This is a genomic window from Acidovorax sp. 69 (assembly GCF_002797445.1).
Taxonomy (GTDB): domain Bacteria; phylum Pseudomonadota; class Gammaproteobacteria; order Burkholderiales; family Burkholderiaceae_C; genus Acidovorax.
Window position 1 is genome coordinate 1,371,819 of record NZ_PGEP01000001.1, and the last position, 114,712, is coordinate 1,486,530.

Consider the following 114,712-nt stretch of genomic DNA (forward strand, 5'->3'; position numbering starts at 1 on the left):
GCTCAAGAAGAACACGGCGCAGATCGTCACGCTGTTTGCGCTGTCCAACCTGTGGATGGCAAGGCACAAACTGCTGGCCTGTCGGGGACAGGTGCGCCTGCAAGGGGCTTAATGCCCCTGGAAACCGGGCAATTGCCCTCGCGCAGCGCCTGCTGGGCGCGCCCGATTCTCGAAAGCCGGTGCTGTTTTAGTTCGGCATCGCTATGGCACAGCCAGAACCGATTCGTGAAGAGCTTCCCTAGCAGTACCAGGTGAATGCTGCCAAAGCGGTTCATGGCGATAGCAATCTCATTGCGGCAGACACCCGGGTCGCGCATGGCATGGTTGCTGATGAAGGCAATCGTCAGTTCACTGGCATCGATACCACGTGTAATACGGCCCTTCCAATCATCCCAAACGCCAATCTCTTTCCAATCAATCCAAACCTTATGACCACGCTTTTCCAAACTGGTCACGAACAGCTCGACCAGTTCCCTATTACTGTCGTGTCCATAAGAAAAGAAGATGTTCTTGGGGCGCGAGGTTTGGCCATCGAGCTTCCTGGAGGGGGGGGCTGATCCCAGGTCTGCAAAACGTTCTTCGCAGTCGGCACATTCCCAAACCTGTGCTTTTTGTTTCCAGACCAACTGTTTGCTGTTGCAACTGGGACAATGATTTTCTGTCTGGATCATGGTGATCTTTTTTAGCTTGAGAGCGGACGTCGAGTCATGCTCTCAGGAGTAAAGGCGTGTACGTAAAGCTCGTACATCATGTCCGCACTTTAGCGAATCTAAGTCACATTGCATGCGGGGTACGGTCGTGCGCAGGACACAGACGCTCATCAGTCGAGGTTTTCAAACACCTACCGGGCCAGAGGTGACGGCAAGCACGTGGAGGATGAAGAAGACGGGGCAATCTTGGACGGGCATAAAGACCAATCGCGGCGGAGTGCTCCAGGGTTCGGTCTATTTGGACTGGATTGCGCAGCGGGGCGCCGGACCCACTTCCTGCGCCAGGGGCCCGAGCACCGCCGCCGCATCTTGCACGAAGCCTTGCGGTCCTACGATGCGGTAGGCGCCCGCACCGTCCGGCCCGTCCACCACGCGGGCCTGCGATTGGATCAGCACTCGTGTTAATTCACCCGCCGTTGTCTGGGGCGCCAGGCGCAACAGGACGGCCGGGCAGTTGGCTTTGTCATCGGTACCGCCACCACGCATGGCGTCTTCCTGCACTGGACGTTGGGTCAGCCACACCAGGGCGCCGGCCTGGAGGACGACGATCACCATCGCGAAGGCGACCAGCCCCGACATGGCCGAGCGCAACGAAGCTATGCACTGCCTCAGCCATGCCCACGAGCCGTCAGCAGCGGCAGGTCCAGCCGCCACAGGCATCGCGGCGTGGCGCCGTGCCAACGCCTGGAAGGCCTCCCACGCGGGCGCTTCGTGCCGGGCCATGCGCTGCTCAAGTCGCAGGGCGGCCAGCAATCCAAAGGTAGCGCAATCGTCGGCCACCGCTGGGTCCGCTTCGGCGGCGGCGCGCAGTTGTCCCAGTTCGCTGGCCGTAAGGGGCCGCTCAAGGCTACCCTTACGGCCAACACGCTGCGCAAGCTCGGCTTCCATACGAGCCTGGCCACAGACCGCAATACCGCGCAACTCAAAGCCGATCTGGATGCCTTCGGCCAAGCCGCGCGGGGCGCGGACATCGCCGTTTTCTTCTACGCCGGGCACAGCATCGCTGTGGAGAACATCAACTACCTGCTGGCAGTGGACCAGAAGCTGGCCACCGCCACTTCGCTGGACATGAAGCGCCAGGGCATCTCGCTGCGCTGGATCGAATCGCTGCTGCGCCAGGACATGGGCGTATCGGTGATCGTCGTGGATGCCTGCCGCAACCCTCTCCTGCGCGGGGTACCCCAGCAGGGCATGGCGGCGGCACCGCGCGCCGCGCGTGGAATGCTCACCTTCTACTCCACCGCGCCCGGTGCGCTTGCGCGCGACGGCACCGGAGCCAACAGCGACTTCAGCTCTGTCTTCAATCGCCACCTTGCTCGGCCCGACCTGTCGCTCAAGCAGATCGTCGAGGCTACCCAGCGCGACGTGAGCGCCGAAACCGGGGACACCCAGGTGCCATGGGTCAGCAGTGGCCTGGTCGGCGACGCACACCTGGCTAGCACTGAGCAGGTGGGCGTGGCCGCCTCGGCCCCGACCTCTTCGGTGGGAGCCGGACGCAAGCGCGGCGACACAGACACACCGCCCCCTGTCGTGCCGGTCCGCTTCTGGAACGAGAACCTCGCGCAACTTGAGGAGCACGTGCAGTTCGCGGTGATGAACTTCGACATCAACAGCAAGCGCGTGCTGGAACAGCGCGCAGCCGCTGGGGATGCGATGGCGTTGACCATCCTGGGCAGCGTGTACGCCGCGCCCGTCACGCCCAAGACCAGGGCCACGCGCAGCACCTATGGACTGGAAGCCCAGACCACGCCAAGGGGCAACGGGGTCGTTCCCGCCGATCCTGCGCGCGCCGTCCGTTACCTAGCCAAAGCCGCCGAACGGCGCTTCCCGCTCGCCCAGACCCTGCTGGCTGAGCTACTGGTTGAAGCCCCGCGCGGTGTACCGCGCGATTTCCAGCGCGCCGAGAACCTGCTGCAGGACGCCGCCGCCACAGGATACGGCCGCGCGCGACTGGACCTGTTGGACCTCAAGATGCGCCGCGGCAATATGCAGCCGCGGGACCTGTTGGAAAATGGCAAGACCTTGGAGGCGTATATCGAGAGCTTCCAGCCGCCAAAGCGTTAGCACCCTATGGCTCAACCCTTTAGCACCTTGGCGACTACTTACGGCTTCCCCGTAAGAATGACCGAATGAGCCGCACCCTCAACGCTGAGGTAGGTTTCAGGTGCGGAGCACAAATACTTCGGATGTTCGCTTAGAAATTCAACCACTGCGCCATCAAGAGGCGGCTTTGGGCGAAAAACCGCCGTCTGATTGGCTCCGCTGAAGGTCTGCAACCAGCCTAAACCTGACCCCACAACTTTGGTATCGCCTTCGCATATCCCCTCAGGCCAATCGTTGGCTTCTCAGAATCTCCGTGAGCGCTTACTGCAAACCTCCCAAGAACTCCCGGCAAAAATGAGGCGGATCTAGCTGGTTGGGAGAATTTTCAAGTTGACAAAATGTCTCGCGAATTCGCTGTCAAATCGGGCTTTCTGATGCAATTCCTAAAGACAGCTTGCCAGATACGAATGCTGCCCAAGCATTCATAACCTCTCGTCGTTGTTCCAACAAATCGGTGCGATGGTAGGCCGCTTCGACTTTATCTTTGATGGTGTGGGCCAAGGACCGCTCGGCCAGATCTCGTGAGTAGCCCATCTCGCTGCACCAATCCCGAAAGCTGGACCGAAACCCATGGGTCGTCGCGACTCTTCCTGGCGTGTCGCTCCGTGCTTTCAGCTTTCGAAGTAGTGAAGTCAGAGCCATATCCGAGAGCTCAACCCGATCACGAATCGACGGAAAGACAAGGTTCTCATGTTGGCCCTTCTGCCTTTCAATTAACGTCATTGCACGTGGGGAGAGGGGAAGGCGATGGGGAAGCTTTGCTTTCATTCGCTCCGCAGGAATCGTCCATACTTTGTTCTTCAGATCAAGCTCGCTCCAGCGCATTCCTCGTGCTTCCCCTGAGCGACTGGCCGTCAAGATTACAAACTCAAGCATTGTGCGCGTCACCTCTGGTCGAGTGCTTTGCCAGAGGTGTTCCTGCACAAACTTCGGAATCTCGCGCCATGGCATAGCTGGATGATGCTGAGTTCGTACAGCCTTGCCTGGCTGCTGCGCGAGCAGGTGTCCAACAACGTCAACTGGGTTTGATTGACAGTATCCGTGAGCCCAACCCCAAGCAATCACAGCGTGAATGCGCTGTTTGACCCGGCTAGCAGTTTCTGCCTTTGTGAGCCAGATGGGTTTCAGGACCTCTGCAACATCGCCAGGTTGGATTTCATGAAGAAATTTCCCTCCAAGCCGCGGGAAGACGTACTCCTCCAAGGTGTTGATCCATTGGCGGCCATGCTTTGGGTTTTTCCAGCCAGGAAGAAGGTCACCGTGCAGATTCAAAGCTGCCTCTTTGAACGTGGGAATCTTGGGCTTGTCTTCTAGCTTTGCCTTTTCCTCCAGAGGATCCTTGCCCTCCGCTAGTGCAATACGCATGGCGGTCGCACGCTTGCCTACTTCGGCGATGCTGATCTCCGGGTAAGAACCCAAGCCCGCGTTTCGACGTTTGCCCGACACGGGGCTTACGTATCGGAGGACCCACTTTCCATGGCCCTTCAGGTTGGAAGGATGTAGTGCCAAACCGGTCACGCTTCCATGGGGAATGGCGGTGTCAGAGGGTTTGATGTTCCTGGCTTTGGTATCGGTAATGGTGGCCATTGGAGTTGCGTTCCGGTATGCCATCCAGTATGCCATCAAGCAATTGCTGCTGTTGGATGTCTTTAGATTGATTTGGATAAATATCTATACAAAACAAAGACTTGCAGGAATTTTATAGATGTCATTAGTTATCATTGAATCTCAATCAGGCAGACACCCTCTCCGCCAGTAAGTATGCAAACAAGCGCCTTTCGGGGCGCTTTTTTGTTTGTATCTACCATTCAACCTACCAACCACCAGTGCCATTGGTTAGGACTTGGATGGACCTCATCGGACGCACTGCAAAGCCTCTGACGCTACTCATGAGTTCCCCTGTGCATCAAGACAATGCGTGGGGGTATAGAAAAACACCCAAGCGATATTGGTCGCAGGCAGTTCAAGCAGATCAGTGTTGTGCAGAAACAGGCACGGCGCATGACCAGGTCAACGCCATAGATCAGTTTGCATGCTCCTTGCTGTACCCGCTGCGCACGTTCTGCCAATTTCGATCGTGACCCGTGACTAGCGAAAACGGCGCACCGTGAACTTGAGCGGGGCTTTGCTGGGGCAGACCTTAAAAAATCAGGGCGCGCGGATCGCGAGAAACTTTGTCGTAACGCCTCAAGCGCGTTGTTGATCGTAGACGTGCAGAGTGTGAAGAACAGAGGCACAGCAGTCCTGAAAAATCATGGTGCGGGCAGCAAAGTCTCGGGCGCCAAGCCCCACATTGGAGTGGGTACCCAAGGCCTGCCCAGCGCTAACGCGGTGATATCAGCCGAAGTGTCAGATCGCACAGGGGGCGCTCAAGGGATCGCAGCGCTGCTAACCTGCCCTGGGCAAGTTACAGCTGCTGCTGTGTGACAACGGCTATGTGGGCAAGCCGTGCGCCTGAGGCGCCTAAGGCATGATGCGCGCGCGTGTCAGCATGCGAATTCCAAGTGCAGAAAGCAAACGGCTAAGGCGACGTCCCATCGCTTGGCGGGGCAGCGCACCCTTGTGGTGTTGGCACTGCTGCTCAAAAGACGGTGAACATGCTCACCCGTCGCTTTCGTGGGCGCGCTCTTGACGGAGTTGCCGCCCCTCCGATACACTGAAATCAAGCAAGGCGTAAAGCCGTCCTTTGCAGATCCTCGAGGCGCCATTTATTGGCATTCATCCCTCGAGCTTAATCAAGTTAGGCGTAAATCCGTCCTACTTAGACCCTCGGGGCGCCAGCAATTGGCAGCCAGTAACCGAGTTCAAATGAACCGCGCCGGCGCCCGGGCGGTTTAAAAGTGTCTCATGACCTCGCGTCCTGGCCACTAGTCCCCAGAGCGATTTACTCGCTTCTGTTCCTTGGCACCTACGCGGTGCGTATGTAATTTCCGCATTCGTTTTGAACGTTTGCGTTTCATTTTGGAGCTCGTCGCGGATCAAGCCGTGCCGAGTAAGGGTTTGTATTTTTTTGAATCTGGGGTTTTGTATGACTAATTCTAAAATTCGCCCTTGTACGGTGAGCGTGAAAGAGGTTGCTATATTAATCGGTATTTCAAAGTCCACCGTGTATGAGTATATCAAGCCAACATCACGGTCGTATAAAAAGGATTTTCCTAGGCCTTTTAGCTATTCGGATGATGGGGTGGGCCCTTCGCGTTGGAAGCTGGAGAGTATTGAGGAGTGGGTAGAAAATCGCTCGAAAAATTATAAAGGAGCTAATCATGGATGATTTTCCGTTAAATGCATTTTCTTCGATGCTGGAGAATATCTCTAAAACTGTTCAAGAAAGAACCCAGGCTCCCATGGCCATGGTGGCGACTTCGTTGTTAACGGGGATGAGTGCGGTTAATCAGAATCTATTGGTGGTTGAGTTGCCAACTGGCCAGATTGCACCAGTTGGGCAATATGGCGGTGTTGTTGGTGATAGTGGCTCTGGAAAGACGGCTGTCGATAATGCCGTAGTAAATCCTATTCGCCAATTTTATTGGAAAAAAAGTGATGAGTGGAGGGCTGAGAATGAGAGTAAAAAATCTGCGCAAAAGGGTAAAAAAAAAGACCGGAAGGCCGATTTGGATGATAATCCGGAGCCTAGATTTATATTATCTGAGGCTTCTCCTGAGGCAGTAATTTATCAGCATAAAGATCAGCCTAGCATATTTTTGAACTCTGCGGAGGGGGGTGTCATTTTGAATGGGAGGGCAGCTAAGGGATTGCCTCTCTTTTGTGATGGTTGGAGCGGGTCTGAGATCTCTGTGGATCGGAGGAGCTACCCGAGTTTTACTATCCGTCATCCCTGCATGGCAATTTTGATAATGATTCAAGAGGGGCAGCTCGAAGCATTTATGAGGCGTCATAAGGCTTTTGGTCTGGGTTTCGGTTTCTTTGAACGTACGGAGTTTTGCAGGCCGAGATCACTTGTTGGAAATCGCCGAATTCAGGAATATTCAACGAGTGAGGGTGCCGATTTTTGGTTAGACCACTACCGCCATAGGATTACGGAAATTCTTGGTGAAGGGTGGGATAGGTACCAGAATAAGAAACCTAAATTAACAGTGAAATTTTCTGAAGAGGCTAAAAAAACATGGATTGGTTTTTCAAACTGGATTGAAAGAGAGCTCAGAAAGGGTGGGCAGTATGAGCATATGCGGGGTTTTGCTACTAAGGCGCCGAACAATATCGCCCGTCGTGCTGCTAACATGCAGTATTTTCTAACGGGTGATGCGGTTATTTCGGATGATATGCTCTGGCGATCAATTGAAATTTCATATTACTATTTGGAAGAGCATTTGCGTATATTTGGACCGCCTCAGGCAATCAATGTGATCGATAGATATTCCGAGGAATTGTTAGGATGGCTCAAGGACCAAGTGAGGACAAGAAATTTGTCTTCTTTTCGACTGACGGATTTGTACCGGTTAGGGCCATCCATGTTGAGGCTTCGGGACGATATGGAGATCGCTATCAATGCCTTGGTTGAACGTCAACTGGTTCTTGACTATCGTCATGAAAAGCCAGCACGTATAGCCCTGAGTCTGAGTGCATTTGCCTGACTTTGTGCTGCGACCGCAGCGACTCGCTGCGGTCGCAGCACTTATTTGAAAAATTACGCTACTCCACCAAAACGGATGTAAGTGCACGAGAGATTGTTCTCCAACATGCCGAGGGATTGGTGTGTTCCTCAGGGGTTCTTTGATATTTACTGCTCAGATTGGAGCTTTTAAATAGGGAGTGTATGTTATGTCTTCCAGTGATAGTATTGAGCGTATTGTATTTGGTAAAAAAGATGGTTTTGTTATTAATACGTTACACCTTAGGGATGGCTTAGAGATGGAGTCAGTAAGTGCACTCCAGCCATCGTTATCATCGGATATCGTTGTGAACGATGTGCAATGTAATCGGCGATTAGATGATCATTTATCATCAATAGCCGAAATTAATATTCGATGGATTGCTGAGCTACATGAAGCCGCATTGAAGTGCATGACCAATAAGCGCAGGCTGATGGTGAGCAAGAGGTTGAGCCCTCTTGGAGAAAGGACAGCCTTAACCTTCGCAGGGCTATTGGCAGGTCTGACATGGCGAGGTGCTTACGATCGCCTTGCAAAGGTTCGTCAGCCCTATATGCAGTGGGTGACAAGGGCACTCGAACGCCTGCGTCCCCACGTTGACCCTGATGTGCTGATCGATGAACAACAGGCCACTCCTATTGCACGACGCTTGGTCGTTGAAATGGTCTGCCTTCTGGAGAACAAACTGATCTTGGCTCGTCTCGATAACGTACGCCGAGAGCATCAGCGAAAGCGCTCTGTGCTGCTCAAGCGTCTCGTTGCTTTCAAGCGAGTCATACCCAAGCTGATGGTCCTACGCTTGGACCTCGGCTACGGCAAGGAGCATGCATCTGCCTCCATGGACCGCATCATTGATGATTGGGCGGCTCTGAAAGCCTTCATCACGACGAACTTTCCCAGCTACCTGAGCCATGTCGTCAAGCTCGAATACGGGCTGCAGAAGGGGGCTCACATGCATGTGCTCCTGCTATTCAACGGTGCAATGGTGCGTCAGGATGTGACCATTGCGAAGCTGATCGGTGAGCACTGGTCCAAGGTGACCACTGGCGGCATGGGTGTGTACTTCAACTGCAATGCAGCGCCCTATAAGAACCGCTTCAGTCACTGTGGTGTGGGGGTTTTCAACCGTTTGGATGAAGCAACGGTGGCGGGATTTCAGGCGGTGGCCGACTACATCACTAAACCTGATCCGTTGGTGACCTTGATGATGCCCAGTGAAAAGCGGTTTTATCGTGCCCACTTGGTATTGCCAGAGAGAAGGCGTCGTCCTTGCTCCAGGACAGCGGCTGTGGCAGCGTAGGTAGGCGCGGAATCGGAAGGGGCACAACGCCCCTTCGTCCGAGCACCGTACAGTGGCTATGCATCCTGACTCGTTTGGGATGAGGGCTCAATGAGGCACTGCATTTTTGGGCAAAAACTCCACGCCCGTGCGCTTCACGAGCTCCTGATAGCTGATCGGCCGACCCACCGTCTCCCCCTCGCGGTTCTGTTGCCAATGCGCCCAGGCCTTGTTGGTCGTGGCGTCATAAACGAGCTTGTACAGGTAAGTCGGCACCTTCACCCCATTGGCTCCAATTCGTGGCCCCGCATCCGTGAACACCGGCCCGGTGATCACAAACACATCCCCCTTGGCCCGCTTCACATAGTGCCGTGTGTCCTGCTCGATCTTGCTCCAGGCGCCGCTGTTGTGTTGGGCAATCTGGGGAACCATGTTCGCCAGACTGAAGCTTTGCGCCATCGCCGTAGGCGTCGGCATGTCTCCCGCAGGCGCCATGTGACCCCGGCTGTAGCCTGAGTTCTTGTAGTCCTCCAACTCCGCCCGTTCGCCAAAGGGCAATCGCGCATCCGCAAAGAATCGCTTCGCCCGCTTCTCGTCGGCATCCTCGATGAGCCTGCGATTCAAGCGTTGGGCCACAAACACCGGTGTCTTCGTCGTCCCGGAGTGCAGCACCGCAAACGCCTCATAGCAAAGCTCACGCAGCTGCGGCCGGGGCGTGATGGCCGGTGGTATGCCATTCGCAAAGAACTGCGGGCACTGAGCAAAGGAGGTGGGCTCGGGCGTGAGCAGCGCCGCACTGTCGAATTGCGCAAACCGCGCCCAGGAAGGATGGGGGAGAGCAGCGCCGGCAAGAGTCAGGGCCAGCAGAGCTGCCAGGCGCACACGGCCTGGCCAAGAGGACAAACGATTCACAGAAGAAGACATCGAGTCAAACAAAACGGAGCCCGATTGGAGCACCGTTCATCTCTCACTTCTGGTCCGAATGCTCGGATCCCGCAGGGTTTTACAGCTGCTTGCAGCGACAGGGCCCACAAACAGAAAGGGCTCCCTTCGGGAGCCCTTTCTGCCTGCCCGCCCCTGCGGTTCAGTGAACACTCCCCATGGCAACAGCACCCGCAAATGCGATGTGCCACCACCATGGGAAGTCTTGCAACTGCATCAATTCAACCCAAGCAGTTGGTATGCCAAGTTCCATGGCGCTGAATTCGCCAAAGGGTGAGGGCTTCTTCATGCATCACACTGATTCGACAGGTAACTCTACCTGCTGTGCCGGATCTTTCGCCCGGTGCACAAACAGCTCCAGTGGCGGCACTTTGATCAACGCCTCAGCCTGCTCGATGGTGCCGTGCAGCCAGGTGTCCCAGTCGCCCTTTTCCAGCGGCACCACGGTACGCTTGTCCTGCATGTCGGGCGCGCGCTTGGGGTCTGGCCGGTGCATCAAGTTCAGCACCGGCACGTCGTCGCAGTTCTGCGTGACCATGGTGTAGCTGGGCAGCACCTCACCCGTGGCCGGGTCAGTCCACTCGCTCCACAGGCCCGCCAGGCCCCAGGGCTCGCCGTCGGCGCGCTCGAACTGCCAGGGGATGTGCTTGCCTGTTCCCCAGTAGGGTTCGACGTACAACTGCGCCGGGATGATGCAGCGCTGTCCCTTGCGCCAAGGGCCGCCATAGGTCCATGACTTGGCCATCCCTTCGCGCCGGGCGTTGACGGTGCTCAGGCGCTTGCCATCCTTGCCAGTGGGGATGTGTGTCTTAGAGTGCGGCGGGATCATGCCCCACTGGCCTACCACCAACTCGCGCCCGGCTTCGCCCTTGGCCCGCAGGAACGGCCCACGGTACAGCGGGCTCATCTTGTCGCGCCACTCTTCCTCGGGCACGTCACCGAAGTGCAGCACCAACTGCTCACGGCCCGGGACCTCGTAGTAGGTACACATGGCAACATTCTGGCAGCAGGGAGTTATACTGTAAATATGTACAGTCTTTGGAATTCCCCGCTACCCGTGCCGTACGACACGGCGGCGCAGTCGCTGGCCTTGCCCCTGTGCGGGGTGAGCGTGCGCGCGGGGTTTCCATCGCCAGCTGACGACTTCGTTGTGGAGCGGCTGGACATCATGCAGCTGCTGGTGAAGCACCCCCAGGCCACCTACTTCTGGCGCGTGCGGGGCGACTCGATGCGCGACGCTGGCATTGAGGACGGCAGCATCATCGCGGTGGACCGGGCGATCAAGCCCAAGCACAACAGCATCGTGGTGGCCATTGTGGACGGCGAATGCACCGTGAAGTATCTGCATCAGCGTGCCGGCCGCATCAAGCTGCGCGCGGCCAACCCCACCTATCCCGACATCATCCCCCGCGACAGCCAGACCATTGAGGTGTGGGGCGTGGTGAGTGGGTGCGTGAAGCTGTTTCTCACCTGATCTGATGGACGGAGGCCAGCATGTATGCGCTGGTGGATGGCAACAATTTTTACGTGAGCTGCGAGCGGGTGTTCCGCCCCAGCCTGAACGGCCGCCCGGTGGTGGTGCTGAGCAACAACGACGGCTGCGCCATCGCCCGCAGCAATGAAGCCAAGGCCCTGGGCATCAAGATGGGGGCGCCGTGGTTCCAGATTCGGCACATGGAAGAGACTCACGGCCTGGTGGCCTTGAGTGCCAACTTCACCCTATACGGCGACATGAGCAACCGGATGATGAGCCTGGCGGCGGGCCTGGGCCCCTCGCAGGAGATCTACAGCATCGATGAGTCGTTCATCGGCCTGCAGGGGCTACGGGGTGACCTGGGCACACGCAGCCACGCCATCCGTGCCCGCATCCACCAGTGGGTGGGCATCCCCTGCGGCATTGGGATTGGCCAGACCAAGACGCTGGCGAAGCTGGCCAACCACATCGCCAAAACGGCCGAGCGCAAACCGGGGAGCTACCCAGCCGAGCTGGCCCAGGTGTGCAACCTGACCGCACTTCCTGCCCAAGACCTGGACGACGTGCTGGCCGCCACGATGGTGGAAGAAGTCTGGGGCGTTGGCCGCAAGATAGCAGCGCAGCTGCATGAGGGCGGCGTGCATACCGTGCTGGACTTGGCGCGGCTGGACCCGGCCATGGTGCGCAGGCGCTGGAGCGTGGTGCTGGAGCGCACCGTGCGCGAGCTGCAGGGTATGCAATGCATAGAGCTGGATGATGCGCCCGAGCCCAAGAGAGAGATCGCCTGCACCCGGTCGTTTGGCCATGCGGTGACCGAGCTGCCCCCGTTGGTAGAGGCTGTGAGTGAGTTCGCCAGCCGCGCGGCCGAGAAGCTGCGCAAGCAAGGCAGTCTGGCCAGTCAGCTGCTGGTGTTCTGTCACACCTCCCCCTTCCGACCTGGTCCGCGCTTTAACAAGTCGGTGGTGGTCCCCCTGCGCCGACCTACTGCGGACACCGGCAAGCTGGTCTGGGCGGCCGCAGCTGGCATGCGCCGCATTTATGAGCCTGGCTACAAGATGGCCAAGGCCGGGGTGATGCTGCTGGACCTGATGCCAGGCAATGTGCTGCAGTGTGAGCTGGATCTGGAGGATGAAGACCACCGGGACCGCACCCAACTGATGGTGGCGCTGGATGCGCTCAACCAGCGGTATGGCAAGGGCACGGTGCATTCAGGTGCCACGGGCGGCACCAACAAGGGCAAGGACTGGGGGATGAAGCAGGAGAGGCGTACGCCGCAGTACACGACGCGGTGGGAGAATGTGCCTGTGGCGCGGGCCTGAAAATGGGAGTGCTGCCACGCCCGAGGGCGGCTCTGCAGCGGTTGCAGTCGATGACGGTGGGCCGGCGAAGGACGGCTTTTTGTGCTCTTACCGCCATTCACCCCACAGCAGGAGGCTAGTGGCCTTTAATACTTATCCACCATACGTAAATCAAGCCATGGAGTACGCTTGGTTGTGTCAGACTATTCTTGATCCGATCGATAAGTTCGAGGCTGTCGGTTTTGGTGAGGCGTAGCCGCTGAGTAGCTAGCGCCAAGCCAAATTCCAGGGAGGCTTCGCCGTACGGGCGGTTTGCATTGAGGAAAACCTTCTCAAGAAACTCGCGCAGCATCTCGCTCAGTTCTGGCGAACCAGAATAATCAAGTTCATGTGCATCGGCTGCTCGAAGTAAGCTCGCCTGCAGCACGCCATCGTTAAAGCGAAGAAAGTTCTCAACGTCCAGGACAACGGCCTCGTGCATTGATGAACTCAATCGGCTACCTACCTCCTGATGCTCTCGCGCGTTTTGTAGAGCGGCTGACATGGCCAGGAAGCTCACTGCAGCATTGTTGCTTGCAGCGCGAATTTCATCTGTTGGATCCCAGAATACGAAACCGCTTGTCAGTTGTAGGACATTGCCAGACTCGGTCCGCAGGTAGCCGTCTCGAAGTGAATCCAGAGCCTTTGCCATTTCCGAAATCGAAGCTAGGGACTGCTCCTTGGGCCACGGCGCATGATCGGTGATGTCCATTTGGTCGGCTTGCTGCATAAGTTCGGCTGCGCGCCGCCAAGCATCCCCGGTTCCAGATGGAGCGCCTGTGGGTAGAACCTTCCAAGATGAAAGCAGGTATGGACGCTCCTTGTCTCCGGACTGGATTAAGAACTGCTTGAGCCGAAGCCAAGCGCGCATCGTTTCAGGTAGCCCGACAGCCACGACAAAGTGCCGCGACGCCTTAGGCACAAGCTCTCGAAGGTCGCGTGCGATGGCTCTCAGACTGTGACCGTCACCGACGACGGCACCGCACACAAGAACCCCGGTTACTTCTGTACGAGTCGTATCACCAAGGGCCAATAGATCTGCCAAGCTCACGAGCTTCGGTGGCCGGCCAGCAATGCCCTGCAAAATTTGTCCACAGACCTGCGCCATACGTTGTCCACCCGCGCCATCAAGACCAAGGATGTGTGAGACGCTAGCCGGCGTCTTGAAGCGAACTTCGTCTTCCAGCCATGCTTTCAATTCTGTGTTGTCTGCGACCGTTGCTTCATCTAGGCTGACGAGGTCCGTGCGAGCGGTGTTTTCGGCACGAGCATGGTTGAGTCGGAGCACGGAACGATGACTGAAGTGCTTGAGCAATGCTTGCAGCGAAGCAGGCTGGTGGGCTTTAGTAAGCACGAAAGGCCGCGGCTTTTTTCCCTGGGCAGCAAAATACTCGCCAGCGAGTTCGATTACGGTCTCGTTATGACTTCGCTGTGGTCTGCTCGCTTCGGTATGTCTATTGCGCGCGTAGACAACGCTACCAAGCCTGCCATCATCGGACATGTCCAGAAGGGTTATCAAAGCGTCTTCAGGCACTCCGTCCTCGCGAAGTTTCGCAACCATTGATCCAGTCGTCGACGCGCTTACAAGAACCGCATCAGAGTCGGTCAGCACGGTGTGTAGTCCTGCCATTCCTCCGTGCGAGTGGAAGCTATCTATCTCCCATGTTGGTACTTTGCCGCCGCAACGGCGCGTGATGTCCTCGACCGCCCGAGCTACTGGATAGATTCCCATGGTGTCAATGTGCAGTGTTGACGTGCCCTTCAATCTGTTCCATGCGGTGATACAGACCGCGACAGCCACAAAGTAGGCATCCACCTCGTCCCTCAGAAGCTCACTCGCCAGCAAAAACTGTCGCGTCGCGCGCCCAGAAGGGTGCTTGAATATGTGGCCTGGAGGTGCTTCCTGAAACGCTCCCCGGACATCAACAAGTTGTGCTAGTCCGTCGCGCCAAAGCTTTGCAAGGTCGAGGTCGTAGCTCTGTCGCGATTGGTCGTCGCGAAAGATCTTGATGAACGAGCCGTCATGGAACTTCCAAATTGCTAGCTCTTTGAGGTAGTCCACAGCGTTCCGCTGGCCTCGTCTCACAAGACCGTCAGCGCGCGTCTTGTTCTGCTTCCAAACTTCGATGAGGCGATCTGCGTGTTCATCAAACGACACAAGTAGCACGGCGTCCGGTAGCGGATCATCCGTCTTCAGGTTGTCCTGGATTTCATCGTCTAGGACGTTCATATCGAGTTCAGCCCGCCCGAAAAACACCACGAGCACATCGATGAACTCTCCGGAGCCCCTACAGTTTGTACGAGACCTGAAGGCGTGGGTGCGCTTCATACTGTAGGACGCGGCAAAGGGATAAAGATGCTCACAAGAGTGCCGGCTACACGAAGTAGTCCGCGCTCAGGGCCAAACCAATTCTCGAAATCCAAGTTCTGAACTTGGCTACTTTCCCCCGGCAAGAAGCATTTGAAGATGGCTTGCCTACCGGAACGAATTCGGACAAAACCAGCCGCTTGGGCAATTTCAGACAGAACTGCGTTGAGCCCAAGGCCAGTCGCATGGTTGCTCTTGGAGGTGACGTGCATTCTCAAACATTGTCGAAGCGCGCTGGCCTCTTCCTTTTCAGTCATCTGAAAAAGCGGCTTGCCGAGTAGCCGAGCCGCCATACCAGGACCCGAGTCCAGAAAGTTGAAGCAAAGGCCTGACACCCTGTCTCGCCCGGTTTGGCACGATGAGATGGCTTCCCAATATTCGCGAAGGGTTTCATTCCCGTAGAAATCTCCTTTGGCATCCTCCTCCGAGCTTGTAATCCAACCAACATTTAGCAGCTCAACGTGTCTTCTGTAGACTTGGCCGCGCTCATCTGCAATCGCATGGTCTTGGGTATTTTCAAACAGCTCATGCGTGAGGGTAGCGAGCGATGAAAGTGTGCCCTCGTCAAGGTCTGTAGACGAAGGTGCTGCGCGCATTGCAAGACCGCGAATAGTGGACTTAAGGTCAAATTTGTCCTTGACCTGTCTTGGCGAAGGTCCGTTGAACAACGGTTTGAGGAACTGACGTGACGCACCACTCACCGAGAGAAGGTCGATAGTCCTTCCACGCACGAGCGAGGCATAGTCACCTTGGTAGGCTGCCTCGATTCTCGACTTGGCGCCCACAAGCGCAAGCTGCCGAGCAACGGATTCACCACGCACCTTGACCGAGCCGCTAACCGACATGGCTGCGATGCCGATGGAGTAGCCACAGGCTTCGTCGAGGATTTCAGAGTCACTTTGCTCCGAACCACCGCCCACGTTAAGGGCAGCGTCCGGATTCAGACGAGACCAAGTCAGCAACGCTTGGAGATATGCTGCGTCTCGAAGGGAGCCACGCCTCTTGTTTAGGTTTCCGGCTGAAACAGCGAGTCCATACTCACGATGCCCATGGATAGTGCCCAGAGCCCGTTCAATGTCCTCTAGTGAGTCGATGCCAGTAAGGCGAAATTCCTGGGACGGGTTCATCGGATAGCTCAAACCTGACGATGTCATTGGACATGTTGTAGAGCATAGCTCAGTGGCAATGCGTCTGTTGGCTAAGGCTCAAACATTTGCTCTCACAGACGCCGCTGTGGAGCAGTCATATCGGCGCAGATCGCTACCAGCCAAGAGCTGGAGTGCGGCAACTTCAATCGCTCCACTTTGACTATCGCCGACCAGTTTGAAACGCCACGTTGGGGGCAATCCTGCAGCCATTGCGATCCTTGCTTTGAGAAACTCAATGCCCGGAAAGGGTCGCTCAACATTGTCGTGACTGATCAGATCTAGTAGCCCGCGGCGACGAGTTGCTTGAAGTCCAGCACAAAATCTCGCCGTAAATAAAAGGTCCGGTACGCTTTCTCCACCATCGCGAAGTACTGGTCGGGCTTGTTCCACGTAACCCTATTCAACACCTCGCCGGCTGGCCCATCCTTGGCGTGATAGTCGTTGTACTTCACGAGATCCTCAAATCGGAAGCCCAGGCGTGCAAGCTGCTGATAGGTGCGCCGTTCAGCCGCGTCGACCGGTTCGGAAAGGCTCGCTGCGACCGGGGCCGCGACAATGTGCGTACGCGTCGTGAACGCGTCGTCCCATGCAGACAGCATCTGCTCGTAGTCAAGCAGGCTCTCCGTCACTGGATCACGCAACCCACGATCTTGGCTTAGCTGCTTCTGCGCTCGGACAAAGTCCTTGTAGAGCGCAAAGTAGGCCAGCGTTGCGCCCGATGACACCGCGAACGAAATCGTCTCCCTTGTCAGGCGTGCGTTTTCCTTATGGCCACCAATGATGAAGTAGGCCTTGGTGAAGATCCCTGCGTCGCGAAGTCTCCTGAATAGATTCCTGATCACCTGGTTCGTGAACTTACGACCACCTGCCTTGACGCTGAACCGTCGCGCTGCATTGCCCGACTCCACGCCAAACGCCAGCATGTTGCAGCCTGCCGCAGAGAGAAGGTTGACAAATCCACCCTTCTCGCCCTGCGCTTCATACGCGTCGAAGTCCTCAAGCCTAAAGATGCCGCGCCAAGTCAGGCTGCCGCTTCGCTCGCGTCGGATCGTGGCAAGCCCGTTCAGGAACCGCTCGGCCCAGGCCACCCCCTCTTTCACCCGGACGCTTCCGGCGTTTTCCGGCGATGCGATTTGAGGAAGCAGGTTGTCATCGATGAACTGAATTCGTAAATTGGGATGCGAAACCGCGAGTTGGCGTATTTCCTCCAAGATGGAGTCGACCTCGCGCCGACGCTCGCCTTTACTCAGACTTCGTCGCTCAGTGCAGAAGCTGCAGTTCCAGTCGCAGCCCTTGGACATCACCACGTGAGCCTCGTGAACGCGGCCCTTCACATCCCGTGTCTTGCCTGGCTCGTACGGCCCCTCAGGACCAGCGTACAGCCTCCGGTCCAGTTGGATCTTCATCCAGCCCAAGTCACTGGCCGGCTTGTCCACGCCCGTAACGGCGGCTGCGGGCATCACCTTAACGTCGCGCAGGGCGACGAAACTGCTGTGCGGGTTCGCAACCAACCCATTGCTCAGCGGCCAGGGGTTCGTCGTCTTGAGCGCCTCCACCAGCAGCTCGAGGTTGCCAACGGCGTCGTCGGAGATCGCGAAATCCCAGTTCTCTCGGTCACCCTCATTCATGGCCGAGAACTGCCAGCCATCGAGGTTGGCTGCAGGCCCGCCAACCACCAGAACAGGTCGCCCAGTCGCGTTGCGGATCCGGCTGAGCATTTGCCGAGTAGACCGAACCGTGCTGAAAACCGTGTTGAAGCCGATCAGGTTGAACGTCTTGGCTCGATTGATTACATCGGTGACCAAGTTCGGGAACCGGTGGCAGTCGATAAGGTGGACGTCATGCCCGAGATTCGAAATGTGGGTTGCCAACAGCCCGAGGCCAAGAGGAGGCGTGCTGGTTTTTGATGCTGCTCGACCCGCGGCGGTTTGAACGGAGATTGGTGGCAGTACCAGTAGCACTCGCTTGACGAACTCAGCTGCGCGTTCCCGTGCGTCTATGACTTCGGGATGCATCTGGCGGCCCAATGTGCCGCCCTTATGTCCCACGCTGGGCCCAAATAGTTCCCTCGACTTGGGGAAGTCCGTCAAGGTGAACTTGGCCAGCTGCGCTGGCCACGGATCCTTCGAGCTGTGCTCCTCGCGGTAGTGGTGCAAGAACTCCCGAGCCAGCCAGGGATGCCCGCCATCGAACGAGACGGCAATATCAACTATTTTGCCAAGCTTGGCACATAGCGTGCGGCCAGAGCCTGAAGACGCATCCGACGACGCCAACCGGACGCGCAGCACAGGAGAAAAGGCGAGGTCAAGCGCAGCCCATCGGATGGCCTCTTCTTCATCATTGGCCATTGCCTCCAGCACATGGAATACATGCGCACTCGAGATGGAGACCGTGATCATCCCCGCCGCGAGGCGCTTATCGCCACGCCAGGTCTTGGTTACCTCATTTTTGGGGTCCAGCCGGTTGAAAAAGCCGATTGGCTGTTCCATCGACTGGCGCGCGGCGTCGGGCTTCAAGCTGAATAGCGCCAACGCTGTAGGCGCAATGTCGGCCTCACGCTGAAGCAGCTCCCCGATGTCAAACGGCCTTGCCATGGCCCTGGCGCATCGGGCTGATTCCTCAGCGAAGTCTGGGAGCCCTTCCGTGTTGATCACGCGTTTGAGGTTGGGATTGGTCACGCACAGGCGAGCCACACGGATGCGCAACGCACTATCGTGAGGGAGATGCTTCACCAGGGGTTCAAGGAAATCTCCGGCCTGGTCATCGAACCGACCGTCAAAGTCGGCCGAATAGCGTGACACGTAAAAGAGCAGCTCCTTGCGCAAAAACCCGTCCCCGAATATGCGATCGCGCATCACGTCAGGCAGGAGTGCCTTGAAGTCGCCGAAGTTCTTCGCCAGCTTGGAGGCTGCGGCCATGAACCTCCAACACAGATCGAGGAACACCGTGTCGAGAATCGGCAGCCCGCCTGCTTTGACATGGCTAGCCAATGCCTCAGAGATCGCTCTCCCTATCGTCTCCAGTGCCGTTTTGAACTCCCACCGATCCTTCATGGTCGCAGTAGCGCCGACATCGCTGAAGAAGTTCATTGCGGAACAAACCTGGCCCCAGTCGCGCTCGACATGCCCTGATTGACACGCCTCCAGCGCGGTCAGCATCATTTCGGCACCAGCAGCCCCGTCTCGACTGTCGACCGCTCGCTGCGCGGCCAACTGGCGCTGAAACCAGTCTCGCGGGTTCGCCCATGGCCACTTGGCATTGGCCAGGAGTTCGGCAGCACACCCTTCCCAGGTGAACAACTGCCTGATGAGTGGCGCGAGTTCCATCGCGGCCTTCTTGCGAGCCGGGTACTCGCGCACCATCTTTTGAACTGCATCGCGCAGTGCATTCGTGTCCTGCTCGGAGGGGTGCCCGGCCGGGGATCCGCCGGCCATGACGACGGGAAGCACCCCAGCAAAGTCCGAGTCCGGGAACCGATCCCGAAGTTGGCCGACCAAGACAGCCAGGCCGGATTGAGTCGAGCAGACCAATGGAACGCCTGCACAAAGCGCCTCCCAGCCAGCCAGTCCGAAGCCTTCGTGCCATGACGGCATCAGCGCCACGTCGGCATTGATGAGGTAGTCATGCAGATCTTCCTGCCGATTCGTGAACGGCATCGGTTCCAGTTCAAAAGCGGCGTCCTCGCGGACGTCTCTTTTCAATATGTCGATGAGCTCGCTGTCCTTCTCGGGATCGACACCACACGCATAGAAGTGCCCGCGCTGCGTCCAGCGCCCAGGGGTTGCACTCGACCTTTCCGCGACATAGGCGGCTTTCACGGCGCGAACTGCCAGCACCCCGTTCTTGATCGGGTCGTCCTCAAGGCCTAGTCTTCCGCTCATATAGAAGCTCAGCGCCCCATCGCCCTCGGCTTGCGCCCTGATGGTTGAACTTCCAGGTGTCAGTGCAATGACCCGGTCCTTGCGATCGCGACGCGCCTTCTGAAATCCATCGGCCAGCAGTGGCCCGATAGCAAACGCAAAGTCGGCGGCAAAGACAACAGCGTGCTGCCTGCGTGACTTCTCAAAGACGCTGGGCAGCGACTGCCCCTTGCGTCGCGAGTATTCGGCGTAGTCCATGTGACTGATCACTGCCGACTTCACCGACGTGTCGCGGCCCAGCCGAATCTGCAGATCCTTGGCGCAGTCGATAGCCAATTGACCCGTCTTCAGATCATGCCCGATGACCAATATCCCTTCGATATCGGGCAGCGGCGTCTTCAGAACCTCTTTAAGAACGGTCTCCAGCACCACATCGACTTCAAAGGTCCTAGGACTGATGACCTCGACCTTCAAGGGAGTGGCTGTCTTCAACGCCTCCTCAACGACGCAAATGCAACGGCCGCCCTTTGGAATGATGTTGGCGACCCCTCGTGCCAATCCCGTGTTGACCACGTTGATGCCACCATGCGTGCTGCCCCAACCTGTGGCAATGCATACAACAATGTAGGCCACTTCTCTCTCCCTCTGTTCGTTTGACGGCAGATCTCACTGCCACACGGACCGTTTCTGATGGACTGTGTCTTTTAGTGAAGTCGAAGCGAATGTCCACAGCCCTGCCTTAGTAAGGGCAACGTAGCTTTCTAGCTGTGACGATAACGATTATGAAGGCTCACTAGGTACACCGGCTGGGCTACCCCGGTCGGGTAAACGCTCATGGTTGGCCTCAAAGCGGTCGCTAGATTCTTCTCGACGCTTAAGATCGAGCGCTGCGCTCGCACGGTGTACCTAAGCAGAGAACAGGCAAGGGCCGATATTTTCGATTACATCGAGCGGTTCTATGACCCGCCCAGGAAACACTCAAAATTGAACTACCTCAGCCTGGTTCAATTCGAATAGCGGGAGCGATTCAAGGGCCAAGCAAAGCGTCCGGGAAACTGGGGGAAGCCCACACTCCGGGAGCACCGATAAGGCATGCGGCTTTACCTGAATTGGATTCACGATGGTGAGGGCGCTAGCTTCTTCATATCCGACCTCCACACGGCGTGCGAAACAAGTTTGGACTGAAGTCTCCATGGGGTCACCGCGACCTTAGCGAAGTGTTAACTAAGCGTGTTTTACCTTACTGGGTGGCGTGTGGTTTGGTAACCGTGAGCGGTGGAGACGTGATTGTTATCGGATCACGGCCACGAAGGTAACGACGTTCAGCTGGCCGACGATGCGACCCGTTCGGTAGCCGATAGTGCTTCGCTTCTCCGTACCGATGCGGATGTTCACGCAGAAAGCTTGAAACCAATCACCTACTCCCATTGAGCCCCCTAGGCTGCGTGTGACCGCTCAAGTTCTAACGCCAGACAGGTCTTCCAGCAGACCACGCGCTTGGTCGTACCCGGGCAAGTCGGCGCGCAGGCTGCGCACCAGTTCATCGACGTGCTCGGCGACCTGGGCACGGATGGTGTTCTCGGACGGGCTGCCGACCGGCCGAAGGCGCATGAACGGAATGCCGGCGGCTGCGAACAGCCGGTCCTTCTTGTTGTCGTTCCGTTGCTGGCGCTCGGTGTCGTGCCAGACCGAATCGACTTCGATGGCCAGCATGGGCAGGTAGGTCGTCGACGACACGACGACGATGTCGACGCTCGCCCGCAGGTAGTAGCCGAAGTCGTCATCGCTCACCAGCTCCTTCATGCGGTCGAAGCTCATGACGCTCTGCAGCGCGCAGTTCGGGAACACGAGGTGGTTGGGGCACAACTGCACCAGCACCTGGTAGATGGTGAACTCGCGCTGGCTGTTGAACACTTGCTTGACCGCGCTGGTGCCCTGGGAGCGAACAATCCTGCCGATGACCGCGTGCTGAGACTCGCGTTCAAGCAGCGGCGCGATGTGCGGGTTGATGCGGAAGGTCTTGTCCGTGACCAAGAGCATCCCGAGCTCGACCAGCTTGTCGTAGTGTCGGCCGGCCCAGGTCAGGTCCATGCCGGCGTACTCCGCCACCTCGGCCAGGCCGTTGTAGCTCTTGATGCTGGCGAACACGCTGAGCAGCTTGCGCGCAGGTGCGGTCAGCGACGGCCAGCGACTAACCGCCGTCCGCTCGAACTGGTCGCGTTTGTTCAGGGTGGCAAGGCGCGCCTTCGCATCCGTCAGAAGCTGCTGCACCACGTCGGCGCGACTCGACGTCGGCATCTCCTCTTGAAGCTTGTCGACGAACTGCTGCACTTGGCCCAGGTCCTCGGACCGGGCCCAAAGCAGCTTGGCGTTCTTCACACTGACGTCGGGCAGGTTCTCGGCGGTGTCGAGGTTGATGAGGTAGTAGTGCAGGGCATCGTCCGGGTCGCCCGCGACCTGCTCGAGGTAGGCCAGCCGGAACGAATGCTCCTTCTCAAGAAGGTCATCGCTGAAGTCGCGGGCCAGGGGCAGCAGCTGGGCTCGCACCTTGTCGCCAAGCTTGGACAACGCGTCGAAAATGTCCCCCACGACCTCGAGCCACATGCGCCGGGTCTTCTCGGTCATCTGCTGGCGCACCGCCGACAGTTGCTCGAGTGCATCGAGCACCGGCCAGGCTTCGGGCTCATCGAGGTCCTCGCCGCTGAGGTCGCCAGAGTAGTAGTTCTGCGGCATCGGCACGCCAGCACTTGTCGCTCGACGCATAGCGTCGAGCAGCAGGCGCATCCGACCCGCCACTCCTTGGATGACGTAGGCCGCCGCGAGCTGGAAAGACAAGCTCTGCTCGCATAGCCAGGCAAGGCCCGGCATGTCCTCGTCGCCGTGCGCCTCGTCCTCCAGCGGGGAGTACTGGGTACTGGCGGTGAAAATCCGATAGAGGCTCTCGAGCTCGGCTCGCCGTGCGAAGTCCTCGGGCGAATGCTCATACAGCCGCAACAGCAGGTCGCCGACCGATGCCATGTGCAGCCCTGACATTCCCACGTAGATTTCCTGCACCCCCTCGGACAGCGTCATCGTCAGCTGCTCCCCGAACCAATGGGCGTCAGCATCGGCTAACCGCATCAAGGCGCGCACCGCGAGCGACAAATGCTCGTCCACGTCGGCGGGCGCGGCCGACAGGGCACAAAGCACCCGGCGAAGCCCTTCACAGGCATCGCAGGCGAATGGCTCGGGGAAGCGCTGCAGCAGGTCGGCCAAGCCCTCGCCGGGGGTGTGCTCGAGCATCCACATGAAAGCCCAGGCACGAGGTGTCAGCCGCAGTTGCGCGCGGCCCGACGATTCGTCCTTCGGCAAGGCGATGAGGGAGCTCTCGCTCGGGCATGGAAGCCGAAGAAGCGCGTCCCCAACTCGCCCATAGTCCCACGGGTCAGCCATCAGCAGGTCGAGGTCGAGCCGCAGCACATTGACGAGTGCACGGCCCTCTTCATCGAGGGCTCCGCCCTGCTCTGCCGCCGCATAGGCTTCGCTGAGCGCCAAGGTGAGGTCTGGAAGGGCGGCCAGCGTCTCCTGGTCAGTGGCCGAAATTTCCTCGCCCCGCCGCCCCTCCCTGGCCCGCAGCAGCGTCAGCGCGCGCCCTCGAAGCTTCCGCAGCCAGTCGACATTCGTGAGCTCCATGCAGGCACGCGACAGGCGCCGGAACGCTTGTGCGCTGCCGTCAATCGACCACCCCTTGGATTCAAGATACAGCTCGAACTCCGGCAGGGTGTGCAGCGCACCGACGCGGGCGGCCAACTGCTCGAGCGCGTCATCGAACTCCTTGCGTGCAGCCGTTGGCAGGTCGTAGATGGACTGCACGCCGGGCGGATAGAGGCCAACAATTTTGAGCCGCAGTTGCCACACCTCAGCTTCCTTGCGGTCGTCCTCGTGAATGGCCCTCAACGGCACACGGCCCAGCGCGAGAATCTCGGCCCAGGCCTTGTTGTCAAAGTGAGCTCGAGCCGAGGCCTGCATGTCCGCCAAGCGGAACTGCGACTCCGCGAAGGAATCCGGCTCGACGGCGATGGCACTCACCGCGGCCACTACTGCGGCCGTCGCCTGCAGCTTTTTCTTCGACTTCTTACTCATTCGCCCTCCTTGATGCAGTCGATGTCCAGGTAGATGGCGTGCCCGAAGGCGAACGACCACATATTGGGAAGCTTCTCGATGACGCCTTCCGTCGAGATGAGGTGCGGCATCACGCCAACGTACATCTCCAGGCCCATTGCTTCGAGCTTCAGCCGCAGCTCCTCGCCGTCCCCGGCATAGCAGAGGTACGGCAGCGGGTCGTCACTTTCGACGAACTGCCCAAGCTGCTGCATCTTCTGGATGCGGATGGAGGCACTGAAGTCCTCGATGGCATCGCGAATGCCTTCGACCTGGTCGGGGGTCAGGTCTCGCGGCGTCCGATAGCGCACGAAGTCCACACGCGGCATCAGCGAGCGGATGAGGGTGTCGTCGACGGCCTTGGCCAGCTTCGCCCGCGGCGGTGAGGCAAAGAGTTTGTTGGGGTCCTTGAGCTTCAGGTGTTCCGCCAGCGTCATGACGAAGCCAACCTTTACCTCAGGAACCTTGTCCTGCTCGATGCCGGTTTCGGCGCAGAACGAGTCCCAGTCGTGGCCAGCGTCGTTCAGCGCGTGGAATACCCGATGAAGGTCGACGCGATAGGTGTCGTCCGGGCCGCTCAGGTATTTCAGCTGCTTTGTGAGGTGGTGGTGCTTCACTTTGCCGCCGAGGATGCGCTTGGCCAGACGGTAGCGCCGAAGCAGCTTCTCGGATTCGGCCCCGGTCAGCATCGAGTGAGCCTGGCCAGGAACGTAGTCGTTGGGGTGCAGGGTCGTCATCTGCCACACATAGCGGCCCTTGCCGACACGCCAGGCGGCCTCCTCCAGGGAAATGTCCAGCGGCTGGCCCTTCGCTTCGTCCTTAACGGCCAGCTCGAGTTGGGACCAGCACGTCATTTCGTCGCCGCGGGCGATTTCGAACCCGTCGCCTGGCATCAGCTCGTTGTCCTCGCGAAGGAGCACCAGCTCGGAATTGCAGGTGTCGTCGGGCGTGACGGGCAGCGGGATGGCCGGCAGGCTCGCCAACACTTCGGATCCGTGTCGACCGCAAATCTGGAGCGTTGCTACCCCGTCCAGGATGGCCTTGTCGGTTTCCTCCAACCGCCTGCGGACCATCTCGAACGCCGCCGGCGCCTCGGCCAGCCAGCCCTGAGGGCCGCCAAGCGGAGTAATGGACAGTGCCGGCACCATGTCGGTCTCGCCGGCGACGCTGTCCTTCTTCGGCTCCGGCACGCAAACCAGGATGAAGTCGCTGCCGAACCGAACCTCGAACACCTTGGTGGGCTTGACCTGATGCCAAGCCTCGAGCCACTCGGCGAGCCGCGGCGCGAGCTCGTGCCAGCTGGAGAACTCCTCCTCCGGCGCCTTGACCACCATGGCGAGCTTGAGCTTCGGGGTGAGCGGCTCCAGATTGAGGGCGTGCCAGCTGGACCGGCCGAGGATGCGGGACGCGGCGTCCAGCGCTGCTGTGTGCTTGAGAGCGACGCCCGTGTCGCTCAGAGCCTTGCGCAGGCGCTTGGCCAGGAGCTTGGGGTCTTCATCGGGCCGGGGCTGGAGGCCTTCGACGACCTTGAGCGCGGCCTCGGAGGTGAAGCGGGGCACCTTGAGATGGACGTAGGTCCACAGGGCTGCGGCCGTAGCCTGTAGGTCTTGAGGGGAAGCGGGATGCGCCGTCGGCGCAGCAGTGTTTGCCATGGATGAACTCCTAGAGAGCATCGAGGGACGGCACGCGTTGTCCGGCTCTCCAAGTGGAGGTCATCGAGCCGGGGAAAGGGAACTCTCGCAATCCAACTGGCTTTGCCGTGCCGGACAGGGTCCGGTGCGTGCACTGACGGGCGCCAACTTGCCCACGATTCGGCTTGAACCGCAGGTAGATCGTAAGAAGGAGCGGCTACCGGTGTCAACTACTAATGGAGCACCTACGTCAGGTCTCACTTACACCTGACATTCAGCTTTGCGAACTTGAGCGACTGCACCCAGCCTGAAGCAGCCGTATCGACCATTTTTCAGCTGCATTCATTCGCTTCATCCCATCCAAAGCAGTCACCTCCCACTGGAAGCCCTCGCTTCTTATCTTTTGTGGGACGACCATCAGCGCCCCCCCCCGAGCTGCGTTCACATCTGCTCAGACCAAAAAAAGAAGCCACAATAAAAAAGAGACCAGGCCACAGCCTAGTCCCCTTCAACAGTAGTGGCCAACGCCACATTCGCCAGGCCTCACCCCAGCCTGCACAACTCCATGTTTACCTTGACGAGCTCTGACTCGTGAACCCACCCGAGGGTGGAGTTCGGACCAAACTCGGCGTCATGGACTCCCTTCAACTGCACCCACTCCTGAAACCGCCCCACCACCCGCAAGGTAAACCCCTTCATCAGGATCATCTTGGGCTTGGTGTCCTCGTACGGCACAGCAGTCTCAAATACCCGCGTGCCTACAAACACCGTACGGTTCTTCACCTCCTTGCTCAGCGGCCGCACGCAAGCCGAAGTCTCCGGCTGTGGTGACTGCGCCCATGCGCCTTGCACCAGCAACGCACACAAAAGGCCGCCAGCTAGCAATAGGGCAGGGCAGGTAACTCCCTGGTGGTGCCTAGGAATTGCTTTCGTTCCAACATCTTGAACCTGCTTATTTCTTGTTGTCTTCATTGCATATCTCCTTTCCGCGCCAGATCAGCGCCCGTGTTTCTGAACACACTCGATCAAAGCCTTCGCAAAATCTGCCTGCAGGGTCTGCAGCGGAATCCCGCCCCGGCTCTCCGCAAACTCATCCAGGTTCTTGAGGTCGTAGCGCTCGCCCATCTTGTCCACCGCGCACTGACAGGTCTTCTTGCTGCTGCCCCCATCAGTGCAGCCCTTGACCATCATTCGTTCCGTCTTGGAGCCAGAACACCCCACCAAAGCCAGCACGGCACCCAACGTGAGTGCTGTGATCACACCCCTGGACCCACGGATCCAGCTTTGCAGACCCACTAGCTGCGCCCCCGTCATTCCGAATCGCATAACCCCTCCTTGTGTATAAAAACGCACGCCCAGCCCTCCAGGCGCGCTCATCGTTCTGTTCCCAACTCAAAGCCCCTCACCGCTTTCCACTGTTGGCCATCCCAATCAGCAGCCAGAGCACGATCACTCCCAGCCCGAACCAGAAGCCCAGCGAGGCAAAGAACAGGTAGACCATCAAACACACCAAAATCACCTGTGCCAAAAACGCCATGGTGCTTTCTCCTGTCCAGCCTTAACTGGCCATCACAAACGCCACCATGGCAACGATCAGTAAGCCCCCAATGAACTTGCCCAGTCCTGGCAACACCATCACAGGCCACACCAACCCCTGGCCCAGGTGGTACGCAAAACTTCGGTAGGGCTCATCCCCCCAGTTGTTGGCATAGATCGCATACAGCAGCCCGAACAAGAAATACCCCACCACCACCCAACGACCCCAAGCAAACCGCTTCATGGCAATTCCTCCTAAAGTTGAAGCACTAACCACTCAACATTCCCACGGAGCGCACAAATAGTGATGCAAACTCCGTAGATGCAAAGAAGGCAAAACCGCATCCTCTTGCGGTGTCTGCCAAACCCACGCCACCGACCCATCTGCCCGACCCGGGCAACGTGCGCGAAGTCCTCGCGTACTGGATTCGGCTACTGCGTGTAGAAAAAGGATGGTCCCAAGAGCGCCTAGCCCACGAGTGCGAACTCGACCGCACCTACGTCTCGGCGGTTGAGCGCTGCCGCTGGAACATCGCCCTGGCCAACATCGAACGCTTGGCGCAGGCCCTGGGCGTTGAGCCCTGGACCCTGCTCAAACCCCCAGATCAAGCGATCAAGCCCGCACGCAAAGTCGCCCGAAAGACCCCCGCCAAAGCTTGAGCCTGAGGCCGAACGCAAAGGTACAAGCTCCTTCATTGCGAAGGCACCGGCTTGCCGTCCAGCGTGAGCAAACCCTGCTGGTAAACAAACTCCACCATCTTCTGAGCCGCCTTGCGCTGCTCTTCCTCGGGTTCGAACGGCCCCGCAAACCCCAGCATCCGAATGGACAGCTTGGGAGCCATATTGGGCTTGTCCTCGACCACAGCAAACACCCGATCCGAGCAAGACCCAAACTTCGGCGACACCTGCACCCCCTGCGCCGACACCGCCAGCACCTGGAAGAGGGCAGGGCAGGCAGTCCCCGATCCGCTTTGCAGCAACAGCACATCCTCTGCACCTACCGGCGCATTGCGCACGATGCGCACGGATTCCTCCTGAGGCGGTAGAACGGTTTGCCCGTTCAAAACAACCGAAGAATCTCCCTCCTGCACAGCCACCACCCCAAACCGGGTCTTGACCCGCATCTCGGGTTCTTCGAGCGCTGACTCCACGCGGGCGTCCCCCGCGTCAACCATCCCCAGCCACGCCGAGGGCGACACACTGAACCCCAACTCGCCCAAGACCTTCGTGGCCTGTGCCTGACTGTCCAGTGGTCTTGCCCGCACACCCTCCACCAGACACGGCATGTTCTGCACACACTGCGACAAAAGCCGCTGTCCCAGAGCACTCTTTGGATCGAACACAAACGCCACCAGATCCCCCGTCTCCGGGCTGACCTCGAACACCGCCCCCTGTTCCCCCCGGCGATCCAAGACCCCACCGATCTCCAGGAACCCCGAGACCGTTTGCACCGGCAACTCAGGCGCCTGCACCTCGGCCTCCTTGCGCTGGCAACCGGCCAGCAAGCCCGCCGCACCCACCACCGCCAACGCCGCCAACGACACCAACACCCGGCTGCGCGCAAGTCGCATCCTTGTTCTCACGGACTGCATAGAACTCCCTCTCTATTGGTAAATGATATGTGATGCAAATGCATCAATTGAACGCCAACCAAAGACCATCGGTTGACTCAATGCTGAACGGGCAGGGATGGGGAAGTGGCTGCGAGATCTTTGCCGCAGCTCAGCCGCTACCGTGTGAGATGTTCCATATGGAGCGAGAACATCCCTGCCCGTGACCAGCTTCCCCCGTGGACCTGTACAAACTCCGTTGCCTTGGTACGATCCCAAGTGCACGCAACGAAGACCCCCACCTAGAACAGATCCCCTGAGTGAAGAACCTGAGCGCCTCCATCTCGATGAACCCGTCCACCGCCAGGAACTGCTGCGGCTACTGTGGTGCAACCAGCTACCACCGCGTGCTCGCACGCGATGACGCCGGAGTCATGCGCTACACCGAAGCCCTGCGTTGCACAGGTTGCGGCCGGGAATACGCCAACCTGCAGGTATGGCGCCAGGGCGACACCCAAGAATCCGTGACTCCCCCCGTTGCAACTGCCCACTGAGCATTCCTGGGCTCCAGTTCGCGTAGAGTGCTCCCTGTGCCTAAAAGGTCCTCCTTGGACCCAATCACAACAGCCCAGCACTCATTCCCAACACATTCGCATGTCCAGCTACGCCGAACTCCTGGCCCAGAAAAAGCTCCTCGAAGAACAAATCGCCAACGTCAAGAAGGCTGAGTCCGAACAGGCCCTCCAGACCGTCCTGCAACTCGTTCAGGAATTCGGCTTCACCGCCCAGCAAGTCTTTCCTTGGAAGCCGACCAAACCCAAGAAGAAGGTGGAAGCCAAGTACCGGGATCCCGCTACCGGCGCCACCTGGTCCGGCCGAGGCAAGCCGCCCCAGTGGATTGCGGGCAAGGACCGCACGCCCTTTGTGATTGCCTGATCGGCACTGAAAGAGATCCAAGCAGTGCGTAGACACTGCCTGACATCCCGCCAGATCACTGGGCGCCATAGCCCTTGCCGGGAGACAGTGCGATCGCTGAGAGGACGAACCCACAGTCCAGTCCTCCCTCCACCGTACGCGCCGACCACACTGCACGAAACTCCGCCACCTGCATGGCTGCCTCATGGTGTAGATAGGCACCAGGAACCAGACGCTGGTTGTGTCCCAACCCCCAGCCAGGATGCACCTGGGTATCCAGGACGAGGAGTCCGGAAGCCTCTGTGCACGGAACACTGCCTGACCCATCCCCCACCGGACTCCAAGGCCCCTCCACCCCGACCACCAGCATCCAGTGAGGTGCAGGGCAGGGCCTCCTGGTAGTTCCTCGCATCTCCCTGGCAATCGACTGCCACAGCAGGAGCACCAGGCCACCCCGGTGAACCGCGTCGTGGCACAGCGCCAGCAAATCCGCCGGTGCTTGTTCCCAGACCCGCTGAGCATGGAATCCAGGGAGTAAGCGCTGCGCATGGCGCAACACACCGGCCGCACTGGTCACAGTTGGTACTGCAACCCGCGCGCCGGTGAGTAAGGCCACCGCCTGCTGCAGTACCGCCGCCCCCGTGCGATGGGGCGGTGCTCGATGCCTCACCAGAATCCCCGGCAGCACCTTGGCACCAGGTTCTGAATCCGGCCCACTGCGATAGCAAGGTACCGTCTCCATCACCAACCCCACGGCATAGCGCCGAACCCTCCCTTCAGGCACCCGCATGGGAACCCCCCGGATCACCCGTTGCGGTGGCTCGTGCTCCCAGCGCTTCGTGCTTGCGATGCAGCTTGCCCCGCAGCGAGATCGGCGCGGGTGCTTGCTCCGCTCCACCATCTCCATTCGGATCGGAATCCGGATAGAACTCCTCGACGACCTCCACCCCTTCCTCTTCCGACTCCTCAAACTCCCCCAGTGCCAAACCCTGCCGCGCCGCTTCATCCAGCGCCGCCTGGTCCAGCCCCAGTGCAGCCTGCTGCTCGCGCTCCTGCCGTGCCAACGCCACAACCTGGGCCAGTGAGGCACCAGGGCGCAGCATCAGATCCACGTAGTAGATCGGTGTGCGGTGCGACAGCGTGGTGGACTTGCCCCGCAGCCGAAGCTCCAAGGGCAACCCGGCCAGCAACCCACCCGACACCGCAAACAGATACCGCAGCCGGGTCGACAGTGTCCGGATGCTGTTGAACCCCGTCGTCCGGAACACAAAGCTGCCCAGTTCATCGCCATTCATACCCTCTTTACCCGCCTCGGTACTCCCCTCAGCCTCCACCCGCACATGCAGCCGCCCATACGGCTTGCAGTTCCCGTCCTGCGCGAGCGCACACACCGCGGGCGAAGGACAGGGCAGGGACTGCATCCCTGACAGGGTCACCCGCTTGCAGCTTTCTCCATCTCCAACACACAGAGGTCGTCCCGTGGCCCGATCAAACATTGTGTAGTTCGCCCTGAGGCTCAAGTCCGGATCGTCAAACAGCAACCGCACCGGAATGCTGCGCAGCTTCGCCCCCGGCTCCTTGCGCAATAGCGCATCCACCGGATGTGGCACCCACCCCTCCTTGTTCTGAACTTGGCTGGTCAGGGTGAACTCGTCGTCCTTCTCCGGAAGACGACGTCCTGCCTTCTCCACCACCCGCCCAATCGCAATGCGCCCGATCACGGGCGGTGTCAAAGCCAAACCTTTGAGCATGTGAATCTCCTTGTTGAATGTGAATGCCCCCCAAAACACAACGGGCCTCACCGTCACCGATGAAGCCCGTCTGGGGATGCGTGAATAGAAAATGAATTGAATGAACCTGGGCCCCGATGTCCCCGGCCCACCTCAGGTCTGCACCAGAAACCTCCGACTCCCAGGCTTGGGTACCGTGTAGGCCTTCACGATCTCCGGCTGCTCCTTGGCCAGCCGCGCGGTATCGAGCTGCGTCCCATCCCGACTGCGTTTGAAGCTGACCTCCCCGTTCTCAAACACCGCCCGGCTGGAATCCCCCATGCGCTGCTGAATGGCCTGCTTGAGCTGGGCCTCCAGCGCCGTGTTCGTCGCCAACACCTCCCGTACCGCCAACAGGTCCGAGAACACGGCCCCCATCACCAGGTCATGTTTGAGATTCAGGGTGAAGCCCGTGTCTCTTGGATACAGCGCCCGCAATGCCCGGTCTGCTGAATCCGACCCATCGGCCGGCGGCGCCTGGCCCCGCTCCACATAGCCCCAGAACTCCCGCTCCAAGGTGATGAGTTGGGCAATCAGCTCCTCATCCCGCTCGATCCGGAAAATCTGCAGTTCCTGACCCCCGAGCAGTACCGCCACATCTGCCGCCTGCTTGCCCGTCACGGCCAACTGGTGCTGGACTTGCAGCTGCACATACTCGGGCACCCCATCGCGCCAGAGCCAGGCGCCCTGAATCCCCGCGGTCTTGCACTCCAGCAACTGGACATCGGGTGCCCCAAGGACCTCCCGGTCGATATTGGCCAGCATCCAAGGATGCTCAGGATGCTGCAGCACCGCATTGATGCGCCGTACCCGGTTGCCCGTACGGCGGGTGTAGTGCGCCGCCACGATGGGCTCCAGAAGCGAACCCCAGTACATCGGACTCAGATCGTCCGCACCCCCATCACCCGGTGGGACGACAGGCGCACGACCGGTCTTCTCCATCCATAGCTCCAGCTGCGACTGGTAGGGATTGAGCCCCACCGCAGCCGCGGCATCTGAACTGCCAATGCCTCCCTTGCGCACCTGCAACCACTGATCGCGATCCAGGTCCTGGGTCTTGACCAGCCGAAGGGCAGGGCGGGCTTTGGTGGAGGAAGTCCCCACCGGTGAAACAACAGGTTGAACCATGCTGACTCCTTGAACGTGAAAGAAACGAACACCCGCCCGACCCCCAAAACAAAAGACCCCGGACCAATGAAGGAGCCGGGGTCTATGCCGTGGAGGGCGATGGAGGTGAATGGGTAAGGTGCGAGACAAAAACCAGAATGGGCCGGCAGAACGGCAGACACGATCACGAAGCCAACTGCAAGGCCTGCTCCAGTGCCCGCTGTTTGAGGGTGGCCCCCTGGCCAAACCAGGCACTGTCCAGGCGGTATTCCTGATTGCGCGCCCGGCGCTCATGGTCCACGAACTCGGTGACGGCGCACAGCAGACCCCAGGCCGTGCCCTTGGCGGCTGCCAACTCGGCACCCCGGCCCTGGCCCTCATACATGGCCTGCACCTTCTTGAGGGCACGCTCATTGGTGAGACCTGCAGAAGCATCCGCATGCCCATCCGTCTGGCACAGCACCTTGAGGAAATAGTTCATGGACTCATGGCTCTTGACCTTGCGCTCGGACAGGGTCTTCATGCGGTACATGAAACCGTCCCATTGCGAGACGGCAATGCCCAACTGCTTCTTGACCGCCTGCGCATCAAAGCTGGTGCTGTGGGGCACCTTGATCGCACTCGATATTCCGGAAAGAGCAATCGAGAGCGTGTTGTTGCAGACCACCCGCACCGTTGTCGGTGTGGCTGTGGTGGCCAGCGTCCCATCACACGACGTTGCCAGCAGCAGATAGCCATTGACCACATCGTTGCCCTTCAGAGCAGAGGATTTGCCGGTACGGGCCAAGGCCCAGAATTTGCGGCCGGCCTTCAGCACCCCGGCGGTCTCCAGCTCATACCCAGAGACTTCCGTCAGATCCCGATAGAACTCCAGCACCTGCTTGGGCTGAACCACCTGGTAGCGGGCACTGACCACTGACAGGGGGGCCTTGGTATCGCTGCGGTACAGCACCTTCTGGTCGGGGAACTCCATGGGTTCGCCATAGAGGTCCGAGACGGAAGACGCAGCACCAGATCCGGACACGGAGCCAGAAACAGCCTGCGTGGCCATGTAGCGCACAGGGGTCTCGCGGATGGTCCAGTCCATGCCTGCTTCACGGGCCCAGACATCGATGGGTTGTTTGGCGGGCAGTTGCTGACCCAGGTTGTGCCAGGGGGTCTCACCGACATAGGCCATGGTTTGAACGAGATGTGCCATTGAAATACTCCTTGTAGAAATGGAAGAGAGGATGAGAAAACGCAAGAACAAAAACACGAAACCACCCGCCCACGGCTGCGCCACTGCGCGACTCCAAAGAGCGCACAGCAAGGACTAAGAGGCGGGTGGGGGAGTGAGAGAAGGGAGACCGAGGAGTCAGCAGGACGAGTACCGCCCATGCACCTCAGTCACGTGGAGGGCCAAAGGTGTGACCGCACTCCAGGCAGCGGTAGTTGTCCAGGCAGTTCTGATCGACGGCTTCACCGATCTTGCTGCCGACTTCGCAACCGATGGCGCCGCCGACCAGGCCACCGAGGGCGGCACCGGCGAGACCGCCAAGGACTGACCCTGCAGGACCGGCGAATGCGCCGAAAGTAGCGCCCAGTCGGGCACCGCGCAGCGCACTGGCTGCACCGCTGGCAGCGCCTGCGAGAGCGCCGACAGCGCCGCCCGTGTTGCGACCGAGATTGCGGGATTCCAATCGCGGAGATTGGCATTGGGGACAGGTAAGCATGGAAATTTCCTTGAAAGAACATGCGGGTGAAAGAACCAGAAAACCAAGATAGACAGACCAACAGGCAGCCCCAAAAAGCAAAAGCCCCGGGTGCGTGAACACACGGGGCTGAGGGGGCGCCAGATCGCAGAACCGAGAGGCAAAAAGGTAGAGAACTCCGACCAGGACGGCATAAGGCCCGGCAGCTCGCAATGAGCTTGCCGGGCTTTATGGGCGTTGAACCGCTGCCAAGGGGCAGACGTTGGTCAGGTCCCTGGGGTGATATGTGACTGAAGAAATTTGGGATCGAAGGAAAAGGGCGTTCGCCCGGCTCATATGTGGCCTCCAGGGACGCTGCCAAAGAGTGTCAAGCCACGGAGGGCTGCGACTGTGCGTTTGATGAAGGTACCTCTTTGGTGCAAGCGCATTGCCGTACGGAGCGCACGATGGAGATGGTCTGCAGGGACCGCTCCTTGTCGCGGATGGCAAAGCAATGGCGGCCGTACTTGCCCTGGATCACACGAATCTGTGCGTCAGATGCGGGAGGCTGAGGAGTTTGCTGTGCACTGTGTATCAGGCGTTTGATCTCGAGTTGATCGGGGTCTGATACTGATTGGCCTGGCTGATGGCGGTGCAGGATCTCTCGGTAGAAGAGGCTGGCTTTGTTGATGCTCGGAAAGTCTTGGCCGTCGATGTGGACGGGGATTCTGGATGGCATGGGAACTCCACGGGTCGCGGGGACCGTTGTTGTTGAACAAGTGGAGTGGCCCGGGCTACTGTGAACCACTCACAGTATTGGGGGGCTCTTGAGCCGCGTGACTCGTTTCAGAGGGTTGCTTCAGGCTGGTTGCCGTCGCTCAGTCTGACAATGTCGTTGGCCGCTTTCTTCGAAAGCAGACCTTCCACTTCTCGTCGAGTCAGCTATTTCCGTCTTTGAACCCCTTGCCTTGTCCAGTTCTGGGGATTACCAGACTCCGATGTCGTGCTCAAATCCCTCACCTATGAAGCGTGACCCTTTGCATCTTCCCGCCTTGCGCGGTGGCTTTCTCGCCCTGCTGGCGGCGGTACTCTTCGGCATCAGCACGCCCGCGGTACAGAGGCTGGGCGCAGGGCTCGGGGCCTTCACGACCGCAGCGCTGCTGTACTTAGGAGCGGCCCTGATCGGGGCACTGTCGCTGCGGACTGCTGCGCATGAAGCGCGAGTGCAGAGGTCCGACATTCCGCGCCTTCTGGCGATGGCTGGCTTTGGCGCCGCGCTGGGGCCGGTGGCCCTGGCCTGGGGCCTGCAGCACACGAGCGGAGCCAGCGCGTCGCTCATGCTCACTCTGGAAGCGCTGTTCACCGCCACGCTGGCATGGTGGCTGTACAGCGAAACCATGGACCGCCGCGTGTGGGCCGCCATGCTGTTGCTGCTCGCAGGAGGAATGGCGCTCGTTCTGGACCAAGGCCTGCAAGGAGGCGTGCAGTTGCTGGGGCTGCTTGCCGTGCTGCTGGCCACGGTCGCCTGGGGGGTGGACAACACCTTGTCCCGTGGGCTGGCTGAGCGCGACCCCAGCCAGGTGGTGATGGCCAAGGCCACCCTGGGGGCCGCAGCGACGGCTGCATTGGCTGTTTCGACTGGGGAGCCTTTGCCTTCCCTGTCCGCAGCACTGGGACTTCTCGCCGTTGGAGCCACTGGTTACGGCCTGAGTCTGCGCTGTTACCTCCTGGCCCAGCGGGCATTTGGTGCGGCGCGGACGGGCTCGGTGTTCGCCTTCGCGCCCTTCATTGGTGCTGCCGTGGCCTTCGGTTTCGGGGAACGCTCTGCGGGGTGGTTTATGCTCTTGGGTGGAGTGTTCATGTTGGCGGGAGTAATGCTCCATCTGGCGGAAAGCCATGGACACGAGCACACGCACGAAGTGCTGGAGCATGAGCATGCTCACCGGCACGACGATGGGCACCATGCACATGTGCACGTAGTAATGCCAACTGGCAGCCACAGCCACAAGCACACCCATGAGCCTGTGACCCACGCCCATCCCCATGCTCCTGACGTGCACCATCAGCACGTTCACTGAACCCGCTAGATCTAACCAACAGCGCGGACCGCGTGAGCGCGGGCACCGCGCAACAGCCTCAGCCCATTGCCGACCACCAGGAGGCTGGCCCCCATGTCCGCAAAAACCGCCATCCACATCGACGCGTTCCCAAAAACCGCAAGCACCAGAAACACCGTCTTGATGCCAAGCGCCAGCATGATGTTCTGAAGAAGGATGCTCCGCGTGCGCTTGGAGAGCTGGATGATTTCAGGGATGCGGCGCAGATCGTCGTTCATGATGACGATGTCCGCAGCCTCCATGGCCGTGTCGGTTCCTGCCGCACCCATGGCCAGGCCGATGTCGGCGCGTGCCAGCGCAGGGGCGTCGTTAATGCCATCCCCCGTCATCGCCGTGGCACCGTACTGGGCCTGCATCTGCTCAATGGCCGACAGCTTGTCTTCTGGCAGCAGGTTTCCATGCGCCTGGTCGATGCCCGCCTGTTTGGCGATGGTCTTTGCCGTGGATTGGTTGTCTCCGGTCAGCATGACCGAGGCGATCCCCAGGGCGTGGAGCTGGGCGATAGCTTCCCGTGAGCTGTCCTTGATGGTGTCGGCCACCGCAAAGATAGCAAGAACCTCAGATTGGCTGGCCAGAAGGGTCACCGTGCGGCCCTGCGACTCCTGCTCCTGCAGCAGTGCCTCAATGGCGGGACTGCAAAGACCCCGTTCCTCGATGAGCCGGTGATTCCCCAGGATCAGGGGTTGGCCTTCAAGCTGGGCTTCCACACCACGTCCGGCAAGGGCCGTGAAGCCCGCCACGGTGCCCTGGCCGGCAAACAGCCCTTGCGCGATGGCCCTGGACACGGGGTGGTCCGAGTGCCCGGCCAGGTCCGCCGCCCAGCCCAGAATCTGGGTTTCGGGATACGTTCTGGCCAGCACGTGCTGGGCCACCAGTTTGGGTTTTCCTTCCGTGATCGTGCCGGTCTTGTCGAGCGCAATGGCCTTGAGTTTGTGCGCGTCTTCCAGGTAAACCCCGCCCTTGATGAGGATGCCACGCCGGGCCGCAGAAGCCAGACCACTGACCACCGTCACCGGCGTTGCGATCACCAGCGCACAGGGGCAGGCGATGACCAGCAGTACCAGAGCCTTGTAGACGGCATCCACCCACGTCAGGCCCATGAAGACCGGAGTGAGCGTCGCCACAAGAACGGCCATGATGAACACAGCCGGGGTGTAAATGGCAGCAAACCGGTCCACGAACTGCTGTGTGGGGGCGCGTGAGCCCTGCGCCTGTTCCACCGAGTGAATGATGCGGGCCAAGGTGGTGTTGCTGGCCTCTGCCGTGACCATCACCTCCAGGGTGCCTGTTTCGTTGATGGTGCCAGCAAACACGGGATCTCCAGGAACCTTGTCCACCGGAATGCTCTCTCCCGTGACCGGCGCCTGGTTGACTGCGCTGGTCCCAACGGCCACCGTGCCGTCCAGCGGCATGCGCTCGCCCGGCCTGACCCGGACGATGGCGTTGACGGGAACCTGTGCAGCGGCCACCGATTTCCAGCTGCCGTCAGGCTGGCGTACTTCGGCCGTCTCGGGCGTGAGATCCAACAGGCTCTTGATGGCATTGCGTGCACGGTCTACCGCGCGGCCTTCGATCAATTCAGCAATGGCATAGAGGGCCATCACCATGGCGGCTTCTGGCCATTGGCCAATGAGAAACGCGCCGGTCACGGCCACTGTCATCAGCGCATTGATGTTCAGCCGTCCCTGCAGCAAGGCGGCAAACCCCTTGCGATAGGTAGAAAAGCCCGCCAGCCAGATGGCCGCCGCCGCCAGGGCCATGCCAATGCCCTTGAAGACCAGCGTGTCTGGAGAAAAGAAGGCCACGGCTTCGGCGCAGACGGCCAGGCCCAGCGCCAGCCCCATGCGCCCGAGTCCGTCGGTGGTGGAGGCCCGCCCAGGGGCTTCGCCCGTTGCCGCAGCGGTTGCCATGGGCTGCGGGTCGAACCCTGCCTCGCGAATGGCCGCCAGGGCTTGAGGAATCACAGCATCGGGGGCGTCAATGGTCAGCGTGCGTGCGCCGAGCTGAAACCCCAGGCCGCGTACCCCGGCAATTGGCTCCAGCGCGCGGCGGATCTCACTTTCTTCGGCAGCACAGTCCATGGCTCCGATGCGGAACATGGCTCCTTGGGGGCCACGCCCATTTGCAACCGAAGGCGCTGCGGTTGCTACCGAATGTGGGGTACAGCAAGTATCTGGAGAGGCCGCAACCGGGCTGGCGCAACAGGAATCAAGCTGAGTAGAGACGGGAGCGGATGGAGCGCAGCATGGGTCCTGGGAGGTTGGTTTTTGTGCTTCGTCGCAGCAGGATTTCATAAATTTCTCTCCTTGATGCCTCGATTGGAAACCTTGGAGTAGCTACAGTGTCAAGACCTCCAATATCCAGCTCTCAACATGCAGATCAAGGAACTGGCCGCCGCAACAGGCGTTGACGCCGAAACGATCCGTTTTTACGAAAAGGAAGGCTTGTTGCCCCAGCCCGCGCGGCTGGCCAACGGCTATCGCAACTATGCTCCCGCTCACCTGGAGCGGCTGTCCTTTGTACGGCACTGTAGGGCACTCGACATCCCACTGGCAGATGTGAGGAGCCTGTTGGGTGCGCTAGATGCGCCCCAGGAGGCGTGCGCAGACGTCAACAATCTGATTGACGACCAGCTAAGTCGGCTGCGCGCTCGTCTCATCAGCATGATGGCGTTGGAAAAGCAACTGCTGCAGCTGCGCTCAGCATGCAGTGGAGAGCATGCGCATCAGAGCTGTGGAATTCTTAATGAGCTTGTCGCGGCCGCCCATGGCGAGGCGTGTCTGTGCCATGGAGGAAAAAGTGGTTGACCTTGCCACTGTGGCAAGTCCGAGACTGCACTCCTCTCAACTCTTTGCCACGAGAAGTAAATGCATGAATTCCAGCTTCCCGACATGACCTGCGGGCACTGCGCAGGGATGGTGAACCAGACACTGCAGATGGTGGATCCTGGCTGCAAGGTGCAGGTGGACATGTCCAAGCGCTTGGTTACGGTGCAGAGTGCTGAAGACCGCCTGACGCTTGCGGAAGCGCTCACCGAGGCGGGCTACCCGCCCTCTTGACTACGCGTCCGTACCGCAAAAGATCTGCTCCGGCACACGTTCATCGCGGCGGGCATTGACACCGCCTTGGAGCCGCCGACCATCGCCTTGACGCAGCGATGGTCGGCCTGAGGTCTTTGGGCGGTTGCTACTTTTTAGCCACCTCTCTGTCTCGGAACTACTTGGGCGTGGAGCCCGGAGTGGCTTCCTTGTGCGGCATGGCTTCACGCGCATTGGCCTTTTCCTGACCACGGGCTTCGGCCTTGCTGGTGTCGGCGATGCCAGAGCCTTCACCCCGCGCCGTACTGCCATCCTTGGTCCGCTTCACACCGGTCGCAGGACGGGCCTTTTTGTGTTCCTCGCCATGCGCTTGCGCCTTGGAGTTGGTGTAGGGCGTGGCCTCTTGGGTGTCGCCAGCGGCGAATGCGGACGATGCGGCGGTCATGGCCAGGGCGATAAGGAGAGTTCTCATGATTTTTCCTTGGTAGGTTGACGTGCGAACAGAAGAACGCCCCCTTTTCTTGAGGGCGTATCGAGACACTTTTTGCGCTTACTTGGCAGGCTCGATGGCGGTGACCACCATCTTTCCGCCCTCGTTGATCACCATGAAGCGGATCTTGTCGCCGACCTGCGCCTTGTCGAGCAGGGCCTTGTCCTTGGCAGCAAACACCATGGTCATCCCCGGCATCTCCAAGTGCTTGATGTCGCCATGCTTGATGGTGATTTTTCCGGCGTCCTTGTCGATCTTGCGCACCTCTCCATCGGTCATGGAGGCTGCGGTCGTGGATGCGGCTTTTCCGGCGTCTCCAGCGGCCTGCGCCACGGCCGACAGCGGCATGAGAGTGACCAGCGACAACATAGCGCCGATCAATAAAGTGTTTGCGTTTTTCATACGAGCTCCTTGTTCAATTGCGTGCAGGGATTCCCCGATTACTTCTTGACCACCGTGACCTGGCCCTTCATGCCTGCGTCGTAGTGGCCTGGGTACAGGCAGGCGAACTTCACTTCGCCAGCCTTGGTGAACTGCCAGATGATTTCGCCTTGCTTGCCGGGGGCCAGCGACACCTTGCTGGGCTCGTCATGCTCCATGTCCGGGAACTTCTTCATCGTCTCGTAGTGCTCCTTGAGTTCGGCATCGGTGCCCAGGCTGAACTCATGCTTGACCTGGCCACTGTTCTTGATCACGAACTTGACCGTTTCGCCCTGCTTGACGGAGATCGCGGCGGGCGTGAAGCGCATGGTGTCAGCCATGTCCACGTTGATTGTGCGACTGACTTTGGAGGCTTTGCCTGGTTCGCCGATGGCTGACTCCTCGCTTCCATGGCCGTGACCGCCGCTGTGGGTACCGCCCGCAAAGCTGTTGAAGGACAGGGCCACCAGGGCGGAGGCGGCGATCAGGGAAAGAGTGTGTTTCATAGTTACCTTGGGTTGTGGATGAGGAAAGGAGGCGATCAGTGGCCGCTGTGCGAAGACGGCTTTTTGACCTTGACGACAGTGTCCGAGCTGGACTTCTCTTTGCGGGGCATGGATTGGCCACCTTCGGCTTTGAAGCGGGCTGGCTCCGCCATCGGGCCGGTGTATTCGTACGCCACCGTGCCCTCCGGGTTCTTGTACCAACCCGGGTTCTTGTAGTCGCCCGGCTTCTGGTCGCGGCGCACCTTCAGGACACTGAACATGCCACCCATCTCCACCGAACCGAAGGGGCCTTCCCCCGTCATCATGGGGATGGTGTTGTCCGGAATGGGCATCTCCATCTCGGTCATGTCTGCCATGCCCCGCTCGCCCATGACCATGTAGTCGGGGATCAGGTTGTTGATCTTCTTGGCCACACCCCGGTGGTCCACGCCGATCATGGTGGGAATGTCGTGACCCATCGCGTTCATGGTGTGGTGGCTCTTGTGGCAGTGGAATGCCCAGTCACCTTCTTCGTCTGCGAGGAACTCGATCTGGCGCATCTGGCCTACGGCCACGTCGGTGGTCACTTCGTAGAGACGGGTGCTCTTGGGTGTGGGGCCGCCATCCGTTCCCGTTACCAAAAACTCGTGACCGTGCAGGTGCATCGGGTGGTTGGTCATGGTGAGGTTGCCAATGCGAATACGCACCTTGTCATTGAGCCGGACGTTCAAGGAGTCGATGCCAGGAAAGATGCGGCTGTTCCATGTCCACAGATTGAAGTTCGTCATCTCTGCAACCTTGGGTGTCGCGGCCCCTGGCTCAATGTCATAGGCACTGAGCAGGAAGCAGAAATCACGGTGCACTTCGTCGATCAGCGGATGCTTGGCCTTGGGGTGCGTGATCCAGAAGCCCATCATGCCCATGGCCATCTGGGTCATTTCATCGGCATGCGGGTGGTACATGAAGGTACCCGGTCGGCGTGCCACGAACTCGTAGACGAAGGTCTTGCCCGACTGGATCGCGGGCTGGTTCAGGCCCGCCACGCCATCCATGCCGTTGGGCAAACGCTGTCCATGCCAGTGGATGCTGGTGTGCTCGGGCAGCTTGTTGGTCACAAAAATGCGAACGCGGTCGCCTTCCACCACTTCAATGGTGGGACCAGGACTCTGGCCGTTGTATCCCCACAGGTGGGCCTTGAAGCCAGGGGCCATTTCGCGCACGACGGGTTCTGCCACCAGGTGGAACTCCTTGACCCCCTGGTTCATGCGCCAGGGCAGCGTCCAGCCGTTGAGCGTGACCACCGGGTTGTAGGGGCGCCCGGAGTTTGGCACCAGCGGCGCCATGGTGTCTGCGCTTGTCTGGTACACGGGTTCTGGCAGTGCGGCCATTGCCACGCGGCTCACACTCGCTGCGGCCACGGCCCCTCCGGCAATGCCAGCAAACCGGAAAAAATCTCTTCTTGAATTCATGTTGGTTTCCTTGAGGGGATCAGTGGCCTGCACCGGCTTCGGCAGCGGCTGCGCCACCGCCCGAGACGCCAGCGCTGGTGGGCTTGCCGATGAGAGAGGCCTGAAGGGCGGCGTCCGCCAGCCAGAACTGCTGTTCGGCGTTCAGGGCCGCCATCACCGAGTTCACCTGGTCGCGGGAGTCGGCAAGCAACTCGAAAACGCTGATCAGCATCCCGTTGTAGCGAAGCTGGTTTTCTTCGGAGATGGTTTTTCGCAGGGGGATCACCTCGTCGCGGTGGTGGCGCGCGATGTCATATGCCGTGCGGTACGCGGAGTAGCTCTCCCGAAGGTTCGAGCCTGCCGAGCGTGCGGTTGCTTCCAGGCGGTTGGCCGCAGCCAGGGTCTGCGCATTCATGGCGTCGCGCCGCATGCCCCCCCAATCGAAGATCGGCAGCTGCAAGCTGATCTCGAAGCCGCGCCGCGTGGAGTGGGTGTTCTCGGCGGCATCAAAGACTGAGTCGCGCCGCACGCCCAGCTCGATGTCCGTGAAGGTCGTGATCGTGTTCCAGCCTTGCGCGCGTGCGGCTGCGTCGTAGTCGGCCTTCGCGATCTGCAGATCCAGTCGCCCCTTGGATGCCTGGCGGCCAGCGTCCGATGGGGACAGCGGCTCCTTGGGCAGTGTGGGCAGGCGCTCAGGCAGCTTGAGTTGTTGGGCTTGGCTATCGTCCAGGCCCAGCAGCCGGACCAGTTCCTCACGGGCTGCCGTGACTTGGTGCTGGGCACTGGCCAGCTGGGTCGCTGTGTCGGCATAGAACGCTTGCTGGCGTGCACGGTCAAGCTTGTTGAAATTGCCCACCGCCTGCATGCGCTTGGCCAGTTCGGCACTTGCCTGGGCACTGGCGACGACCTGTTGGGTATAGATCAGCGTCTGTTGTGCAGCGACAGCGCGTACCCAGGATTGCCGAACCTGAGTGACTTGGTCCACTACATCGCTGCTCAGGCGCAACTGGGTCTGCTTGATGCGCTGCTCGGCGATGCCCTTGCGCGTCGGCAAAGTCAGCAGGTCCAGCAGGCCGAAGGACAGAAGGCGGCCGATCTCCGTCTCGCTGCCCAGGCGAACGCGCTCCAGGCTCAGGATGGGGTTGGCGATGCGGCCCGACTGGGCTGCCGTGGAAGCGTCCGCCCAGTTTTGGGCCACGAGGGCCTGCAGGGATGGGCTATTGACCAGCGCAAGTTGCACGGCATCCTTTTGGCTCAGCGGCTTGGCCAGCAGATCCGAAGCGCGCTGACGCAAGGTATCGCGCTCGTTCTGGTCCCGGGCCAAGGTGAGCTGGCCGTCTGTGAAACCGCTTGTGGCTGCATTGGCGCTGGTGAGGTTCTGCTCTAGATTCACGCTGGCGCAGCCAGACAAGACCGCCACTGCGGCCATGGCGATCACGAGTTTGGCGCGGGGCGTGCGCAAGGGGCGGCTCATTGTTTGCCCCCGTGGTGTGCGTCATGGCCCTGCGCGGGTTGGTCCTGACCGGTTGTGGGTGCCGCCTGGCGCATTTCCTTGGCATAGGTGCGCCAGCCTCCGATCTCGCCCACCTTGTCATTGGCCGCTCTCCAGGGCTGGACGGATTGCTCTTTGTAGGCCTCGTAGCCCGAAAGGGCTGAGCGGTACGAAAGCTGATAGTCCACCTTCGCGGGTTCGCCCTCGGGCATCTGAGCCAGGGCCAGGGACGGCGCTACTAGCGCGGCGGCCAGCCAGGGGGTTGAGGTAGGTCGTGAAAGCCAGGAATTTCTCATAGGTTCACCATGCGTTTTGATGCAACGCATTGTGTGAGTCGGTGCCTGCCATAGACATAACGGCTTCATTACATCTTTGTCATCTGGAAGAAAGCCTGCGATCTGCGGGCACACTTGCCGCCATTCGCAGCCAGGGAGATCCCGTGAAGATATTGATCGTCGAGGATGAAATCAAAACCGGCGAATACCTGCGCCAAGGCTTGCGTGAGGCGGGGTTCAACGCCGATCTGGTCCACAACGGAGTCGATGGCCTGCATCTGGCCCAGGAAGGTGACTACGACCTGGTAATCCTGGATGTGATGCTTCCTGGGATGGACGGCTGGCAGGTGCTCACCCATCTGCGCCGCCGGGGCCTGGAGATGCCTGTACTGTTTCTCACAGCCAAGGATCAGGTGCAAGACCGGATCAAAGGGTTGGAGCTGGGGGCGGACGACTACCTGGTCAAACCGTTTTCCTTTGCCGAGCTACTGGCGCGAGCGCGCACCATCCTCAGGCGTGGTCGCAATGGCACTGAGGTGACGATCCTCCAGGTGGCCGATCTCGAACTGGACCTCTTGCGGCGGCGAGTCAGCAGATCGGGCAAACGCATTGACCTCACGGCCAAGGAGTTCGGACTCCTGGAGCTGCTGATGCGCCGCCAAGGGGAAGTTCTGCCGCGCTCTCTGATCGCGTCGCAGGTGTGGGATATGAATTTCGACAGCGATTCCAACGTGATTGAGGTGGCGATGCGCAGGCTTCGGGCCAAGATTGACGATGCCTATGACGCCAAGCTGATTCAGACGGTGCGGGGGATGGGGTATGTGCTTGAAGCGCCGCAGGAGCGTGCGTGAAAGCCCGGTACTCGCTCACGACACGGCTGACGGTCTTTTTTACTTTGGCGTCCGCCCTTGTGCTGATCGGCCTGGGGACTCTCGTGGCTATTTCCATCGACCGGCATTTCGTGGAACTTGACCGCGATGCACTGCGTGACAAGGTTCACCTGACGCGTGAAGTCATCGGCAAATCGAAGTCGCCGCAGGATCTGAAGACGCGGCTGGATGACGTTTTGCACAGCCATGAGGGCCTCTTCGTCACCGTGCTTCGCAATGGTCAATCGCTGTACTCGACGGAGGACTTTGAGTTTCCTGCGGATTTGAGCGTGCGGACCCAGCATTCCCGCTTGGGGGTTGCCTCGTGGCGAATCAAGGACCGTGAGTACCGGGGAATGTCCGAAGCCGTGACGCTGTCGGGTTCCGCAGAGCCGCCGCTGCAGGTCTGGGTGGCCGTGGACATTGCCCACCACAAGCACTTCATGTACGAATTGATTTGGGTGCTTGTGGGCTACGTGGCATTGGCAACGCTGGTGGCTGGGGTCCTGGGCTGGTGGGCCGCAAAGAATGGATTGGCCCCCCTTCGCGCCATGCGGTCCCGCGCCATGGCCATCACGGCACAGCGGCTGGACGAGCGGATGCCAACCCAGGAGTTTCCGGTGGAGATGGCCGACCTGGCGACCACCCTCAACGAGATGCTCCGGCGTCTGAAGGAGGAGTTCGACCGGTTGTCCGAGTTTTCTTCGGACCTGGCCCACGAGCTGCGTACGCCCATCAACAATCTGATGACACAGACCCAGGTCACGCTCAGCCAGGCTCGTTCTTCCGAGGAGTACCAGGACATACTGGCTTCCAACGCCGAGGAGTACCAGCGCCTGGCCCGCATGGTGGCTGACATGTTGTTCCTGGCCAAGGCTGACCACGGTCTCATTCTTCCCAGCACGGAAAGAATCGCGGTCCATGATGAAGCTCAGGCTTTGTTTGACTTCTACGAGGCCTTGGCAGAAGAGAAGAAAGTCCGACTGCAATTGATCGGGACGGCGGAGATCACAGGCGACCGGTTGATGTTGCGCCGGGCGCTCAGCAATCTCCTGTCCAACGCCATTCGCTACACCCCACCAGGCGAGCTGGTGGTCGTGGACATCCAGGGGGGCCTGCACGGAACCACCGTGGACGTCGTCAACACTGGACCTTCCATCGAGGCGCAGATGATCCCCCGCCTGTTCGACCGCTTCTTTAGGGCGGACAAGTCGCGCAAGCAGCTGGACTCGGACGGAGCGGGGTTGGGCTTGTCCATTACCCAGGCGATTGTTCACGCACACCGGGGACGGATTTCCGTGAGTTCGGCGGATGGCAGGACTTGTTTTTCGATGTATTTCCCCAGTGCACAGAGCATTGGCAAGCACCTCACGACAGATGCATGACCCTTTGGAAACTCTCATAGACTGCTGGAAGGCAGACCCGAGCAGCACCTACAACACCTGGTTCTTGTGGGATCAGCGGATCAAGAACTTCCGCTCCATTCGCCGAGGCATTGCTCAGGTGGTGCAGGACATCCGGGGCGGAACGTTTGGCAACGCCTACCGAGGCTCCTCGCTAGAGACGATCGTGGGTTCCGTGGCAGAGCAGCGCCAGATTTTCAAAGGGGCGGACCACGCGTTCCTCTGGAAACCCAAGCTGCGGATTCCGGACATCTACGAGAACACGAGCAACCAGCTCGCCTTCGCAGACCTTCTTCACACTTGCGATCACTGTGACTGCGCAGAAGACGTAGTGGCCGCCATACAGCGCATTGATGCAATTGGCATCAAAGGCTTGGGCCCAGCAGTCGCCAACTTGCTGTACTTCATCCACCCAACGCTGGTCTCTCCCTTCAACACGGCCATCGTCAATGGTTTCAACGCGGTGACCGGGGGGCGCGTGAAGCTCGGACGCTGGGACCACTATCTTTCGATGCGAGAAGGTTTGCTACGCTTGAACGCGCACTACCGGCTGAAGCTATCGAATGATCTGGGTGCGATCGCGGGACTCATGTTTGACATTGGCAGTGGCCGATATGCTGCGCCGCCACCAGCCATGGATCAGGCGGCGACAGCTCTCTGGCAAGAAGACCTTGAACGTGTGCGGCAGGAATCCACCGCATTGCAACGGGAACTGTCCCAGGCGACCGAGAGCGATGCGACCCACACGGGTGTCCAGGCTTCGCTGCGCGACCTGGGAAAGGCCCTCGGCTTCGAGGTCTGGATCGCGTCCAACGACCGGGGCCGCGCCTATGGCGGGGGGGTGCTGGGAGACGGATGCCTCTCGCAGTTGCCAGCCAGCCTGGACCGAGGACTGGAGTCCGTGCGACTGATCGATGTTGTATGGGTTGATCCCCAGACCTCGCAATTCGCCGCCGCATTCGAAGTCGAACACACCACGTCCATCTATTCGGGCATCGTACGCATGCTCGATCTGGCCCTGGGCACGCCGGTTGCAGGCAACTGCGCCCTGTTTCTGGTGGCTCCAGACAATCGCAGAGACAAGGTCGCTGAGCAACTTCAAAGGCCTGCCTTCTCCAGGGTGTCGGAGCTGGGAATCCGGTACTTGCCTTACAGCCAGCTGGAGCAGAACCATGCCTCCATGAGCCGCTTTGGGTCCAGCATCAAGCCGTTGCTGGAGATTTCGCAGCGGCTGTGAGCCACGGCTATTTCGTGCGGCGCGCTTCGCTGCGCTCGGCTCTTTGGGCCCCAGGGATGCGGCGACCCACGGCGATGTCGGCAAGATGAAGTTTCTGTTATCCCGAACGGCGGGATTGACGGGTGGCGCCTTGCGTTGCGAAAGCTACAGATCGAACTCCAATCTCTACGATTGGGCGTTGCCTCGGTACAGATTTCGAGGCAGAACTTCGCAAACTCTTCGCCCCAGAAAGCCTCGGCATGAACGTCACGACAAAGCCATTGGATGCACTATTGCCTGTCAGTTCGCTGGGAAACTCTGTGCCCAAAGCACCGAGCATCCAGGGAGGCGGTTTTCTGGACGCGATGAAGCAGGCGCTTTCAACCACAAGCCAGTTGCAGAGTGAGTCTGGTCGCCTAAGCCGCGAGGTCACATTCGGCAATCCCACGGTCAGTCTTGAAGAAACGATGCTCGCTGGAGTCAAGTCGAACATCGCGTTTCAGGCCACGCTTCAGAGCCGCAACCGCATTGTTCAGGCCTACACCGATGTGATGAACATGCAGGTCTGATGCTCGGAGGTCGGAGCAATGCAAAAGCAGATGTCGCACGCACTTGCTGCTGGCACCGCAGACGTGCATGGCGAGCCAACTGGAGATGGGCCTGTTTCGAAAGACCCCTCCAGATCAGCAGCCGACCGCCCGGAGAACCTGTTTAGAACCGAGGGGCCTTGGTGGATTCGTCCGAGGTGGCGGCCACAGCTGCATGGTGCGCTGCGTGGTAGCGGTCAGGATAGATTTCATTGAGCTTGCGGCCGTCTTCGCCCACAGCGATGATTTCTCCTTCGCGGATGGCGCGTGCCAACTCACTCTTGACTTGTTCCCGCGTCTTCAACGACTTGCCTGCCACGATCGGATAGCGACCAGACATCAACTCATTGCGTTTGACTCCGAATTCACCGGCCACCATGATGTCACCCGTACGGATAGCCTGCTCCAATTCTTCCCGCACTTGCTCGCGGGATTTGCTAGCCTGAGTCGAAGTAGTCGAGCGATAGGCTCCGGGGTTGATTTGCTTGAGAGTCATCCCCGAGTCGCCTGCAGCAAGCATCTCGCCGTTTTGCTGAGCCTGCGCCAATTCAGCCAGCACTTGTTCGCGCGTCTTGCTGACCGCTTGGTCCGACGCAAAAGCGGGGGCTGCGATGAGGGAAAGGACGATGAGGGTGGACTTCAGTTTCATGATGGTGTTTCCTTTTTGGGTAGATGGCAATGGTTCAGGTGCAACCGCAGGCCGGTTTGGGAGGGCACGCGGTTGCCGGTGATCGTTGAGAGGGTTCAGGGCAGTTGGCGGGCATCGACCCAGCCAGCTTCGCCGCCCATATCCCGTACACCGTCACGACCGACGGGGTTGCGCTTGGCTGACTGCAACTCATCGAGGACTTGCTGGCGGGTCTTGGTCAGTTTGGGGCCCGGAACGAGTGGATAAGTGGCAGGGTAGCCACGGCTGATCCAGTACAGCGAACCGTCCTTCTGAGCGGCCAGCACGGTGCTTTCGACCGCTTGGCGGCTCACCGCATTGCCCAAATGGTCGGCGGCCAGGCTCACGCCTTCCTCCTGGCTTGGGCTTGCGTGGTAAACGGAAGTTGCGAAAGAGGCGGTGGCGGATGCAGCAAGGCTGGCGACGAGGATTGCGGTACGAACTTTCATGATGGTCTCCTGTGGCGCCGGATGCCCGATATGGTTCATCCAGGTGGCGTTTTCTGCACCACGGAGAGAAGTCTAAAAATTGCCGCCCCACATGGAGGTGACCTCCTGATTACGCTTTCGACAGCAATCTGCAATCCACTAAAACCCGAGTGCATCCCCCGCGTCGGTTCTGGGCGTCATACGACACTGCGGCCACCTCATTGCGGCAACGAGAGTCTCCCGCCGTCCTGCAGCGACGCAATCAGCGGGCAGGAGACATTCCCTTTTCTCGCATGGCATGCGCATACCAGTTCAGACAGCACCGACTCCATGCGTGCCAAATCGGCTATCTTCTCGCGCACATCCTTGAGCTTGGACTCAGCCAGTGCGCTGGCTTCTTCACAATGAGTTCCATCGTCTAGCCGCAGCAGCTCGGCTATTGCATCCAGGCTGAAGCCCAGGCGCTGAGCCGCTTTGACGAAGCGCACCCGCGTCACATCTGCATCTCCATAGCGGCGGATGCTGCCGTGAGGCTTGGCCGGCTCGGGCAACAATCCCTTGCGCTGATAGAACCGGATGGTCTCTACATTGACCCCGGCCGCCTCGGCAAAAGCGCCGATCGTAAAACTCTCCAAATTGGCTTTCATACCGCTTGACTCCGTACATGACTACGGAAGTAAGGTTACGGGATTCAACCAATTTTGAAAGGTCAAGCGCATGTCGGAGCCAAACAACGGGCGCACAGCGCTCTTCGCCGGAGGGCTGGCGGCCATCCTTGCCTCGACTTGCTGCCTCGGACCGCTGGTCCTGATCACCCTGGGATTCAGCGGGGCATGGATTGGCAAGCTGACCGCGCTGGAGCCCTACCGCCCGATCTTCATCGGGGTCGCGCTGGTGGCGCTGTTCTTCGCCTGGCGGCGCATTTACCGCCCGGTGCAAGCCTGTAAACCGGGGGAGATCTGCGCGATTCCCCAGGTGCGAGCTGCCTACAAGCTTATTTTCTGGAGCGTGGCCGCACTGATTGTGGTCGCGCTCGGGTTCCCCTATGTCATGCCATTTTTCTATTGATCACAGGAGTTCTTCATGAAACAACTACTTGCCTCCCTGGCGCTCACCCTGGCCGTTGTCCCCGTGTGGGCCGCCACCCAGACCGTCATGCTGGCCATTCCCGGCATGACCTGCTCCACCTGCCCGATCATCGTCAAAAAAGCGCTTTCCAAGATCGAAGGCGTTAGCGAAGTTGAGGTGACCTTTGAGACGCGCGACGCAGCTGTCACCTTCGATGACGCAAAGACCAGCGTGCAGAAGCTGACCAAGGCAACCGCAGAGGTGGGGTTTCCATCCAGTGTCAAGCGGTGAAGCATTGACAACTGCACTGCAGCGCATGTGATGCCGTTACCTGGCGCGCACAAGCAAAAAGGATCTGTCGCATGACCCATCTGACAATCACCGGCATGACCTGCGGTTCGTGTGCGGCACACGTCAAAAAAGCCTTGGAAGACGTGCCCGGCGTACAGTCGGCATTTGTCTCCCACCCCGAAGGCACTGCCCAACTTGTCACCCTGCCGGGCACATTGCCCGATGCTCTGACTGCCGCTGTGGCCAGACTGGGCTACAAAGCAATGCTCGCCGATGTCCCCCCCAAACACAACCACGCTGGATCGCTCGATCAGGTGCGTCAGTGGACAGGGGGCGCTGACAAGCGCCGTGGCAACGAGCGTCCGCTGCAAATAGCCGTGATCGGAAGTGGTGGAGCCGCTATGGCGGCAGCACTGAAGGCCGTCGAGCAAGGCGCGCACGTCACGCTGGTGGAGCGAGGCACCATCGGCGGAACTTGTGTGAACATTGGCTGTGTGCCGTCCAAAATCATGATCCGCGCCGCGCATATCGCGCATCTGCGCCGAGAAAGCCCGTTCGATGGGGGCATGTCACCCACACCGCCGACGATCCTGCGCGAGCGGTTGCTAGCGCAGCAGCAGGCACGTGTCGAAGAACTCCGCCATGCCAAGTACGAAGGCATCCTGGACGGCAACCCAGGCATCACGGTGTTGCACGGTGAAGCGCGTTTCAAGGACGATCGGAGCCTTGTCGTCCGTTTGAGCGAGGGGGACGAGCAGATCGTGGTGTTCGACCGCTGTTTGGTCGCGACAGGAGCCAGCCCGGCCCTACCGCCGATTCCGGGTTTGAAAGAGTCACCCTACTGGACTTCGACGGAGGCGCTCGCCAGTGCCACCGTTCCCGAACGGCTGGCTGTGATTGGCTCGTCGGTGGTGGCGCTGGAGCTGGCCCAGGCTTTTGCCCGGCTAGGCAGCAAAGTAGTGATTCTGGCGCGCAGCACCTTGTTTTTCCGGGAGGACCCGGCCATCGGAGAGGCCATGACTGCTGCTTTTCGTGCCGAAGGCATCGAGGTGCTGGAGCACAGGGAAGCCAGCCAGGTCGCGCATGTTGACGGTGAATTTGTGCTGACGACGGGGCACGGAGATATCCGCGCTGACAGGCTGCTGGTCGCAACGGGGCGGACACCGAACACGCACAGCCTCGCGCTGGACGCGGCGGGGGTCACAGTCAATGCGCAGGGGGGCATCGTCGTTGACAAGGGCATGCGCACCAGTGGCCGGAACATTTACGCGGCAGGCGATTGCACCGACCAGCCTCAATTCGTCTATGTGGCCGCAACCGCAGGCACGCGCGCGGCCATCAACATGACCGGTGGGGAAGCGGCACTCGACCTGACCGCGATGCCCGCCGTGGTGTTCACCGATCCACAAGTAGCAACCGTGGGCTACACCGAAGCAGGAGCGCGCAATGGCGGCATTGAGACCGACAGCCGGCTGTTGACGCTGGACAACGTGCCACGTGCGCTCGCCAACTTCGACACGCGTGGTTTTATCAAGCTGGTGACCGATACCACCGGGCACTTGATTGGCGTGCAGGCGGTCGCGCCGGAAGCTGGCGAACTGATCCAGACGGCGGCCCTGGCAATTCGGCACCGCATGACAGTGCAGGAGCTGGCCGACCAGTTGTTCCCCTATTTGACGATGGTCGAGGGACTCAAGCTCGCGGCGCAGACCTTCAGCAAGGACGTCAAGCAGCTTTCTTGCTGTGCAGGATGAGAAGCGGGCGAGATGATGAGAGTGCCCGCACAGTAGCTCAAATCGCTATTGATTGGCGCCGACTTGCCAAGCAACAGCCAACGCCGAGCGAACTTGGTGCAGGGACACTTTTCTGAGTGAAATTTCTCAGCATCCGAAACGCTTCACGGCGCGCCCAAAGCGGCGCCTGCCAGCATTACAGAAATATCATCGACCCATCATCTTCTGGTGTGTTGCTGTATTCCAAACTTCCCCTCGTCACGACGCGCACCGAGCCCATCGGACCGCGTGGGGCCGTCAGCCTGGCTGACGTTTCAATGACTCATGATGAGGGTTAAGACCATGTTCAAAAAGATCTTTGCACCCGCCGTTGTCGCGGCGCTGTCGATGGCTTGTGCAGTTGCTTTCGCAGCTTCCGCTGGCAACGAGGCACGCGACCAGGCATCGCCGGTCAAGATGCAGGTCGGGGAAGAAACGGCACGCTACTGGAGTCATCCGAGGCTGGGAATGGTCAAGGTGGACGCCGCTGGCCGCATGCTCACGGGTGACTCTGCCAAGGATGATGCTGCGCGATCTGCAGCTCCTTCCGGCAATCCCTCGACCCGCACACGTTGACGCACCCCGGCGAGGCGGTGCAACACCCGTAGCGTCCAGGGAAGGCGGCAAGGGAGCATTGCTGCGATCAAAGTTGAACGCCTGGACATACCGCCATTCATGTGACGCAAGTCAAGGATTGATGATGATCATGCTTGACATTGCCACCATGTAAACCCTTATCGTTCCCCCAAGGTCCATCACCATCTCGATGACCACTTCTTGGAGATCGCCATGAACCACGACCACACCACAGGGCATTCAGAAGCTGCCAACGCCAGCGGAGGCAGCCGCAAATTGATCGGCGCGGTGATCATGCTTGCGCTCATCGGGGCATTCTTCTTGCTCAGGGAGCATTGGTCGCACATCGCGGGCTACTGGCCGTATCTGCTCTTGCTGGCTTGCCCGTTGATGCACCTCTTACATGGGCACGGGGGGCACGGCTCTCACGAAGGCGATTCGAGCAAAAAGTAATCTTGCAGGCACACAACACATTTGCAGGGAGGCCATTCATGTCCAACGCGGAACCGCACGATCACACCCACCATGGCCATCAGCATCATGAGGGGGTCCACGGGGATACACCGCCGCCCATGACGAAACTGAAAGATCCAGTCTGCGGTATGGACGTGACGGAACAATCGCATCACTCGGCGGAGCATGAGGGGCGGCACTACTACTTCTGTAGCGCCAAGTGCCAAACGAAGTTTGTTGAGGACCCGGACAAGTACGCTGTCACGCCTCCCGGTACCGACAAGGTTGCGCGAGAGCCAGAAGCCACTCAGCCCGGCACCATCTACACCTGCCCCATGCACCCTGAGGTGCAGCAGGACCACCCCGGGAACTGCCCCAAATGCGGCATGACGCTGGAGCCCATGCTCCCCACGCTGGATGAGGGAGAAAACGCCGAACTCGTGGATTTCCGGCATCGCTTCTGGTGGACGTTGCCACTGACCGTGGTGGTCACTGTTCTGGCCATGGTGGGGCACAGGCTGCAGTGGTTCGAAATGGCCACCCAGAGCTGGATTGAGCTGGTGCTGACGGTACCCATCGTGCTGTGGGCTGGCTGGCCCTTCTTTGTGCGTGGTGCCCAGTCCATCGCGAACCGCAGTCCCAACATGTGGACCTTGATCGGCCTGGGCACGGGCGCCGCATTTGTCTACAGCGTGGTCGCGACCGTTGCGCCGGGGGTATTTCCAGCCTCGTTCCAGGCCATGGGCCGCGTGGCGGTGTACTTCGAAGCCGCAGCTGTCATCATCTCGCTCACGCTGCTGGGCCAGATGCTGGAGCTGAAAGCACGCTCCCAGACCTCAGCCGCCATCAAATCGCTGCTGGGCCTGGCCCCCAAGACCGCACGGCGTATCGACGCCAACGGTCAGGAGAGTGATGTTCCCTTGTCCCATGTCCATGTGGGAGACCTCTTGCGCGTACGTCCCGGTGAGAAGGTGCCGGTGGATGGCGTGGTGGTCGAGGGGAGCAGCGCGGTGGACGAAGCCATGCTCACTGGCGAGCCGGTGCCCATCGTCAAGGGGCCTGGCGATGCCGTCATCGGTGCCACGCTCAATACCAACGGGGCACTGGTGATCCGGTCCGAGCGGGTGGGCTCCGCCACCATGCTGTCCCAGATCGTTCAGATGGTTGCGCAGGCACAGCGCTCACGGGCTCCCATGCAGCGCATGGCGGACCAGGTGGCGGGCTATTTCGTGATGGCCGTGGTGGGTATCGCGTTGCTCACACTGTTCGCGTGGGGCCTGTTCGGTCCGGAGCCACGCTGGGTCTACGGCCTGGTCAATGCAGTTGCGGTGTTGATCATCGCGTGCCCTTGTGCGTTGGGATTGGCAACACCCATGTCGATCATGGTGGCTACCGGCCGGGGGGCGACCAGCGGGGTTCTGTTCAGGGACGCAGCAGCCATCGAGAACCTGCGCAAGGTGGATACGCTGATCGTGGACAAGACTGGCACGCTCACAGAGGGCAAGCCTTCCTTCGAGCGGGTTGTTGCCATGCCCGGTCTGTCCGAGGATGAGGTTCTGCGCCTGGCAGCCAGTCTGGATCAAGGCAGCGAGCATCCGCTGGCCGATGCCATTGTCCAAGCGGCCCGCGCCAAGGGGCTGGCCCTGGACAAGCCCGAGGACTTTGAGTCCGGGTCGGGCATCGGGGTGCGCGGACAGGTCGCTGGACGCCAGCTCGCCCTGGGCAACACAGTCCTCATGGAGCAGGTCGGGGTTTCTGCGAACCCGCTGCTTGCGCAGGCAGAGGCCTTGCGCGCCACAGGCGCCAGCGTGATGTACCTGGCGGCCGATGGCCAGCTTCAAGGCCTGCTGGCGGTCTCGGATGCCATCAAGGCCAGCACGCCGGAAGCGCTGGCGACCTTGCACGCGGCGGGGCTGCGCATTGTCATGGCCACGGGCGACGGCATGACCACCGCCAAGGCGGTGGGGGCAAAGCTGGGGATTGATGAGGTTCATGGCGAGGTCAAGCCTGCGGACAAGCTGGCCCTGGTGTCCCGGCTGCAGGCCGAAGGCCGTGTTGTTGCCATGGCGGGTGACGGGATCAATGACGCGCCCGCCCTTGCCAAGGCAGACGTGGGGATCGCGATGGGTACTGGCACCGATGTGGCGATGAACAGCGCACAGGTCACCTTGGTCAAGGGCGATCTGCGAGGGATTTCCACAGCGCGGGAACTGTCCGAGGCGACGGTGGGTAACATGAAGCAGAACCTCATGTTCGCCTTCCTCTACAACGCGCTGGGCATACCGATTGCGGCAGGGCTGCTGTATCCCTTCACCGGCTGGCTGCTGTCGCCGATGATCGCGGCCCTGGCGATGAGCCTGAGTTCTGCCTCGGTGATCACCAACGCCCTGCGGCTTCGCAAGGGCTGAGATGGCTCGGCAGGCCCGGATTTGATCTAGGTTAAGTCCGTGGCCACCGCTGGGGATACCATTCGCACCATGATCTTCGCCAGAAGCACCGTATCGCGCCAAGGACGCTGGATAGCCAGCGTTCTGATTGCGGCGTTGCTTCTGATGCAGTTCGCGTTGGCCGCCTATGCCTGTCCCAAGCTGGACTCTGCAGCCCATGCGGCATCGATGCAAAAAGCGGGCATGGCCATGGAAGATGCAGTGGGTATGCCCTCCATGCCTGATTGTCACGCGATGGCGGGCACCATGGACGAGCAGGACCCTCAGCTGTGCCGAGCCCACTGTGATGGCGACAGCTTGTCCTCCCCCTCGCTCCAAGGTCTCGATCTGCAGGCGCTCGCGGCGCACGCCATCTGGGTCGCCTACGTGCTGCCTGTGATCCTGGACTCCGAGCGCCACATTGACCCTCGGGCTGTCTACGCGGAGCTGGACATTCGAGCGGGCTCTCCCCCCATCTATCTAACCCATCAGGTCTTTCGGAATTGATCGTGCACGTCTTGCGCGCTGCCTTGCAGCGTTTGCGCAAGTCTGATTTCGTGCCCCTTCATTTCGAGGACCATCATGCCCAACATCTCCTTCGGCGCTCCCTGCGAGCGCCTGTCTGCGCACCAGCGCATTCATCCCATCTCGCAGCGCATCCGGGTGCGCAACCTCCACCATCTGCGCCTGGGCGCTCTCGGGCTCCTGCTGCTCGGCGCCGGCTTGGCTGGGAACCCGGCGCACGCCCTGGGCTTTGCCGAGGCATTGGACTTGGCGGAACAGCAAAGTCCTCGCATCACGGCGCAGCGGCTGCAGATTGACGCAGCCAGCAGCACCCAGAAGGCCGCAGGGGCACTGCCGGATCCCAAGCTCTCAGTCGGGATCGAGAACTTTCCCATCAGCGGCATGGACCGCTTCAGCCTCACACGCGAGTCCATGACCATGCAGCGCCTGGCGCTGATGCAGGAGGTGCCCAACCGTGCCAAGCGCGATGCCCAGATTGCCGGTGCCGAGGCCAAGGTGGAACGCGAACGCGCCGCCCTGGGCGTCCAGCGCCTGCAGATCCGCCAGGAGCTGAGCCAAGCGTGGATCATGGCCCAGGCTATCGAGCAACGTGATCAGGTGCTCACCGGTCTACTGAGTGAGAACCAGCGCCTGCAGGACAGCCTGACTGCTCGCATCGCCGGAGGCACGGCCCAGGCCGCAGACCTGCTGATGGCCAGGCAGGAGGCGCTTGCGCTGTCGGACCGTCGGGACGATCTGCAGCGGGACCGGTCCAAGGCCAGGGCGATGTTGCGGCGCTGGGTTGGCGCTCGCGCCGACGAGGCGCTACAGGGCACTCCTGGGCCGCTGAGCCGCCCCTTGGACCAACTGCGGTCAGAGGTACACCGCCACGCGGAACTTGCGCAGTACCCCGCCATGCAGGCCATGGCCTTGGCGGAAACGCGCGAAGCCCAGGCAGAAACCAAGGGTGATTGGTCCTGGGAAGTCGCCTACAGCCGCCGCGACCGCCGCTGGGGCGACATGGTGTCCTTCCAGGTGAGCTTCGACCTTCCATGGCAACAGGAGCGGCGCCAGGCACCCCAGATCAAGGCCAAGCAGCTAGAGCTGCAGCGCCTGGAAGCCGAGCAGGAAGACGTGACCCGCAGGCACCTGCAGGAGCTGGAGGACAGCGCCTCAGAGCTGGCGGCACTGAACAGTCAGATCGAGCGGCTGCAATCGGCGGGCATGGGCTTGGCACAGGGGCGTGCCGAACTCGCGTTGGCCAATTACCAGTCTGCCAAAGGCGACTTGAGCGCCGTGCTGGCGGCCAGGGCCCAAGTGCGGGAGACGCACTGGCGGCTCATTGATCTGCAGGCGCAGCGGGACACCGTGATTGCCCGTCTGAACAGCCTGATCGCGGACTGAAGGGAGAACCACATGACCAATACCGTTTTCAAGAAGACCACTGTGGCCGTGGCACTGGTGGCTGCTGGCATTGCCCTCGGTTGGGGCGTCTCCCAATGGCGCATTGCGAGCAGTCATCCATCTGGCGCTACCCCTCCATCGGCAGAAGCGGCGAAGGCCGACCGCAAGGTGCTGTACTGGTACGACCCCATGGTGCCAACGCAGAAGTTCGACAAGCCAGGCAAGTCGCCCTACATGGACATGGCGCTGGTTCCCAAGTACGCCGATGAGGACGCACAACAAAGCACCGGTTTGAATGTCTCGGCACAAGCGGTGCAAGCCCTCGGCCTGCGCACCGCCACGGTGGAGCAGCGCGACATTGGATCCGATGTGGACGTGCTGGGCACGGTCCAGCTCAATGACCGGGATGTGAGTATCGTCCAGGCGCGTTCTGCAGGATTTGTGGAGCGTGTCTATGCCCGGGCCCCGGGTGACGTGGTGGCCGCAGGCGCGCCATTGGCCGATTTACTGCTGCCTGAGTGGGTGGCTGCGCAGCGCGAGTTCCTCGCTGTCCGGGCGCTCAAGGAAGAGTCGCTGACGGCCGCTTCGCGTCATCGGTTGTCACTGCTGGGCATGCCTGCCTCGCTCGTGGCCCAGGTGGAGCGCACGGGCGAACCTCAGGGCCGCTACACGGTGACCTTCCCACAAGCAGGGATGGTGGCCGAACTGATGGTGCGCCAGGGCATGACGGTCTCTGCGGGTGCCAGTCTCGTACGCGTAAACGGTCTGGCCAGCGTCTGGATCGAAGCGGCCGTTCCCGAAGCGCAAAGCGGTCCCTTGCAACTGGGGCAGGACGCCCAGGTGCGCCTGGCCGCGTTTCCGGGCGAAACCCTCAAAGCCCGTGTCGTGAGCATCCTCCCAGAGGCCAACCGGGACACCCGCACGGTGCGCGTGCGCCTGGAGCTTCCCAACCCCACCCAGCGCCTGAAGGCGGGCATGTCCGGGCAGATTGCCCTGGCCGGACGTATGCAACCAGCGCTGCTGGTGCCCAGCGAAGCAGTGATCCGAACCGGTAAGCGGGCACTGGTTTACGTGGTGGACGGCCCCGGCAAGTACCACCCCGTCCAGGTACAACTTGGCGCGGAAATCGATGACCGACTCGTCATTCAAAGCGGACTCACCGCAGGGCAGCAGGTGGTCGCCTCGGCGCAGTTCCTGATCGACTCGGAAGCCAGCCTGCGAGGCATCATGCCCGCTCAACCTCCCGGCAGCAGCGCACAACCCATCGCTGAACAGGGTTCCTCGGCCTCTGCGGCTCCGGCGTCCAAGAGCTTTACGGTGCGAGGGGTGGTCGATGAGGTCACGCCAACCGAGCTGACCCTTACCCACGAGGCCGTGCCTGAACTGAAGTGGCCCGGCATGACCATGCCATTCAAGCTGGCAAACCCAGAGCTGGCCAAGGCCCTGAAACCGGAGCAGCAGGTCAAGTTCACCTTCCAGCAGCAAGGCAAGGACTTCGTGATCACTGCCGTGGAAAGGATCAAGCCATGATCGCACGTCTGATCCGCTGGTCGGTGGCGAACCGACTCCTGGTTCTGCTGGCGACCGTGATGCTCACGGCCTGGGGCGTGTGGGGCGTGCGCAGCACCCCCGTGGACGCGCTCCCCGATTTGTCGGATGTCCAGGTCATCATCCGCACCTCCTACCCCGGCCAGGCGCCGCAGATCGTGGAAAACCAGGTGACCTACCCGCTGGCCACCACCATGCTGTCCGTCCCGGGCGCCAAGACGGTGCGCGGCTTCTCGTTCTTTGGCGACTCGTTTGTCTACATCCTGTTCGAGGACGGCACGGACCTGTACTGGGCACGTTCCCGGGTGCTGGAGTACATGAACCAGGTGCAGGGGCGACTACCCGCCACGGCCAAATCGTCGCTCGGCCCCGACGCCACCGGGGTCGGCTGGATCTACCAATATGCGCTGGTGGACCGCACCGGCAAGAACGATCTCGCCCAGCTGCGGGCCCTGCAGGACTGGTTCCTGAAATTCGAACTCAAGAGCCTGCCCAATGTCGCGGAAGTGGCGTCGGTGGGCGGCATGGTCAAGCAGTACCAGGTGGTGCTCGATCCGATCAAGCTCGCAGCCCAAGGGCTGACCCAGGGGCAGGTGCGTGATGCCATCCTGGGAGCGAACCAGGAAACGGGAGGGTCGGTGCTGGAGTTGTCCGGGGCCGAGTACATGGTGCGCGCCAGCGGCTACCTCAAGACGCTGGACGACTTCAGGGCCATCCCGCTGGTGTCGCGCGCCGGGATTCCCGTGCGCCTGGGCGATGTCGCAACGCTGCAGATCGGACCGGAGATGCGGCGCGGCATCGCCGAACTCGACGGCGAGGGGGAAGTGGCCGGTGGCGTGGTGGTCCTGCGCTCGGGCAAGAATGCCCAGGAAACCATCCAAGCCGTCAAGGCCAAGCTCAGCGAGCTGCAAAGCAGCCTGCCCCAGGGCGTGGAGATCGTCACAACCTACGACCGCAGTGCGCTCATTGAGCGGGCGATCCAGAACCTCACCACCAAACTCGTGGAGGAGTTCATCGTGGTGGCTGTGGTCTGTGTCTTGTTCCTCTGGCACCTGCGCTCGGCACTGGTCGCCATCATTTCTCTGCCGCTGGGGATCATGGCGGCGTTTCTGGTGATGCGCTACCAGGGCATCAACGCCAACATCATGTCTCTGGGTGGCATTGCGATCGCAGTGGGCGCCATGGTTGATGCGGCCGTGGTGATGATCGAGAACGCCCACAAGAAGCTGGAGGCCTGGCAGCACAAGCATCCCGACCGCCAACTGGTGGGGGAAGAGCGCTGGAAGGTAATCACCGAAGCCGCCGAGGAGGTAGGCCCCGCGCTGTTCTTCTCGCTGCTCATCATCACCTTGTCCTTCGTGCCCGTCTTTACGCTGGAAGCACAGGAAGGTCGCCTGTTTGGACCGCTGGCGTTCACTAAGACCTACGCGATGGCCGCAGCTGCGGCCCTCTCGGTCACGCTGATCCCGGTCCTGATGGGCTACTGGATCCGGGGCCGCATCCCAGATGAGCAAAAGAACCCGATCACGCGCGCGCTGATTGCCGTGTACCGGCCTTGCCTGGAATGGGTTCTGCACCGCCCCAAATCCACACTGGTCATCGCCGTGCTGGCGCTGACGACCACGATCTGGCCCCTCTCGCGGCTGGGGGGCGAGTTCCTGCCCAGGCTCGATGAAGGCGATCTGCTGTACATGCCTTCGGCGCTCCCGGGCCTGTCGGCACAGCGGGCGACGGAGCTTCTGCAACTGAGCAACCGGATGATCAAGACGGTTCCCGAGGTCGAGCGCGTCTTCGGCAAGGCTGGCCGCGCGGAGACCGCAACCGATCCGGCACCGCTGGAAATGTTCGAGACCACGGTGAAGCTCAAGCCCAGAGACCAATGGCGTCCAGGAATGACGCCCGAGGGTCTGATCGAGGAGCTGGACAAGGCCGTCAAGATTCCTGGCCTGTCCAACATCTGGATTCCACCCATCCGCAACCGGATTGACATGCTGGCCACCGGCATCAAGAGTCCCATCGGGGTCAAGGTGACCGGCAACGACCTGAAGGTGATCGACGGGATCGCTGCCCAAGTCGAGCAGGTCGCCAAGGGCATTCCGGGAGTGACTTCGTCGTTGGCAGAGCGCCTGACGGGGGGGCGCTACGTCGATGTCCGCATCGACCGCACGGCCGCAGGGCGCTACGGGCTGAACGTGTCCGAAATCCAGGCCGTGGTCTCCGGGGCCATCGGTGGTGAAAACGTGTCTGAAACGGTCGAGGGCTTGGCCCGCTTCCCGATCAACCTGCGCTATCCGCGTGAGTGGCGCGACTCCCCGGAACGCCTGGCCCAGTTGCCCATCTCCACGCCCATGGGGCAGCAGATCACGCTGGGCACGGTGGCCAGCATCTCCATCACCGATGGCCCCCCATGCTCAAGAGCGAGAACGCCCGCCCATCGGGCTGGGTGTATGTCGATGTGCGGGGGCGCGATCTGGCATCGGTGGCCAATGACCTGCGCGATGCGGTGGGCCGCCAGATCAAGCTGGAGCCCGGGGTCAGCATCACGTACTCAGGTCAGTTCGAGTACCTGGAGCGGGCCAATGCCCGCCTGAAAGTCGTGGTGCCTGCCACCTTGCTGATCATCTTCGTGCTGTTGTACTTGACCTTCTCGCGCATGGGCGAGGCGGGACTGATCATGGCGACGCTGCCATTCGCGCTCACTGGGGGCATCTGGTTCCTGTACCTGATGAACTACAACCTGTCCATCGCCACCGGTGTGGGCTTCATCGCTCTGGCGGGGGTCGCGGCAGAGTTCGGGGTGGTCATGCTCATCTACCTCAAGCAGGCACTCGCAGAGAGATGTCCAGACGGCAGGCAGCCCGCGCTCGAAGAGCTGCTGGACGCGATCCGGGAAGGTGCAGTTTTGCGCGTCCGACCCAAGGCCATGACCGTGGCCGTTATTCTGGCGGGCCTGGTGCCCATCGTGTGGAGCAGCGGGACGGGCTCGGAGGTCATGAGCCGCATTGCGGCCCCCATGCTGGGCGGCATGGTGACGGCACCGCTGCTGTCCTTGTTCGTGATTCCTGCGGCTTATGTGCTGATGAGAAGGCCGAGAAAGCGCGATCAGCTAGACACTGAGGCTTCGTGAGGCTGGCCTGAGGCCTCGGTGGAAATCCAGCTTGCTGACCGCGGAACTGCGCTAGAACGCCAGGTGAGGCGATTTTTATCGAACTGCTCCAGCAGCACTTGATCCATGCACGGGCGATGACCCGCTGAAGGCCTACAGTGGGGACCGGGCATGACGAAGGCTCGGGCTGACATGGCTGCCCGAGCCCTGTAGGCCCTGCAGCAGCAGAATGTGTAGTACTTGATTGCTCGCGAGGTGGACAAGACTTCCACTTTCTTTGGGAACGGGTAGTCTTTGATCTGCGTTGGCGCCAAGTAACTGGTAGACCCATGTCTCCAAGGTCGCCAAATGAACATCGGTCATCCCCTTGACCGATACCAAGCCCCCAAGCCGCTCAGCCTACGCGGAACAAGTGCCTGACAAACGGGGTTCCTCGGCCACAGGTACGCTGAGCGAACAATCACTAGTGGGAATGTGCATGTTCCTTAGGCTGCATAGGCGGGGCCTTGGAAGCCGACTCCACCCGCGTACCGCGAAGCAGGCGCAGGCCGTTGCCCACCACCAGTAAGCTGGCCCCCATGTCCGCAAAAACGGCCATCCACATGGTCGCAGTGCCTACCACCGCCATCACCAGAAAGACGCTCTTGATGCCCAGCGCCAGGGTGATGTTCTGCCAGAGAACCGCATGAGTGCGCTTGGACAGGCGCACGGTCTCAGCGACGCGCTGCAGGTCATCGTTCATGATGACCACGTCGGCCGCTTCCATCGCCGTGTCGGTTCCCGCGCCACCCATGGCAAAGCCGATGTCGGCCTGCGCCAGCGCCGGCGCGTCATTGATGCCATCGCCGGTCATGCCGGTGGCACCATAGCGCTTTTGCATCTCCTTGATGGCATCAAGCTTGGCTTCGGGCAGCAGATCTCCGCGGGCATCGTCAATGCCGGCCTGCGCTGCGATGGCCTTTGCCGTGGCCGTGTTGTCGCCTGTCAGCATCACCGAGGTCACCCCCAGTGCTTTGAGATCGACGATGGCCTGCTTTGAGGTCTCGCGGATGGTGTCCGCTACCGCGAACAGCGCCAGGACGCGAGATTCGTCCGCAAGGAGGGTTACCGTGCGGCCTTGCTTTTCGTGGATGGCCAGCTCCGCTTCCAGTTCCGGTCCGCACAATCCCTGCTCGTGGATCAGCCGGTGATTGCCCAGCACCACTCGCGCACCATTGACCATGCCCTCGACACCGCGCCCGGGCAAGGCCTTGAAGTTCTCAGCCTCTGGGCCTTGCGCCTCCAGGCCCTGAACAATCGCCTTGGAAACCGGGTGATCGGATCGGGCTGCCAGGCTGGCAGCCATTTGCTGGATTGCGGACTCATCGCCGGCACGCCACACCTGCCACTTCACCAACTTGGGTTTGCCCTCGGTAATGGTGCCCGTCTTGTCCAGCGCAACGGCTTTGAGGAGCCGCGCGTCTTCCAGGTAGGTTCCGCCCTTGATCAAGATCCCGCGGCGCGCGCCAGCGGCCAATCCGCTGACCACCGTGACGGGCGTGGAGATGACCAGAGCACATGGACAGGCGATGACCAGCAGCACCAAGGCCTTGTAGATCGCCTCCAGCCAGGTCAGGCCCATCAGGAAAGGGGTCAGGACCGCTACCGCCACGGCAATGGCGAAGACAGCAGGGGTGTATATCGAGGCGAAGCGGTCGACGAAGCGCTGCGTCGGTGCACGAGTGCCCTGTGCCTGCTCCACGGCCTGGATGATTCTGGCCAAGGTGGTGTTGCTGGACAAGGCGGTGACCTCAAACTCCAGCTCGCCGGTCTCGTTGATGGTCCCCGCGAACACCTGGTCGCCAGGCGCCTTGTCCACGGGGATGCTCTCGCCAGTCACCGGGGCCTGGTTGATGGCCCCGTTGCCCTTGGTCACCTTGCCATCGAGCGGCACCCGCTCGCCTGGCTTGATGCGCACGGTGGCTCCAATGGCCACCGAAGCCACCGGTGTAGCGGACCATGCCCCATTTGCTCCCAGAACCAGTGCCTCTTCCGGCGCCAGTTCCAGCAAGCCCTTGATGGCGTTACGGGCCCGGTCCACGGCTTTGGCCTCGATGAGTTCAGCAATCGCGTACAGGGCCATCACCATGGCGGCCTCAGGCCACTGACCGATGAGGAATGCGCCCGTGACGGCCACCGACATCAGCGCATTGATGTTGAGCTTGCCGCGCAGCAGTGCCGCAATGCCTTTTTTGTAGGTGTCGATCCCCGCCAGCCAGATGGCCACGGCGGCGATGGCCATGCCGGCCACCTTCCAGGCCATCTGGTCGGGTGCAAAGAAGGACAGGACCTCAGCCCCAGTCGCGAACACCAGCGCAGCCAACAACCGGGAGATGCCGCCTGCAAAACCATGTCCTTGGTCGTGATCGTCGGCTGTTGCGCCCGCCTGTCCGCCCTCGGAGCCATCGGCGCCGACCACTGGCTGCGGATCAAAGCCGGCTTTTCGGATGGCATCAAGTGCCAGCGGGTAGGTGCTTTCCTCTGCGCCGATCTTGAGCGTCCGCGCGCCCAGCTGAAAACCCAGAGAGCGGATTCCATCCAGAGGCTCCAGCGCCCGGCGAATCTCCGCCTCCTCGGCACTGCAGTCCATGGTCGCAATGCGAAACACCCGGCCCTGGCCACCCTGGGTGGTTGCCGCAGTGGCCACCGGCTGTGGATCAAAGCCCGCCTTGCGGATGGCATCGAGCGCCAGGGGCAAGGCGCGATCCTCCGCATCGATCTTCAGTGTGCGCGCGCCCAGCTGGAAACCCAAGGACCGGATTCCCTCAAGAGGTTCTAGCGCCCGCCGGATCTCCGACTCCTCGGCGCTGCAGTCCATGGTGGCGATTCGGAATAGCGTGCCCTGGCCTGGGCTGCTTGCAGCGGCAGGAACCGAGGCAACGGTACTGGTGCAGCCCGAGGAGCAGCAGGTGTCAACAACGCTGGAGGAAGTGCTGGTTTCTGGTTTCATGGCCTAATTGGAAACCCTGTAGTGACCTTAAAGTCAAGCGACTTCCGAGATGTCGCCGCCTTGTCCTACGTAAATCAGATTTTGCGAAGGACGCTTCATGAAAATCGGCGAACTTGCCAAGGCCACCGGCACGCAGACCGAGACCATCCGCTACTACGAGCGCGAGAACCTGCTGCCGATCGCTATGCGCACGGAAAGCAACTACAGGGTCTACGACGGCAGTCATGTCGAGCGCCTGGCGTTCATCCGCCATTGCCGCTGCCTGGACATGACGCTCGATGAGATCCGGGTGCTGTTGCATTTCAAGGACGCCCCGGATGAAAACTGCGGCGCGGTGGACGCGCTTCTTCAAGAGCATATCGGGCACGTGGTCTCTCGCATCCGGGAACTCCAAGCACTGGAGTCGGAATTGCGCAGCTTGCAACAGCAGTGCTCACCAGGCCACCTCGCCGGCGAGTGCGGCATCTTGGGCGGCTTGGCCAATGCGGCACTTCAGCACAATCACATGCCCAGCGAGGCTCACCCGCCAGGAGCCCATCGTGATATCGGCGTGGCTCCCAGGCAGCGGAACAACAAACGACGCTGATTTTCAGTGGGCGCGAATTTCTATCCCGACACTTGTCACCCCATTCTCTGAGCTGGCCACGGGCTTGCCTTGGTGCATGCGGGCTATCGCCCCTACGATGGCCAACCCCAGACCATGGTTGCTCTGCCCATGGCTGCGAGCTGGATCCGCCCGGAAAAACCGGTCAAACAACTGGGGGAGTATTTCGGGGTCGATGGTGTTGCCGTAGTTGGTGACACTGATGAGCACGCGGTCCTCGTCAACAGTTCTCAGATTGATCTGGACGATGGAGCCAGTGCTCGCGTAGCGGGTGGCGTTTCCCAGCAAGTTGGACAAGGCCCGGCGCAACAACGGCACATCGAAGGTGCCATGCGCATCGCCAACCACTTTCGCGGTGAGACCCGCCTCGGCCAGCGCTGCCTCGTGGTAGTCCAGCACGTCGGCCGCCACGGATGCCAGGCTCGCCACGGGCGCGCGACGCGCCCCCACGCCCCGATCCGCCTGGGACAGGAAGAGCATGTCGTTGACGATACCTGTCAGGCGATGCAGCTCCTCCAGATTGGACGCCAGGACCTCGCGAATATCCGCCTGCTCGGGGCGCCGCAGCGCCAATTCATTGTTGGCAATGAGCGTGGCCAAAGGCGTGCACAACTCGTGCGCCACGTCCGCATTGAAGCCCTCCATCTGGGAGTAGGCCTTTTCAATGCGAGCCAGGAGTGCATTGAACTGGTCGATCAGCGGCACGAGTTCAAGGGGCTGCTCCGCGCCATCGAGCCGCTGGTGCAGATTGTCCGCCGACACGGCGCGCGTCTGGCTGGCCAGTCTTCGAACGGGCGCCAGGCCCAGGTTGACCAGGGAAAAGCCGCCCAGCGAAACCACGACCGCTCCACCAATGGCCGCCACCAGCAACGTGACTGCAAGCCGGTGCAGCAACAGGTTGTCGGTCTGGATGTCCAGCGACAGCCGCACGCGCAAACTCGTTGAGGGCGCCTGGCCCGTAGCCTGTGCCACCTCGAACTGCCGCTGGCGCCAGACCGTCTTCGCATTCTTGTTGCGGGTATGGGCGTAGAGGACGGCCCCATCGGCCTGCGCTACTTCAAGCGAAAGATCTCCGTGCCCCACCAGGAAATCATCGAGTTTGTGAGCGAGGTCTTCTGAATTGCCGTGCGCCTTGCCATCCACCAGCAAGTGCCGGATGACGTTCTCCTTTTGCGCCAGCGTTTCCTCCTGCCGATCTCGGAAGTTGAATTCGGTCACCAGGTAGACGGCCAGACAGACCAGCCCGAGTCCGGCAAAGCTCTGAAGTGCCAGCCACCACGACAACCGCTGGCGCAATGAGCGATGTTGGACAAGGGCCTTCATGCGTTGCGCTCTTCCATGACGTACCCCATGCCGCGGATGGTGTGCAGCAGCGCGGTGTCAAAGGGCACGTCGATCTTAGTGCGCAGGCGCCTTATGGCGACCTCCACCACGTTGGTATCGCTGTCGAAGTTCATGTCCCAGACCTGCTCGGCAATCTCCGTGCGAGAAAGCACTTCTCCCTTTCTTCTCAGGAAAAGGGTCAGCAGCAGGAACTCCTTGGCAGTCAACTCCAAGCGCTGACCGCCTCGGGACGCCTTGCGCCGCACCAGGTCGACCTCCAGGTCGGCCAAACGCAATTGCGTGGGCTCTGCCGCGTCCCGCGCACCTTGGGTGCGCCTGAGCAGAACCTGGATACGGGCGCTCAACTCGGAAAACGCAAAGGGCTTGACCAGATAGTCATCGGCACCCGTCTGAAGTCCGAGCACCCGATCCTCGACACTGACCCTGGCTGTGAGCATCAAGACGGGGGTCTGCCTGGTCTTGCGAAAGGCCGTCAGCAAGCTGAAGCCGTCGATCCCTGGGAGCATCGCGTCCAGCACCAGCAGATCGTGGCCGCCTTCGAGGGCCATGTGCAGGCCGTCCACGCCGTTGTGGGCGACGTCCACCACATAGCCGACCTCTCCGAGGCCCTTGCGCAGGTACTCGGCCAGCTTGACCTCGTCTTCAATGAGCAGAATTTTCATGCTGCCATTCTCGAAGAATGCCGCCTATTCGTAGATTACGAATTTGTCATCTGGCTGTTGGCGCCTTGTCGTGCGCCGATTTCTACAGTACCCCTGTGTCGAAAGGCATAGCTGCGGCAGGTCGCCGACGGCTCATTCGAATCAAGAGACAACACCATGACCGTTCGCAACCCTCTCACGCATACTCTGATTGCCTTCGCTATCGCGGCCCCAGGCTTGGCATCTGCTTCGTCGCTTTACCACGCCGCCGGCGGCGAAGTGGGCATGACTACCCATCCCGACCACATGCAGAGCTCAATGTCCCGTGGCGAAGTGCTTCAATCTGTTGAAGTCGCGCGCGAGGATGGCACGCTTGCGATCCTCTCTCGCGGAGGTGTGTTACCCGTCAAAGCGACGGTCGCTACAAAGACGCGCGAGCAGGTTAAACAGGAATTTCTCAACATGTCGGCAGCTGAAAAAAAAGTCCTATTGGACCTGAATGGCGGCGCTCGCTGATTGTGAGAGCCAGCGCTCTTCAGTGGTCATGTATGCCTCACGCGCGCGCTTTCGGCGCATGCTAGACTCAAAATATGCGCCGATTAATCGCCGTTTTTTTGCTTGCGTTGCTCCCGTTCCAGTTCAGCTGGTCCGCGGTGGCCGCTTATTGCATGCACGAGAACTCGACCGCCCAGGCGCAGCACGTGGGGCACCACGAACACAAGCACGAAGCCAAAAGCGGGGTCGGGCAAGCCGACAAGACCGGGCAAGGCGCAGACCAGTTCGATGTCGACTGCTCGGTTTGCCATGGTGCCGGCATCGGGGCCCTCAACTGGTCCTGTGCCAAACAAGGCATCTCCCATGACAGCCGTGTGGACTCACCGTCGGGTGAGCGCCTGGCGGCTGTAACGCCCACACCTCCCGACCGCCCACAGTGGCATGTCCTCGCCTGATCGGCGGGGGCATCTCTCCTTCTTTCAGTCAGTCGTGACCGCCCCTTGGCGGCTGCAGTTGCGCGTGTCGCGGCTGCATTGACTGACGAGTTGCCAGGCAGCTGCACGGTTGCCACCCCGCCGATTCCCTCGTGTTTTGAAATCACTGGAGAATCGGATGTTCAAGGGTATTTACCTTCACGGAAAGCCGCACGCATGGCGCGGCCGCACGAAATTCAGGCTCGCTGCAGGTGCCGCGGCCATATTGCTGACCTTCTCGGGCGGGGCCTCTTCTCAAGGCATGTCGCAAGGCACAGTCGTTGGAGTACAGGCGCCCCAGAATGCCGCGGTGTCTCCCGCTGAGCCTCTGTCGCTGACCAAGGCCATCGAGTTGGCCTTGGAAGGGAATCCAGAGGTGGCTGCCGCTACGCGCCAGTTGGAGTCAACACAGGGGCAGATTCTTCAAGGGCGCTCACGCCCCAATCCCGAGCTTGCCTATTCGCTGGAAGACGCACGGTCCAAAACACGCACGCAAAGCTGGCAGCTCAACCTTCCCGTGGAATTGGGTGGAAAGCGTGCAGCGCGCACCAAGGCGGCCGAAAAGTCGCGCGAGCAGGCGCAGGCCCAACTTGCCGAGTTGAAGGCCACCGTGCGGGCCAATGTGGCCGCAGCCTACTTCGATGTCCTGACGGCGCAGGAGCGATTGGCGCTTGCCAAAGACAGCGTGGCATTGGCCAAGTCGTCAACAGATACCGTGGCCAAGCGCGTAGCCGCTGGCAAGGTGTCACCTGTGGAAGAGTCCAAGGCCCGCGTTGCGGAAGCCGGCGTTCGCGTCGAGCTCGCCCAGGCAGCCAGCGAACAACGCAATGCACTGTCTCGCCTGTTTGCGCTGTTGGGACGGATCAACGCGCCGTTCACCGTCCTCGAGGGCAAAGCCGACAACCTTCCCGCGGTACCGCCCCTCGCCGATCTTCAGCCCTTGATTTCTTCTTCGCCAGGCGTTGTCCTCGCCCGGATCGAGGTGGATCGGCGCCAGGCCTTGACCGAGCTGGAACAAAGCAAGCGCGTGCCCGATGTCACCGTCAGCGTCGGCATGCAGCGCAGCAACGAGACCCAACGCAACGTCCTTCTGTTTGGTGTCTCTGTGCCTCTGCCTGTGTTTGACAGCAACCAGGGCAACCTGCTGGAAGCGCTCAAGCTGGAAGACAAGGCCCGTGACGAGTTGCAAGGGGCCACGGTGCGCCTGCACAGCGAAGTGGCGCAGGCGCGCGAGCGCCTTTCCACGATCACTGCGGAAATCCAGTCGCTGCAACAGGACGTCCTGCCCGGCGCGAAGTCGGCCTATGACGCGGCCACCATTGGCTTTGAGAACGGAAAGTTCAACTTTCTGGAGGTGCTCGATGCCCAGCGCACCTACTTCACCGCCAAATCCCAGTACCTCAAAGCCCTGGGCGAGGCACACCGCGCGGCGGCGGATGTCGACCGCCTGCTCGGGGCCAGCACGGTTTCCGGCCTGATCGCAACGCACAACTGAGCATGACCATGAACACCAGCACATCCACCATCAGCAAAAAGCATCTCATCGCTATTGCCGTTGTCCTCGCGCTAGGGGTCGGGGCAGGAGCCTTCATCCTGCAGGGCGGCGGCAAGCCCAAAGCAGTCGCCGCCGAGGGCGATGGCCACGGCCACGGCAGCCATACCGAGGCCAAGGGGCACGGTGATGGAGAACACCACGGCAAGGGCGGTGAAAAAGGCCACGACGACGACAAGGGCCATGCCGATGGCGAGCACCATGAAAAGAGCGAAGCCAAGGGCCCCCACGGCGGCACCGTGTTCAAGGAAGGCGACTTCAGCCTGGAAGCATTGCTGTCCGAAGACGGCGGCGAGCCTCGGCTGCGGATCTGGCTGTCCGACAAGGACAAGCCGCTCCCGCTGACCGCAGTAACGGTCACGGCAACAGTGACGCGCCCGACGGACGATAAGCAGAAGCTGACTTTCGCCGCAGAAAAAGACAGCCTGGTCAGCCGCGAGATCGTTGTCGAACCCCACGCGTTCGACATCGAGATCATCGCGCAGACTGCCACCGAACCTTTCATGTTCGTGATGAGCAAGGAAGAGGGAAAGATCGAACTGACCGATGCCCAGATCAAGGCCGCATCCATCACGGTGGACTCTGCGTCGGCAGCCAACATCAAGACAGCGCTGCTTTTGCCCGGCGAGATCCGGCTGAACGAGGATCGCACCTCGCACGTGGTTCCCCGTCTGGCGGGGGTGGTGGAGAGTGTCAGCGCAAGCCTGGGCCAGGTCGTCAAGAAGGGGCAGATTCTGGCCGCCATCGCGAGCCCGACCGCTTCGGAGCAGCGCAGCGAGCTGCAGACCGCGCAAAAGCGCCTGGCGCTGGCCAAGACCACCTACGAGCGGGAAAAGAAGCTGTGGGAGCAGAAGGTCTCTGCCGAACAGGACTACCTGCAGGCCAGGCAGGCGTTGAGCGAAGCGGAGGTCGCTGTCGCCAACGCCAATCAGAAGCTCAGTGCGCTGGGCCTGTCCACCTCGTCCGTGTCCGGGCTGAACCGTATCGAACTGCGCGCGCCCTTTGACGGCATCGTCATCGAGAAGCACTTGAGTCTCGGAGAAGCCGTCAAGGAAGATGCGGCGGTGTTCACCATCTCGGACCTTTCCACGGTGTGGGCTGAGATCAATGTTCCTGCAAAGGATCTGCCGTCGGTGCGGGTGGGCGAGAAGGTCACCATCAAGGCCACCGCCTTCGATGCCTCCGCCACGGGCACTGTCGCTTTCGTGGGCGCGTTGATCGGCGAGCAGACCCGTACCGCCAAGGCCCGCGTCGTTCTTGATAACCCCAAGGGCGCCTGGCGCCCCGGCCTGTTCGTCAACGTCGAGGTGGTGTCCGAAGAAACGGCAGCGCCTGTGACCATCTCGGCCGACGCCGTCCAGAACGTCGGGGAAAAGCCCGTGGTCTTCCTCAAGGTCAACGGTGGCTTCATCGCCCAACCCGTGAAGCTGGGCCGAAGCGATGGCAAGCGCATCGAAATCCTGTCGGGCCTCAAGCCCGGCATGCCCTACGCCTCGACAGGCAGCTTCGTCGTGAAGTCCGAACTCGGCAAGGGATCTGCCGAACACACGCACTGATCCCGGAGCGCATACATGTTTGAAAAACTCATTCGATTCTCGATCGAGCAGCGATGGCTGGTGCTGCTGGCGGCCCTGGGCATGGCGGCGCTGGGCGTCTTCAGCTACCAGAAGCTGCCGATCGACGCGGTCCCCGACATCACCAACGTCCAGGTTCAGATCAACACCCAGGCCGCCGGCTACTCGCCGCTGGAGACTGAGCAACGGGTCACGTATCCCATCGAGACGGTCATGGCCGGCCTGCCGAACCTGGAGCAGACCAGGTCGCTGTCACGGTACGGACTGTCGCAGGTGACCGTCATCTTCAAGGACGGAACCGACATCTATTTCGCGCGCCAATTGGTCAATGAGCGCATCCAGGAAGCCAGAGACCGGCTGCCCGCCGGCATCACGCCAGCCCTGGGGCCCATCTCGACCGGCTTGGGCGAGATCTATCTCTGGACGGTCGAAACCAAGGATGGGGCCAAGAAGCCCGATGGCAGTCCCTACACCCCGACCGACCTGCGCGAGATCCAGGACTGGATCATCAAGCCGCAGCTGCGAAACGTTCCTGGCGTGACCGAAATCAACTCCATTGGCGGCTTTGCCAAGGAGTACCAGATCGCCCCCATCCCGGAACGACTGGCCTCGCTGGGCGTGACGCTGCAAGACGTCGTCACTGCACTGGACCGCAACAACGGCAATGTGGGCGCGGGCTATATCGAAAAGCGCGGCGAGCAGTACCTGATTCGCGCCCCTGGACAGGTCAAGTCGCTGGAAGACATCGGCAACGTGATCCTGAGCAGTGCCAACGGTGTTCCTTTGCGCGTGCGCGACGTGGCCGAGGTGGGCATTGGCCGGGAGCTGCGAACGGGTGCCGCAACGGACAACGGGCGCGAGGTGGTTCTCGGCACGGTGTTCATGCTGATCGGAGAAAACAGCCGGACCGTCTCGCAGGCAGTGGACAAGAAGATGCTGGAGGTCAACAAGAGCCTCCCAGATGGCGTGCACGCGGTGACGGTCTATGACCGTACCGTGCTTGTCGACAAAGCCATCAATACGGTCAAGAAGAACCTGCTGGAAGGCGCGGTTCTGGTGATCGTGATCCTGTTCCTCTTTCTGGGCAATATCCGGGCCGCAGTCATCACGGCAATGGTCATCCCCTTGTCGATGCTCTTCACGTTCACCGGGATGGTCCACTACAAGGTGAGCGCCAACCTGATGAGCCTGGGGGCCCTGGACTTCGGCATCATCATTGACGGCGCTGTGGTGATCGTGGAGAACTGCGTTCGGCGGCTCGCCCATGCGCAGGCGCACCACGGCCGGCCGCTGACGCGGGCCGAGCGCTTTCATGAAGTGTTCCTGGCATCCCAGGAGTCACGCCGTCCATTGCTGTTCGGACAGCTCATCATCATGGTGGTGTACCTGCCCATCTTCGCGCTGACGGGCGTTGAAGGGAAGATGTTCCACCCCATGGCCTTCACGGTGGTTGCCGCTTTGGTGGGCGCGATGATCCTGTCGGTGACCTTCATCCCGGCAGCGGTGGCCCTTTTCATCGGCAATCGGGTCAGCGAGAAGGAGAACTTTCTGCTGGGCCACGCCAAGCGCCTGTACGGCCCAATGCTTGATCGCGTGATGGGCGCCAAAACGCTGGTTCTCACCATTGCCGCGGTTGCCGTGGTCCTGTGCGGATTGATCGCGACCCGCATGGGCAGCGAGTTTGTACCCAACCTCAATGAAGGCGACTTCGCGATCCAGGCACTGCGCATTCCGGGCACCAGCCTTTCCCAGTCGGTGGCGATGCAGCAGCAGATCGAAAAGACGCTGAAAGCGAAGTTCCCCGAGATCGAGCGCATCTTCGCCAGAACCGGTACTGCGGAGATTGCCTCGGACCCCATGCCGCCGAACATTTCTGACGGGTACATCATGCTCAAGCCGATGGAGGAATGGCCCGAGCCTCGAAAGACCCGTGATGAGCTGCTCGCGGCTATCCAGGAAGTCATTGGCAAGATCCCCGGCAACAACTACGAGTTCTCCCAGCCCATTCAGCTGCGCTTCAACGAGCTGATCTCGGGGGTGCGCAGTGACGTGGCCGTGAAAATCTTCGGTGACGACATGGATGTGTTGAACAAGTCCGCGGAAGAAGTCTCCGCCATGCTGCAAAAGATCCAAGGCTCCTCTGAGGTGAAGGTCGAGCAGACGACGGGCCTTCCGATGCTCACGGTGAACATCGACCGCCAGAAGGCTGCGCGCTACGGCTTGAACGTCGCCGACATCCAGGACACCGTGGCCACGGCCATTGGTGGTCGCGAGGCCGGCACCATGTTCGAGGGAGACCGCCGGTTCGACATCCTGGTTCGCCTCCCAGAGGCCCTTCGTAACGACTTGGAAGGCATGAAGCGGCTGCCGATACCGTTGCCACGCTCTGCCGGTGGCACGGAAGCCAAGACGAATTTCATCCCATTGGGTGAGGTCGCAACATTCGAGCTTGCACCCGGTCCCAACCAGGTGAGCCGAGAAAACGGCAAGCGGCGCATCGTCGTGAGCACGAACGTGCGCGGACGTGATGTGGGCTCCTTCGTTGCAGAGGCGGAGCAAGGCCTGGCGCAGATCAAGATTCCCACCGGCTATTGGACGAGCTGGGGTGGAACCTTCGAGAACCTGCAGTCGGCCACCAAGCGCCTACAGATCGTTGTGCCGGTCTCCCTGCTGATGGTCTTCGTGCTGCTGTTCGCGATGTTCGGCAATGCCAAGGATGGTCTGCTGGTCTTCACCGGCATCCCGTTCGCGTTGACGGGGGGCATTCTGGCGTTGTGGCTTCGGGACATTCCGATGTCCATCTCCGCGGCCGTTGGCTTCATCGCGCTCTCTGGGGTGGCAGTGCTCAACGGCCTGGTGATGATTTCCTACATCCGCAGCCTGAGGGAAGGCGGTGTCGGCCTGGACGAAGCGATCCGGGATGGCGCCCTGACCCGCTTGCGCCCGGTGCTGATGACCGCCCTGGTGGCCTCGCTGGGATTCATTCCCATGGCCATCGCCACAGGCACCGGCGCGGAAGTCCAGCGTCCTCTGGCCACCGTGGTGATCGGTGGAATTCTTTCATCCACGCTGCTCACGCTGCTCGTGCTGCCGATTCTTTACCGGCTGGCCCACAGGCCCGATGAAGAAGCCGAGGACGTGTCTGCCGAGCCCTCCCACCCGGACGCACCGAAGCCTGTGTAGTCGAAGACGTCCCGTTGATCGCGGGACCTTCCCATTTCTCCAACCCCAAAGGAACCGCCATGAAACTCTCCCACCTCATTCTCGCCCTCATGGTATCGATCTCTGGCGCAGCCATCGCAGCCGACAACCACGGGCACGACGTCAAACCGATGCACGGTGGTGCTGTGGCGGAAGCCAAGGACGTCGAGTACGAATTCGTTGCCAGTGCGGACAAGCTGCAGCTCTACATGCGCGACCACGGCAAACCCGTTGCCGTGGCGGGGATGACCGCCAAGGTCACCCTGCTGGCCGGCAGCGAGAAGCAGGAGATTCAACTCCAATCCGGTGACGGCAAGCTGGAAGCCACGGGTAGCTTCAAGGTCCCCGCCGGTACCAAAGCGGTGGTCGCCGTGTCGAAGGCCGGCAAGTCGGTCGCCTCGGTCCGCTTCACGCTGAAGTAACACCAACGCCGCCCGAAGCATCGCTCCAGTCCATGCGAACGACCCCGCAGTGGCGCGCCCGGACCGCCCCTCGGCACTGTGCGTGTACTTGCCGTTAGGGGCAAAAGGAGCGATCCATGTCAATGCAGGCGGCCCAGGGTGGGCTCTTCGCCAAGCTGTTCTGGATCTGGATCAGCTTGTTGGTCTCTGTGTTTGTGTTCTGGCGGCTGCGGCACATGTGGCTCAAGCGCCATCCCCCAATGGACGTTCGAACCACGTACAGCCGGCGACTGGCTAAGAGACTCAGGGACCGGCAAATAACGCGCTTGAAGTACCGAACCACGGGCAAGCCTCGCCACCGGCGACGTCACTGAGCGCCAAGGTCGGACGAGGACCGCGGACTGAACGCGGTCGATGACATCACCAGATTGAATCTGAGGAGACAGACCATGGGAAAAGGTTCCGACCACGCCTTGCCAGCGGCGGGAAACGAAAAGGCATTGCGCTATGCGTTGATGCTCACCGGCGGCTTCATGCTGGCAGAGGTCATTGGCGGCGTCATGCTCAACAGCCTGGCTCTGCTGTCCGATGCCGCACACATGTTCACCGACGTGGCGGCGCTGGCCATTGCGCTGGCGGCCATTCGGGTCGGGCGTCGGGCTGTCGACGACCGGCGCACCTTTGGCTACCACCGATTTGAGATCCTGGCCGCCGCCTTCAATGCCTTGCTCCTGTTTGGCGTTGCGGCGTACATCCTTTATGAGGCGTGGCAACGCTGGAGCAACCCGCCGGCAGTCCAGACCACTGGGGTGCTGGTGATCGCTGTACTGGGCACGATCGTCAACCTCGTGAGCATGCGCCTTCTGTCCTCAGGCAAGGATTCCAGCCTCAACGTCAAAGGAGCCTACCTTGAAGTCTGGAGCGACCTGCTCGGCTCGATTGGGGTCATCGTGGGGGCGCTGGTCATTCTGTTCACAGGGTGGAACTGGGTCGACACCGTCATTGCCGTGGCCATCGGCTTGTGGGTGCTGCCGCGCACCTGGATCCTCCTGAAAGAGACGCTCAACATCCTGCTCGAAGGTGTCCCCGAGGGCATTGATCTGCCTCAGTTGGCGCAGGCACTTGGGGATGTTTCGGGGGTATCTAGCGTGCATGAACTGCATGTCTGGGCTGTGAGCAGCGCCAAAGTAAGCTTGAGCGTGCACGTCGTGTACGACCCTCAAGCGGCCTCCCCAGGAGCAATGTTGGAGACCATCAATCAATTGCTCACGAACCAATTCAAGATCAATCACACCACTATTCAGTTAGAAACAGAAGCTTGCTGTCTGGCACTGAGCGATGCCCCGAAGTCTTCTAGTCATTGGAAGGCTAAAGTATGAACTCCACGCAAATGTCCACTGGTCGCTTATATCCGCACAGCGTCAGTGTACGCTTGATGCGCCTTCTTGCTATGTGCATCGTGACCTTGCTCGCGAGCGGTTGCGCTACGCCAATTTATGAAAACTACTTGCCGTGGGCCGATGGATGGCGAGTTGGCAAAGTCATCAGAATCGACGGTTCAGAACGGGAGTTGGATTCCTTCAAGCGACGGTGCGTAGCCATTGAGCTTGAGCGCGTGCAGTATCGGTTAGCCTTAGTCCAGTGGAGGCAGGTGAGTCGGTCCCGCTTGACTGTTGTACTGCTCCCTGAAAGGGTGACTGTGACGCCCGGAGAGTTTGTCTATTTCAAGGTTGGAGATTGCTCGGCAGCCCTCGTCAAACGCGAGATGAACTAGAGCACAGGCGAGCTCCAGTCGGTCGATTCAAATACCTTACCGGTTGCCCCCGGCGTGCACGAGTGAACGGCGCCGGTGCCCACCACCACGGAGCGGGAAGGTGGGCCAGCCCAGCGCGACTGGGCTCCGGATCTGATGTTCAGAGATCGCGGCCATTGGAGTGGCCCGAGTGCGCGGCCGTCGAGCCCGCGTGGTGCTGGTGGTATTGGCTAGGGAAGATTTCATTGAGCTTGCGGCCGTCCTCGCCGGTGGCCATCAGGTCCCCGGTGTGGATGGCCTCTGCCAGTTCCTCCTTAACCTGTTCGCGTGTCTTGCCGGCTTGCGCCATCTTGGACGGATACAGGTTGGGCTGTAGTTCATTGAGCCGCGATCCGGATTCCCCGGCGGCAAGCATGTCACCGCTGCGAACGGCCTGCTCCAGTTCCGCCCGCACCTGCTCCCGGGTCTTGCCCAGCACAGGGGTCTTCAACTGGTAGCCACCGGAGTTGAGCTCACTGACTTTGGCGCCGATTTCCCCGCCGGCCATGATGTCGCCGCTGCGCAGGGCTTGCGAGAGCTCGGCTCTGACCTCCTCGCGGGTCTTGGACTGGGTGCCATGGCCGGCATCGAAAGCGAATGCAGGGGCTGCGCTCAGCGCGAGGATGATGAGGGTGGTCTTGAGTTTCATGTTGGTCCTTGAGATCAATGGTTTGAAGCGAAAAGTGGTGCCTTGAATGGCGTGTTGATTGCAGGGCGTGCGAGGCCTGAAGGCCCTCAGCCGTTCACGGCGCTTGGTGGGCTTCGACCCAGCCGATCTCGCCGCCCAGGTCGCGCACGCCATTCTTAGTGGTGGGGCCCTTTTGAGCCGCTTGAAGTTCATCCAGAACCTGTTGCCTGCTCTTGTTTGACACTGGTGCTTTGACCAGTGGATAGGTGGCGGGGTAGCCGCGGCTGATCCAGTGCAGCGAACCGTTTTGCTGCGCAACGAGCACGTTCTGCTGGACGTTTTCCCGGCTGACGGTGCCGCCCAGGTGAGATGGTACGAAAGTGGCACCTTCTTCCTGGCTAGGGCTGGTGTGAAACGCGGTCGAAGCGAAAGATGCCGTAGCAGTGGCTGCCAGGCTGAATGCGATGAGGGCGAAACGAGCTTTCATGGGGTCTCCTTGAGCACTGAACGCCCGGGTGGGAATTCAGGAGGCACAACCTTCTTGCACCTCGGAGACAAGTCTAGAAATCCGCCGCCCACGGGCCGCTGACCGCAGGATTACAGTTTTGACAGCACTGTGTCTAAGCTAGCCACGGAGGGTCACAATGGCCTATGCAGAGCTATTGCTCGACGAATGCGCTGAGCGCAACCGCCGCACGTCATATCAGGAACATTGAAACGGACCATGTGAGCCTCCTTCAGTTGATTCATGTTTTGACTATGAACCTTGTCACGACGAGAAGGTCAAGCCCATTCGCAAAAATCAACCGGGCGTCAAGATCGAGAGCGGCAGTCGCCAAGGCATGTAAGGCTATGCCGATGCGATCATGCTTGGCGAGTTGCATGCTAAGAGGCTCTTAACGTTTTATCGAGCCGCCTATGGACCTCGCGGACCTGCTTAAGCTGGCTTGAAAGCGCAAGCCATGTGAGGAGCTAATAGATTGGTGTTCTCTATCTCCATCCAAAAATATGGCCCACTACTCCGAACGACCGATGAGAGATCGTCAGCGGACTTCCATAGCGGCAGGACGAGCGACGGCAACCGCTGCAAACCTGCCAAGGTGCTGATTCCGTTCCATGCGCAGCCAGAGGCACGCAATCAGATGTGGGTAGAACTGCAGGGTTTGGAGAAGACCTTCGGGATTCGATCCGTACTGAACTGGACGGTCACGACGGCGCGGCGTGAAAGACTCTAGGCAGAGCCAGTGCCTCCCTCAGGGTTCGTCGCGGTATGGTTCGCCGATGTCGCAACGGCTCATGAAGCTTTCGAGCCCGAATCCCGGCTCCGACCTATCCTTGAGAAGTACACCACAAACGCGGTAGCCTATCTGATTGATCAAATTTGCATTCGGTGATTGCAGCGCGTGGGCGCTTCCAGAAGCACCTTGCGTGGACATGTTGATGAGGGAAGCACGTCTCTGGGCAAATACTCTAGCTCTTGGATATGTTCAGCATCGTAGATCGTGTATCGCTGAAAGCGCCTGCGAGCGAACGCCTTGTGTCGCCAGCGCAAAACTCTGCCCAGTCTTGCATCATCTTGCGCCGTTTGTCCAATGCATCGCCGCGGCGGTATGCAGCTTCAACCCTGTTGTCCAGAACGTGAGCCAATGCTTGCTCAGCGATATCCCGAGGGTGATTGGTGAGTTCACCTGCCCAATCGCGGAACGTAGAGCGGAATCCGTGGGGCACTGCATCCACCTCCATGCGACGCAGCACAGAAGTCAATGCCATATCCGAGAGAGCTTTTCCGCTTTCGGTTGAAAAGACCAGATCAACATCTGCCTTCTTGGGGAGCTTTTTCAGAATTGCCAGTGCGAAGCTGGACAAGGGTACGCGATGCTCTTTGCCTGCCTTCATGCGTTCAGCGGGAATTGTCCAGACGGAAGCGTCAAGGTCAAACTCATCCCATCGAGCACCTCTCACCTCACCACTGCGTGAAGCGCAAAGAATCGCAAACTCCAGCGCACGCGCAGCGAGACCTTCTCGGCGACGAAGCGCATTCATGAACTCAACCATCTTGGCGACGGGAAGTGCGCGATGGTGTTCAACCTTTTGAATCTTTCCTGGGGCGGGCAGCAACTTGTCGAGATGGCCCTTCCAGCGTGCTGGGTTGTCGCCAGTCCGATATTTGCGAACGGTGGCCCAGTCGAGCACGCTCTCGATACGTCCACGCAGGCGCGTGGCGGTCTCGGTCTTTGTTTTCCAGATGGGCTCCAGAACCTTCAATACGTGGTCTTGTCCGACATCCTGGACCAGAAGATCTCCGAGGTGTGGGTATGCATAGGTTTCCAGGGTTGCACCCCACTGGGCTCGGTGCTTGGGGTTCTTCCAACCCTCGCCATGGGCCTCGATATAGGCAAGAGCTGCCTGTTTGAATGTCTTCTGCGTTGCCTGCTGCGCCTTGAGGCTGCTGGCGATTGCCAGACGCTGCACGATGGGATCGATACCTTGGTCAATCTGCTCTTTGGCTGCGCGGGCCTTCTCCTTGGCTTTGGCCAAAGGCACTTCCGGAAAACCGCCAAGACCCATGTGCCTGCGTTTGTTTCCCACCATGGTTCGTAGGACCCAGGACCTTGCGCCCGACTCCACTACATAAAGGTACAGGCCCGCCACGCCGCCCACGGCATGGTGTCCCACCTTCGTCAGGCGCCCAACCTCCAAGGCCGACAGTTCTTTCGCTTTGCGTGCCATCTTTCGAATCCCAAAGTCACATCCTTGATGTCAGCGAGCCCGGCAAAGAGCTCTCTGATGTCAAATTGTGCCGCGTTTTTATCCGCCATGGTATCTACCATAAAAGATCCGATTGAATCAGATTGGGCTGGACTGATTTGGACTTTGAGATCGAGTGATTTTTGGAAAAACTTATATAAATCAGCGGTCTAGGTGTTGCGCTTGGACTGATCTGGACTTCGTCGGAAGTTCGGCGGACGGACACCCTCTCCGCCAGCATCAAGGCCCTGTAGCTATTAAAAATTAGCTACAGGGCTTTTTTCTTTTAGGCTTGTGGGTAAGAGTTCGGGCCACTGGCCTGCCGGTGCGGATGGCTTGGGTATTGAGGTTGACCTGCCGCCATTGCCGTTGTTGCTTCACTGGGCCTCAAGCTGGATTTGAGCAGTAGATTTTGGTGATTCTGTGCTGATTCCTCAGCGGCGCCAGAATAGGGGTTGCGCAGCCTGCGCCTGAAGCCTGGAAATAGAATCCTGCATGTCCCAAGCCACCCCCACGACGCCTCGTATCCGCCTCACCCAGTACAGCCACGGCGCCGGCTGCGGCTGCAAGATCAGCCCCAAGGTTCTGGATGTGATCCTGGCGGGCAGTGGAGCGCAGCATCTAGACCCCCGGCTTTGGGTGGGCAACACATCGCGGGATGATGCGGCGGTATATGCCCTGGATGACGGGCGCGGCGTAGTGTCTACCACCGATTTCTTCATGCCGATCGTGGACGACCCCTACGATTTCGGGCGCATTGCCGCCACCAACGCCATCAGTGATATCTACGCAATGGGCGCCGATCCTCTGATGGCGATCGCCATTCTGGGATGGCCTGTGAATGTTCTGCCCCCCGAAGTCGCGCGCGAGGTGGTGCGCGGTGGGCGCGCGGTGTGCGACGCAGCTGGGATTCCTCTGGCCGGTGGGCACTCCATCGATGCGCCGGAACCCATTTTTGGTCTGGCGGTGACCGGTGTCGTGGAAAAACGCCACCTCAAGCGCAACGACACGGCCACAGCCGGATGTCGCCTGTATCTGACCAAGCCGTTGGGGATCGGAATCCTGACCACCGCCGAGAAAAAAGCCAAGTTGCGCCCGCAGGACGTGGGTGTTGCGCGTGACTTGATGTGTACGCTGAATAAGCCGGGCAGTCGGTTTGGCAAGCTGGCAGGCGTGATGGCCATGACAGACGTTACCGGTTTCGGTTTGCTGGGGCATCTGGTCGAAATGGCCGAAGGCAGTGGTTTGAGCGCAGTGATTGACTATGCCGCAGTGCCCCGCCTTGCAGGAGTCGGTTACTACATGGACCAAGGTTGTGTACCGGGTGGCACGCTGCGCAACTTCGACAGTTATGGTGAAAAAATTGCACCGTTGACCGATGAGCAAAAGCACCTGCTGTGCGACCCCCAGACCAGCGGCGGGCTTCTGATTGCGGTGAGTCCTGAAGGGGAGTCATCGTTTCTGCAGACGGCTACCGAGCTGGGGCTTGCGCTGGAGCCGATTGGTCAGCTCACCCCGCGACAGACCTTCGCCGTCGAGTTGCGCTGATGGCGACCCAACTGGCGGACTACCGGCACATTTTTTTGAACGATGTGCCCATGATGGATGTGCGCGCGCCTGTGGAGTTTGGGCAGGGCGCCTTTCCAGGAGTGATCAACCTTCCTTTGATGGACGATGGTGAGCGTCAGCAGGTGGGTACCTGCTACAAGCAAAAGGGTCAGAACGCTGCCGTCGCGCTTGGCAATCAGCTGGTTTCAGGAGCCACCAAGCGGGCCCGCATTGAAGCCTGGGCACATTTTGCCCGGGCGCATCCTGTGGGCGCCCTCTATTGTTTTCGTGGGGGGCTGCGGTCCCAGATCGTTCAGCAATGGCTCCAAAACGAGGCGGGCATTGAATACCCACGCGTGATGGGGGGCTACAAGGCCCTGCGCACGTTCCTCATCGAAACCACGCAAGCAGCTGCTTCGCAGTGCGGATTTGTGGTGTTGGGGGGACTGACGGGAACTGGCAAGACCGAGGTGATCTTGCAGTTGGCGAACGGCCTGGACCTGGAGGGACATGCCAACCATCGGGGTTCCAGTTTTGGGCACCGTGTCAGTGCGCAGCCCGTGCAGATTGATTTTGAAAATCGACTGGCCATTGACCTGCTCAAGAAGCGTGACCGTGGATATGGATCTTTTGTGATCGAAGACGAGGGGCGGCACGTGGGCAGCTGTTCTGTACCCCTGGAGCTTCGGCAGCGTCTGGAGCAGGCGCCTCTCGTGTGTCTTGAAGACAGCTTTGATGCCCGGGTGGAGCGCATCCTGCATGACTATGTGGTGCAGCAATGTGCCGACTTTGTGGCGACCCATGGCGAAGTACAGGGCACCGCAATGTTCGGCGCCCGCCTGCAGGAGAGCCTGGGCAAGCTCGCCAAGCGGTTGGGTGGAGACCGCTACCAGGTATTGCGCACAACCATGCAGAACGCATTGCTGCGGCAGCACAGCCACGGAGACCCGTCCCTGCACCGGGACTGGATTGCAGCGGTTATGCGCCACTACTACGATCCGATGTATGCCTATCAGCGACAAAGCCGGGCCGATCGCATCGTGTTTCAGGGCGATCGCAGCGCTGTCATGGACTATCTGCGCGAGTCTGCAAGTGCGGACCCAGTGCCGCTGGGTTAGCCGCTGGGGGTGCCGCCCTGTGGGGTGTCCTTGGGCTGCGGCAGCACCAGTCGGAACTCCGCGCCGCGTCCTACGTCGCTGTCGACCTCCAGTGCTCCGCCGTGGCGTTGCACCACGGTGTGTACCAGCGCCAGACCCAGGCCCACGCCTTCGATGGACGGGTGGCTGCGGTCGTGCAATCTTTGGTATGGCGCGAACACCTGGCCCTGGAGTTCGGGGGCAATGCCGGGCCCCTGGTCACGCACCGACACCACCCAATGGGGCCCGCGTGCAGTGAGGGAGCACTCCACCGTGCCGCCGTCCGGGCTGAATTTGATGGCATTGTTGAGCACGTTGGCCAGGGCGCGGGACAGCAGGGCGCGGTCGCCCAGGAAGGGCGCGGTATCGGGGATGGCTGCGGTGCGCACGTCCACATTGCGGTCGCGGGCCAGGGCCCAGAGGTCGTCGGCGGTTTCCGCCAGCACGGCGACGAGGTCCATGGGCGCAAATCGGTATTCCTGCGCCTGCGCGCTCGCCAGTTGCACGAAGTTTTCTGCCATGCCCAGGGACGCTTGCGCATAACGCTCGATGCGCAGCATCAGCTCTTCGTCGGACATGCGGCCAGGGTAGGCGCGCTGCATCTCCAGCAGCGTGAGGATGGATGCATTGGGCGCGCGGATGTCGTGCGAGATGAAGTTCATGGCCTGGTCACGCTGCTGCAAGGCCCTGCGCATGTCGGTGAGATCCACCAGCGTCAGCAGCCAGCCCGCGTTGGCCAGGTCAGTGAAGGGTTTGCACTGCACCAGCAGGCTTCTGCCTTGCGCGTCGCATCCCTCGCTTTGTTCCGGTATGGAGCGGTGGTGCAGAAGTTCCCGGGTGAGCAATGGCTGATGGGTACCCACCCGCATCAGATCGGCCAGCAGATCCACCACCGACTGGCCCTGCAGTGAGGGCTGTGTCGCGCCACCCAGGTGCTCGCGTGCCGCCATGTTGGCCAGCAGGACCACTCCCTCGGGGTCACAGACGATGCTGGGCGAGGGCAGTTGTTGCAGGCTTTTGCTCACGAAGTGGTGCAGGTCGCGCAGCTGGCGTGATGCGCGTTCGACGGCGTTAATGCGGCGCTCCAGAAAGTCCGCCGAATCGCCCGACCGCTTTCGCATCCGCATCGACAGACCTTCCCGTTGCAGGTTTTCCATTTCCAGGCGCAGAAAATGTGCAGCTGCGCTGAGGCGCCGCCAGCTCCAGAGCGGGTAGGCCAGCACCAGCCCCAGGATGGCCGCCGCCGGTGCAAATTGCAGGCCCAGCCACCCGGGCAGGGAAACGCTCAGCAACAGGGTTGCGATGGCCAGCCCTGCACTGGTCAGCAGTGCGGCCAAGGGGCCGACGAGCAGCAAGGCCAGCAAGGCACAGGCCACGGGGACGAGGTTGAACAGCATGTTGACGGCTAGTGAGGCGGGCGCGATCTGCTCGCCCGACAAGCGTGCATCGAGTACATGGGCTACGACTTCCACCCCGGGCATCAGGCGTGACTGCTGGCTGACCGGCGTGGCAAACATATCGCCCAAGCCCGAGGCGGCTGCACCGACCAGCACATACTTGCCTCGGAACGCATCGGCAGGCACGGTGCCCCGAAGCACGTCGATGTATGAATAGGTGGTGAATTGCGAAGGACCGCTGGCATAGGCGATCAGTGTGGGGCCGGTGCGTTCCCAGGGGCTCCCGTTGGGCACAGATGCTTGTGCGCGGGTGCAGGGGGCCGGGCCGGATTGGCGAGCGTTGGCGACGCACTGCAGGGCCATGCTGAAGTGGGGCCAGGGCGCAGTGGCGGGGCCTTCGTGCAGATACAGGCTGCGCACTACGCCATCGCCGCCCGGGGCTACATGCACGTGTCCCAGGTCGGCGGCAACCTGGGCGAAAGCAGGCCACGGCAGGTCGGTCGTATTGCTGTGGGCCCCGTAGCCACGCCGGAGCACGGGCAGCACTATCCGCCCACTGCGCCGGATGGCATCGGTCAAAAGCAGGTCGTCTTCGGGGTAGTCGAGGTCTGCTTCATTGAACAGCACATCCATGCCGATGACCTTCGGGTTGTGCTCCGATATGCGCGAGATCAGTTCGGCGTGCAGGGCCCGGCGCCAGGGCCATCGGCCAATTGCTGCAATGCTGGGGTCATCGATGGCGACGATCACGATATCCGGGTGTGGGGGGCGTGAAAGCAGGCGCAGCCCGGTGTCTTGCACCAGATGGTTCACGCGGTCCAGACTCTCTGGGGTGCTGAGCCAGGCCACCAGCCCCAAAAGTGCAATGCTCAGAACCATCCACTCCAGGCGGCGCCGTAGGCGGCGGCTGTGCGCGATGTTCTGCATGGTGGTGCGTCAGCCAACGGCGGGAAAACCCGCGCAGGTCTGCGGGGCGGACTCTGCGCGGCTCAAGGGCGACCCACCTGCTCGCCGCCGGAGGTGGACAACGGCAGGCCGGCTCCGGTGCGTAGACCAGACCCCACGCGGATCTTGCGTGGTGGCGAAAAATCGCTTTCCAGGCCACTGGGGTCCAGCACCCGAATGCGTATCAGGTACTCGCCCGCAGGCAAGTTGCTCGCCGTCCATGTGGGTGTCTCAAGCAAGGTGTCCTCGATGACCGTGTTGAAGGCGAGATCCGCAGCGGCAGCCCGTTGCAGCTGGAACCGCTGCCCTGCTTGGGCGGGCCAGTGCAGGTGTACTGTGGGGTCGCCGTCCTGGGCTTGCAGCGCCTGCAGCGACAGCGTGGCCGGGCGGTCTGCCACCGTGAACGGCTGCTGTGGTGCAAAAGGCCCTTGGTCGGCCTGGCCCTCAGGCAATTGCAGCAGGCTGGCAATGCGCCAGAAGTAGGAGCCTGCGGGCAGAGCACCGACAGGAAGTCGACATTCACCCAGGCGCTGTTCGTCCAGCACGGGAGTCGTGAACTTTGCATCGGTGGCCACTTGCACCCGGTACCAGCGTACGCCGGGTACTTCGGTGCATCGCAGTTCCGCTGCGCCACGGGGCACCACGGCGCCCGGAGCGGGGTGTTGGTACAGCGGCGCCACGGGCCGTGTCTTGACGGTGAATGGTTGCACCGTGGGCAGACCGGCGATCCCCGCGTCGTCGATGGCCCGCACTGCCAGGTAGTAACGCCCGTCGTCGAGCACCTTCCAGCGCAATTGCCCGCTGGCGAAGTTGCCATTGCGCACTACCTGGGTGAACTCTGCGTCTGTTGCGACCTGGGCTGCGTAGCGAACTGCACCGGGCGCTGAGGGGATGTCAATGGCGAGGAGTCCTGCGTCTCCCAGTATGGCTGGCATGCCCGAGGTATCAGGGGGCGGCAGAAGGGGGCGTGCTGGGCCCACCGTGCCATCGCTGGTCACCGCCAGGCCCTGTCCCGGCGACAGCAGGGAGGTCGGGGCCGATAGCGATGCGGCGGGCTTGCTGTCGGTATCGCGTCTTGATTGCACCGCCACCGATCCATTGAGCACCGACGCAGTGGTCTGGCCAGAATCGGCCATGACCACACTGAAGTGGGTGCCGCGAACGCTGGTCACAGCGAGTGGGGTGCGAATTTCGAACCGGCGCAGGGGGTCGCTGTTGGGAGGGACGGTCGATTCCATGCCCCCCTCGCGCATCTCCAGCACCGACTGCACGCTGCCTGCACGGCCACGTCGGCGCAATTGTCGCAATTGCAGGTCAGATTGCGCCTGAACCCTGATCACGGTGCCATCGGCCAGTCTGACCGCCACAAAGGATTCAGGGCCGACCTGCAGTTCAGTGCCTTCTTCGAGCTTGCCACCGGGGGTGACGGCTGCTGGCGTGTCGTTGGTGCGGGCCCGCGATGTGACGGTTCCCTGAACAAATTGCACGGTGGCCGACTCGCTGGGCTGCAGGCGTACGGGAATCCAGACCACGGAGCCTGGCTGCAGGCGGCGCGGGTCGGCCACCTTGTTGCGGGCCTGCAATAGCTGCCACTGCCGGGGGGCTGCCAGATAGGCGCGTGCCAGCCCCTCCAGGGTGTCACCTTCTTTGACGAGGTGGGCAATTTCGTCCCCTGCTGGCACTGCGAGGGCTGCTTGCGCACCTCGGCCACCAAACCCTGCGATGGCTGCCAGGGCAAGTGCTGCCACAGTGCATGGAGTCCAGCGGACATGTGGGATCGTAGCTACCAAGTCAAATCTCCTGTGTGTGGCCCGGGACAGCCGCTGTCGTCCACGGCAATTTCTGTGGGGCGTTGGGCCAGTGGCGGCTTGCTGGCTCAGCCTTTGCGCTGGGCTTCGACAGCCTCGAACCGGTAGCCCACGCCATACACCGCCGTGACGATGAAGCCGTTGGCAGGGCGCAGGTCCAACAAGGTGCGCAAACGTGAGATGTGGGTGTCCAGCGAGCGCGAAATGACATCGGCCACCTGGCCCCAGACAATTTCCTTGAGGTGGTCGCGCGACAGCAGTCTGCCCATGTTCTGGAACAGGAACAGCGCGAGGTCGTATTCGCGGTTCTTCAGGTCCACCGGCACACCGTCCATCTCGATGGACCGGGTTTCGGGCAGGAACCGGTAGCGGCCAAACTCCGCCACACTGGCGGCGTTGTCGGGGTATGCGCGGCGCAACAAGGCCGCCACACGCGCGTTGAGTTCTCCGATGCGCACGGGTTTCACCATGAAATCATCGGCCCCGCTTTCCAGTCCCTCGACAATGTCGCGCTCTTCCTGGCGGTTGGTGACAAACAGAATGGGCAGTTGGGCTGCCACGTTTTTGCGCACCCAGCGCACCACCTCGGGCCCCGTGGTGTCGGGCAGGTGCCAGTCCACGATCAGCAGGTCAAAGGTTTCACGGCGCAGCGTGCGCAGCAACTCGGCGCCCGTCAAATGCGTGTGGCAGACATGGCCCATGGCCTCGGTGGCCTGTTTGATCAGATCCAGCTGAAGCGCATCGTCGTCCAGTGCGGCTATGCGCATGGTTCTCCCCGTCGGAAATGCAGTCGCGGATTATTTGCGATATCCCTCGCCGGATCTGCCCCTGCGCTGGCACTTTTCGGGTGTTTTGACATTTGTTGACTCTTTGTGGTCTGCGAGACATGCGCGGCGCTGCCGCCGTTGGGGCGGTTCATCAAGGCGATGGGCCTGGCCGGGCCCCCGGCGGCAGTGCCATTTCGCGCACCAGTCGCATCCCGACCAGTGGGTAGCGTGTCTGTGGTGTGTTCCAGTTGCGATAGCCGCAGCGCGCGTAAAACGACCAGGTGTGCCACGAACCGCCCCGGCGCACCCTGACGCTGCCTTCGGCCGGGCCCTGCGGGTCGTTGCGTGGCGAAGTGGCGTAGTAGCCGTCTTCATGCCAGTCGGCCACCCATTCCCAGGCGTTGCCCAGCATGTCATGCAGGCCAAACGCATTGGGTGTGTAGCTACCCACGGGCGCGGTGAAGGCATGGCCGTCGCTGCCCTCCAGCGCATGCTGTTGCCAGCGGGGCCACAGGGGAGCAGCTTCCTGGTCAAAGGTGTTGGCCACTTGCACCAGGCTTTGCGGATTGTTGCCCTGGGGGTAGAGGGTGTGGGTGCCCGCGCGGCAGGCATATTCCCACTCGGCCTCGGTGGGCAGCCGGTAGGTGTAGCCCTCGGTGTGGCTCAGCCAGCGGGCCAGGGCCTGGGCGTCGTTCCAGGTGATGTTGACGACCGGGTGGTCTGCGCCTTGCGCAAAGCCAGGGTTGCGCCATGAATACTGGGGCGCGCGACCCTCGAAGGCATCGCCCCGCCGTGTGGTGGCTGGGTCGTACCGTGGGTTGTAGCCATATCCGCCGGTGCCGTCGGCCTCGGATTCTGGCCGATAGCCCGACGCCTCGACGAAGCGCTGAAACTGCCCCACCGTGACTTCGTGCTGACCCAGGTAAAACGACTGGCTGATGTTCACCTCGTGCGCGGGCGCCTCGTCAAACAGGTCGGTGAAGCGCTTGGTCTCCAGCAAGGGATAGGTTCTGGCCAGCGTTTCGATGGGTGGTACGCCCCCCATCTGAAATGTGCCGGCTGGCACCTGCACAAACACCATGCCCAGTTGATTGACCCATGTCGGGCCTGAAGGGGGCTCTGCCGGTGGCGCGTGCTGGCACCCTGCGAGCAGCGCGGCCAGGGCCAGAATGGCCACGCCGCTGCCCATAACGCCGGGTGACTCGGGGCGGGATGAAAGCATCAAGGCTTGTCAGGCAATTCGCTCACGCACTCGAAGACCAGGCGCGGGCCGTCGTTTCGCAACAGTTTGGCGTGCAACGCCAATCGCTGGCATTCGCGGCTGGCGGCCGCATAAGCCTGGGAAGTGTCAGGCCCATAGACCGGCACGCTGAAGGTGCGATCACGGCCCGATGCCATGGGGCCGGAGGGGGCGTAGGGGTTGGTGGCGTTGCAACCGGCGAGCAGGGCGAGCACAGAGACTGAGATACACAGCAGCTTCATGGGATTCTCCAGAACAGGTCCAAGCGCCCAGTTTATAAGGCTGCGCCCTCCGTGTTTTTCCGTGTATTCCCGCTGTTCATTCCGGGGAGGGGCACGCCACAGTATGCGCGGTCTGTATTGCGGCTTGAGGCCGACGAAAATCGCGGGATAACGAGCGCGCCAGCACTGGTCACACCAGACGTCTGGCCAGGGTCTGGACAACACGCGCGGGGCCCTCCGGGCGATCGATCTGCCAGCGATGAGAGGCATCTTCCAGCGCGCCACATCGTGCTGGGCCTGTCGGGCTGGAGTTCTGCCCTGGAGGTTCATTGGCACGTTGCAGGCATGCCAGGGCCAGCGCGAGCAGCGCAAACTGTGGGCGCTGGTGCGGTACCAGGATTGAAGTCTTTTTGGCCGGTAGCGCATGTTGCATAAGCGCCATTTGCTACTAATAAGTGAGCAAATAAAAAAGCCCCAGCCATGGGGCCGGGGCTTTGCAGATGAGTGCGTAAGGGCGGGTTAGGCGGCTGCCGCTGCCTCGGCCAGTGCGTGCAGTGCGGCTGTCACCTCGGCGGCTTCCACACCATTTACCGGGGCCAGGCGTGCGGCCAGGGTTTGCAGCGCGGCGCTGTCCTTTTGCAACAAGGCAATGGCCTGGCCTGCCTCCTTGGGGGCATCGAAACCCGTGCTTTGCAGCAGCAAGCGGCCATCGGTGGCCACGAGCTTGAAGTAGAACTTGCCATCCGCTTCGCGGTACTGCTTGAAGGCAGGCAAGGCCGCCTTGGCCGCCTTCACGGGCTTGGCTGCTGTAGTGATCTGCGCCAGGCTGCGCAAGCCCACGGCCGAGCGCAGTTCGCGGATGAACGGCGTGGCCAGCGCACGGGCGCGCTCGGCCCCCGACAGCAGGGTCTGCTCGATGCGGGCGGGGTTGGAGATGAGTTCTTCGTACTGCGCACGCATGGGGGCAATCACCTGGTCCACACGCTCCAGCAGCGCCTGCTTGGCATCGCCCCAGGCAATGCCATCCGCGTAGGCTTTGCGCAGGGTCTCAGTCTCATCGGGCGTGGCAAAGGCCTGATAGATCTGGAACAGTGCCGAGCCTTCAACGTCCTTGGCTTCACCGGGCGCGCGCGAGTCGGTCAGGATGGAGCCGATGAGCTTCTTGAGCTGCTCGCGCGAGCTGAACAGTGGGATGGTGTTGTCGTAGCTCTTGCTCATCTTGCGGCCGTCCAGGCCGGGCAGGGTGGCTACGTGGTCGTCGATGGCGGCCTCGGGCAGCACGAAATGCTCGCCGTAGAGGTGGTTGAAGCTGGCGGCCATGTCGCGTGCCATCTCGATGTGCTGGATCTGGTCGCGGCCCACTGGCACCTTGTGGGCCTTGAACATCAGGATGTCGGCGCCCATGAGCACGGGGTACATGAACAGGCCCGCCGTCACGCCGTCATCGGGCTCGCGCCCGGCGGCGGTGTTCTTGTCCACGCTGGCCTTGTAGGCGTGGGCGCGGTTGAGCACGCCCTTGCCCGTCACGCAGGTCAGCAGCCAGGTCAGCTCTGGGATTTCTGGGATGTCGGACTGGCGGTAGAACGTGACCTGCTCGGGGTTCAGGCCCGCAGCCAGCCAGCTCGCTGCGATCTCCAGCGTGGAGCGCTGGATGCGCGCCGGGTCTTCACACTTGATGAGTGCGTGGTAGTCGGCCAGGAAGTAAAAGCTTTGCACGCCGGGTTGCAGGCTGGCCGCCACCGAAGGGCGAATGGACCCCACAAAATTGCCCAGATGGGGCGTTCCGGTGGTGGTGATGCCGGTGAGAAAACGCGTGATGCTCATGGGACGAAGTCAGCAGAAAAGAGAAAAACGGATCAGCGCACCAGCGCCGTCAGCGGTGTGAGCAGCAGATTGATGGCGGTGTAGCCCACCGCCATGAGTGGGCGCAGCCACAGCGTGCCGACCACCCCGGCGATCACCAGGCCCATCACGATGAAAAAGCCCCAAGGTTCGATGCGGGACACCATGTGCGCCTGCTTCCAGGGCAGCAGTCCCACCAGGATGCGACCACCATCCAGGGGCGGCAGCGGGAACAGGTTGAAGGCCCACATGACCAGGTTGACCATGACACCGGCGCGCGCCATCTCCAGAAAAAAGCGCTCGTCAACGCCAAACCCCACCAAGGACACCAGCACAACGGCCCAGGCCACGGCCTGGATGAAATTGGACGCTGGCCCCGCCAGTGCGACCCACACCATGTGTTTCTTGGGATTGCGCAGGTTGCCAAAATTGACCGGCACTGGTTTGGCATAACCGAACAGAAAGGCCCCCGAGGTGGCGAAGTACAGGAGCAGCGGCATCAGGATGGTGCCGACCGGGTCGATGTGCTTGAAGGGGTTGAGCGTGATGCGCCCCATCATGTACGCCGTGTTGTCGCCAAAGTGGCGCGCAGCGTAGCCATGGGCCGCCTCATGCACGGTGATGGCGAACAGCACCGGCAGGGCGTAGATCAGAACGGTTTGGATGAGATTGGAGGTTTCCACCCCAGGATTGTCTCAGACCGCCCGCAGCACCCGCAGCGATCGGGGTCACCCGCCAGCGGCAAGGCCACGCGATTGTGGGTTGTACGTATGTCGAGGGTGCCCATGGCGGAGCGATCATTGCATTCATCGGGTGATCCCCTCCGGGCACCGCCTAGGGCGGCGGCGCGTACCGGGCGGCCCGCAAAACCACCATAACAGTTCTGGAGACACTGACGAATGTTGAACAACCTGAAGATTGGAACGCGGCTGGTGCTGGCGTTTGGCAGTATGGCGTTGCTGGTGCTGCTGTTGATGGCCGTGGCGCTGTCAGGGATTGGTGGGGCCGAGCAGGCCTTGCAGGGCGGGTCGGCCGCTGGGGTCCAGGCTGCGCAGGCGCATCTGCAGAGCGCAAGGGGGTGGGTTGTGGGCTGCAGCGTGGGGGTGTTCATCCTGGCGGTGCTGGCCGTGATCAGCCTGCGGGCGAGCATTGTGGCGCCGCTTAACCAGGCCATTCTGATTGCCGAAACCGTGGCCTCGGGCGACTTGAGCCAGGAGTTCAGCTCTGACCTGCAGGGCGATTTCGGCCGGCTGCTGGGTGCACTGGGCACCATGGAGGACACGCTGACCGATCTGGTCTCACGCATCAAGCAGGACGCGGATTCGATCAGTACCTCTGCGGCCGACATCGACCATGGCAATGCCGACCTGTCGCGTCGCGCCGAAGACCAGGTGTCGTCGCTGACCCAGACCGCCGCCAGCATGGAACAGCTGACTGCCACCGTGCGCCAAAACGCCGAGCGTGCCAGCTCTGCGAGCAATCTCGCCGTGAAGGCCTCGGCCATCGCCGGGCATGGCGGCACTGTGGTGGGCGATGTGGTGTTGACCATGCAGGCTATCAGCGGCAGCTCGCGCAAGATCGTGGACATCATCCAGGTCATCGAGGGTATCGCCTTCCAGACCAACATCCTGGCCCTGAACGCTGCGGTGGAGGCTGCGCGTGCGGGCGAACAGGGCCGTGGTTTTGCTGTGGTAGCCAGCGAGGTGCGCAGCCTGGCCCAGCGCAGCGCGGTGGCAGCGCGCGAGATCAAGGCACTGATCAGCGCGTCGGTCGAACAGGTCGAAAGTGGTGCCGGCCAGGTGGGACAGGCCGGCACGACCATGGAGGAGATCGTGACCGCCGTGGGTCAGGTGAGCGCCTTGTTGGGCGAAATTTCCATCGCATTGCGCGAACAAAGCGAGGCCATCAGCCATGTGAACCAAGCCGTATCGCACATGGACGGCACCACCCAGGACACGGCTGCGCTGGTGCAAAGCGCCGTTTCCACGGCCACGGCGCTGACGGCCCAGGCCCGTGATTTGGAGCAGGCCGTGGGAGCTTTTCGGTTGTAACACCCCTGAGCAAGGCTACGCCGCTTCTCCCGTAGGCGGTTTTGTCCGGGCCATGGTGCGCCCTTGCGCGGCGGTAGCTGGTGGCGGTGGCGCTTCAGCGCCCAAAGGATCGCCCTGCGCGAAGGCAGAGGCAGGTCGTGCGTCTTGTGAGGGACGCCGCGAACAACGCGCTGCGCTTTACAGTCCCAGCGCCTGCAGGCTGCCCCGGCCTTCGCGCACGACGTCGGGCTCCCCGCCCGCGCCCATGGGGGTCAGATCCACCACCGTGGTGGGCTCCAGTGGGCAGGCACCGGCATCCACCACGGCATCTACCAGCTTTTCATAGCGCTCACGGATTTCCTGTGGGTCGTTCAGCGGTTCGGTCTCGCCCGCCGGGATCAGTGTGGTGGCCAGCAGCGGCGCGCCGTGCAGCTCCAGCAGCAGCTGCAGGCCCTTGCGGTCGGGTACGCGCAGGCCGATGGTCTTGCGCGAGGGGTGGCTCACGCGGCGCGGCACTTCTTTGGTGGCTTCGAGGATGAAGGTGTACGGCCCCGGCGTACCCAGTTTCAACAACCGGTATTGCCGGTTGTCTACGCGGGCATAGTTGGCCAGCTCCGACAGATCGCGGCACAGCAAGGTGAGGTGGTGCTTGTCGTCCACCTGGCGGATGCGGCGCAGGCGGTCTACGGCGTCCTTGTCATCCAGGTGGCAGACCAGTGCGTAGCTGGAGTCGGTGGGCACAGCCACGATGCCGCCTTTTTGCAGCAAGGCAACCGCCTGCTTGAGCAAGCGGGGTTGTGGGTTGTCGGGGTGAACTTCGAAGTACTGGGCCATTGGGAAAAAATCTTAGTTATCCATGGAGCAGCGCGCCAGCGCAGGACATGGGCACCCGCCGGAGGAAGGCGCCAAACAAGGAGCGCCCTGCAGCGATGGCTCCGAAGGCGATACAGGGATCATCGCCAAATTCGGTCGGCCAGCAGCTCCCACACAGGCGTCAACGCTCCGGGCAGCAGGGGCAGGGTACCCAGGTCGGTGTGGGATTCATCGGGGCTGTGGAAATCACTGCCTCGCGAGGCAGCCAAGCCGAACTCTTTTGCCATGGCCGCATAGGTCACATATTCGGCAGCACTGTGGCTGCCCGTGACCACTTCCACCCCGCGCCCGCCATGGGTCTTGAATTCAGAAAACAGCGCAAACTCTTCATTGGCGCTGAATTTGTAGCGTGCAGGATGGGCGATCACGGCCATGCCACCGGCTTCGGTGATCCAGCGCACGGCGTCACCCAGGCTGGCCCAGCGGTGGGGGACATAACCGGGCTTGCCTTCGATGAGGTACTTGCGGAAAACCTCAGAAGTGTCTTTGCACACGCCGCTTTCCACCAGAAAACGTGCGAAATGGGTGCGTGAGATCAGGGCTGGGTTGCCCACAAATTGCAAGGCTCCCTCGTAGGCCCCGTGGATGCCTGCCTGGGCCAGTTGTGCTGCCATGTCCTGGGCCCGTTCGCCGCGCCCGCCACGCGTGGCAGCCAAGCCCTGCGCCAGTTGGGCATTGTCAGGATCAAACCCCAGACCCACGATGTGGACCGTGGTGTCGGCAAACGTGACGGAAATCTCCGTGCCAGTGAGGTAGGCCATGCCCTGCGCACGAGCCGCCGCAGCCGCGCGGTGCTGACCACCAATTTCGTCATGGTCTGTCAGCGCCCACAACTCCACCCCGTTGGCTTTGGCCCGCGCGGCCAAGTCTTCGGGTGTCAGGGTCCCGTCGGAAACAACGGAATGGCAGTGCAGGTCGGCGTTGAGTATGGTCGTCACCGGTTCATTTTAGGGCTTGTACCGATAACATGCCCCATAGAATCAGGGAACACTTGTTACAAGAACTTGACACTTTTACCAATGGGCGTCAGGGTTCGTTGCAGTGACCGATGACTGATTGACGGTTTTCCTTGGGCAATAAACACAACGCGGAGCACTCTGGCTTTCCGCAGAGCATCAGGAGCAACCATGAAATTCAACGACCTGCGCGTCGCCCACAAAATGTGGAGCGTCATCCTCGGTCTGCTGGCATTGATGCTGGTAGCCGCTATCTGGACCCAATGGTACGGTCGGCAGGTCACTGCCGCGACCGAAGAGTCCGTCAACAAGTACGAGTCCGCCATCACTACGGCGGTCAGTTGGCGAGGCTTGGCCGAAGTGGCCGTCACCATGTCGATGGCCGGTTTTGTCACGACCGACCAGGCCCTCAAAGCCGACTTTGATGAACGGGTCGCGGCGCTCACCGCACGCATCACCCCCGTGCAGGAAAAAATCAACAAGGCCTCCGTATCGGCCGATGACAAGGCCGCGCTGGCCCTGGTGGCGGCTGCGCGGGCCGATGTGCGTGGACAGTCCGACAAGCTCAAAGAGCTTACCGATGCGGGAGACGCTGCGGCCAAGCAGGCGTATCTGGCCAATGTGTACCGCCCGAAAGTCGTGGCGTACCTGGCATCCATCGACAAGTTCGTGGCGGCGCAGGAGCGCCAGCGTGACGAGGCTGTGCAGGCTGCGCGTGCGACGAGTGGCAGTCTGGTGCTGATCGGGGCAGCTGCGGCCATTGCCGTGGTGGTGCTGGGCATGCTGCTGGCAGCCATGCTGGTGCGCTCCATCACGCGCCCGCTGGACCGGGCCGTGGCGCTGGCCGAGGCCATATCGGCCGGAGATCTCACGCAGGACATCCACGACGACCGCAAGGACGAGCTGGGCCTGCTCACGCGGGCTTTGTCTGGCATGGCCACCCGCTTGCGGGCGGTCGTGAGCGAGGTTCGATCGGGAGTGGATTCGGTGTCGTCGGCGTCGGTGGAGATTGCCAACGGCAACCACGACCTGTCGGCCCGCACAGAGCAGACGGCCTCCAACCTGGAAGAAACAGCGGCCAGCATGGAACAACTCACGGCCACCGTGAGCCAATCGGCCGACACGGCCCGCCAGGCCAACCAACTGGCCGGTACGGCAGCCCAGGCAGCGGCACGTGGCGGTGAAGTGGTGGGCCAAGTGGTCACCAGCATGCAGCAGATCACCGACAGCAGCCGCAAGATCAACGACATCATCGGCGTGATCGACGGCATTGCCTTCCAGACCAACATCCTGGCGCTCAACGCCGCCGTGGAAGCCGCCCGGGCGGGTGAGCAGGGCCGGGGCTTTGCCGTGGTGGCCAGCGAAGTGCGCAGCCTGGCCGGGCGCAGCGCCGAAGCGGCCAAAGAGATCAAGACGCTGATCAGCGCCTCGGTGGAGAACGTCGAATCAGGCTCAGCGCAGGTGGCACAGGCCGGGCAAAGCATGCAAGAGATAGTGTCCAGCGTGCAGCGCGTGAGCGACCTTATCGGAGAGATCACGGCGTCCTCGACAGAGCAACGCGACGGCATAGCACAGGTGAACCAGGCGGTAACGCACCTGGATCAGATGACGCAGCAAAACGCGGCGCTGGTGGAGGAATCGACAGCGGCGGCGACCTCGATGCGCGACCAGGCGCAGAAACTTGCGGAAGTGGTGTCCATGTTCAACGTGGGAGCGGTGGCCACGCGTGCGCCAGCGGCGCCCAGGGCCGCACCTGTAAACACGGCTCCCCGCCCCTCCTTCAAAGTGGGAGGCGCTGCCCCCCGGTCCATTGGCACCAAGCCAGCGGCAAAAACGGCCAAGACGCCGCCCCCTGCCACGGCCCGCCTGTCATCGACGAGTGTTGCATCACCGGTTTCGGCTCCCACCCAGGCGCCGCGTGCTATGGCCAAGGGCGGTGACGATGATTGGGAGAGCTTCTGAATCGACGGTCACCGTCGTTCGATGCTTCTAAATAGATAGCAGCTAGCGCATGTTTTATAGGCGCTGGCGGTTGATTTGATCTTAATTTTTCTGAAGACGAAGGCCTCAAGCCGCAGTGCTTGCGGGCCTTCGCCATCTCTGCTTGGTATCTGTTGCTGAGCAATGCCTTTGGCTCACCAATACCCAAACGCCGAAATGTGTGCGGACTGGATTGTCGCGTTGTGTTGCCAGCCTTCGGCGTGATGGCGGCAGCGCGACGAAGTGCTGTTTCTGCCAGGGTTAATCCAGGGTTTTGACACCCGGTGGTGGTGGTCTGCGGGTTTCTCCCGGTGGGGGCGGCCGTGGCGATGCATTGGGCTGGCGTAGGCTATGGCTTGTTTTTGATGTAATCGAATGTTTCCGGCGGATGAATCGCCGAACATGAAGACATCACAGGTCCACGAGGAAAAAATAGCCATGCAATTTGACAATATTCGCGTTTCCCGCAAGCTGTGGGGCGCATTTCTGGGGCTGATGATCGGCATGCTGCTGCTGTCCGGGTTCGCGCAGAACCGGGCCAACTCCTCCATGTCTTCGGCGATGGATGCCGTGGTCGAAATTGAAGGGCGTATTTCGTCCGCCGTGCGCTGGCGGGGCGCTACCGAAACCGCTGTCACCATGGTCATGGGCGGCGCGGTGACCACCGATTCTGTGCTCGCCGAGCAGTATGGCGCCAAGGTCAAGGAGATCATTGGCAACATCAACAAGGTGCAGGAAAGCATCGTGGCATCGGCCACTGCACCGGAGGAGAAGGCATTGCTCGACAAGGTGCTAGAGGCGCGCAAGGCCGTGCTGGCGGCCACCGCCAAGACCTGGGAACTGAAGGGCGCCGGCGACGCCGTGGCCACCCAACGGTTTGCGGACGATGAATTCGCCCCGCTCGTCACCAAATACCTCAAGGCGCAGGACGACTTTGTGGCCGCGCTCGAAAAGCGCCGGGATGCCATCCGTGCCGACGCTTCGGCGCGCCGCATTGAATACGCGATCACGGGCATCGTCAGTTCGATAGCGTTGCTGGCGGTGGGGCTCTTTTTGGCCTGGAAGCTGGTGCATTCCATTACCGTGCCGCTGGACCAAGCGGTCGAGACCATCGATGCCATTGCTGCCGGTGACCTCACGCAGGAGTTGCAGTCCACCCGCAAGGATGAGTTTGGTCACATGCTGCGCTCACTGTCTGCCATGTCTGCGAGGCTGCGGGGTGTGGTGAGCGAGGTTCGATCGGGAGTGGATTCGGTGTCGTCGGCGTCGGTGGAGATTGCCAACGGCAACCACGACCTGTCGGCCCGCACAGAGCAGACGGCCTCCAACCTGGAAGAAACAGCGGCCAGCATGGAACAACTCACGGCCACCGTGAGCCAATCGGCCGACACGGCCCGCCAGGCCAACCAACTGGCCGGTACGGCAGCCCAGGCAGCGGCACGTGGCGGTGAAGTGGTGGGCCAAGTGGTCACCAGCATGCAGCAGATCACCGACAGCAGCCGCAAGATCAACGACATCATCGGCGTGATCGACGGCATTGCCTTCCAGACCAACATCCTGGCGCTCAACGCCGCCGTGGAAGCCGCCCGGGCGGGTGAGCAGGGCCGGGGCTTTGCCGTGGTGGCCAGCGAAGTGCGCAGCCTGGCCGGGCGCAGCGCCGAAGCGGCCAAAGAGATCAAGACGCTGATCAGCGCCTCGGTGGAGAACGTCGAATCAGGCTCAGCGCAGGTGGCACAGGCCGGGCAAAGCATGCAAGAGATAGTGTCCAGCGTGCAGCGCGTGAGCGACCTGATCGGAGAGATCACGGCGTCCTCGACAGAGCAACGCGACGGCATAGCACAGGTGAACCAGGCGGTAACGCACCTGGATCAGATGACGCAGCAAAACGCGGCGCTGGTGGAGGAATCGACAGCGGCGGCGACCTCGATGCGCGACCAGGCGCAGAAACTTGCGGAAGTGGTGTCCATGTTCAACGTGGGGGTGGTGGCCGCGCGTGCGCCAGCGGCGCCCAGGGCCGCACCTGCCAGTGCACCCCGGCCCGCGATGACAAAGGCCGCTACCAGCACCCTGCGTGTGGCTGCCGCCAAGCCCGCCAGCGCCAGGGCCGCGGTAGCGTCTCCCGCTGGGCGGTTGCCGCCTGCAAAGGCACCGGCCACCGCGCCATCGGCTGCACCCGCCACCAAGGTGGCGGCCCAAGGGGGCGATGACGATTGGGAGAGCTTCTAAACTGATAGCTGCCGGCGCTTTTCCATCAAGCGCTGGCGGCTGTTTCATGGAGCTGGCATTCCGGCCGATATGTCCAGCAAGGCAGCTTTGGCTGCCTTTTGCTTTGGTGCCCCACGAAAGGATTCTCTGATGCCCTTGGTCAACATCCGGCTTGCGCGCCGCGATCTGCCCACCACCGCAGCCCAGAAAGCTGCACTGATTGCCGGTGTCACCGCGCTCATGCAGCAGGTGCTGGACAAGCGTCCTGAAAGTGTCACCGTCATCATCGACGAGGTGGATCCCGAGAACTGGGGCCAGGGCGGCGAGCCGGTCACTGTGATCCGCCAGCGCAGCAAGGGCCCAGCCCAGGCCTGAGCGGGATCGGGCGTCGACTCAGATCTGAGCCCCTTCGACCAGAAACTGCACCTTGCGCTCGCCCTTCCACTCGTTCACATCGAGCCGGAAGGCCAGCAGCACGCGTGCGGGCAGTTGCTCGGTGTGGCCGAACCAGATCGCGTCCACCGGGCTGCCTTGGTGCAAGAGTTTGAGCGACAGGTGGTTCTTGGATTCGCCCACGAGCCGTTGGCTGAGCACCTGCACTTCTTCGCTGAACGTGGGTGGCAAAAAGCCCTGGCCCCAGACTTCGTGGTGCAAGGTGTCCACCATGTCGGCACGGCAGTATTCGGGGGCCAGGGGGCCGTCGGTTTCGATGCGGCGGGTGAGGGTGGCGGCGTCCAGCCATTCCTGCGCGACCTGGGCCAGCGCCTGCTCGAAGGTGTCGAAGGAATCAGCGTCCACCGTGCAGCCCGCTGCCATGGCGTGGCCGCCAAATTTGAGCAACACGCCGGGGTGGCGCTTGGCCACCAGGTCGAGCGCGTCGCGCAGGTGAAAGCCGGGGATGGAGCGGCCTGAGCCTTTGAGTTCATGCTCCTTGCCCGGCGCGCTGCTGGCCGCAAACACAAAGGTGGGCCGGTGCAGCTTGTCCTTGATGCGGCTGGCCACGATGCCGACCACGCCTTCGTGGAAGTCGGGGTCGAACACGCTGATGGCCGGGGGCGGCTCCTCGTCTTCCTGAAACAGGCTCTCGGCCATCAGCATGGCCTGGTCGCGCATGCCGCCTTCGATCTCGCGGCGCTCGCGGTTGATGCCGTCCAGCAGGCCCGCCAGCTCGGCGGCGCGGCCTGCGTCGTCGGTCAGCAGGCATTCAATGCCCAGCGTCATGTCGGCCAGACGCCCTGCGGCGTTGATGCGCGGGCCCAGGGCAAAGCCAAAGTCAAACGTGGTGGCCACGGGCGCCTTGCGGCCTGCGGCGTGGAACAGGGCGGCTACCCCGGCGGGCATCTGCCCTGCGCGGATGCGCTTCAAGCCCTGGGCGACCAGGCGGCGGTTGTTGGCGTCGAGCTTGACCACGTCGGCCACCGTGCCGAGTGCCACCAGCGTGAGCAGCGGGTCGAGCTTGGGTTGGGTGGACGCATCGAATATTCCGCGTGCCCGTAGCTCGGCCCGCAGCGCCAGCAGCACGTAAAACATCACGCCCACACCGGCCATGGACTTGCTCTCGAAGGTGCAGCCGGGCTGATTGGGGTTGACGATGGCATCGGCGGCAGGCAGCTCGGGGCCGGGCAGGTGGTGGTCGGTGACGAGCACTTGCAGGCCCAGGGCCTTGGCCTCGGCCACGCCGTCCACGCTGGCGATGCCGTTGTCCACGGTGATGAGCATGTCGGCGCCACGCTCGGCCACGCGGCGCGCGATGGGCGCAGTGAGGCCGTAGCCATCGGTCACGCGGTCGGGGACCAGGTAGTCCACGTTCTGGGCGCCCAGCAAACGCAAGCCACGCACGCCCACGGCGCAGGCCGTAGCGCCGTCGCAGTCGTAGTCGGCCACGATGACGAGGCGTTTGTTGGCGGCCATGGCGTCGGCCAGCAGGCGGGCGGCGGTGTCAATGCCTTTGAGCCCCGAAGGCGGCAGCAACCGGCTCAGGCCATCGTCCAGTTCATCCTGGGTGCGCACACCGCGTGCGGCGTACAGGCGGGCCAGCAGCGGATGCACACCGGCTTGCTCGAGCGTCCAGGCAGCACGGGGGGGAATGTCTCTTGCTATTATTTTCATAGCTTGTCGCGCAATTGCATAAAGCGCTGGGGCCTGAAAAGGCTTTGAAAATGCTGCGCCAGCGTGCGTGGCGCAGTGTGAAAGCCCAGCGCATTGCGCTCGCCACACAGCGTGAGTTGTACGGGCGCGCCGCCTTCGGATTGGCGCAGCAGATTGGCCACAGGGCCCGCGTCCAGCGCGGCCCAGGCGGCGGCCCAGGCGCGCCAGTCTTCGTTCAGCGCCGCGTCGCGCAGCGTGGTGGGCATGGTCGGTGCGCTGGTGGGTGATGGAGCGGGCGCGGGAAGGACGCCGGTGCCATGCACCCAGAACGAGTTGATCACGGGCAGCCCGGCGTCCGAACGCGCGTCGTTGAAGGCGTGGGTGTAGAGCAGCATCTGCATTTCGCTGTGCAGGCGGTGCAGGGTGCGCGCCGCTTTGGCATCGGGCATCCAGGCGCGCACATCGCGTTGCAGCACGCGCTCCAACGAGGCGGTGGCCAGCGTGGCAAACAGCGGGCTGCTGGCCAGCCAGCGCGTGGGCTGGTCGTAGTGCAGGGTGATGCCGTCTTCGGCAAACCAGGGCGACACGATGGCGAGCAGCGCGCGCGATGCGGCTTCGTCCAGGGCCAACTGTTCGGGGCCGCGCAGCGTGACATGGTCGGTGCTGACCTGCCATTGGCACGGCGTGACAAAGGCCCAGGCCTGGCTGTCGGTCGGCAGGCCCTGTTGTTGGCGATGCCCGGCGGCCCAGGGGATGCGGCCGTCCTCCACAGGCAAACCCAGCGCGCGCGCCAGGGCGCGTTCGTGGGGGGCCGAGAAGCTGGTTTCTTCGCCGCTGTCGGTGTGGTCGGGATGGGGGCTGAGCCGGGCCAGAAGCCGGTCCAGGTGGGGCAGGGCCAGGCCCTGCAAGGCTTGCTGGCATCCCTCGGAGGCGCTGGCAGCGTAAGGAATGAGCAAATGGGTGGTGTCCGACATGGGTCTATTGTCCGGGATGCCACAATCTGCCCGGCCCGGGGCGTGCATTTCGCACCATGCGGGCCCATCTTTCCTTATCCATGCAAATTCCCTACGAACTGGCCCTGGGCTGGCGCTACACGCGCGCCGGCCGCGCCACGCGGCGCAATGGTTTTATCTCGTTCATTTCGGGCGTGTCCATGCTGGGCATTGCGCTGGGTGTCGCGGCCCTGATCATCGTGTTGTCGGTGATGAACGGCTTTCAGAAGGATGTGCGCGACCGCATGCTCAGCGTGGTCTCGCACATCGAGATTTTTGCACCCCTGGGGGCCGCATTGCCCGACCCGGCGCTCACCCTGGCCGAGGCCAAAAAGAACCCGAATGTGATCGGGGCGGCGCCTTTTGTGTCGGCCCAGGCCCTGCTGGCGCGTGGCGAAGACATGAAGGGTGCGCTGGTGCGCGGCATTGATCCGGCCCTGGAAGGCGCGGTGACCGATCTGGCCGCCACCAATGAAAAAACGCTCAACCTGCTCGTACCCGGCGAATTCCGCGTGGTGCTGGGCGGCGAGCTGGCCCGGGCATTGGGCGTACGCGCTGGCGACGTGGTCACGTTGATCGCCCCCGCAGGCCAGGTCACGCCCGCCGGAGTGGTGCCGCGCCTCAAGCAGATGACGGTGGCGGGTACGTTCGACTCGGGCCACTACGAATACGACTCGGCCCTGGTGCTGCTGCACCATGAGGACGCGCAACGCATCTTCCGCCTGGAAGGCCCCACGGGCGTGCGGCTGAAGCTCAAGGACCTGCACCAGGCGCGTGAGGTGGCGCAAGAGCTGGCCCGCAGCCTGAGCGGACAGTTGCTGATTCGTGACTGGACGCAGCAAAACCGCACCTGGTTCGCCGCCGTGCAGCTCGAAAAACGCATGATGTTCATCATCCTCACGCTCATCGTGGCGGTGGCGGCGTTTAACCTGGTCTCCACCCTGGTGATGACGGTCACCGACAAGCGCGCCGACATCGCCATCCTGCGCACGCTGGGTGCCAGCCCCCAAAGCATCATGGGCATCTTTGTGGTGCAGGGCGCCATGGTGGGTGTCATTGGCACGCTGGTGGGCTTGTTGCTGGGCCTGGGCATCGCGTTCAACATCGACGTGATCGTGCCGGCCATCGAGCGCGCACTGAACGCGAGCTTTTTGCCCAAGGACATCTACCTCATCAGCAAGATGCCCAGCGAGCCGCAGAGCAGCGACATCGTGCCCATTGCGGTCATCTCGCTGGTGCTGGCTTTTGTGGCCACCCTGTACCCCAGCTGGCGCGCCAGCCGTGTGAACCCTGCCGAGGCGCTGCGTTATGAGTAACCCCACCCCCCATACCAACCACCACCCGGTGGTGCTGGAGGCCAAGGGCCTGACCAAACGCTTTACCGAAGGCCGCCTGGATGTGACCGTGCTCAAGGGCGTGGACCTGCAGATCCATGCGGGCGAAACGCTGGCGATCGTGGGCGCCTCGGGCTCGGGCAAGAGCACCTTGCTGCACCTGCTGGGCGGGCTGGACGCGCCCACGGCGGGCACGGTGCGCCTCAAGGGCGAGGAGATGTCTTCGCTGTCAGCAGAGCGCCAGGGGCAGTTGCGCAACCAGCACCTGGGGTTTATCTACCAGTTCCACCACCTGCTGCCGGAGTTCAGTGCGCTGGACAACGTGGCCATGCCGCTGCGCATCCGGCGCCTGCCGTTGGCCCAGTGCCATGCGGAGGCGGAGCGGGTGCTGGCGTCGGTCGGTTTGAAGGAGCGGCTGATGCACCGGCCGGCCGAGCTGTCGGGTGGTGAGCGTCAGCGGGTGGCCATTGCGCGGGCCTTGGTGACGCGGCCTGCGTGTGTGCTGGCCGACGAGCCAACCGGCAATCTTGACCGAAGCACGGCGGATGGGGTGTTCGACCTGATGCTGCAGCTGGCGCGGGACCAGGGCACGGCGTTTGTGATGGTCACGCACGATGAGTCGCTGGCGGCGCGGTGTGATCGGATGGTGAGGCTGGTGTCTGGGGTTTTGGGGTGATTCTGGCTGGATGCGCTAGGGGGATATGCGCTGGCAGCTATGCTTTTTGAATCACTCTCCCTCCGTGCAAAGAGCTGTTTGCCTGATTAACGGCATGCCTTGATGAAGGGCGGAGGCCGGGAGTCGCCCGGCATGCGAGGTACTTTTCTTTGCTTCGCCAAAGAAAAGTACCCAAAAGAAAGGCGACCCCCAGTCTGCGACCCCTGCGCTTCGCTACGGGGCAAACCTGCGGCGGGGCGGTTGCGGGGTGCGCCGTGGAACTCACTGCGCTGCGTTGCAGCTTCGTTCAGACAGCCACGGCGAGTCAGTTCACGAGGCATGGACGCTTCGACGCCCATGCTCACCCCACAACCGCCCCGCCGCAGACGCAGCCAGCAGGGGTGGGACCGCCGAACAGCCAAACACCCGGACATCCATTCGTGCCATCGCTGCGCTCGGCCCAGGCTGCGCAGCGCGTGGCGCTTGCGCCCGCGAGAGAGGCCGAGCGAAGCAAAGGCCCGGGCGGATGTTCTGCTCCCCGTGCCCCTCTGGATGCGCCGAGGAGCGCAGGGTTTGGCGGATCAGGGCTCGCGATTGTCTGAGCGAAGTGAAACGGAGCGAGTTCGAGCGAGACCCCGTCAAACCCGAGCACCGCAGGTTGCCCCGGAGCGAAGCGCAGGGGACGCAGACAGTGGGGTCGCCCTTTCTTTGGTTCCTTTCTTTCGGCGACGCGAAAGAAAGGGACTCGCATGCCGGGCGACTCCCGGCCTCCGCCCTCAACAAAGGCATGCGGCTCAGTCAGCACACGCAACCAAACACTACAAAATCAATAGCTACCAGCGCATATCCCACTAGCGCATACAGCCAAAATCACCAGAAAAAGATCACATCACCCGCCCATACCACCACACCGACAACCCCGCCGCCACCAACGCCAGCACCGCCCCCAACAACGCCAGCAAAGAAGAAATCTCCGTCTCCTTCTTCTCCACCGTGAGTCGCGAGCTCAGGGTCTCGTACACCTTCTTCAGGTCCGCCGCCGTGGCCGCATGAAAGTACTCGGCATTGGTCCGCGCGGCCACGGCCTTCAGGGTTTCTTCGTCCAGCCGCACGCGCATCGACCAGCCCTCAAACCCAATGGTTTCGCCCTGCACCGTACCCACCCCCACCGTGTACACCCGCACCCCCCGGTCGGCCGCCCACTTGGCGGCTTCCAGCGGGTCCACGCCCGTGGTGCGCTGGCCGTCGGTCAGCATGATGATGGCGGCCGAGTTGTAGGAGCCAGGCGCCACAGGCGTGAAGGTCTTGGCCGGGTCCTGCTGCTTGCCCAGATCGTCGATGGGCTTAGGGCGCATGGCCTGGCGGCCGCCCAGGGCGGCGATGTCGATGCCAGCGTCGGGGAAGATGGTGGCCAGCGACAGCATGATGCCGTTGCCCGTGGCGGTGCCGCGCTGCAGCTGAAAGCTGTCGATGGCTTTCACCAGGTCTTCACGACTCTGGGTGGGCAGCTGGGCCAGTTGCGCGCTGCCGGCAAAGGCCACGATGCCCACCCGCACGTGGCGCGGCAGGTCGGCGATGAAGGCCTTGGCGGCGTTCTGGGCGGCGGTGATGCGGTCGGGCTCCACGTCGGCAGCGCGCATGCTGCCCGACACGTCCATGGCCAGCATGATGGTTTGGTCCTGCGAGGGCAGGGTGATGATGGCCAACGGGCGGGCTGCCGCCAGCAACAGCGCCACCAGCGCCAGCAGGAACAGCGCGGGCGGGATGTGGCGGCGCAGGTGCTGGCCGGGGCCCATGGCCTCGCGCACCAGGGACAGGCTGGAGTAGCTGAGCGCCGTTTTCTTGCGCCGGTGCAGCAGCCACCAGTACAGCAGTACCAAGAGGGGCACAGCCAGCAACAGCCAGAGCAGGGTGGGCCAGAGAAAAACCATGGTGTATGTCCTTGGTGGCTTGGGGGTCAGGCGGCGGCTTGTGTGGCGGCTCCTGCCGACTTGGAAGGGTTGCGCGGCCTCCGTACGCGGCGTTTTCGCAGGTCCATGAAACGCAGTAGGGCATCGACCAGGTCATCGTCGGTGCACAGCTCCAGAGTGTCGGCTCCAGCCCGTGTCAGCCCCTCACGCAGCACGGCTTCGCGCTCGGCAGCCAGGCGGGCAAAGCGGCGACGAAAGCCTGCGTCGTGGGTGTCTACCTGCAGTTGCTCGCCGCTTTCGGCGTCGCGCAGCGTGACCAGGCCTACGTCGGGCAGATCCAGCTCCAAGGGGTCCAGCAAACGCACGGCCACGACATCGTGGCGCTGTGCGAGCTGAGCCAGGGGTTTCTCCCAGCCGGGGGCGCTGATGAAGTCGGACACCACAAACACCGTCGAGCGCCGACGCAGATTGGCCAGGCCGGTCTGAAGCAATAGATGCAGTTCGGTGGCGCCGGTGCGTTGCTTTTTGGGGGCACTGGGTGCCGTGATGCGGGCGGGGGGTGACGACAGCCGATGCACCAGATGCAGGACATGGGCGCGGCTACTGCGCGGGGGCAGCACGGTGTCTACCGCGCGAACGGCCGTATCGCCTGCGCCGTAAAGCATGGCACCCACGCGGTTACCGTGGCGCGTGAGCAGGCGCGAGAGCACGGCCACAAAGCCGGTCAGGATGTCGCGTTTGGTGTGGCCTGCGGGGCCGAAGTCGATGGACGGGCTCAGGTCCAGCAGGAACCAGGCTGACATTTCGCGGTCTTCGGTGAACACGCGCACATGGGGGGTGTTCAGCCGTGCGGTCACGTTCCAGTCGATGTGGCGCACATCGTCGTGGGGCTGGTACTCGCGCAGATCGGCCAGGTCGAGGCCACTGCCGCGCATCAGCGTGCGGTAGTCGCCCTGCAACAGGCCGTCCAGGCGGCGGATCACCTTCCATTCCAGTTCGCGCAGCAACCGGTCTGCCTGTCCGGGCAGGGTGGGCAGGATGTGGACTGTGGCCGACGAAGAGGTTTCAGGCGGCTTCTTGCTCATGGTGAGGGCTCAAGCTGCTTTTTGCTCGTGGTGCAACGGCCGCGCAGGGGCGGGGATCTTCGCCATGATGCGCCGGATGAGCGCGTCGGCGTCCAGCCCTTCGGACAGCGCCTCGTACGACAGTGCGACACGGTGGCGCAGCACATCGGCGGCCAGGTCGGTCATGTCCTCGGGCAGCACGTAGTTGCGCCCGCGCAGCATGGCCAGGGCCTGGGCGCCCTCGGCCAGGGCGATGGTGGCGCGTGGGCTAGCACCGCAGCTGATGTAGCTGGCAAGGTCTTTCAGGCCATGCCGCGCGGGCTCGCGGGTGGCGGCCACCAGCTTCACGGCGTACTGCAGCATCGATGGGTCCACATACACCGTGCGGCATTCGGCCTGCAACGCCGCCAGCTGCGCCGTGGTGGCCACGGGCAGCACCTGCACGGGCAGGTCGAGCGCACGCTGGGCGATGACAAATTCTTCTTCCTCCGTGGGGTAGCCCAGCAGCACCTTCATCATGAAGCGGTCCACCTGCGCTTCGGGCAGCGCGTAGGTGCCTTCGGTCTCGATGGGGTTCTGCGTGGCCATCACCAGGAAGGGCTCGGGCACCTTGTGGGTCTCGCCCGCAATGGTCACCTGTCGCTCCTGCATCACTTCGAGCAGCGCGCTCTGCACCTTGGCGGGGGCGCGGTTGATTTCGTCGGCCAGCAGCAGGTGGGTGAACACCGGGCCGAGCGTGGTGCTGAACTCGCCGGTCTTCTGGTTGTACATGCGCGTGCCCACGAGGTCAGCGGGCACCAGGTCGGGCGTGAACTGGATGCGCTTGAAGCTGCCCTGGATGGTGCTGGCCAGCGTCTTCACCGTGAGAGTCTTGGCCAGGCCCGGAACGCCTTCGACCAGCAGGTGCCCCTGGGCGAGGATGGCGACCATGACGCGCTCCAAAAAGCGGTCTTGCCCGACCACCACGCGTTTGACTTCATAGAGCACCTGTTCCATCAGTGTGGCGGTGTTGGGTGTCGCTTCCATGGGTTTCCTTTCTTGTCAGTGATCAACAATGCGGCGAGCTCTGCGCGGCCCACGATACCGGCGCGGCCCAGACCAGTGCATCCGTGGGACTGGCTTGGCCAGGCCACCGGGTGCGTCCTCCTCTCAGGGGAGTAGGGGAGGGCGCAAAACGGTTCAGGGGGCGTGTCATGCTAGAACGGGGGCATGCCCACGGCAGCCGCTGCGTTTTCGATGGGCACCGCAAAACCGATGCCGATGAAGGTGCGCGCCGGTGTGGGGTTGAGGATGGCCGTGACGATGCCCACCACCTCGCCATCCAGTGTGACCAGCGGGCCACCCGAGTTGCCGGGGTTGGCGGCGGCGTCGAACTGGATGAGGTTGCTCAGTTGGCGCTTGCCCTCGGGCGATGTGAACTCGCGCCCCAGGCCCGACACCACACCGGCCGATGCCGAAGGGCCAATGCCGAAAGGGAATCCTATGGCCACAACATGGTCGCCCGGGCGCAGGTTCTGCGTGGAGCGCAGGGTGGCGGCTTCCAGGTCATCAGGCACCTTGTGGGCCTGCAAAACGGCCAAGTCGTTCTCAGGCTGCGCGCCGGTGACGCTGGCCGTGGTCTCCAGTCCATCATGGAAGGTGATGCCAATCCGATCGGCTCCCGCCACTACATGCAGGTTGGTCAGGATGATGCCCTTGTCCACAATCACCACGCCCGTGCCGATACCGCGCTCGATGTCTTCCTTGCCGTTTTTGCTGCGGCTATAGCCCACCACGCGCACCACGGAAGGCCCGATGCTCTCCACGGCGCGTGCAGCGGCGGACGGTGGCGTGGTGGTTTCCAGTGTGCGCAGCACGGCGGCGTCGATGTCATCCTGGGTGATCTGGCGCCCGGCCGTGTGGTGACGTTGCCAGGCACTGGCCACAAGCAGCGCCGCCAGCAGCAGCACGACGGCCCACAACACGCGCAGCTGGCGCTTGAACGTGGGAATGTGGGGCACAGGAGTCGCTGCCGCTGAAGCGGCCAACAGCGGTGGCTCGGCGCTGTTGGGGGGCGGGGTGACGGGCGCAGTTGCCTCGGTGGTCGCCGCTGCAGGGAGGCTGCGGGCGGCGCGAGAGCTGCTGTAGAGGGCGGGCCGGGGCATCCTGTCACCTTTGCTCGTACACGCCAGGGGCTGGCGCACGCAAATGACGGTAGCACGGTTTTCCTGCCAATGCACACGCAGGGCTACACGGACGCTGATCGGGCATCATCCGCGCATGACTGCCTGGATCGACACCCACTGCCACCTTGATGCGCCTGAATTTGATGCCGACCGCTGTGTGGTGCGCAGCCAGGCTGCAGCGCTGGGAGTGGCGCACTGCGTGATTCCAGCCGTGGAGCGCAGCAACTGGGACACTGTCCGCCTGCTGGCGCACCAGCATGGGGACAGCTACGCGCTGGGCGTCCATCCGCTCTATACCGGGCGGGCGGAGGTCGGTGATGTGGATTTTCTGGCGCAGGTGCTGCAGCAGCACCATGCCGACCCCCGTTTGGTGGCCATCGGAGAGATAGGGCTCGACTACTTTGTTCCGGGCCTCGACCCCGAGCGGCAGGAGTGGTTTTACCGGGCCCAGCTGCAACTGGCGCGCCGCTTTGATCTGCCGGTGATCCTGCATGTGCGCCGCTCGGCCGACAGGCTGCTCAAAGGGCTGCGCGATCTGCCCGTGCAGGGCGGCATCGCGCATGCGTTCAATGGCAGCCTGCAGCAAGCGCGGGCGTTCATTGCGCTGGGGTTCAAGCTCGGCTTCGGTGGTGCCGTGACGTATGACCGCGCGTTGCAATTGCGGCGCCTGGCCGCCGAGCTGCCCGTTGAAGCCCTGGTCATGGAAACCGACGCACCCGACATTCCTCCCCATTGGCTTTACGCCACTGCCGCACAGCGTGAGCAGGGCCTGCCCCAGGGGCGCAACACCCCTGCAGAGCTGCCTCGTATTGCCGCTGTGGTGGCCCAATTGCGCGGTCAGTCGTTGCAGGCATGGGCGGAGAGCACCACCGCCAATGCCATGGCGGCGCTTCCCCGTTTGAAGGGGTTGATTTAGGAGTTATTTGGGAGATTTGCGCTGTTTGGCCAAGGATTCGCAGCTATCTTTTTTTATGGGCCTCGGAGGGCGTGCCTGCGGTTTCGGTCCAGAATTGAAAGATGCCTGAAGCCAATACTCCAGCGGGGACTCTCCCGGCGCCTGAAACCGGCGCCAGTGGGCGGCCGGTGCGCTGGTACGGCTTGCCCCCGGTGGCCTCTGCGCAGACCGTGGTGCTGATACTGGGCAGTTTCCCGGGTGCAGCTTCTCTGCGCGCACGCCAGTACTACGCGCACCCCCAAAATCAGTTCTGGAAAATTTTGCAGGCCCTGTGGCCGCAGCATCCCTTGCCGTGCGCCGGGTCCGATGGATACCTGGCCCGGTGCGAATGGCTGTTGGCGCGTGGCCTGGGCCTGTGGGACGTCTACGAGAGCTGCGAGCGTGAGGGCAGCCTGGACACCAGCATCCGCAACGCCCGTCTCAATGACTTTGCCCGGTTGCATGGCCATTGCCCCCGGTTGGCGGCGGTGGCCCACAACGGCGGCGAGAGTTTCAAGCATGCCGGCGTGGTGCTGGGCAACCTGAATCTGCCGCTCCAGCCTTCCCTGTTGACGCATGATGCGAGCGGGACAGGGAGAGGAGCATTCCATTCAGAGCCTATCGAGGCGGTGCGGCTGCCATCGACAAGTCCGGCCAATGCCTCCTGGAGCTTTGACCGTAAATTGGTGGACTGGGCGGCGCTGATGTCGGCCCATCACCTGCTTTGACTGCATTGAATGACACGCAAAAAAGAAAAATCCCAAGAACTCCCCGAAGTCAGTGTGTCTGACGACACCGAGGTGCGCCACCTGCACCTGGGAACGCCCTGGATTCAGGGCTCCATGCGCATTGCCGAGCCCTTTGCCTTGGAATTGGAATACGTGCAGCGCATGATGGCCTGGCTGTTGTTTGCCGACCTTGCGCAGGTGTCCAAGGGGCACGCGATGCAGTTGGGTCTGGGGGCCGGCGCCATTACCAAGTTCTGCCACAAGAAACTGCGCATCTGCACCACGGCCATTGAGTTGAATCCACAGGTGCTGGCGGTATGTCGGCAATGGTTCAAGTTGCCGCCCGATGGCCCCAAACTGCGGGTGGTTCTGGCCGATGCAGCGCAGGAAATCAAGAACCCCATGTGGCTAGGCACCGTCGATGCGCTGGCGGTGGACCTGTATGACCACGAAGCAGCGGCACCCGTGCTGGACAGCCCGGACTTTTACGCCGATTGCCGCGCGCTGTTGACCGAGACAGGCAGCATGACGGTGAATTTGTTCGGTCGGGCATCGAGTTTTGACCGCAGCCTCAAAAGCATGGCGCAGGCGTTTGGCGATGACGCGCTCTGGGCGTTCAAGCCCACGCGCGAAGGCAATACCGTGGTGCTGGCGCAGCGCACACCCACAAGACCCAAACGCGCAGAACTGGCCGAGCGGGCCGAGGCGATCCAGGCGCGTTGGGATCTGCCCACCACCAAATGGCTGCGGGTGTTCAAACCGGTGGCGCCCTGAAAGGTTTTTGACATGAGTGCTTCTGTGGATATCCCTGGCCGCGTGAAAGCGCCCCCCCATATCGGCCCCGTGGACTGGCGCCGCATGGTGCAGTGGCTCAGTGATGACAAGGTCATCTCGCGTGAAGAGGCTCAGCGCACCATCGCCCGTTGCTCGCAGGCGGAAAGTTCCCAGCACGCGCTGGTGCGGCTGGCCAGCGTGGCCATGGAGCGCGCTGCCGATGGCAAGCCGCTCGACATTGAGGCGCTGTCCGAGTACCTGGCCACGCGGGCCGGGTTGGCCTATTTGCGCATCGACCCGCTCAAGGTGGATGTGGGCCGCGTGGCCGACACCATGAGCGCCACGTACGCCGAGCGGCACAAGGTGCTGCCGGTGCAGGTAACGGCCAAAGAGGTGGTAGTGGCCACGGCCGAGCCCTTCATTGATGACTGGGTGGCCGAGGTAGAGCGCCAGTCGCGCCGTACGGTGCGCCGCGTGGTGGCCAACCCGCAGGACATCCACCGTTTTACGGCGGAATTTTTTGCGCTGGCCAAGTCGGTGCGCGCGGCGCAGAAGGCAGGAGGCAACTCGGGCGGTAGCAGCTTCGAGCAGCTGGTGGAGCTGGGCAAAAGCAACAAGCAGCTCGATGCCAATGATCAAGGCGTGGTCAAGGTGGTGGACTGGCTGTGGCAGTACGCGTTTGATCAGCGCGCGAGCGATATCCACCTCGAGCCACGCCGAGAGCAGGGCGTGATCCGGTTTCGCATCGATGGCGTGCTGCATCCCGTTTATCAGATGCCCATGGGTGTGCACAACGCCATGGTGGCGCGGATCAAGCTGCTGGGCCGCATCGATGTGGTGGAAAAGCGCCGCCCGCAAGACGGCCGCATCAAGACGCGCAACCAGCGTGGCGAAGAGGTGGAAATGCGCCTGTCCACGTTGCCCACCGCGTTTGGCGAGAAGATGGTGATGCGCATCTTTGACCCCGACAACGCGGTCAAGGACCTCGATGCCCTGGGCTTTGCGCAGCACGATGCGCAGCGCTGGGAGGCGTTGGTCAAGCGCCCGCACGGCATCATCCTGGTGACGGGGCCCACGGGTTCGGGCAAGACCACCACGCTGTACTCCACGCTCAAGCGCGTGGCGACCGAAGAGGTCAATGTGAGCACGGTAGAGGACCCGATCGAAATGATCGAGCCGAGCTTCAACCAGACCCAGGTGCAGCCGCAGCTCGATTTCAACTTTGCCGAAGGCCTGCGCGCCCTGATGCGACAGGACCCGGACATCATCATGGTGGGCGAAATCCGCGACCTGGAAACCGCCGAGATGGCCATCCAGGCGGCGCTGACGGGCCACCTGGTGTTCTCCACACTTCACACCAACGATGCGCCCAGCGCCATCACCCGCATGATGGAGTTGGGTGTGCCTTCGTATCTGCTCAACGCCACCCTGCTCGGTGTGCTGGCCCAGCGGTTGGTGCGTACGCTGTGCAAGCAGTGCAAGCAAAAGGACGAGGCGGCGAGCCGCGATGCGTTGGCGGAAGTGGTCAAGCCCTGGAAAATCAATGGCAGCTACCACCCCTACAAACCCGTTGGCTGCGTGGATTGCCGCATGGGCGGCTTTCGGGGGCGCATGGGTTTGTATGAGTTGCTCACGGTGAGTGAAGCGCTCAAGGACAAAATCACCCAGGCTCCTTCCATCGACACGCTGCGCCGTCAGGCTGTGCAGGACGGCATGCGCCCTTTGCGTCTGGCGGGCGCGCTGCGGGTGGCTGAGGGGCTGACCACCATGGAAGAGGTGATCGCGGCTACGCCACCTCTGGAGTGATGGCCCAGGAGGGGCTTCTACTTTGGTGTGTGTGCAGTCATTGCAGTCTGTTGAGTGGCTCTCATGCCGCTTGGAAAGACAATCAGGCGTTACCGGATGTAGGTGGAATCCACATCCGCGAGCGCTTCGGTTGACCCCACAATCGCGCAGTCGAGATTCCGTCAAGGAGACAATTCGTGAATATCAAGAGTCAAAAAGACTTCTTTGCCGGCCTCATGTTCATGGGGGTTGGTGTGGCGTTTGCGTGGGGTGCAACCACGTACAACGTAGGTAACGGTGCCCGCATGGGCCCGGGCTATTTCCCGCTGCTGCTGGGTATCTTGCTTGCCATCATTGGCAGCGTGATCACCTTCAAGGCCACTACGGTGGAAACGCAAGACGGGGACAAGATCGGAAAGTGGGCCTGGAAGCCGCTGTTCTTCATCTTGGCCGCCAACTTTGCCTTCGGCATTTTGCTGGGGGGCCTGCCGAGCATGGGCATCCCGGCGATGGGCCTGATCGTGGGCATTTATGCACTGACCTTCATTTCCAGCCTGGCTGGCAATGAGTTCAATGCCAAAGCCGTGTTCGTTCTTTCCACGGTGCTTGCCATTGGCAGTTATGTGGCATTTGTCTGGGCGCTCAAGCTGCAGTTCCCTGT

103 protein-coding genes and 2 pseudogenes (2 of these 105 only partly in view) are annotated in these 114,712 nt (G+C 61.6%); 52 read left to right on the forward strand and 53 right to left on the reverse strand.

Annotation, left to right across the window (positions count from 1 at the left end; all coding sequences use genetic code 11):
* Nucleotides 1–112, forward strand: partial view of an IS5 family transposase gene (locus tag CLU85_RS06395; RefSeq protein WP_100409549.1) — the final stretch only. The gene continues 875 nt to the left of window position 1, outside the view; only the last 112 of its 987 coding nucleotides appear in the window; the start codon falls outside the window, past its left edge; it ends in the stop codon at nt 110–112.
* Here the strand turns inward: CLU85_RS06395 and CLU85_RS06400 are convergent.
* Complete coding sequence (locus CLU85_RS06400; protein WP_100409550.1) at nt 27–671, reverse strand: toll/interleukin-1 receptor domain-containing protein; 645 nt, start codon at nt 669–671, stop codon at nt 27–29. The genes CLU85_RS06395 and CLU85_RS06400 overlap by 86 nt on opposite strands.
* A 273-nt stretch (nt 672–944) precedes the next feature.
* Nucleotides 945–1,433, reverse strand: coding sequence for a hypothetical protein (locus tag CLU85_RS22925; protein WP_157803929.1), 489 nt, complete (start codon nt 1,431–1,433; stop codon nt 945–947).
* Between CLU85_RS22925 and CLU85_RS06410 the strand changes: the two genes are divergently transcribed.
* Nucleotides 1,422–2,774, forward strand: a complete 1,353-nt coding sequence (locus CLU85_RS06410; protein WP_157803930.1) for a caspase family protein — start codon at nt 1,422–1,424, stop codon at nt 2,772–2,774. The two genes, CLU85_RS22925 and CLU85_RS06410, sit on opposite strands and share 12 nt — an antisense overlap.
* A gap of 396 nt (nt 2,775–3,170) precedes the next feature.
* Here the strand turns inward: CLU85_RS06410 and CLU85_RS06415 are convergent, their stop codons facing one another.
* The gene (locus CLU85_RS06415) at nt 3,171–4,400 is read right to left on the reverse strand and encodes a site-specific integrase (protein ID WP_015013017.1); all 1,230 of its coding nucleotides are present in this window, start codon (nt 4,398–4,400) and stop codon (nt 3,171–3,173) included.
* Nucleotides 4,401–5,012: 612 nt separating this feature from the next.
* Between CLU85_RS06415 and CLU85_RS23295 the strand changes: the two genes are divergently transcribed.
* The 4 genes from CLU85_RS23295 (at nt 5,013) to CLU85_RS06430 (ending at nt 8,723) form a co-directional block, all read left to right on the forward strand.
* Nucleotides 5,013–5,240, forward strand: coding sequence for a transposase (locus CLU85_RS23295; RefSeq protein WP_369858307.1), 228 nt, complete (start codon nt 5,013–5,015; stop codon nt 5,238–5,240).
* A gap of 601 nt (nt 5,241–5,841) precedes the next feature.
* Nucleotides 5,842–6,084 carry an AlpA family phage regulatory protein gene (locus CLU85_RS23605; RefSeq protein ID WP_100409553.1) on the forward strand — a complete coding sequence of 81 codons (243 nt, stop codon included), beginning with the start codon at nt 5,842–5,844 and terminating at the stop codon, nt 6,082–6,084.
* Nucleotides 6,077–7,405, forward strand: a complete 1,329-nt coding sequence (locus CLU85_RS06425) for a YfjI family protein (RefSeq protein ID WP_100409554.1) — start codon at nt 6,077–6,079, stop codon at nt 7,403–7,405. The genes CLU85_RS23605 and CLU85_RS06425 overlap by 8 nt, the downstream gene beginning before the upstream one ends.
* A gap of 187 nt (nt 7,406–7,592) precedes the next feature.
* Complete coding sequence (locus CLU85_RS06430; RefSeq protein ID WP_100409555.1) at nt 7,593–8,723, forward strand: inovirus-type Gp2 protein; 1,131 nt, start codon at nt 7,593–7,595, stop codon at nt 8,721–8,723.
* Between the two features lie 87 nt (nt 8,724–8,810).
* Here CLU85_RS06430 and CLU85_RS06435 read toward each other — a convergent pair whose 3' ends face one another.
* The 3 genes from CLU85_RS06435 to CLU85_RS06440 all read right to left on the reverse strand — a co-directional run bounded on the left by CLU85_RS06435 (nt 8,811) and on the right by CLU85_RS06440 (nt 10,635).
* The gene (locus CLU85_RS06435; protein WP_100409556.1) at nt 8,811–9,626 is read right to left on the reverse strand and encodes a DNA/RNA non-specific endonuclease; all 816 of its coding nucleotides are present in this window, start codon (nt 9,624–9,626) and stop codon (nt 8,811–8,813) included.
* Between the two features lie 160 nt (nt 9,627–9,786).
* Nucleotides 9,787–9,933 (reverse strand): hypothetical protein, encoded by a 147-nt coding sequence (locus CLU85_RS22930; RefSeq protein ID WP_157803931.1) that lies wholly within the window; start codon nt 9,931–9,933, stop codon nt 9,787–9,789.
* A 3-nt stretch (nt 9,934–9,936) separates the two neighbouring features.
* Entirely contained in the window at nt 9,937–10,635 is a 699-nt protein-coding gene (locus tag CLU85_RS06440; protein ID WP_100409557.1) for an SOS response-associated peptidase, read from the reverse strand.
* Nucleotides 10,636–10,671: 36 nt separating this feature from the next.
* On the opposite strand from CLU85_RS06440, the gene CLU85_RS06445 reads away from it, so the two are divergent.
* Complete coding sequence (locus CLU85_RS06445; protein WP_057228325.1) at nt 10,672–11,118, forward strand: LexA family transcriptional regulator; 447 nt, start codon at nt 10,672–10,674, stop codon at nt 11,116–11,118.
* A gap of 20 nt (nt 11,119–11,138) precedes the next feature.
* Nucleotides 11,139–12,437, forward strand: coding sequence for a Y-family DNA polymerase (locus tag CLU85_RS06450; protein ID WP_100409558.1), 1,299 nt, complete (start codon nt 11,139–11,141; stop codon nt 12,435–12,437).
* A 115-nt stretch (nt 12,438–12,552) separates the two neighbouring features.
* Here CLU85_RS06450 and CLU85_RS06455 read toward each other — a convergent pair whose 3' ends face one another.
* The 3 genes from CLU85_RS06455 to CLU85_RS06465 form a co-directional block, all read right to left on the reverse strand.
* Nucleotides 12,553–14,721 (reverse strand): hypothetical protein, encoded by a 2,169-nt coding sequence (locus tag CLU85_RS06455; RefSeq protein WP_198509145.1) that lies wholly within the window; start codon nt 14,719–14,721, stop codon nt 12,553–12,555.
* 59 nt (nt 14,722–14,780) lie between these two features.
* Entirely contained in the window at nt 14,781–15,950 is a 1,170-nt protein-coding gene (locus CLU85_RS06460) for a hypothetical protein (protein WP_100409560.1), read from the reverse strand.
* A 299-nt stretch (nt 15,951–16,249) separates the two neighbouring features.
* Nucleotides 16,250–20,464, reverse strand: coding sequence for a glycosyltransferase (locus tag CLU85_RS06465; RefSeq protein ID WP_232727748.1), 4,215 nt, complete (start codon nt 20,462–20,464; stop codon nt 16,250–16,252).
* A gap of 216 nt (nt 20,465–20,680) precedes the next feature.
* Here CLU85_RS06465 and CLU85_RS06470 point away from each other — a divergent pair.
* Nucleotides 20,681–20,848: pseudogene (locus CLU85_RS06470) on the forward strand (IS3 family transposase); the annotation flags it as partial.
* A 438-nt stretch (nt 20,849–21,286) separates the two neighbouring features.
* On the opposite strand, the gene CLU85_RS06480 reads toward CLU85_RS06470, so the two are convergent.
* The 6 genes from CLU85_RS06480 to CLU85_RS06500 form a co-directional block, all read right to left on the reverse strand.
* Nucleotides 21,287–23,953, reverse strand: coding sequence for a DUF2726 domain-containing protein (locus CLU85_RS06480; protein WP_100409563.1), 2,667 nt, complete (start codon nt 23,951–23,953; stop codon nt 21,287–21,289).
* Nucleotides 23,950–25,623, reverse strand: a complete 1,674-nt coding sequence (locus CLU85_RS06485) for a hypothetical protein (protein ID WP_100409564.1) — start codon at nt 25,621–25,623, stop codon at nt 23,950–23,952. The genes CLU85_RS06480 and CLU85_RS06485 overlap by 4 nt, the downstream gene beginning before the upstream one ends.
* A gap of 522 nt (nt 25,624–26,145) precedes the next feature.
* Nucleotides 26,146–26,385: a hypothetical protein gene (locus CLU85_RS22935; RefSeq protein ID WP_157803933.1), complete on the reverse strand. Its 240-nt coding sequence runs from the start codon at nt 26,383–26,385 to the stop codon at nt 26,146–26,148.
* Between the two features lie 213 nt (nt 26,386–26,598).
* Complete coding sequence (locus tag CLU85_RS06495) at nt 26,599–26,928, reverse strand: hypothetical protein (RefSeq protein ID WP_157803934.1); 330 nt, start codon at nt 26,926–26,928, stop codon at nt 26,599–26,601.
* Nucleotides 26,929–27,004: 76 nt separating this feature from the next.
* Nucleotides 27,005–27,139 carry a hypothetical protein gene (locus CLU85_RS23530; RefSeq protein ID WP_255409640.1) on the reverse strand — a complete coding sequence of 45 codons (135 nt, stop codon included), beginning with the start codon at nt 27,137–27,139 and terminating at the stop codon, nt 27,005–27,007.
* A 21-nt stretch (nt 27,140–27,160) separates the two neighbouring features.
* On the reverse strand, nt 27,161–27,382 hold the full coding sequence (locus CLU85_RS06500) for a hypothetical protein (protein ID WP_100409567.1): 222 nt from the start codon (nt 27,380–27,382) through the stop codon (nt 27,161–27,163).
* Between the two features lie 110 nt (nt 27,383–27,492).
* Here CLU85_RS06500 and CLU85_RS06505 point away from each other — a divergent pair, with 110 nt between their 5' ends.
* Nucleotides 27,493–27,798: a helix-turn-helix domain-containing protein gene (locus tag CLU85_RS06505; protein ID WP_100409568.1), complete on the forward strand. Its 306-nt coding sequence runs from the start codon at nt 27,493–27,495 to the stop codon at nt 27,796–27,798.
* A gap of 32 nt (nt 27,799–27,830) precedes the next feature.
* On the opposite strand, the gene CLU85_RS06510 is transcribed toward CLU85_RS06505, so the two are convergent.
* The gene (locus tag CLU85_RS06510) at nt 27,831–28,709 is read right to left on the reverse strand and encodes a hypothetical protein (protein WP_100409569.1); all 879 of its coding nucleotides are present in this window, start codon (nt 28,707–28,709) and stop codon (nt 27,831–27,833) included.
* Between the two features lie 299 nt (nt 28,710–29,008).
* Here CLU85_RS06510 and CLU85_RS22940 point away from each other — a divergent pair, with 299 nt between their 5' ends.
* Both CLU85_RS22940 and CLU85_RS06515 read left to right on the forward strand, forming a co-directional pair.
* Nucleotides 29,009–29,242: a hypothetical protein gene (locus tag CLU85_RS22940; protein WP_157803936.1), complete on the forward strand. Its 234-nt coding sequence runs from the start codon at nt 29,009–29,011 to the stop codon at nt 29,240–29,242.
* 100 nt (nt 29,243–29,342) lie between these two features.
* Entirely contained in the window at nt 29,343–29,624 is a 282-nt protein-coding gene (locus tag CLU85_RS06515) for an H-NS family nucleoid-associated regulatory protein (RefSeq protein ID WP_100409570.1), read from the forward strand.
* A 755-nt stretch (nt 29,625–30,379) separates the two neighbouring features.
* Here the strand turns inward: CLU85_RS06515 and CLU85_RS22945 are convergent.
* The 3 genes from CLU85_RS22945 to CLU85_RS06535 form a co-directional block, all read right to left on the reverse strand.
* Nucleotides 30,380–31,354 (reverse strand): phage capsid protein, encoded by a 975-nt coding sequence (locus CLU85_RS22945; protein ID WP_157803937.1) that lies wholly within the window; start codon nt 31,352–31,354, stop codon nt 30,380–30,382.
* A gap of 132 nt (nt 31,355–31,486) precedes the next feature.
* Nucleotides 31,487–32,500 carry a YqaJ viral recombinase family protein gene (locus CLU85_RS06530; RefSeq protein WP_100409573.1) on the reverse strand — a complete coding sequence of 338 codons (1,014 nt, stop codon included), beginning with the start codon at nt 32,498–32,500 and terminating at the stop codon, nt 31,487–31,489.
* A 163-nt stretch (nt 32,501–32,663) separates the two neighbouring features.
* Nucleotides 32,664–33,677, reverse strand: coding sequence for a DUF932 domain-containing protein (locus CLU85_RS06535; RefSeq protein WP_100409574.1), 1,014 nt, complete (start codon nt 33,675–33,677; stop codon nt 32,664–32,666).
* A 208-nt stretch (nt 33,678–33,885) separates the two neighbouring features.
* Here CLU85_RS06535 and CLU85_RS22950 point away from each other — a divergent pair, with 208 nt between their 5' ends.
* Nucleotides 33,886–34,023, forward strand: coding sequence for a hypothetical protein (locus tag CLU85_RS22950; RefSeq protein WP_157803938.1), 138 nt, complete (start codon nt 33,886–33,888; stop codon nt 34,021–34,023).
* Between the two features lie 514 nt (nt 34,024–34,537).
* Here CLU85_RS22950 and CLU85_RS06545 read toward each other — a convergent pair.
* On the reverse strand, nt 34,538–34,888 hold the full coding sequence (locus tag CLU85_RS06545) for a hypothetical protein (RefSeq protein WP_100409576.1): 351 nt from the start codon (nt 34,886–34,888) through the stop codon (nt 34,538–34,540).
* A 283-nt stretch (nt 34,889–35,171) separates the two neighbouring features.
* Here CLU85_RS06545 and CLU85_RS06550 point away from each other — a divergent pair, with 283 nt between their 5' ends.
* Complete coding sequence (locus tag CLU85_RS06550; protein ID WP_056637549.1) at nt 35,172–36,227, forward strand: DMT family transporter; 1,056 nt, start codon at nt 35,172–35,174, stop codon at nt 36,225–36,227.
* Between the two features lie 11 nt (nt 36,228–36,238).
* Here the strand turns inward: CLU85_RS06550 and CLU85_RS06555 are convergent, their stop codons facing one another.
* On the reverse strand, nt 36,239–38,560 hold the full coding sequence (locus tag CLU85_RS06555) for a heavy metal translocating P-type ATPase (RefSeq protein WP_369858163.1): 2,322 nt from the start codon (nt 38,558–38,560) through the stop codon (nt 36,239–36,241).
* A 78-nt stretch (nt 38,561–38,638) separates the two neighbouring features.
* Here CLU85_RS06555 and CLU85_RS06560 point away from each other — a divergent pair, with 78 nt between their 5' ends.
* Together CLU85_RS06560 and CLU85_RS06565 are read left to right on the forward strand one after the other, a co-directional pair.
* Nucleotides 38,639–39,073 carry a Cd(II)/Pb(II)-responsive transcriptional regulator gene (locus tag CLU85_RS06560; protein WP_056637555.1) on the forward strand — a complete coding sequence of 145 codons (435 nt, stop codon included), beginning with the start codon at nt 38,639–38,641 and terminating at the stop codon, nt 39,071–39,073.
* Nucleotides 39,074–39,133: 60 nt separating this feature from the next.
* Nucleotides 39,134–39,325 (forward strand): heavy-metal-associated domain-containing protein, encoded by a 192-nt coding sequence (locus CLU85_RS06565; RefSeq protein WP_056637557.1) that lies wholly within the window; start codon nt 39,134–39,136, stop codon nt 39,323–39,325.
* A gap of 157 nt (nt 39,326–39,482) precedes the next feature.
* Here CLU85_RS06565 and CLU85_RS06570 read toward each other — a convergent pair whose 3' ends face one another.
* The 6 genes from CLU85_RS06570 to CLU85_RS06595 all read right to left on the reverse strand — a co-directional run bounded on the left by CLU85_RS06570 (nt 39,483) and on the right by CLU85_RS06595 (nt 43,935).
* Nucleotides 39,483–39,776 carry a hypothetical protein gene (locus CLU85_RS06570; RefSeq protein ID WP_131798401.1) on the reverse strand — a complete coding sequence of 98 codons (294 nt, stop codon included), beginning with the start codon at nt 39,774–39,776 and terminating at the stop codon, nt 39,483–39,485.
* 78 nt (nt 39,777–39,854) lie between these two features.
* Nucleotides 39,855–40,196 (reverse strand): copper-binding protein, encoded by a 342-nt coding sequence (locus CLU85_RS06575; RefSeq protein ID WP_056419633.1) that lies wholly within the window; start codon nt 40,194–40,196, stop codon nt 39,855–39,857.
* A 38-nt stretch (nt 40,197–40,234) separates the two neighbouring features.
* Nucleotides 40,235–40,720 (reverse strand): plastocyanin/azurin family copper-binding protein, encoded by a 486-nt coding sequence (locus CLU85_RS06580; RefSeq protein ID WP_100409578.1) that lies wholly within the window; start codon nt 40,718–40,720, stop codon nt 40,235–40,237.
* A 35-nt stretch (nt 40,721–40,755) separates the two neighbouring features.
* Nucleotides 40,756–42,168 carry a multicopper oxidase family protein gene (locus CLU85_RS06585; protein WP_100412399.1) on the reverse strand — a complete coding sequence of 471 codons (1,413 nt, stop codon included), beginning with the start codon at nt 42,166–42,168 and terminating at the stop codon, nt 40,756–40,758.
* A gap of 19 nt (nt 42,169–42,187) precedes the next feature.
* Entirely contained in the window at nt 42,188–43,621 is a 1,434-nt protein-coding gene (locus tag CLU85_RS06590) for a TolC family protein (protein ID WP_100409579.1), read from the reverse strand.
* Nucleotides 43,618–43,935: a hypothetical protein gene (locus CLU85_RS06595; protein WP_100409580.1), complete on the reverse strand. Its 318-nt coding sequence runs from the start codon at nt 43,933–43,935 to the stop codon at nt 43,618–43,620. The genes CLU85_RS06590 and CLU85_RS06595 overlap by 4 nt, the downstream gene beginning before the upstream one ends.
* 143 nt (nt 43,936–44,078) lie before the next feature.
* Here CLU85_RS06595 and CLU85_RS06600 point away from each other — a divergent pair, with 143 nt between their 5' ends.
* From CLU85_RS06600 to fliE, 4 genes are all read left to right on the forward strand, one after another.
* Nucleotides 44,079–44,765 (forward strand): heavy metal response regulator transcription factor, encoded by a 687-nt coding sequence (locus CLU85_RS06600; protein WP_100409581.1) that lies wholly within the window; start codon nt 44,079–44,081, stop codon nt 44,763–44,765.
* Nucleotides 44,762–46,168: a heavy metal sensor histidine kinase gene (locus tag CLU85_RS06605; protein WP_100409582.1), complete on the forward strand. Its 1,407-nt coding sequence runs from the start codon at nt 44,762–44,764 to the stop codon at nt 46,166–46,168. Before CLU85_RS06600 ends, CLU85_RS06605 begins: the two co-directional genes overlap by 4 nt.
* Entirely contained in the window at nt 46,161–47,423 is a 1,263-nt protein-coding gene (locus tag CLU85_RS06610) for a type II restriction endonuclease (protein WP_100409583.1), read from the forward strand. The genes CLU85_RS06605 and CLU85_RS06610 overlap by 8 nt, the downstream gene beginning before the upstream one ends.
* A 239-nt stretch (nt 47,424–47,662) precedes the next feature.
* On the forward strand, nt 47,663–47,971 hold the full coding sequence (gene fliE, locus CLU85_RS06615; RefSeq protein WP_015012923.1) for a flagellar hook-basal body complex protein FliE: 309 nt from the start codon (nt 47,663–47,665) through the stop codon (nt 47,969–47,971).
* Nucleotides 47,972–48,113: 142 nt separating this feature from the next.
* Here the strand turns inward: fliE and CLU85_RS06620 are convergent, their stop codons facing one another.
* The 3 genes from CLU85_RS06620 to merR all read right to left on the reverse strand — a co-directional run bounded on the left by CLU85_RS06620 (nt 48,114) and on the right by merR (nt 49,731).
* Entirely contained in the window at nt 48,114–48,638 is a 525-nt protein-coding gene (locus CLU85_RS06620) for a DUF4148 domain-containing protein (protein ID WP_100409584.1), read from the reverse strand.
* A gap of 95 nt (nt 48,639–48,733) precedes the next feature.
* Nucleotides 48,734–49,105 (reverse strand): hypothetical protein, encoded by a 372-nt coding sequence (locus CLU85_RS06625; RefSeq protein WP_100409585.1) that lies wholly within the window; start codon nt 49,103–49,105, stop codon nt 48,734–48,736.
* Between the two features lie 197 nt (nt 49,106–49,302).
* Entirely contained in the window at nt 49,303–49,731 is a 429-nt protein-coding gene (gene merR, locus CLU85_RS06630) for an Hg(II)-responsive transcriptional regulator (protein WP_015012926.1), read from the reverse strand.
* A 70-nt stretch (nt 49,732–49,801) separates the two neighbouring features.
* Between merR and merT the strand changes: the two genes are divergently transcribed.
* The 10 genes and pseudogenes from merT (at nt 49,802) to CLU85_RS06680 (ending at nt 62,253) form a co-directional block, all read left to right on the forward strand.
* The gene (gene merT, locus CLU85_RS06635; RefSeq protein WP_015012927.1) at nt 49,802–50,152 is read left to right on the forward strand and encodes a mercuric ion transporter MerT; all 351 of its coding nucleotides are present in this window, start codon (nt 49,802–49,804) and stop codon (nt 50,150–50,152) included.
* 15 nt (nt 50,153–50,167) lie between these two features.
* Nucleotides 50,168–50,443, forward strand: a complete 276-nt coding sequence (merP, locus tag CLU85_RS06640; protein WP_008905582.1) for a mercury resistance system periplasmic binding protein MerP — start codon at nt 50,168–50,170, stop codon at nt 50,441–50,443.
* 71 nt (nt 50,444–50,514) lie between these two features.
* Nucleotides 50,515–52,197 (forward strand): mercury(II) reductase, encoded by a 1,683-nt coding sequence (gene merA, locus CLU85_RS06645; RefSeq protein WP_015012928.1) that lies wholly within the window; start codon nt 50,515–50,517, stop codon nt 52,195–52,197.
* Nucleotides 52,198–52,518: 321 nt separating this feature from the next.
* Nucleotides 52,519–52,791, forward strand: a complete 273-nt coding sequence (locus CLU85_RS06650; protein ID WP_015012929.1) for a hypothetical protein — start codon at nt 52,519–52,521, stop codon at nt 52,789–52,791.
* A gap of 213 nt (nt 52,792–53,004) precedes the next feature.
* Complete coding sequence (locus tag CLU85_RS06655) at nt 53,005–53,244, forward strand: DUF2933 domain-containing protein (protein WP_198509146.1); 240 nt, start codon at nt 53,005–53,007, stop codon at nt 53,242–53,244.
* A gap of 119 nt (nt 53,245–53,363) precedes the next feature.
* The gene (locus CLU85_RS06660; protein WP_100409586.1) at nt 53,364–55,652 is read left to right on the forward strand and encodes a heavy metal translocating P-type ATPase; all 2,289 of its coding nucleotides are present in this window, start codon (nt 53,364–53,366) and stop codon (nt 55,650–55,652) included.
* 69 nt (nt 55,653–55,721) lie between these two features.
* On the forward strand, nt 55,722–56,177 hold the full coding sequence (locus CLU85_RS06665) for a hypothetical protein (protein ID WP_056419907.1): 456 nt from the start codon (nt 55,722–55,724) through the stop codon (nt 56,175–56,177).
* A 75-nt stretch (nt 56,178–56,252) separates the two neighbouring features.
* Complete coding sequence (locus tag CLU85_RS06670; RefSeq protein WP_198509147.1) at nt 56,253–57,578, forward strand: TolC family protein; 1,326 nt, start codon at nt 56,253–56,255, stop codon at nt 57,576–57,578.
* A 12-nt stretch (nt 57,579–57,590) separates the two neighbouring features.
* Entirely contained in the window at nt 57,591–59,108 is a 1,518-nt protein-coding gene (locus tag CLU85_RS06675) for an efflux RND transporter periplasmic adaptor subunit (RefSeq protein ID WP_100409587.1), read from the forward strand.
* Nucleotides 59,105–62,253 (forward strand): annotated as a pseudogene (locus CLU85_RS06680) (efflux RND transporter permease subunit). The gene CLU85_RS06675 and the pseudogene CLU85_RS06680 overlap by 4 nt, the downstream one beginning before the upstream one ends.
* A gap of 442 nt (nt 62,254–62,695) precedes the next feature.
* Here the strand turns inward: CLU85_RS06680 and CLU85_RS06685 are convergent.
* A complete protein-coding gene (locus CLU85_RS06685; RefSeq protein ID WP_100409588.1) occupies nt 62,696–65,089 on the reverse strand; it encodes a heavy metal translocating P-type ATPase in 2,394 nt (797 codons plus the stop codon).
* A gap of 1 nt (nt 65,090) precedes the next feature.
* Here CLU85_RS06685 and CLU85_RS22955 point away from each other — a divergent pair, with 1 nt between their 5' ends.
* Both CLU85_RS22955 and cadR read left to right on the forward strand, forming a co-directional pair.
* A complete protein-coding gene (locus tag CLU85_RS22955; protein ID WP_157803939.1) occupies nt 65,091–65,228 on the forward strand; it encodes a hypothetical protein in 138 nt (45 codons plus the stop codon).
* 90 nt (nt 65,229–65,318) lie between these two features.
* Nucleotides 65,319–65,807: a Cd(II)/Pb(II)-responsive transcriptional regulator gene (gene cadR / locus CLU85_RS06690; RefSeq protein WP_100409589.1), complete on the forward strand. Its 489-nt coding sequence runs from the start codon at nt 65,319–65,321 to the stop codon at nt 65,805–65,807.
* Nucleotides 65,808–65,810: 3 nt separating this feature from the next.
* On the opposite strand, the gene CLU85_RS06695 is transcribed toward cadR, so the two are convergent.
* Together CLU85_RS06695 and CLU85_RS06700 are read right to left on the reverse strand one after the other, a co-directional pair.
* A complete protein-coding gene (locus tag CLU85_RS06695) occupies nt 65,811–67,148 on the reverse strand; it encodes a heavy metal sensor histidine kinase (RefSeq protein ID WP_100409590.1) in 1,338 nt (445 codons plus the stop codon).
* On the reverse strand, nt 67,145–67,831 hold the full coding sequence (locus CLU85_RS06700) for a heavy metal response regulator transcription factor (RefSeq protein WP_100409591.1): 687 nt from the start codon (nt 67,829–67,831) through the stop codon (nt 67,145–67,147). Before CLU85_RS06700 ends, CLU85_RS06695 begins: the two co-directional genes overlap by 4 nt.
* A 156-nt stretch (nt 67,832–67,987) precedes the next feature.
* Between CLU85_RS06700 and CLU85_RS06705 the strand changes: the two genes are divergently transcribed.
* The 7 genes from CLU85_RS06705 (at nt 67,988) to CLU85_RS06740 (ending at nt 76,885) form a co-directional block, all read left to right on the forward strand.
* Nucleotides 67,988–68,326, forward strand: a complete 339-nt coding sequence (locus tag CLU85_RS06705) for a DUF4148 domain-containing protein (protein ID WP_100409592.1) — start codon at nt 67,988–67,990, stop codon at nt 68,324–68,326.
* Nucleotides 68,327–68,400: 74 nt separating this feature from the next.
* Nucleotides 68,401–68,760: a cation efflux protein, CzcI family gene (czcI, locus tag CLU85_RS06710; RefSeq protein WP_100409593.1), complete on the forward strand. Its 360-nt coding sequence runs from the start codon at nt 68,401–68,403 to the stop codon at nt 68,758–68,760.
* Between the two features lie 280 nt (nt 68,761–69,040).
* Entirely contained in the window at nt 69,041–70,273 is a 1,233-nt protein-coding gene (locus CLU85_RS06715; protein WP_369858164.1) for a TolC family protein, read from the forward strand.
* Between the two features lie 2 nt (nt 70,274–70,275).
* A complete protein-coding gene (locus CLU85_RS06720; protein ID WP_100409595.1) occupies nt 70,276–71,886 on the forward strand; it encodes an efflux RND transporter periplasmic adaptor subunit in 1,611 nt (536 codons plus the stop codon).
* Between the two features lie 15 nt (nt 71,887–71,901).
* The gene (locus CLU85_RS06725; RefSeq protein ID WP_100409596.1) at nt 71,902–75,087 is read left to right on the forward strand and encodes a CusA/CzcA family heavy metal efflux RND transporter; all 3,186 of its coding nucleotides are present in this window, start codon (nt 71,902–71,904) and stop codon (nt 75,085–75,087) included.
* 59 nt (nt 75,088–75,146) lie between these two features.
* Entirely contained in the window at nt 75,147–75,527 is a 381-nt protein-coding gene (locus tag CLU85_RS06730) for a hypothetical protein (protein ID WP_100409597.1), read from the forward strand.
* A gap of 428 nt (nt 75,528–75,955) precedes the next feature.
* On the forward strand, nt 75,956–76,885 hold the full coding sequence (locus CLU85_RS06740) for a cation diffusion facilitator family transporter (protein WP_100409599.1): 930 nt from the start codon (nt 75,956–75,958) through the stop codon (nt 76,883–76,885).
* A 534-nt stretch (nt 76,886–77,419) separates the two neighbouring features.
* Here the strand turns inward: CLU85_RS06740 and CLU85_RS06750 are convergent.
* The 5 genes from CLU85_RS06750 to CLU85_RS06770 form a co-directional block, all read right to left on the reverse strand.
* Nucleotides 77,420–77,947, reverse strand: a complete 528-nt coding sequence (locus CLU85_RS06750; RefSeq protein ID WP_100409601.1) for a DUF4148 domain-containing protein — start codon at nt 77,945–77,947, stop codon at nt 77,420–77,422.
* 94 nt (nt 77,948–78,041) lie between these two features.
* Nucleotides 78,042–78,413 carry a hypothetical protein gene (locus CLU85_RS06755; RefSeq protein WP_100409602.1) on the reverse strand — a complete coding sequence of 124 codons (372 nt, stop codon included), beginning with the start codon at nt 78,411–78,413 and terminating at the stop codon, nt 78,042–78,044.
* Nucleotides 78,414–78,565: 152 nt separating this feature from the next.
* A complete protein-coding gene (locus CLU85_RS23610) occupies nt 78,566–78,676 on the reverse strand; it encodes a heavy-metal-associated domain-containing protein (RefSeq protein WP_100409603.1) in 111 nt (36 codons plus the stop codon).
* Nucleotides 78,673–78,810: a hypothetical protein gene (locus CLU85_RS22960; RefSeq protein WP_156391310.1), complete on the reverse strand. Its 138-nt coding sequence runs from the start codon at nt 78,808–78,810 to the stop codon at nt 78,673–78,675. Before CLU85_RS22960 ends, CLU85_RS23610 begins: the two co-directional genes overlap by 4 nt.
* A gap of 586 nt (nt 78,811–79,396) precedes the next feature.
* Entirely contained in the window at nt 79,397–80,656 is a 1,260-nt protein-coding gene (locus CLU85_RS06770; protein ID WP_100409605.1) for a site-specific integrase, read from the reverse strand.
* A 513-nt stretch (nt 80,657–81,169) separates the two neighbouring features.
* Here CLU85_RS06770 and selD point away from each other — a divergent pair.
* Both selD and mnmH read left to right on the forward strand, forming a co-directional pair.
* A complete protein-coding gene (selD, locus tag CLU85_RS06775; RefSeq protein ID WP_100409606.1) occupies nt 81,170–82,222 on the forward strand; it encodes a selenide, water dikinase SelD in 1,053 nt (350 codons plus the stop codon).
* Complete coding sequence (gene mnmH, locus CLU85_RS06780; RefSeq protein ID WP_100409607.1) at nt 82,222–83,340, forward strand: tRNA 2-selenouridine(34) synthase MnmH; 1,119 nt, start codon at nt 82,222–82,224, stop codon at nt 83,338–83,340. Before selD ends, mnmH begins: the two co-directional genes overlap by 1 nt.
* Here mnmH and CLU85_RS06785 read toward each other — a convergent pair.
* The 7 genes from CLU85_RS06785 to CLU85_RS06815 form a co-directional block, all read right to left on the reverse strand.
* The gene (locus CLU85_RS06785) at nt 83,337–85,682 is read right to left on the reverse strand and encodes a CHASE2 domain-containing protein (protein ID WP_100409608.1); all 2,346 of its coding nucleotides are present in this window, start codon (nt 85,680–85,682) and stop codon (nt 83,337–83,339) included. The two genes, mnmH and CLU85_RS06785, sit on opposite strands and share 4 nt — an antisense overlap.
* Nucleotides 85,683–85,744: 62 nt before the next feature.
* Nucleotides 85,745–87,448, reverse strand: a complete 1,704-nt coding sequence (locus CLU85_RS06790; RefSeq protein ID WP_232727751.1) for a FecR domain-containing protein — start codon at nt 87,446–87,448, stop codon at nt 85,745–85,747.
* A gap of 128 nt (nt 87,449–87,576) precedes the next feature.
* Nucleotides 87,577–88,275 carry a response regulator transcription factor gene (locus CLU85_RS06795; RefSeq protein ID WP_100409609.1) on the reverse strand — a complete coding sequence of 233 codons (699 nt, stop codon included), beginning with the start codon at nt 88,273–88,275 and terminating at the stop codon, nt 87,577–87,579.
* A 151-nt stretch (nt 88,276–88,426) separates the two neighbouring features.
* Nucleotides 88,427–89,497 (reverse strand): formylglycine-generating enzyme family protein, encoded by a 1,071-nt coding sequence (locus CLU85_RS06800; protein ID WP_232727752.1) that lies wholly within the window; start codon nt 89,495–89,497, stop codon nt 88,427–88,429.
* On the reverse strand, nt 89,497–89,757 hold the full coding sequence (locus CLU85_RS06805; RefSeq protein WP_100409611.1) for a hypothetical protein: 261 nt from the start codon (nt 89,755–89,757) through the stop codon (nt 89,497–89,499). The genes CLU85_RS06800 and CLU85_RS06805 overlap by 1 nt, the downstream gene beginning before the upstream one ends.
* Nucleotides 89,758–90,255: 498 nt before the next feature.
* On the reverse strand, nt 90,256–91,560 hold the full coding sequence (locus CLU85_RS06810; RefSeq protein ID WP_100409612.1) for a tryptophan--tRNA ligase: 1,305 nt from the start codon (nt 91,558–91,560) through the stop codon (nt 90,256–90,258).
* A 32-nt stretch (nt 91,561–91,592) separates the two neighbouring features.
* A complete protein-coding gene (locus tag CLU85_RS06815) occupies nt 91,593–92,261 on the reverse strand; it encodes a site-2 protease family protein (RefSeq protein WP_100409613.1) in 669 nt (222 codons plus the stop codon).
* Nucleotides 92,262–92,477: 216 nt separating this feature from the next.
* Here CLU85_RS06815 and CLU85_RS06820 point away from each other — a divergent pair, with 216 nt between their 5' ends.
* Nucleotides 92,478–93,629: a methyl-accepting chemotaxis protein gene (locus CLU85_RS06820; protein ID WP_100409614.1), complete on the forward strand. Its 1,152-nt coding sequence runs from the start codon at nt 92,478–92,480 to the stop codon at nt 93,627–93,629.
* A gap of 177 nt (nt 93,630–93,806) precedes the next feature.
* Here the strand turns inward: CLU85_RS06820 and CLU85_RS06825 are convergent, their stop codons facing one another.
* A complete protein-coding gene (locus CLU85_RS06825) occupies nt 93,807–94,442 on the reverse strand; it encodes an L-threonylcarbamoyladenylate synthase (protein ID WP_100409615.1) in 636 nt (211 codons plus the stop codon).
* A 119-nt stretch (nt 94,443–94,561) separates the two neighbouring features.
* Complete coding sequence (locus tag CLU85_RS06830) at nt 94,562–95,419, reverse strand: 3',5'-nucleoside bisphosphate phosphatase (protein ID WP_100409616.1); 858 nt, start codon at nt 95,417–95,419, stop codon at nt 94,562–94,564.
* A 189-nt stretch (nt 95,420–95,608) separates the two neighbouring features.
* On the opposite strand from CLU85_RS06830, the gene CLU85_RS06835 reads away from it, so the two are divergent.
* From CLU85_RS06835 to CLU85_RS06845, 3 genes are all read left to right on the forward strand, one after another.
* The gene (locus CLU85_RS06835) at nt 95,609–97,399 is read left to right on the forward strand and encodes a methyl-accepting chemotaxis protein (RefSeq protein ID WP_100409617.1); all 1,791 of its coding nucleotides are present in this window, start codon (nt 95,609–95,611) and stop codon (nt 97,397–97,399) included.
* Nucleotides 97,400–97,855: 456 nt separating this feature from the next.
* On the forward strand, nt 97,856–99,643 hold the full coding sequence (locus tag CLU85_RS06840; protein WP_100409618.1) for a methyl-accepting chemotaxis protein: 1,788 nt from the start codon (nt 97,856–97,858) through the stop codon (nt 99,641–99,643).
* A 129-nt stretch (nt 99,644–99,772) separates the two neighbouring features.
* Nucleotides 99,773–99,997, forward strand: coding sequence for a 4-oxalocrotonate tautomerase family protein (locus tag CLU85_RS06845; protein WP_100412403.1), 225 nt, complete (start codon nt 99,773–99,775; stop codon nt 99,995–99,997).
* 18 nt (nt 99,998–100,015) lie between these two features.
* Here CLU85_RS06845 and recJ read toward each other — a convergent pair whose 3' ends face one another.
* Both recJ and CLU85_RS06855 read right to left on the reverse strand, forming a co-directional pair.
* Nucleotides 100,016–101,731, reverse strand: a complete 1,716-nt coding sequence (gene recJ, locus CLU85_RS06850; RefSeq protein WP_100409619.1) for a single-stranded-DNA-specific exonuclease RecJ — start codon at nt 101,729–101,731, stop codon at nt 100,016–100,018.
* Nucleotides 101,728–102,684: a phosphoglycerate mutase gene (locus tag CLU85_RS06855; RefSeq protein ID WP_100409620.1), complete on the reverse strand. Its 957-nt coding sequence runs from the start codon at nt 102,682–102,684 to the stop codon at nt 101,728–101,730. The genes recJ and CLU85_RS06855 overlap by 4 nt, the downstream gene beginning before the upstream one ends.
* Nucleotides 102,685–102,764: 80 nt before the next feature.
* Here CLU85_RS06855 and CLU85_RS06860 point away from each other — a divergent pair, with 80 nt between their 5' ends.
* A complete protein-coding gene (locus tag CLU85_RS06860; protein WP_100409621.1) occupies nt 102,765–104,018 on the forward strand; it encodes a lipoprotein-releasing ABC transporter permease subunit in 1,254 nt (417 codons plus the stop codon).
* On the forward strand, nt 104,011–104,712 hold the full coding sequence (gene lolD, locus CLU85_RS06865) for a lipoprotein-releasing ABC transporter ATP-binding protein LolD (RefSeq protein WP_100409622.1): 702 nt from the start codon (nt 104,011–104,013) through the stop codon (nt 104,710–104,712). Before CLU85_RS06860 ends, lolD begins: the two co-directional genes overlap by 8 nt.
* An 863-nt stretch (nt 104,713–105,575) precedes the next feature.
* On the opposite strand, the gene CLU85_RS06870 is transcribed toward lolD, so the two are convergent.
* From CLU85_RS06870 to CLU85_RS06885, 4 genes are all read right to left on the reverse strand, one after another.
* The gene (locus tag CLU85_RS06870) at nt 105,576–106,622 is read right to left on the reverse strand and encodes a VWA domain-containing protein (RefSeq protein ID WP_100409623.1); all 1,047 of its coding nucleotides are present in this window, start codon (nt 106,620–106,622) and stop codon (nt 105,576–105,578) included.
* A 26-nt stretch (nt 106,623–106,648) separates the two neighbouring features.
* Nucleotides 106,649–107,686, reverse strand: coding sequence for a DUF58 domain-containing protein (locus CLU85_RS06875; RefSeq protein WP_100409624.1), 1,038 nt, complete (start codon nt 107,684–107,686; stop codon nt 106,649–106,651).
* A 9-nt stretch (nt 107,687–107,695) separates the two neighbouring features.
* Entirely contained in the window at nt 107,696–108,691 is a 996-nt protein-coding gene (locus CLU85_RS06880) for a MoxR family ATPase (protein WP_100409625.1), read from the reverse strand.
* 170 nt (nt 108,692–108,861) lie between these two features.
* Nucleotides 108,862–109,809 carry a S1C family serine protease gene (locus CLU85_RS06885; protein ID WP_100409626.1) on the reverse strand — a complete coding sequence of 316 codons (948 nt, stop codon included), beginning with the start codon at nt 109,807–109,809 and terminating at the stop codon, nt 108,862–108,864.
* A 115-nt stretch (nt 109,810–109,924) separates the two neighbouring features.
* Between CLU85_RS06885 and CLU85_RS06890 the strand changes: the two genes are divergently transcribed.
* The 5 genes from CLU85_RS06890 to CLU85_RS06910 form a co-directional block, all read left to right on the forward strand.
* Nucleotides 109,925–110,746, forward strand: a complete 822-nt coding sequence (locus CLU85_RS06890; RefSeq protein ID WP_100409627.1) for a TatD family hydrolase — start codon at nt 109,925–109,927, stop codon at nt 110,744–110,746.
* A 101-nt stretch (nt 110,747–110,847) separates the two neighbouring features.
* Nucleotides 110,848–111,492, forward strand: coding sequence for a DNA-deoxyinosine glycosylase (locus CLU85_RS06895; RefSeq protein ID WP_100409628.1), 645 nt, complete (start codon nt 110,848–110,850; stop codon nt 111,490–111,492).
* 9 nt (nt 111,493–111,501) lie between these two features.
* Nucleotides 111,502–112,266 (forward strand): spermidine synthase, encoded by a 765-nt coding sequence (locus CLU85_RS06900; protein WP_100409629.1) that lies wholly within the window; start codon nt 111,502–111,504, stop codon nt 112,264–112,266.
* Nucleotides 112,267–112,278: 12 nt separating this feature from the next.
* On the forward strand, nt 112,279–114,072 hold the full coding sequence (locus CLU85_RS06905) for a GspE/PulE family protein (protein ID WP_100409630.1): 1,794 nt from the start codon (nt 112,279–112,281) through the stop codon (nt 114,070–114,072).
* Nucleotides 114,073–114,248: 176 nt separating this feature from the next.
* A protein-coding gene (locus CLU85_RS06910) for a tripartite tricarboxylate transporter TctB family protein (RefSeq protein WP_100409631.1) crosses the window boundary here: on the forward strand, nt 114,249–114,712 show its 5' portion. It continues 25 nt past the right edge of the window; 464 of the gene's 489 nt are visible here — the first part of the coding sequence; its start codon is at nt 114,249–114,251; the stop codon falls past the right edge of the window.

Coding starts and splice junctions, on each gene's coding strand:
- CLU85_RS06400 (WP_100409550.1), bottom strand. CDS start 671: ATGATCCAGACAGAAAATCATTGTCCCAGTTGCAACAGCAAACAGTTG.
- CLU85_RS22925 (WP_157803929.1), bottom strand. CDS start 1,433: ATGGCCCGGCACGAAGCGCCCGCGTGGGAGGCCTTCCAGGCGTTGGCA.
- CLU85_RS06415 (WP_015013017.1), bottom strand. CDS start 4,400: ATGGCCACCATTACCGATACCAAAGCCAGGAACATCAAACCCTCTGAC.
- CLU85_RS23605 (WP_100409553.1), top strand. CDS start 5,842: ATGACTAATTCTAAAATTCGCCCTTGTACGGTGAGCGTGAAAGAGGTT.
- CLU85_RS06425 (WP_100409554.1), top strand. CDS start 6,077: ATGGATGATTTTCCGTTAAATGCATTTTCTTCGATGCTGGAGAATATC.
- CLU85_RS06430 (WP_100409555.1), top strand. CDS start 7,593: ATGTCTTCCAGTGATAGTATTGAGCGTATTGTATTTGGTAAAAAAGAT.
- CLU85_RS06435 (WP_100409556.1), bottom strand. CDS start 9,626: ATGTCTTCTTCTGTGAATCGTTTGTCCTCTTGGCCAGGCCGTGTGCGC.
- CLU85_RS22930 (WP_157803931.1), bottom strand. CDS start 9,933: ATGAAGAAGCCCTCACCCTTTGGCGAATTCAGCGCCATGGAACTTGGC.
- CLU85_RS06440 (WP_100409557.1), bottom strand. CDS start 10,635: ATGTGTACCTACTACGAGGTCCCGGGCCGTGAGCAGTTGGTGCTGCAC.
- CLU85_RS06445 (WP_057228325.1), top strand. CDS start 10,672: ATGTACAGTCTTTGGAATTCCCCGCTACCCGTGCCGTACGACACGGCG.
- CLU85_RS06450 (WP_100409558.1), top strand. CDS start 11,139: ATGTATGCGCTGGTGGATGGCAACAATTTTTACGTGAGCTGCGAGCGG.
- CLU85_RS06460 (WP_100409560.1), bottom strand. CDS start 15,950: ATGAACCCGTCCCAGGAATTTCGCCTTACTGGCATCGACTCACTAGAG.
- CLU85_RS06480 (WP_100409563.1), bottom strand. CDS start 23,953: ATGAGTAAGAAGTCGAAGAAAAAGCTGCAGGCGACGGCCGCAGTAGTG.
- CLU85_RS06485 (WP_100409564.1), bottom strand. CDS start 25,623: ATGGCAAACACTGCTGCGCCGACGGCGCATCCCGCTTCCCCTCAAGAC.
- CLU85_RS06495 (WP_157803934.1), bottom strand. CDS start 26,928: ATGCGATTCGGAATGACGGGGGCGCAGCTAGTGGGTCTGCAAAGCTGG.
- CLU85_RS23530 (WP_255409640.1), bottom strand. CDS start 27,139: ATGGCGTTTTTGGCACAGGTGATTTTGGTGTGTTTGATGGTCTACCTG.
- CLU85_RS06500 (WP_100409567.1), bottom strand. CDS start 27,382: ATGAAGCGGTTTGCTTGGGGTCGTTGGGTGGTGGTGGGGTATTTCTTG.
- CLU85_RS06510 (WP_100409569.1), bottom strand. CDS start 28,709: ATGCGACTTGCGCGCAGCCGGGTGTTGGTGTCGTTGGCGGCGTTGGCG.
- CLU85_RS06515 (WP_100409570.1), top strand. CDS start 29,343: ATGTCCAGCTACGCCGAACTCCTGGCCCAGAAAAAGCTCCTCGAAGAA.
- CLU85_RS22945 (WP_157803937.1), bottom strand. CDS start 31,354: ATGCTCAAAGGTTTGGCTTTGACACCGCCCGTGATCGGGCGCATTGCG.
- CLU85_RS06530 (WP_100409573.1), bottom strand. CDS start 32,500: ATGGTTCAACCTGTTGTTTCACCGGTGGGGACTTCCTCCACCAAAGCC.
- CLU85_RS06535 (WP_100409574.1), bottom strand. CDS start 33,677: ATGGCACATCTCGTTCAAACCATGGCCTATGTCGGTGAGACCCCCTGG.
- CLU85_RS06545 (WP_100409576.1), bottom strand. CDS start 34,888: ATGCCATCCAGAATCCCCGTCCACATCGACGGCCAAGACTTTCCGAGC.
- CLU85_RS06550 (WP_056637549.1), top strand. CDS start 35,172: ATGAAGCGTGACCCTTTGCATCTTCCCGCCTTGCGCGGTGGCTTTCTC.
- CLU85_RS06555 (WP_369858163.1), bottom strand. CDS start 38,560: ATGAAATCCTGCTGCGACGAAGCACAAAAACCAACCTCCCAGGACCCA.
- CLU85_RS06560 (WP_056637555.1), top strand. CDS start 38,639: ATGCAGATCAAGGAACTGGCCGCCGCAACAGGCGTTGACGCCGAAACG.
- CLU85_RS06565 (WP_056637557.1), top strand. CDS start 39,134: ATGCATGAATTCCAGCTTCCCGACATGACCTGCGGGCACTGCGCAGGG.
- CLU85_RS06570 (WP_131798401.1), bottom strand. CDS start 39,776: ATGAGAACTCTCCTTATCGCCCTGGCCATGACCGCCGCATCGTCCGCA.
- CLU85_RS06575 (WP_056419633.1), bottom strand. CDS start 40,196: ATGAAAAACGCAAACACTTTATTGATCGGCGCTATGTTGTCGCTGGTC.
- CLU85_RS06580 (WP_100409578.1), bottom strand. CDS start 40,720: ATGAAACACACTCTTTCCCTGATCGCCGCCTCCGCCCTGGTGGCCCTG.
- CLU85_RS06585 (WP_100412399.1), bottom strand. CDS start 42,168: ATGAATTCAAGAAGAGATTTTTTCCGGTTTGCTGGCATTGCCGGAGGG.
- CLU85_RS06590 (WP_100409579.1), bottom strand. CDS start 43,621: ATGAGCCGCCCCTTGCGCACGCCCCGCGCCAAACTCGTGATCGCCATG.
- CLU85_RS06595 (WP_100409580.1), bottom strand. CDS start 43,935: ATGAGAAATTCCTGGCTTTCACGACCTACCTCAACCCCCTGGCTGGCC.
- CLU85_RS06610 (WP_100409583.1), top strand. CDS start 46,161: ATGCATGACCCTTTGGAAACTCTCATAGACTGCTGGAAGGCAGACCCG.
- fliE (WP_015012923.1), top strand. CDS start 47,663: ATGAACGTCACGACAAAGCCATTGGATGCACTATTGCCTGTCAGTTCG.
- CLU85_RS06620 (WP_100409584.1), bottom strand. CDS start 48,638: ATGAAACTGAAGTCCACCCTCATCGTCCTTTCCCTCATCGCAGCCCCC.
- CLU85_RS06625 (WP_100409585.1), bottom strand. CDS start 49,105: ATGAAAGTTCGTACCGCAATCCTCGTCGCCAGCCTTGCTGCATCCGCC.
- merR (WP_015012926.1), bottom strand. CDS start 49,731: ATGAAAGCCAATTTGGAGAGTTTTACGATCGGCGCTTTTGCCGAGGCG.
- merT (WP_015012927.1), top strand. CDS start 49,802: ATGTCGGAGCCAAACAACGGGCGCACAGCGCTCTTCGCCGGAGGGCTG.
- merP (WP_008905582.1), top strand. CDS start 50,168: ATGAAACAACTACTTGCCTCCCTGGCGCTCACCCTGGCCGTTGTCCCC.
- merA (WP_015012928.1), top strand. CDS start 50,515: ATGACCCATCTGACAATCACCGGCATGACCTGCGGTTCGTGTGCGGCA.
- CLU85_RS06650 (WP_015012929.1), top strand. CDS start 52,519: ATGTTCAAAAAGATCTTTGCACCCGCCGTTGTCGCGGCGCTGTCGATG.
- CLU85_RS06655 (WP_198509146.1), top strand. CDS start 53,005: ATGAACCACGACCACACCACAGGGCATTCAGAAGCTGCCAACGCCAGC.
- CLU85_RS06660 (WP_100409586.1), top strand. CDS start 53,364: ATGACGAAACTGAAAGATCCAGTCTGCGGTATGGACGTGACGGAACAA.
- CLU85_RS06665 (WP_056419907.1), top strand. CDS start 55,722: ATGATCTTCGCCAGAAGCACCGTATCGCGCCAAGGACGCTGGATAGCC.
- CLU85_RS06670 (WP_198509147.1), top strand. CDS start 56,253: ATGCCCAACATCTCCTTCGGCGCTCCCTGCGAGCGCCTGTCTGCGCAC.
- CLU85_RS06675 (WP_100409587.1), top strand. CDS start 57,591: ATGACCAATACCGTTTTCAAGAAGACCACTGTGGCCGTGGCACTGGTG.
- CLU85_RS06685 (WP_100409588.1), bottom strand. CDS start 65,089: ATGGACTGCAGCGCCGAGGAGTCGGAGATCCGGCGGGCGCTAGAACCT.
- cadR (WP_100409589.1), top strand. CDS start 65,319: ATGAAAATCGGCGAACTTGCCAAGGCCACCGGCACGCAGACCGAGACC.
- CLU85_RS06695 (WP_100409590.1), bottom strand. CDS start 67,148: ATGAAGGCCCTTGTCCAACATCGCTCATTGCGCCAGCGGTTGTCGTGG.
- CLU85_RS06700 (WP_100409591.1), bottom strand. CDS start 67,831: ATGAAAATTCTGCTCATTGAAGACGAGGTCAAGCTGGCCGAGTACCTG.
- CLU85_RS06705 (WP_100409592.1), top strand. CDS start 67,988: ATGACCGTTCGCAACCCTCTCACGCATACTCTGATTGCCTTCGCTATC.
- czcI (WP_100409593.1), top strand. CDS start 68,401: ATGCGCCGATTAATCGCCGTTTTTTTGCTTGCGTTGCTCCCGTTCCAG.
- CLU85_RS06715 (WP_369858164.1), top strand. CDS start 69,041: ATGTCGCAAGGCACAGTCGTTGGAGTACAGGCGCCCCAGAATGCCGCG.
- CLU85_RS06720 (WP_100409595.1), top strand. CDS start 70,276: ATGACCATGAACACCAGCACATCCACCATCAGCAAAAAGCATCTCATC.
- CLU85_RS06725 (WP_100409596.1), top strand. CDS start 71,902: ATGTTTGAAAAACTCATTCGATTCTCGATCGAGCAGCGATGGCTGGTG.
- CLU85_RS06730 (WP_100409597.1), top strand. CDS start 75,147: ATGAAACTCTCCCACCTCATTCTCGCCCTCATGGTATCGATCTCTGGC.
- CLU85_RS06740 (WP_100409599.1), top strand. CDS start 75,956: ATGGGAAAAGGTTCCGACCACGCCTTGCCAGCGGCGGGAAACGAAAAG.
- CLU85_RS06750 (WP_100409601.1), bottom strand. CDS start 77,947: ATGAAACTCAAGACCACCCTCATCATCCTCGCGCTGAGCGCAGCCCCT.
- CLU85_RS06755 (WP_100409602.1), bottom strand. CDS start 78,413: ATGAAAGCTCGTTTCGCCCTCATCGCATTCAGCCTGGCAGCCACTGCT.
- CLU85_RS23610 (WP_100409603.1), bottom strand. CDS start 78,676: ATGAATCAACTGAAGGAGGCTCACATGGTCCGTTTCAATGTTCCTGAT.
- CLU85_RS22960 (WP_156391310.1), bottom strand. CDS start 78,810: ATGCAACTCGCCAAGCATGATCGCATCGGCATAGCCTTACATGCCTTG.
- CLU85_RS06770 (WP_100409605.1), bottom strand. CDS start 80,656: ATGGCACGCAAAGCGAAAGAACTGTCGGCCTTGGAGGTTGGGCGCCTG.
- selD (WP_100409606.1), top strand. CDS start 81,170: ATGTCCCAAGCCACCCCCACGACGCCTCGTATCCGCCTCACCCAGTAC.
- mnmH (WP_100409607.1), top strand. CDS start 82,222: ATGGCGACCCAACTGGCGGACTACCGGCACATTTTTTTGAACGATGTG.
- CLU85_RS06785 (WP_100409608.1), bottom strand. CDS start 85,682: ATGCAGAACATCGCGCACAGCCGCCGCCTACGGCGCCGCCTGGAGTGG.
- CLU85_RS06795 (WP_100409609.1), bottom strand. CDS start 88,275: ATGCGCATAGCCGCACTGGACGACGATGCGCTTCAGCTGGATCTGATC.
- CLU85_RS06800 (WP_232727752.1), bottom strand. CDS start 89,497: ATGCTTTCATCCCGCCCCGAGTCACCCGGCGTTATGGGCAGCGGCGTG.
- CLU85_RS06805 (WP_100409611.1), bottom strand. CDS start 89,757: ATGAAGCTGCTGTGTATCTCAGTCTCTGTGCTCGCCCTGCTCGCCGGT.
- CLU85_RS06810 (WP_100409612.1), bottom strand. CDS start 91,560: ATGAGCATCACGCGTTTTCTCACCGGCATCACCACCACCGGAACGCCC.
- CLU85_RS06820 (WP_100409614.1), top strand. CDS start 92,478: ATGTTGAACAACCTGAAGATTGGAACGCGGCTGGTGCTGGCGTTTGGC.
- CLU85_RS06825 (WP_100409615.1), bottom strand. CDS start 94,442: ATGGCCCAGTACTTCGAAGTTCACCCCGACAACCCACAACCCCGCTTG.
- CLU85_RS06835 (WP_100409617.1), top strand. CDS start 95,609: ATGAAATTCAACGACCTGCGCGTCGCCCACAAAATGTGGAGCGTCATC.
- CLU85_RS06840 (WP_100409618.1), top strand. CDS start 97,856: ATGCAATTTGACAATATTCGCGTTTCCCGCAAGCTGTGGGGCGCATTT.
- CLU85_RS06845 (WP_100412403.1), top strand. CDS start 99,773: ATGCCCTTGGTCAACATCCGGCTTGCGCGCCGCGATCTGCCCACCACC.
- recJ (WP_100409619.1), bottom strand. CDS start 101,731: ATGAAAATAATAGCAAGAGACATTCCCCCCCGTGCTGCCTGGACGCTC.
- CLU85_RS06855 (WP_100409620.1), bottom strand. CDS start 102,684: ATGTCGGACACCACCCATTTGCTCATTCCTTACGCTGCCAGCGCCTCC.
- CLU85_RS06860 (WP_100409621.1), top strand. CDS start 102,765: ATGCAAATTCCCTACGAACTGGCCCTGGGCTGGCGCTACACGCGCGCC.
- lolD (WP_100409622.1), top strand. CDS start 104,011: ATGAGTAACCCCACCCCCCATACCAACCACCACCCGGTGGTGCTGGAG.
- CLU85_RS06870 (WP_100409623.1), bottom strand. CDS start 106,622: ATGGTTTTTCTCTGGCCCACCCTGCTCTGGCTGTTGCTGGCTGTGCCC.
- CLU85_RS06875 (WP_100409624.1), bottom strand. CDS start 107,686: ATGAGCAAGAAGCCGCCTGAAACCTCTTCGTCGGCCACAGTCCACATC.
- CLU85_RS06880 (WP_100409625.1), bottom strand. CDS start 108,691: ATGGAAGCGACACCCAACACCGCCACACTGATGGAACAGGTGCTCTAT.
- CLU85_RS06885 (WP_100409626.1), bottom strand. CDS start 109,809: ATGCCCCGGCCCGCCCTCTACAGCAGCTCTCGCGCCGCCCGCAGCCTC.
- CLU85_RS06890 (WP_100409627.1), top strand. CDS start 109,925: ATGACTGCCTGGATCGACACCCACTGCCACCTTGATGCGCCTGAATTT.
- CLU85_RS06895 (WP_100409628.1), top strand. CDS start 110,848: ATGCCTGAAGCCAATACTCCAGCGGGGACTCTCCCGGCGCCTGAAACC.
- CLU85_RS06900 (WP_100409629.1), top strand. CDS start 111,502: ATGACACGCAAAAAAGAAAAATCCCAAGAACTCCCCGAAGTCAGTGTG.
- CLU85_RS06905 (WP_100409630.1), top strand. CDS start 112,279: ATGAGTGCTTCTGTGGATATCCCTGGCCGCGTGAAAGCGCCCCCCCAT.